Source organism: Lewinellaceae bacterium (assembly GCA_020636105.1).
In the GTDB taxonomy this organism is placed as follows: Bacteria; Bacteroidota; Bacteroidia; order Chitinophagales; family Saprospiraceae; genus BCD1.
Genome location: JACJYL010000001.1, coordinates 4,094,677 through 4,210,019 on the forward strand (window position 1 = coordinate 4,094,677; position 115,343 = coordinate 4,210,019).

Here is a 115,343-nt window from a genome sequence, read left to right on the forward strand (position 1 = left end):
GGATTGTTGAGTGTTACCGGAAGAATGAAAGAAAATTTAGTCTGTGAAATTCAGTTTTGATGGAGGGTAAAATGGCTTTTTTGGGGAAAGATCTATCCTTGAATTTGTTAAAATACAAACGTATTTTTACATTAATATTGTTAAAATACAAACGTATTTTTACGAAATTGATCTCTCTTCCTCTTTATCTCGTTCATGAATTTCGGAGATTTTTATAAAGTGTCCAGCGGTAAATAAATTATTTAAACAGGCCATTTTTACAATTAATCCCAGGGCAAACCGTTTTTACTGCTGAGCAAAAAACGGAGTCAAAAACAAAATCTAATATGGCCGCCATTCAATCAAAAACATACGCCCCCAAAGAAGAACTTTGGAACGTCATCACGCACGGTTTTGGCCTTTTATTAAGCATAGGAGCCCTGGTGATCCTGGTGGTTTATGCAAGCCTTTATCAATCCATTTGGCATATCGTGAGCTTTAGTATTTATGGCGCCAGCCTGGTCATTTTGTATTTTGCTTCCACGATTTTTCACGCTTCAAAGCATCCCAAATGGAGGCTGCGTCTAAACGTCTTCGACCATTCTGCGATATACCTTTTGATTGCCGGAACCTACACCCCGCTTTTGCTGGTCACTTTACGAGGGCCCTGGGGCTGGAGTCTATTCGGTGTAGTTTGGGGGCTGGCTGTCGTTGGTATCATCTTCAAGTTGTTTTTTACAGGAAGGTTTGATAAGGTCAGTACACTGGCTTATGTGATCATGGGTTGGTTAGTCCTGATTGCCATCTATCCACTGATCATGCGACTTGCCGTACCGGGTTTGATCTGGCTTTTGATTGGGGCCATTTTTTATTCGGTTGGAGCCATTTTTTACCTGCGGAACAAGATGGCATTTAACCACACCATTTTCCATATTTTCGTTTTGCTGGGCAGTGTCAGTCACTTTTTTTGCATTTTCTTTTATGTTTGATTTTTGTCGGGATTAAAATATATAAAATCAAAAAACGTCAATCGGGGCAGAAACAGCCTGTTCATGGAAATGATCCCGATTTTGCCCACTAAAATGAATACTCTGGTTGCCATATCATGTTTCAGCCCGTGGTTCATGCTTTTAACATCCTGTTTCCGTGCTTACCCAATCTTTCGTCGAAAATACAATAAAATACGGGTTGCTTTTTCGATAAAAAAAAGGTAATTTATGGTTCTGTTTTAATGAGTCTGAAATAGTCTCTTTTATTTGATACAGAATGATGCCCCCGCCCTTCCGACACCCGGTCGATCCAGGATAGAACAATCAGGACGAATTTATTCCTGGGAACATCCATTGTAAAGTAATTCATTCTATTACTCAACAGCGCCCAATTTCATACCCATCTTGACATCAATTCCCCCCGGCTCAAATGTACCGTTGTCAAAATAGTTTTTAAAGGGGGATTATGAATATTCGAACGGTATTGTTGTTGATAATTCAAAGCGTTAAAAAAACGCTTAAGGATATAATTCTATCAACCGGTGTGCAGAGCGGTGGCATTGGGTGCCGCTGCTGGCAGCCATAAATCCTGATCTAATGAAACGGCAACTTTCCATTATTTTTACCGGTATTTTTTTGACTTTTTTCTTTTGCTCTTATGGGCAGGTGCCCCAGAGCATCAATTACCAGGCTGTTGTCAGAGACAATGATTTCATTCCCGTCACCGATCAACTGGTAAGTCTCCGGATTAGTATTCTTCGGGAATCACCCGGAGGAGATCCTGTATATATTGAGTCGCACCAGGTCAATTCCAACAGTTTCGGTTTGATAAATTTAAAAATTGGTGAAGGAGAGACCGTATCCGGTACCTTCACTGCTATCGACTGGAGTGCTGACGAATTCTTTTTAAAAATCGAGCTTGACCCTGAGGGAGGGAACAACTTTTTACCAATAGGAATCAGCCAGTTGATTTCCGTACCTTATGCATTACATGCGCAAACGGCCGAATTTGTGGACGATGCCGATGCGGATCCGGCAAATGAAATACAGACATTGTCGTTTAATATCAATAACAATGAATTGTCCATTTCAGGAGGAAACACCATTACCATTCCTTCCGGCGGCACGGATGCCGACCCTGATCCGACCAATGAGATACAGACCCTTTCCAAAACAGGAAATAGCATCACGCTTTCGCTGAATGGTGGCACGGTCACTGACGAAGTAGATGATGCCGACCCCGACCCGAGTAATGAGATACAGACCCTTTCCAAAACAGGGAATAGCATCTCGCTTTCGCAGAATGGGGGCTCGGTCACCGATGAAGTAGATGACGCCGACCCCGATCCGGTCAATGAAATCCAGACCCTTTCCAAAGCAGGGAATACCATCACGCTTTCGCAAAACGGCGGTTCCGTTATGGATGAGGTAGATGATGCTGATGCGGACCCCGACAACGAAATTCAAACCCTTTCCAAAACAGGGAATAGCATCACGCTTTCGCAAAATGGCGGTACTGTCACAGATGAAGTAATTGATGCGGATGCGGATCCCACCAACGAAATTCAAACCCTTGGCCTAAATGGCAACATCCTCAGTATTACCAACGGGAACAGCGTCAGTCTGAACGCAACGACACCCTGGATCAGCTTTGCCAATGGCATATATTACGACCAGGGAGAAGCCTGGGTCGGTAATGCAGGAATGGCACCGGGTTTAAAAATGACGCAATCCGGGATGAGTGTTTTGGGCACCAGCAACACCTCCTCTTTGACCACCACCGCATTGCTCCTTGAAGAAGGAGGAGCCATGCGAGCCAGGTTATCTACCGGACTTATGGAGTTTTGGGATGGTACCGGGCAATATACCACTGCTATTGGAGGTTTTCCTGGATTCATGGGAACTTATTACGGGGGCAATCCGGTCAGCGCCATAGGACTGAATGCAGGAAATTCAGGAGCGATAGGACTTTATAACCCTTCAGGTAATTTAAATGTCAACATCACCAGTGTTGTCGGACAACCGGATGCCGGCCTGATAGACGTCAACTTTAACGGAGCCGTCCGTGCCAGGATGTCCGCCAATAGTGAAGACGCCGGGTATTTTTATTCCTATGGCCCTTCCAATATTTACAATACCTACCACGGTTACGTGGCAGGATATCCTAACATCGGGGCATTTTACGCTGCACAAAATGGCAATCTCAGGTCAAAAGTGACAAGCAACCTGGAAGACGCTGGAGAGATCATAACTTTCGGTCCTTCTTCCGAAAATGTCAAAATAAGCAATCCTCCGGGACTGCCCCAGACAGGTAAAATAGCGCTGTATCACTTGAATAAATTGACCAGTGTTCTATCCATCGATGCTCAAAATGATGCAGGAGCTATGGCCACTTACAACCCTTCAGATGACCTGAATGTCATGCTTTCTACCTACGCGCCGGCCTCACCGGACCAGGGAGCTGTCCGGGTCTTTGGCGACGGAGTTGAAAAGGTTGCTTTACTGGCAAAGGACGACGGCACCGGTGCTGTCGAGGTCAGGGGCCCCGCATCGGAAACGATTGTCAATATTGGAGCCGACTCGACTGACCCTGAAAGCGGTAAAATTGAAGTGCTCAATGACTATGATGCAAAAGTGACCCTGAGTGTTACCAATGAGGGAGCGGGGGCTTTGACTTCAAAAGGGCTGGCAGGAAATAAAACCGTGGAAATCACCCCTCCTCTCGGCCAGCCGAATGCCGGAGGGTTAGGGATTTATAGCCCTATGGGCAATGTCAATATTCAGATGGGGGTCACTTTTAATGATCCGGAAGCAGGTACTATCGGAACATTCAAGGATGGATTCCTGGTCAACCTGTTAGACCTTAATCCCGGCAATGCAGGGACCTTCAGCACCTATGGACCCTATGGAAGTCTAAAAACCCTCACCTCTACTTCGACCTTTAATGAGGCGGGCACCTTCCAGACCTACCACAACAATATGGCGTTGACAGACCTGACTACCAGTAATGCCAATGGAGGGTATATCCTTACCTACCTCAACCAACTTCCAATGACTCATCTCACCCACAACGGCGCCGGCGCCGGCGGATTGTGGCTGGCTAATTCCAACAATTTCTATGACGTTACACTGACAACAAATAACGACCCAAGCAACACGGGCGGAATTCTCCAGCTGTTTAAAAACGGCAACGAAAAACTGAAACTGACAACGAGTACCAATGTCGGCATCATACAGGCAAAGGGGGCGGCAGGACAACTCATCACAGATATTTCCAGCCCTAACGGGGATGATAACAGCGGTTGCATCACCCTTTACCATATGGGTTCCATCAGAACTATGGCCTGTAGTAATCAGGATAATGGTGTGATCAAGACCTATGATGACATCTGGCTGGAAAACGTCAACATCAACGCCCTGGCCTCCAATACCAGCCATGGGTATATTTCGGTCAATGACTTCAACGGTATCCCCCAGGCCGGGGCTTATGTGGATGCAGGCGGGCAGGGGATCGTATTTGGTGATGTCAAAAGCTTCCGGATGCCGCATCCCGAAAAAGCCGGCAAGGAAATATGGTATGCAAGTGTGGAAGGCCCTGAGGCGGCGGCTTATGTTCGGGGTACGGGAACCCTGATAGGTGGAAAAGTGACCGTGCAATTCCCTGATCACTTCCGCCTAGTGGCGAACCCTGAAACAATGACCGTAATGATGACTCCTCTTTCCCCGGAATCCAAAGGGCTGTGTGTCACCGGAAAAACCGAAAACGGATTTACGGTTCAGGAATTATGGAAAGGCAAAGGCAATTACGATTTCGACTGGGAAGTAAAATGTGTTCGTAAAGGATATGAAGATTTCAGGGTTATCCGGGATATGGATGAAGCAGCTCCGGCACCAACTCCTTTGCCCAAAAAGATGGACACTGCCGATGGAGGATTGCCCCAACCGGCAGCCACACGGGAATCCCATCGTCCTGTTAAAATGAATTGATGGACATTTTTTAAATCTTCCGCATAAATAATTTAAAACTACAGCCATGCGAAGTACTATCACAATTATCCTGATTTTTGTGGGTGTCATTTTTTCCAAAGCCCAGTTTCTGACACCCGTGGTGATCAGTGGGGCAGGATCTGATGGCAATGCAGGGGATTACCATCTTACCTGGACCCTTGGTGAAGTGGCAATAACCTCCCACATACAACCGGATGTAACCTTATTACAGGGTTTTCACCAACCGGAATACATCATCACCCAGTTGGTTGAAGGCCCGGAAAAAGATTTCAAAATACTGGTCTATCCAAACCCGGTGTCTGATTATATTAATATTGAGGTAACGGGAATAAAGAACCCGTTGAAGTTTGAAATGTACGATTTAGTCGGACTCCTGATCATGAAAGAAGAACTTGAAAATCCTTTCACAAGGATCAATATGGCCACGATTCCCGACGGAGCATATTTGTTCAGGATCAGGAGTGATCTGGATATCATTTCAGGGGTTTGGCGCATCCTCAAATTTTAGAGACCAGTAGCTGTTCAACAACGTGATTTTTAATAATGAACAGGAGTCTTCCCTGATTTTGGCATAGACCAAAATCAGGGATTCTTTTTGCAATTGGTCGATTTTTAATTCTTCCGGCATAGAAAAACGACCTTATTGATTTCGGGGCTGAAATCATTAACTCGTAAACCGCAATTTAGGTTAATTGCCCAAAATGTCCGGTTTTTATCCAAATATGTCCGGTTTTTGGCCTCCCGTATATCCCATCTTTGCGGCAGCATTTAAACGACTAATAAACAACCGGTTTACCATAAGAGTGACCATCTAGCCGGGTATACCAGGTAGTCAGGTTGATCATATCTCAGTTGTAATGTACATGTAAACAAAGAAAATAAAAATGAAAAATCTGAAAATCACTATGAAATTCATTAAAGGAAAAATGCACCCTACGCAGCAGTCGACAGTTCCCGTTGAATATTTTCTGCCTGGCCTTTTCCACATGAACCTGAAAAATTCCCTTCATCGGCCATTGCTTCTGCTTTTTCTTTTAGGCAATTTAATGGTCGGTCAGCTCATGGCCCAGAGCACGCTGTCCACCTCGGACATCCCTACCCGCATCAATTATGAGAACGGGACGGATTACACCGATTATTTCGTCCCCAATGTGGGCGGATCCATCTCCTTCACCCTGAATGGAGGGGATGGCGGTCGCCGGAGGGTACCCGATCTATGCACCAGGAAGGGGGGGCAAGGTGCAACCGTGCAGGCTACCTTTTTCATTGGTCCCGGATCAGGACAGCTGGCGCCGGGCGGGCGCTTGCGTTTTATTCCGGGTGAGCGGGGAGAAAGTCAGGCTGGTAACGGCGCTTATGGCGCTGGTGGCGGTGGTGGATCTGGTCTGCTCTATACTACTGCCACGAATATTAGTGGCCTTTCCCAAACGCCATCTCTTGACTTTGCGGACGCCGGTACTTCCTGGGTCATTCTGGTGGTAGCCGGCGGTGGTGGTGGCGCCGGACTGAATGGCGTTTGTGATGGAACAGCCGGTGGTGGTGGCGTAACGACGGAGGATGGAGGAGACGGTTCTCCTAACGGAGGCGATGGCGGTACGGACGGAAATGGAGGTGATAGATATGGCGGTGGTGGTTACAGAGTAAACGGACAGACCGATAACAATTCCCCTGGCCAGTCCCCTGCCCAGGCAGGTAGAGCCACAGGTGGCGAGGGGGGCTCTTATCAATCCATGGGGGGGTATGGCTATGGTGGCGGTGGTGGCGGTGATCCTTTTACCTCTACTGGCGGCGGCGGCGGCGGTTTTTCCGGTGGTGGTGGCGGCGGTTTCAATGGCGGCGGTGGCGGTGGCGGTAGCTTCGTCAATGCAGCGGCCTCCAGTAGCGCCAAACAGGGCGGCGGCCGCACGAATAACCCCCGCAGCGGTTATATCGAATACGTCCTTGAGGATTCCGATTCTCCCGTAGCCGTCTGTCAGCCCGTGAACGTAGAACTGGATGCCGACGGTATGGCTACCGTCTATCCTGCTGACGTAGATGGCGGCAGCTACGATCCCAACGGCGATGATGCTGCCCTGGAGCGGGTCTTTGTCGGGTTTACCGGATTTGGTTTTGCTGAGGCTAGTGAACTTAATTTTGATTGTTCCGAAATAGGCGTGATTGAAAACGACTTTTTGTGGTTGCGCGTAACGGATGAGCAAAGCCTGGAAAGTTATTGCTTCGTGTCCCTGAATATTGAGGACAATAGCCCGCCTACGGCGCTTTGTCAACCGAGTATGACGCTCTTTCCGGATGAAACAGGTACCGTTTCCCTTACGCCGGCGGACCTGGACAACGGCTCTTTTGATAATTGCGGGATTAGCAGCCGGTCGATCAGCCAAACGACGTTCACCTGTTCCGACATCGGCACGCATTCGGTTGCCCTGACCTTGGGGGATGCCGAGGAAAACTTCTCCACCTGCACCACGGAAGTAACGGTAAAGGCGTACGAGCTGGACTGCCCGGATGATTTTTGTGTCAGCATCCCGCCGGGCGAAACGGAGGCCTACGTCGATCTTTCTTCTCCGGTCGGCACCTTCACCTGCGACTATTTTGTAGAAAGCAGGTTATACTGTGCAGATTGTGATCCATTCGCGGGCTGGACCACGACGGACAAAAGCGGCTACTATGGCCCCGGCGAATATACCCTGCGAACCCGTGTCCTCAGCGGTCCTAATGCGACGGTAGACATTTGTGTAATTAACTTCCGGGTAGCACCGAGTCAGACGGATTTTGAATTTACCTGCGGGCCAGACTTCACCGTACAGGTACCCGCCGGGGAGTGCGCAGCACAGGTCGATTTCCCGGATTCTCCGGTATCGGTACCGGCCCCCTGCGGTTACGAGGTCGCAAGCCAGGTTTGTGCCCTTACCCCTTTCAGCTGTAATCCTTCTTCGGGCAATAGCACGGAGAACAAGAGCGGGCTGTACCCACCCGGCGATTATGTCATGCGGTGGCGTCTGCGGATCGAAGGAACTAACAGTATAGCCGACGTTTGCCAGGTCAACTTTACCGTAGAAGGAAGCCCCCCCGTCACGGCGGTCTGTTCCAATCTGACGGTACAGCTGGATGACATGGGCGCCGCCTCGATCAGTGCCAGTGACATTAATAATACCCCCACGGACCTTTGTGGGGACCAGACCTTTACCCTCAGTCAGCAGGACTTCACCTGTCAGGATATAGGCAATAACCCCGTGACCCTTACGCTCACCAGTCCATCAGGCAATACCTCTGACTGTATCGCTAGCGTTACCGTGGAAGATCAGGTCGCACCACAGGCTATTTGTCAGAACACGACCGTTCAGCTCGATGCCTCAGGTAATGGATCCATTGTTACCGGGGATATCGATAATGGCTCCAATGATGCCTGTGGTATCGCAAATCTGTCCCTGTCACAAACAGCCTTTGATTGCAGCCACGTTGGAACCAATACGGTTACTTTAACTGTTACCGACCAGAATGGGAACGTGAATTCCTGCAATGCAACGGTCACTGTCCAGGACAATGTTGCCCCGAACGCTATTTGTCAGAACACGACCGTTCAACTCGATGCCTCAGGTAATGGATCCATTGTTACCGGGGATATCGATAATGGCTCCAATGATGCCTGTGGTATCGCAAATCTGTCCCTGTCACAAACAGCCTTTGATTGCAGCCACGTTGGAACAAATACGGTTACTTTAACTGTCACAGACCAGAACGGCAATGTAAATTCCTGCAATGCAACGGTCACTGTCCAGGACAATGTTGCCCCGAACGCTATTTGTCAGAATACGACCGTTCAGCTCAATGCCTCAGGTTATGCGTCAATTGTTACCGGGGATATCGATAATGGCTCCAATGATGCCTGTGGTATCGCAAATCTGTCCCTGTCACAAACAGCCTTTGATTGCAGCCACGTTGGAACAAATACGGTTACTTTAACCGTTACTGACCAGAATGGGAACGTGAATTCCTGCAATGCAACGGTCACTGTCCAGGACAATGTTGCCCCGAACGCTATTTGTCAGAACACGACCGTTCAGCTCAATGCCTCAGGTAATGGATCTATTGTTGTCGGGGATATCGATAATGGCTCCAATGATGCCTGTGGTATCGCAAATCTGTCCCTGTCACAAATTGCTTTTGATTGCAGCCACGTTGGAACAAATACCGTTACTTTAACCGTTATCGACCAGAACGGCAATGTAAATTCCTGCAATGCAACGGTCACTGTCCAGGACAATGTTGCCCCGAACGCTATTTGTCAGAATACGACCGTTCAGCTCAATGCCTCAGGTTATGCGTCAATTGTTACCGGGGATATCGATAATGGCTCCAATGATGCCTGTGGTATCGCAAATCTGTCCCTGTCACAAACAGACTTTGATTGCAGCCACGTTGGAACAAATACGGTTACTTTAACCGTTATCGACCAGAACGGCAATGTAAATTCCTGCAACGCTACGGTCACTGTCCAGGACAATGTCGCCCCGAAAGCTATTTGTCAGAATACGACCGTTCAGCTCAATGCCTTAGGTAATGGATCCATTGTTGTAGGGGATATCGATAATGGCTCCAATGATGCCTGTGGTATTGCAAATCTGTCCCTGTCACAAATTGCTTTTGATTGCAGCCACGTTGGAACAAATACCGTTACTTTAACCGTTACCGACCAGAACGGCAATGTAAATTCCTGCAATGCAACGGTCACTGTCCATGACAATGTTGCCCCGAACGCTATTTGTCAGAATACGACCGTTCAGCTCAATGCCTCAGGTTATGCGTCAATTGTTACCGGGAATATCGATAATGGCTCCAATGATGCCTGTGGTATCGCAAATCTGTCCCTGTCACAAACAGCCTTTGATTGCAGCCACGTTGGAACAAATACGGTTACTTTAAATGTTACCGACCAGAACGGCAATGTGAATTCCTGCAATGCAACGGTCACTGTCCATGACAATGTTGCCCCGAACGCTATTTGTCAGAATACGACCGTTCAGTTCAATGCCTCAGGTAATGGATCCATTGTTGTAGGGGATATCGATAATGGCTCCAATGATGCCTGTGGTATCGCAAATCTGTCCCTGTCACAAATTGCCTTTGATTGTAGCAACGTTGGAACAAATACGGTTACTTTAACGGTTACCGACCAGAACGGGAACGTGAATTCCTGTAACGCTACGGTCACTGTCCAGGACAATGTCGCCCCGAACGCTATTTGTCAGAATACGACCGTTCAGCTCAATGCCTCAGGTTATGCGTCAATTGTTACCGGGGATATCGATAACGGCTCCAATGATGCCTGTGGTATTGCAAATCTGTCCCTGTCACAAATTGCCTTTGATTGCAGCCACGTTGGAACAAATACGGTTACTTTAACGGTTACCGACCAGAACGGGAACGTGAATTCCTGCAACGCAACAGTGACGGTCCAGGACAATGTTGCCCCGAACGCTATTTGTCAGAATACGACCGTTCAGCTCAATGCCTCAGGTAATGGATCTATTGTTGTCGGGGATATCGATAATGGCTCCAATGATGCCTGTGGTATCGCAAATCTGTCCCTGTCACAAATTGCTTTTGATTGCAGCCACGTTGGAACAAATACCGTTACTTTAACCGTTATTGACCAGAACGGCAATGTAAATTCCTGCAATGCAACGGTCACTGTCCAGGACAATGTTGCCCCGAACGCTATTTGTCAGAATACGACCGTTCAGCTCAATGCCTCAGGTTATGCGTCAATTGTTACCGGGGATATCGATAATGGCTCCAATGATGCCTGTGGTATCGCAAATCTGTCCCTGTCACAAACAGCCTTTGATTGCAGCCACGTTGGAACAAATACGGTTACTTTAACTGTCACAGACCAGAACGGCAATGTAAATTCCTGCAATGCAACGGTCACTGTCCAGGACAATGTTGCCCCGAACGCTATTTGTCAGAACACGACCGTTCAGCTCAATGCCTCAGGTTATGCGTCAATTGTTACCGGGGATATCGATAATGGCTCCAATGATGCCTGTGGTATCGCAAATCTGTCCCTGTCACAAACAGCCTTTGATTGCAGCCACGTTGGAACAAATACGGTTACTTTAACCGTTACTGACCAGAATGGGAACGTGAATTCCTGCAACGCAACAGTGACGGTCCAGGACAATGTTGCCCCGAACGCTATTTGTCAGAATACGACCGTTCAGCTCAATGCCTCAGGTTATGTGTCAATTGTTACCGGGGATATCGATAATGGCTCTAATGATGCCTGTGGTATCGCAAAGCTTAGCCTGTCAGACACCGATTTTGATTGTGCTGATGTTGGGACCAATAGCCTGACGCTGACGGTTGAAGACGTCAACGGTAATGTGAATTCCTGTACCGCTACTGTGACCGTCGAAGATAATATAGCACCCAATGCAATTTGTCAGGACGGAGCAGTAAAATTAAATGCACAGGGTACAGGGTCCATTTATGCATTCCAGATAGACGGTGGCTCCAATGATGCCTGCGGTATTGCGGATATTACCGTATTTCCAAACACTTTTGACTGTGATGATCTGGGAGACAATACCGTTACCCTCACAGTTACGGATGTCAATGGTAATACCAATGCCTGTAATGCCAACGTAAGCATAATAGATAAAATTCCACCGCAGGCCTCCTGCCAGAATATTACCATTGCACTTGACCTTGAAGGATCAGCGGTCATTACCCCTGAGGAGATCGACAACAATTCATCAGACAATTGCTTTATAACGGATATGACGTTAGATAATGAAGCATTTGATTGTGACGATGTTGGAAACAATACCGTTACCCTTACCGTTTTCGACAGCAGCGGCAATTCGGATCAATGTACGGCAACGGTCAGTGTTGTGGAAGGAACGGGGCTGCCGACAAACTGGGCCCATGAAGACATCGGGCTGGCCAACGGGGATGCTTCCTACACACCCTGTGGAGGAAATTTCACGGTCAGCAGCTCAGGGTATCCCACACCGTTAAATGACATTCAGCATTCTGCTTTCCAGGAAATATGCGGAAATGTAGAGATCATCGCCCATATAGAAAGTATAGTCAATCCTGGTTGGGCCGGTATTGAAATCCGTGAAACGCTGGACACTTATTCGAAAGCAGCCCAGCTCAAAACTCAGTTGGGGTCCTTCGTCCACAGGGTCGTAAGAACCACGACCGGCGGATATGCTATCAGCAAGCAATTATTCAGGATCGGTCACCACTGGCTGAGACTGGTAAGGACGGGAGACAGTTTTGTGGGATACACTTCTCCGAATGGGGTGAACTGGTTTTTTGCTTTCCAGTCGACCATCAATATGAATGATTGTGTTTATGTCGGCTTGTTCACTGAAGGCAATAGCGTTAATATGGAAACCACCGCCGTATTTGAAGATGTTGATATTATTGATAACCAGAATCAAGGATTCAGTGCCCCCATTCAGGTTCCTGGGGACATTTCTTCAGAAGGCAAGGGCGATATAGACATTAATCTTTTCCCCAACCCGACGGATAAGATTCTGAATATTGGTTTCAACAAGATCACCGGGCAGAAAATGACCCTGGAGATTCTCGACATCAATGGCAAGCGGTTCTATTTCAAAACCATCGAGGGTGACATTTTCAATCTCGACATTGACCTGCAGGAAATAGGCATGCCTGCCGGGTTGTACCAGCTTAATATCAGGTATGAGGACTTCGTAGTCAGCAAACGTTTTGTAAAAGGGAAATAATTGGTCTTTTAAAAATTTCACTTTTTCAGAAGGCACTCTTGGTCCTTTAACAGGATTAAGGGTGCCTTCTTGTTTTTAGGAACCGGGTTAGCGGTTTGCATAGGGCTTGTGGCGATTTCGAAGCACTTTCCTGTCCACCGAAAGCAAAGCGGGCTACGAAGCGAAAACATAGCTTGCAGCCGTTCAATCGCCATAAGCTATATGCGTTGTTGGCTACTGGCTTTCATTTAGCTATTCACTAAAATTTAAATTTTACAAATAAATCAAAGGTGTTTGTGCTCATTCTACTATCAATACCACTCTGATTCTTTGAAAAATCGGAGAAATTGTATTGAATATTATATGCAACTCCCACAGCAGCTTTGGAAGAAACATCATGACAAATCCCTAATCGTCCCTGCAAACCCATAGACCAATTCTCAAATTCGAGATCTTCAGTCGAGTTCACGTATTTATAAGAATCTTCGATGATATGATTGATAAACAAACCACCACTTGTAATTAACTGGGTCTTTTCGTTCAAATATTTGTTGGTATTGAGTAAGACAGGGATTCTTAATATTCCACGAGTTTGATTATAGTTTCCATTTTCATTGAAACTATTGCCATTAAGGCCTAATACTGAAAATCCCGTACTAATTCCAAGATTTTCTTTGAACTGGTATGTTCCAAGAATTTCGACACTTGTAGTACCTAATCTAGTGTTTATTCCTTCATTTTGAATTACGCTTGACCCAATTCCGTATGAAAGTTGAAAACCAAACTTTGATGGCTGATTCACTTGTGCATTTGTTGACAATGACAAAACCATAATTGGCAGGACGAGAGCAAAGATTTTTTTATTCATTTTATTCAATTTATTTTTGGTAAAAACGGAATGGTCGTTTATATATTACCTTTCGTTTAAAATATAAATTGTTAAATTTTCGGCTTGCTGCCAACGAATAATAAGCTCAAAGGCTTTATTTTAATACAAGTAATCACTCGGCAATCGGCCAAACCTCTCCTGAAAAACCTTTGTCAGATAACTGCCCGAACTATAACCGCAAGCAGCCGCTACTTCATTAACCGTTAAATACGCCTTACATTCCAGTAGATAACGGGCTCTTTGGAGTTTTACTTCCTGTAAATATTCACTTGGTGAAAGACCGGTAGCCGACTTGAGCCTGCGGGAAAACTGTCGTTCACTCAGGAACATTTTATTGGCAAGGTAAGAAGCATTTAATTTTATTTGTCTGGCCAGGGCGTCCCTGGCAGCCTCCTCTACCTGCTTCAGCCAAATTTGATCAGCTGAAGCCTCTGTCTCTAATACAAATTCAACGTCTTGTTCTTGTTCTATTTTACGAAATGACCTCCTCTTGTAGTAATTATGGAGCAGGTTCCTCACCCGTGCTTCCAGTTCAGCTGGCGAAAAAGGCTTGAGCAGGTAGTCGTCCACCCCCATACGCAGCGCCTGAAGTTTATCTTCCTCCGCTGCTCTGGCTGTCAGCATAATCACAGGCAGCTGTTGCCACTCCTGGTGAGCTTTAACCTTTTCCAGTAACTCATAACCATCCATTTCAGGCATCATAACATCAGACAGGATGAGTTCAACACCTTGAACCGACGGATCCCCGGATTCGAGCCACTGCCAGGCGACTGCCCCATTAGAAGCGACCTGGCAATCGTATTGGTCTCCCAGCAAGGAGTATAACAATTGCTGCATATCCTCATTGTCCTCAACGATGAGCAGCTTTCTTTTTTCAGGCCATACATTGTCAATTACCTTTGGAGAAGCAATCCTGGAAACAGCTGGCAGGATAAATTGCTCAGGCTGTAAAACACCTTCACCATCAAAGGTGAGATCTGCATTTACCGGCTTTTTGGGCAGGCACAACCGGAACAAAGCCCCTTCACCCTTCTTGCTTTCAACTGTTAGCGTCCCCTGCATGAGTACTGCCAGCTCCCGCGACAGAGCCAGCCCAATGCCGGATCCACTCTGGCTACTACCTACATTCTTTTTGGCCTGGTAAAACCTGTCAAATACATATGGAAGATCCTCCGCCGCGATGCCGGGCCCATTATCCCTGACTTCCATGACCAGCTCACTGTCAGATTGGAACAGCCTTAGGTCAACTTTTCCATTTGAAGGGGTAAACTTCAGCGCGTTAGCCAGAAGATTGTTCAATATTTTTTCCAACTTGCCAGGATCGACCCGGAAATCCTCCTCCTCAGCCAGGTCAGCGTGAAAGGTATAAACAATCTGTTTCATATCCGCCGCAGAGGAATAAGCACTGAAAAGTTGCCGGCAGAATCCGGCCAGAGGGATGGGCTTCTCATTCAGCGTCGCTTTTTTGGCCTCCAGACGTGACAACTCCAGTAACTCTTCGACCAGGCCGCTTAGCTTAAGGGTATTACGGAGAACCAATTGCAGCCTTTTTACCAGCCATTGCTCAAGAGAAGTGCCATATTTTTGCAGCAAGTCTTCCAAAGGGGCCTGGATCAGGGTGACCGGAGTGCGAAGTTCATGGGAAATATTGGTAAAAAAGCGGGTCTTAAGCTCATCCAGTTGTTTCAACTCTTCTGCCTGCCGGGCGATCACTTGTTTATCTTCTTCTATTTTTTTGGTCCTTCTGGCGACTTCCAACTCCAGGCGACGGGCTTCAAGTTGCTTATTGCGTGCCCAGATCAGGCCAAACACCACAAAAGGCAAAGCCACCAGCAAATAAAACCAGCCTTGCCTGTAAAAGAACTCCCGGGCATGTATAGGAATGACCAGGGGCGTTTCCGTCCAATTGTTTCTATAATCTGCTCCTTTGATCAGGATCCGATACCGGCCAGGGGGCAGGCGATTGAGGTTAAGTTCTGGCTGATTGCCTAAATAGTGCCATTCCTTATCCTTGCCTTCTATCCGGTAAGCATAACGGTTTTTGTGGGGTTCGAGGTAACTCGATAACGCAAAATGCAGATGGATACCGGGATATTCGGCAGGCAGCTCAATAGTGCCCAGCTTTTCCAGGTTTTTCTGTAACGTAATCTCATGTCCCTGATGCTTATCAAAAAACGACAGCTCCGTAAGGAAGATCTGTACATCTTGCTTGCTTGCAAAGGCTGCTTTCACCCCTTGCGGGTCTATAATACTAATCCCCTGTCTGCTGCCAAAGAGCAAGCGGCCATCGGGAAGTTTGAGTGGGTCAAAACGTTCCAGCTTATCATAAATGAGACCGTCTTCCTCATATAGGATATTTTTTACTTCCCCTTCCGGGGAAACAATGTTGATTCCATATTCCGTTCCAACCCAAAGAAATCCTTCATCATCGGGAATGATACTCATCACGGCATTGTTAGACAATCCTTGCTGCTGATCGATGATGGTGATATCACCAGATTGAGGATCGAATCGGTGTAATCCTCCATAGTAAGTTCCCAGAAATAACCGGCCACCTTCATCCTCATAGATAGAAGTAAACCGGATATCGGCAAAGCCATCTTCCGCACCGAAGCGCCGGCTTTTCCGGTTTTTAAGATCAAATTGCCAAAGCCCATCATTGGTGGGTATCCAAAGTAGTCCTTTCGAGTCGAGAAATAAATCCCTGATAAAGGCGGGCAGCTCATGTGGAATCCCCGGCCCAAAATCTACTGGTTGCCGGGTCACAAGATTATAAAACCCGATCGAGTTATCACCATATTGAACAGCCACCAGGTGATCACGTAACAAAGCAAAAAGCCGGCCTTGTTGCCCCAGATCGTATCCATCGCAAGTATTATTAGCGGGATGATACTTTAGCAGATATTGGTTTGCAATCATCCAGAGGTTGCCATTTTCATCCGGTATGATCTGTTGCTTCATCCCCTTTTCAAAAATAAGGGGAGTCAAACCACATTCAGGCCCTTCGAATGGAAAGCTGCGCTGTTCTTTTTCATCATAACAATACATTCCCTCTTTGACGGTATTGACCAGCAAACGTCCGTCGGGCAGTGGTGCCATAGCACTGATCCATTTTCCTGCCATAGCCTGCCGAACGGATTCTTCTTCCCTCACCCCTATGGAATAAAGGCCGGAATTTCCAACTGCATAAACTTGTCCCCTGAAATCATTAGCGACCAACCGTCGAATATCTTTCACCTTGGAAAGCACTGCCGAATAGTCGTACCGCTTACCGGTTTTATCTTCCAGAACAGCACGGTATTGACCCGATTTGTCCTCAAAAAGAAAGCAAATATTACCCGAGGCATCCTTAAACAAGTTCCGGGGTTTCCAATCGGCAGGAAACTGACTGCGCATGGATACGAAGTGGTCGGCCTGCCGGTCGAAGATCAAAAATCTATTACCGTAAAAATTAGGTAAAAACAGATATACGGAACCATTCTCCTTTTTGAGCAATATCATAAACTGATCCTCAAATATACTGATCGAAGGCACGTCTATCTTGCCAGTATTGACCAAATCTTCCAAACCATATTTCCTGACCTGTCCGCTTTTACGGTCTACCCGGTACAATGGAAAACTGTTCCCCGTCAGCCAGTATTCGGTTTCATCCACCACCAGCGGATAATTTTGCACCCCCCAGGTACCTTCTGAATAATCCAGGGAGAGTTCTTTTACCAGAGTGCCATCCTCTACTCTGAAAAGATGGATCTCCTGATCAGCCGAAAACCCCAGAGTATAAACGGTTGATCCAACCTTATCGAATCCGGAAAGCTTTATCTTCTGAAAAGTAGTATCTGCAAAAGGAAGCTGCTGAATGACCCTTGAATCAGGATCAAAGAAAAAGAACTGGTTGGAATTCGCTAATCCTAACAATTGCCCGCCGTCCAACTCACCTTTAAGTGCTGGTGAGACGATCGGGTTTCCATTATCTTCAAAAAGCTCAACCGGCTGAAACTGATACCCATCAAACCGAAATAGTCCGACAGAGTTGATGACCCGCTCACTCCCGCATACATTCAGCCACATACGACCGCTCTTGTCCAAATAAACCTCACTGAAGCAGGTCCTGGAATAGGGAGAATCTTCCTGATAAAAGTGATCGATGTAGGAGGGTTGAAGCTGCTGCAGCCCCTGACCATAACCCGAACACAATACCAAGCCAGCAATAAAAACCATGGACAGTAACCTGACCGTCTGAGTCTTAATATTAAATGTCATATTAATCTTCCTGAATAACACCAGGATTAAACACTGGCAAATATCCGGATTTTATCCATATCAGTCCAGATTTTGGCTTCCGATCAACACTGTTTTTGCTGCTGGACATTGACGATTCATGAATGAACAGACCATTTGCATGGAAAGCAACCAAGTATCAGGGAAACACCTGACAGTGAGCAAGTTTATATTAAAAAGAACATTAATTTGTATTCTGCCTAAGTTTTTCCCACTGCTTTTTCTCGTTGGGAAATTGGTCATGTACCGGCATGAGACAACTTATTATTATACGAAAAACGAAGTAAAAAGTTGCAGATAATTTTCCCAAGAACAAGATCAATAATAATCCTTTGATTTCTAGCCATAGTGTAAAACAACTCTGAAATCCAGCACCAAAGGTACTGTTATTAGACACAAGCTGCAATTGGAACCAAAGCACCGCCGAAATGGTCAATGTTGTCGAAGGGCCCGAATTACCACCTGACAGGACACACGATGATTTTAGCCCTGCAGATGAGCAGCTTTTTACCCGATGGCATCCGAATCGCCACTTCTGACGGAACCATTGATATGACCGCTTTTTCTGAAAGTACCCTGCAGGTGGTCTTCACCCCGGTAGGAGAAGAAAACCCTCCGTGCTATGCCATAGACGGCCATCCGTCCAAAGTCAGGGATGATTACCGGGAGGATGCCAACTCCATCTTTTATGAAACGGATGGCATCAGTGTGACCATCAATAAATCGCCTTTCAACATTTCGTATAGTTACAAAAACAACATCCTTTCCTTTGAAGCCGTCGGAGGGCGAATGAGTTATCTTATCGCCGCAGCGGATGAATGGGGCAAGCTGGCCGGCAACTACACCAGCCTTACCGGCCGTCAGCCCATGACCCCGCGGTGGCTGGTGGGGTGAATTAGGAGAACCTGAAGTGCATCCGGCAGACCTGCTTCACGTAAACGGCACAATCCTCGAAGTTTCAAGGAACCAGGATGAAAGCGCTTTTTGGGATGGGGAAACTTTAAGTATTAAGGCATATTTTAAGGATAAATTAATGGTAGAAATAAAAATTTAGCCATGTCATAATTAAAATCCCTATTTCTCTTCCTGCTTATTGCCACCATGACAGGCAGGTAGAGTTTTGCTCGAAAAATAAAAAAAACTCAAAACTCCCCCATACCTTTATTTTTCCGTCTGGAATGCTTATTTTTCAGGCTTGCAAGTATAAGGAGTTATGAAACAAATTTGGGTCTTGTTATTCTCCTGTTTTACCGTTGTTTTGTTCGGTCAAACGGAAAGTAATGTGAGCCTGCTATCGGTAAACGAAGGGCTGTCACAGGGGCAGGTGTTTGATGTGTGCCAGAGCAGAGACGGTTTTCTCTGGGTTGCGACCAAAGACGGGCTGAACCGCTACGATGGTTATCGTTTCGAAGTTTTTACGAACGACTCCTTCGATCCCTTTTCCATTATTTCCAATGAAGTGTGGAAAATTTTTGAAGACAGCCGGGGATGGATATGGGTAGCCTGTCCGGGAGGGCTGGACGTATTATTGCCCCAAACCGAACGTTTTTTTCATATCATCCCGGACATACGGGGCTTGAACGGCGACTCCATTTCCTTCACCGAGACGCCAGATGGGACAATCTGGATAACCGTAGCCGGAAAGTTATGGAAGATAGAGATACCCAAAGGCAGTCTGACAACGGCCGCCAGGGCCGGCAATGCTTTTCCCGAACTGCCGGTAACCCGGATCGAATCCCCTGGGGGGCTGTTCAGTACTGTTTACTTTTCTAAAAAGGGAACCCTTCTTGCCGCCTCCTCAAAGGGCGTTTTCAGTGTAAATCCGGCTGACGGATCCCTGCAAGTGGAAGCCCTTGCAGGCACCTCAGTAGACATCATAGGAGAAGACAACCACGGCAGGATCTGGCTCATTGCCCTTTCACCCGCCTTGGAAGGGTTGTATTACCAGGCGCAATACGACATGTGGGTGTGGAATACCGATGAAGGAAAACCCCGGCTGATACCCTGCCTGCCTTATGGCCGATACAAGTTCGACCGCAATGGCTTCCTGTGGGCCTGGAAGTACACCGATAATACATTCCAAAAATGGGATCCTGAAAAATTCATTGTTGGAGGACCTCCTGAGCTGGAATGGGCCAACGACCAGGCTTTCACCCAAAGCCCTGCTTACTTCCCCATCACCATTGCCTTCGATCGTTCCGGAAATCTTTGGCTGGCCACCAATGGCTTCGGAATGTTACGGGTCGGTTTTCAAAATACAGGGTTCAGCAGTTATCTGCCGCTTACCTCCCAACGCATGATCACTGAGAGTCCGGACGGGGATCTTTATCTCCAATCTGATTACCAAAAGCGGTATCCCTCCGCCGGTTTTCGGAAAGGCATGCCTACCCCTTGGGCCATCCCAATCTCCAAAACGGAAAGAAAGACGGTAATCACTTTCGATTCCAAGGGAAACTGCTGGGCAAATAAAAACGCCGATTCCCTTTTTCTCCTGGGGACACCTGCCCGCCAATATCCCTGGAAAGCAATGGGCCTGATACCCTGCAAAAACCGAAAACTGCTCAGTGTCAGCGAAAAAGGGCTGCATCAGTTTGACCCTGCCACGGGACACAGCCGGCTGATCCCATTTGACCACACCCCGGAGCCATCGCCCACTTTCACCTATTCGCAATTTTTATACGAAGATCATGAAGGTACGGTCTGGATCTTTGCCTTCAAAGGATTGATCGAGGCGACACCTGACGGGGATGGCTACCGTTTTCGCTACTTTAAGAGCCACCCGGCCGACCGTACCTCCCTGTCGGACAATACGGTGCTCAGTGTAGCCGCCGACCCGCTCGATCCCGGCAGATTCCTGTGGGTGGGCACCAAGGGTGGCGGGCTGAACCGGCTGGACCGGCAGGCAGGCACCTTCCAGCACTATAAAACCGGGCAGGGCCTGCCGGACAACGTCGTTTATGGCATCCTGCCCGATGACAACGGCCACCTTTGGCTCAGCACCAACAAAGGGTTGTGCCGTTTCCATATACGCGACGAATCGACACGTAACTTCACCGTGGCCGACGGTCTGCAAAGCAATGAATTCAACCAGTCGAGCTACCTGCGTACAAGAGATGGGCACCTGATCTTTGGCGGTATCAATGGCCTGACGGTCTTTCATCCCGACAGCCTCCTGTTTAACGAATATCAACCCACCACAGCGATCACCCGCGTCTGGATTAACAATCAGCTGACAAGCTTTCGACCGCTGCAGAAGAAAGGAAATATTCCTCCTGCCCTTGAAAAGAAGGATCAACAAACCCTTTATCTTGATTTAACCCATCGTCAAAATCTGATCTCACTGGAATTTGCCGCTTTGGAGTTTACTAATCCGGAGCAAAACCAGTATCGTTACCATTTGGCACGCAAAGGTTTTTTGAGTACCCATACAGACAACAAATGGGTCGAACTAGGCTCCAAAAACAGTGTGCAATTCGCCAACTTAAGATCGGGAAGGTACACCTTCCAGGTACTGGGCAGCAACAACGACGACGCCTGGAGCGAACAACCTGCCGTACTGGAATTCACCATTCGCCCGCCCTGGTGGCTGAGCTGGTGGGCCTACCTGGGGTATGCCCTGCTGGCCGGTCTGATGGTGAACCTCATCTACCACACACAGCTGCGACAACGTCTACAGGTGCAGGAAGCTTTCCGCCTCAAGGAACTGGATCAATTCAAAAACCGCTTCTTCGTCAATATCACCCACGAATTCCGCACCCCTCTTACAGTCATTTTGGGGCTTTCCAGGCAACTCAGGATGAGCAAAAAAGACTTATCCGAAAAAGAATTCGCACTCAAGCTTGACCTGATTCGAAGAAATGGTGAAAACCTGCTGCGTCTGATCAACCAACTGCTTGATCTGGCCAAATTGGAATCCGATAAACTAAAGCTCAACTATATTCAAGGTGATGTGCTCCCATATTTGCGATATGTGGTCGAGAGTCTGCACTCCCTCGCTGCTGTTCACAATGTTGGCATAACAATAATAAGTGCCGATGCCCCAATCGTGTTGGACTATGATCCTGAGCGGCTTCAGCAGGTCGTTTTTAACCTGCTGTCCAACGCGATAAAGTTTACACCATCTGGGGGCAAGGTCGAGCTGGAAATCAGGGTAGCTGCAGCCTCAGGACAACGTCTTCCCCAACTGATCCTGGAGGTGCGTGATACCGGAGTCGGTATTTCACCGGCAGACCTTCCCCATATTTTCGAACGGTTTCATCAGGCTGGCCATCTGGAGAAAGCTCTGGTAGGAGGCACCGGGATTGGCCTGGCCCTCACCCGAGAACTCGTCGAGGCGATGGAAGGGGAAATAAAAGTTGAAAGTCAGCCCGGCCAGGGCACTGTTTTTCGGGTACAACTCCCTATCCACCAACAGGCAGAGCTTCAGGAAGCAAGCCTTCCCGTGCCTGCCGGGGAATTGCAAGATATTGGAGAAAGACCGTCGCCCCCGGGTCATCAGGAACTCCCTCAATTGCTCATCGTTGAGGACAATCCGGATGTGATGGAATACCTGGTCTCATGTTTAAAGGGAACCTTTGCTGTACAGTTAGCCTACAATGGAGCTGATGGAATAGAAAAGGCCCTCGAGATAGTGCCTGATCTGATCATCAGCGATGTCATGATGCCTCAAAAAGACGGCTTTGAGGTGTGCAAGGTACTGAAGGAAGACGAACGTACCAGTCATATTCCCATCGTTTTGCTGACCGCCAGAGCGGAGGTGAAGGATCGCATCCTGGGGTTGCGCAGGGGAGCTGATGCCTACCTGGCCAAACCCTTCCATGAGGAGGAATTGCGGGCCACCCTGGACAACCTGTTGGAGGTGCGGCGCCATCTTCAGGAAAAATACCGGAACGCTGCCTTCACAGCACCCAATGCCGAAGCTTCTGCCAAGTCTGATCCTGAACAGGACTTTATACAAAAAGCCCGATCCATTGTCCTGGATCACCTGCCTGATGTCACCTTCTCCGTGGGAACTTTTTGCCGTTCAATGGCTATGAGTCAGCCACAATTACACCGAAAATTAACCGCCCTGACGGGAAAAAATGCCACGCTTTTCATCCGCTCCATCCGATTGGCAAAAGCCAAGGAATTACTGTTGGCCAAAGGGAAAAACATCAGCGAGGTAGCTTATGAAGTGGGCTTTTCTGACCCTAAATACTTCAGCCGGGTTTTCTCGGAAGAATTCGGCGTTTCCCCCCAGCAATTTGTGAACAAACAGGGCCTTTGAATGGAAAGTCCACCTTCTTGAATGGAAAATGAACGGCCTTTTGCGGCCACACGCTGACCTTTACAGGGAATTGAAAATCATAATTTTTTAATAAACCTATTCCTCATGTTCAGTGCCTATTTCCATTTAAAAAAACAATTTCAAGCCTTATTTTTTTTCTTCCTTATTTTTTCTTCCGGCTTTGCTGTAAAAAGCTTTGCGCAACTCAGTATTCCGCTCTGCTCTACCACTTTACAAATGACAAATGTAGGACCGAATGGCATTATCTGTCCGGAAGACAACCCCTGCACCTGGTCGTGGTCCGGGGCCGGGCTCACCTTCAGCTGCTCTACCTGTCAGCTAACCAACATCACAGCTCCCGGCCCCGGCACGTACTCCGCGACCATATATTTCAGCGGAGCTTCCAACGGCTCCCTGACTTATTCGCTGACGTTCGGTGCCGATGACGGGGATATGGATGGTTTCAACGATTGTGACGATTGTGATGACAATAACCCAGGCATCAATCCCAATACTGTCTGGTACCTCGATGCCGACAATGATGGCTATTACACGGGTACAGGTATCACACAATGCGCCTCTCCCGGTACATTTTACCGTTATGCCGGGCTGATCGGCGGCGGAGATTGTAACGACAGCAATCCTGCAGTCAACCCCGGGGCCGCCGAAATATGTGACAATCTCGATAACAACTGCAACAATCAGGTTAATGAAGGTCTGAACCTTACCTATTACCGCGATGCTGATAATGATGGCTTCGGTAATCCGGGGAATACCCTACTGGCTTGCAGCCTACCTGTTGGTTATGTTACCAACAACAGCGATTGCGACGACAACAACGGAGCGATCAATCCCAATACTGTCTGGTACCTCGATGCCGATAACGACAACTATTACACGGGCAGTCCTATGGTCCAGTGTACTTCTCCCGGTACAGGTTACCGCTATACCGGTCTGGTCGGTGGTGGAGATTGTAATGACGGCCATTCGGGAATCAACCCCGGGGCCACGGAAATATGCGACAACCTCGATAACAACTGTAACAACCAGACCGATGAAGGTGTGCTCAATACCTTCTATCGCGACATGGACGGCGATAGCTACGGCGATCCGAATATCAGCCAGCAGGCCTGTAGTGCTCCTGCGGGTTTTGTGGCCAATAACACTGATTGTGATGATAATAATCCAAATGTCAACCCCGGTACTGCCGAAATATGTGACAACCTTGATAACAACTGCAATAATCAGGTTGATGATGGAATCAACTGCTGCCCTGCCACCAACATCATTTATGTCAACGATGATGCCTCCGGCAATAACGATGGTACCTCCTGGACCGATGCATTCAACGACTTGCAGGATGCTCTTGCCCTGGCTGGCAACTGCCCCAATGTAACCGAGATATGGGTCGCAGCGGGCACCTATAAACCCACCAGCGGCACGGATCGGAGTATCTCATTCTCTATGGTTACCGGCGTGGCCATTTACGGTGGATTCAACGGAATGGAAACACAACTTTCGGAAAGAAACTGGGTGTCAAATTTAACCATGCTTAGTGGGGACATTGGAATCCAGGGGAATAATTCTGATAACAGTTTCAACGTGATTAAGAATGAAAACAATGGGTTGAATAACAGTGCTATCCTGGATGGCTTTACTGTTACTGCCGGAAACGCCAATCAGGATTACCTCAATAATAACGCCGGTGGTGGCTTGTTTAATTCATGGGTTTCCCCCAAAATCATGAATTGCACCTTTAAAGAAAACTCAGCTCTCGACGGAGGGGGTATTTACAATAGTAATGCCACACCGGCTATCATTAATTGCAGATTCTACAACAATGTGGCTACAAATTCATTCGGTGCAGGTATATATACCATTGGTGGTTCACCAGAGATAATAAATTGCGAATTTACAGGAAATTCGGCGGCCGTTTATGGTGGTGCTTTGTTTAACAATCATTGTAGTTCTCCAATTGTCAATTGTATTTTTAAAGGAAACTCTGCTGTTGCGGGAGCAGCAATTGCCAGTTATATCAATAGCCATGAGCAAATAACGAATTGTACTTTTACGGCAAATTCTGCATCACAATCTGGCGGGGGATTAATGAGTTTTTCATTTACAAATAATGTTACTGTTTCAAATTGTATTTTCTGGGAAAATACAAAAGGTGGTTCATCACAGGTTCCGGGGGCAGATATTGAAAACGGGCAAAACACCCCTTATGTCACTATATCGGGCACATTGTTGCAGTTGCAGCAAACCTCCTATGGTGCAAATCTTAATTTTGGATCAGGCAATATTTTCGGCTCAGATCCGCTTTTTATAGAAAATTTCAACCCTTCGGCTCCCGATCCTCTTTTGAGTGGAAACCTTCGCCTTAGTCCCTGTTCACCTGCGATCGATGCCGGAAACAACAACCCTTTTCCCGCTGGCATCACCACCGATCTGGATGGAAACCCTCGCTTTTATGACAACGGCATTGTAGATATGGGCGCTTATGAATATCAGGACATTACCATTGATCCTGTCAATGACATTCCTCCCTTAACCACACAAAACGGACTGAGCTTTGACGGTACTGATGATTATGTCGAGGTATTTGATAACTGCGGAGACAATACCTTCTTCCCCGGGGGGGATGCCATTACGGTTGCTTACTGGTTCAAAGGCACCAACGGCCAATCAGCAGTGCGTATGCAAAATGGTAGCGATTTTATCGTAGCCGCCTGGAACAACAGTATGCACATACTGTCGAATGACGGTGGCACCATTGGTGTGCTGGCAGGTAACGGCTTTGATGACGGCAACTGGCATCACATGGCCTTCACCTGGCAGCGCAATACGGTAAATGGTTTCAAGTCATATCTCGATGGCCAACTGGTGGATCAGCGCAATTCCTCCGACACACCGCTGCCTGCCTTCAATAGCGGATTTTTCCTGGGCTCATTTGGGGGCAATTCAGAATTCATGAATGGTACCATTGACGAGGTGGGGATCTGGTCATTTGCGTTGGATGGGTTTATTGAACAGATCATGTGCGACGGTTCCAATACATTTCCTATTGTTTTAGCAAACTGGTTCGACTTTGACCACGGTATCGTCAATGGGAACAATACCGGGGTTGAGCTGGCACAAAACCTGAAAATGGCCAATGCCCCAGGAGTTCTCCATAATTTTGCATTAAATGGCAACAGTTCCAACTGGGTAGAAGGAACTACCGGCCCGGGAGATATTTTGTTCGTAAATCCACAAGCTACCGGAAACAATTCCGGCCATTCGTGGACAAATGCCTTTACCGACCTCAATGATGCCTTTACTTACGTAAATACGTGTAATCAGGTGACCGAGATCTGGGTGGCAGCAGGAACCTATAAGCCTGCCAATGGCACAAACAGGTTGAAATCGTTTAGCCTAAAGCGTGGAATTGCCATCTATGGCGGTTTTAACGGAACAGAAACTTCTCTTTCCGAACGCGACTGGGTAACCAACGAAACCATCCTGAGTGGGGACATAGGCATAACGGGAGATAATAGTGACAACAGCTACAATGTGATCTTCAATGGTGCCTACGCGATTGACCAGACTGCCATCCTTGACGGATTCATCATTCAGGACGGTAATGCCAATGGCAGCTCCCTGGATACCGGGCATGGCGGTGGGATACACAACGCAGGCAGTTCACCGAGGATAGTCAATTGTGTTTTCAGGAATAACCAGGGTAACTTATCCGGAGGAGCCGTTTATAATCATTCCAATTCTGCTCCCCCGGTTTTCGTCAATTGCATTTTTTACAACAATAACAGTACCCAGGGTGCCGGAGCAATGGCCAACATAAATGCCGGTACCGTAATGACCAATTGTGTTTTTTATGATAATCATTCCGGAAACGAAAATCCGGTTTGTATTGATAATTCCGGAATCACTCCGCAAATTTCGAACAGTATCATTTGGGGTAATGACGGCGTTATTTCGGGAAACCCGATAGTGGATCATTCGATCATTGAAGGGGGCTTTTCAGGTGCCGGGAACCTGGACACCGACCCGTTGTTTATCCACCCGGCAAGCCATGATTTTCATCTCCAAAACTGTTCACCTGCCATCAATGCCGGAAATAATAATGCCCTCCCGGCTGGCATCACCAACGATTTTGATGGAAATTCCCGGGTCTACAATAATGACATAATAGACATGGGTGTTTATGAATATCAGGCAGTTGTGGACATTTGTACCTGTTTTGCCAGCGGGATCATTTATGTAAATGTCAATGCCACCGGTATAAATAATGGTCAAAACTGGACCGATGCTTTCACGGACCTGCAGGACGCCCTGGTACAGGCTAACGCTTGTTCCAATATTTCCGGGATCTGGGTTGCTGCCGGCACCTATCATCCTACTTCCGGTAATGACCGAAGCATTTCTTTTTCCATGTTAAACGGAGTGGCCATTTACGGCGGTTTTAACGGCACCGAAACGCAACTTTCGGAAAGAGACTTGGCAACATATGAAACCATCCTGAGTGGTGATATCGGTACAGTGAATGACGAAACAGACAACAGTTACCACGTCATTTCTAACAATTATAACGGTCTTGACAATACTGCCATCCTCAACGGTTTTACCATCAGCGGGGGTAATGCGAACGGCAGTATTCAGGATAGTAGAGGAGGAGGCATGTATAACTCATTATCGTCTCCGCTGGTCATCAACTGTATTTTTTCTGCCAACCAGTCTTCATCCTTTGGCAGCGGTGTTTTTAACAGCAATCCATGCACACCGACTTTTATCAATTGTCTTTTCGCAAACGACCTTGCCAATCCGGGGGGAGAGGTTTTTAATGATATTGCCTCCGCTCGTTTTCAGAATTGTTCTTTTACCGGCAATAGTGGACTGGCGATAAAAAATGTGGATGCCCAACCAACCCTTATCAATTGTATTGTTTGGAATAATGGCGGAAGTATTAGTAATTTGGGAAGTCTCAGCAATGTTGCCAACGTGAGCTATTCTATCATACAAGGTGGTTACCCGGGCACTGGCAACCTGAACGAAGACCCTCTCTTTGTAGATCCTGCCAATGGTAACTTCCGCCTTCAGGTCTGCTCCCCCGCCATTGACACGGGTGATGGTGCCTTCGGTTCTTCTGCAAATACCACGACGGAAGACCTCGACGGTAATCCCCGCTTCTACAACAACGGCAATGTAGATATGGGAGCTTATGAATTACAGGAAATACCCACGCCGGTCGTTGCCAGTTGTCAGAACCAAACGGTAACCCTTAATGCTTCCGGAAATGCTAGCTTGTCGGTGGCAGCACTCGACGCGGGTTCTGACGGATGTGGCGTTCTTGACTTCACCGTTGATAATGCCAGCCTGTTGAGTTATGGCTGTTCGGATGTGGGTGTCCATAGTGTCATGGTTACCGTGACCGACCAAACCGATCAAACGGCGACATGCAGTGCAACCATAACCGTGACAGACAATATCGCACCGGTTGTCAGTTGTGGCCTTAATGGTAATGTTACCCTGACTATCTCAGAAGATAATTCAGAGGATTGTTCGGTGAGTTATGAAATGTTCTATAGTCTGAGTGATAACTGCGGTTCCACCATATTGGCCAATGAATATGTGGTGAACGCTAATGGTGATGTTCTAAGAGATTATACGCGCGCGCTGTACCAGAGTAGCTGGGGGTCGGCAATCAATCTTCCTGTCGGGGAATATACCGCAACCATTACGCCAACCGATGGAAATGAGAACGAAGGAATGCCCTGTTCTTTCACCATTACGGTGGTGGATGATGAAGCGCCAATTGCCCTTTGCCAGAATGCGACCATACAACTCGGAGCTTTAGGGATCGGTTCGATAACAACAAATGACATAAATAATGGCTCTAATGATGCATGCGGCATCGCCAGTTTGTCCCTTTCTCAAACGACATTCGATTGCACCCATGTCGGCGAAAACACTGTTACCTTAACGGTTACCGATAACAATACTAACATAAGTACCTGTACTGCAACAGTAACTATTGAAGACAATGTAGCTCCACAGGCTCTTTGTCAGAATACTACCGTGCAACTTGATGATTCAGGTAATGGCTCCATTACAGCCGCGGATATCAACAATGGCTCCAATGATGCCTGTGGCATCGGAGGTTTGTTGCTTTCGCAAACCGCCTTTGATTGTAGCCATGTCGGGACAAATACAGTAACCCTAACGGTTATCGATAACAACGACAATAAAACCCATTGTATGGCGACTGTTGTGGTTAAAGACGGCGTCCCTCCACAGGCTCTTTGCAGAAATCCTGTCGTGCAACTCGATGCCAACGGAAACGGGTCTATTTCTACCGGCGATATCGATAACGGATCCAGTGATGCCTGTGGTATTGCAGGGCTTTCGGCTTCTACAACGGGCTTTGACTGTTCAAATGTAGGAACCAATATGGTCACATTGATTGTTGAAGATGTGAATGGAAATGTGAACACCTGCACCGCCACCGTCACCGTTGAAGACAATGTAGCGCCCAATGCACTTTGTCACAACGGAGAGGTAAAATTAAACAGCCAGGGTTCAGGTTCCCTCTATGTGTTCCAGATAAACAATGGTTCCAACGACGCTTGTGGTGTTGAGGAGGTTTCTGTCTTTCCAAATACTTTTGGCTGTGATGACCTCGGCGACAATACCGTTACCCTCACAGTTACGGATGTCAATGGTAATACCAATGCCTGTACTGCCAACGTAAGCGTAATAGATAAAATTCCACCGCAGGCCTCCTGCCAGAATATTACCATTGCACTTGACCCTGAAGGATCAGCGGTCATTACCCCTGAGGAGATCGACAACAATTCATCAGACAATTGCTTTATAACGGATATGACGTTAGATAATGAAGCATTTGATTGTGACGATGTTGGAAACAATACCGTTACCCTTACCGTTTTCGACAGCAGCGGCAATTCGGATCAATGCACGGCAACGGTCAGTGTTGTGGAAGGAACGGGGCTGCCGACAAACTGGGCCCATGAAGACATCGGGCTAGCCAACGGGGATGCTTCCTACACACCCTGTGGAGGAAATTTCACGGTCAGCAGCTCAGGATATCCCACACCGTTAAATGATATTCAGCATTCTGCTTTCCAGGAAATATGCGGAAATGTAGAGATCATCGCCCATATAGAAAGTATAGTCAATCCTGGTTGGGCCGGTATTGAAATCCGTGAAACGCTGGACACTTATTCGAAAGCAGCCCAGCTCAAAACTCAGTTGGGGTCCTTCGTCCACAGGGTCGTAAGAACCACGACCGGCGGATATGCTATCAGTAAACAATTATTCAGGATCGGTCACCACTGGCTGAGACTGGTAAGGACGGGAAACAGTTTTGTGGGATACACTTCTCCGAATGGGGTGAACTGGTTTTTTGCTTTCCAGTCGAATATCGCCATGGACGACTGCGTTTACGTCGGCTTGTTCACGGACAGCTATAATGCCAACGCTGCTACAACGGCGGTATTCAACCATGTTTCGGTAACCGGCAGCATTAATGAAGGCTTAAGCGCACCTGTTCAGGAGGTAACCGATATCAGCGCGGAAGGTGTAAAACCTTTTGATTTTAACCTGTATCCTAACCCTGCGGATGAATTCCTGAACATCGGTTTCAACCAGGTCAGCGGACGGGAAATGATCCTCGAGATCGTGGACATCAACGGCAAACGGTTTTACTTTGAAGCCATCGAAGATGACCTTTTGGGTCTGAACCTGGACCTTCAGAAAATCGGGATGCCCGCCGGGATGTATCAGCTGAATATATGGTATGGTGACACGCTGATCAGCAAGCGATTTGTGAAAGGGAAATGATAACTTTTTTCCGATAAAAGATTAACATGAGCCATCCCGAATTTTCAAAAACTGTCTGAAATAGAAATTTTTTGATTATTTGAAGTATTTTTTAAATGTAAAATGTAAAACAAGGAATTTAAAACCTGCCTGCTGACGCAGGAAGGCAGGTGTAAAAGTGAGTGGGCAAAAGGTTTGGGTTTTGGGAAAAAGTCATTTTTTGTCGCAAAACACCTAACCCACGACCCAAACACTTCTAAATTTTGCGGTTACTTGTTTTAAACCTTGCCTGCTGCCGCGACGGAAGGCAGGTTTTGCGGTTTATTTCTTTTGTAAAAGAGTCATCTTACCTTAGGGGCAGGAAATTAAATTTGGTAAATTTGAAATGAAAAAATAAGGAAGCGGCATAAGACTATAATGAGTCATTTGTCATTAAGACAGTTCGGGATAGCCAGTCCCGCTTCCTTTTCTCTGTTTCACCTCGGACAGTTTGTTAGGCAAAAAGCCTGAGTAAGATAGATGAGGCATAACAGAAGTTATTTTATCAACACAAATTTACCGATTTAGTATGAAACAATCTGATCGTTTTGTAGGAATTGACATATCAAAAGATAGTTTTGATGTCTGCGTTTTATCACAAGGGGCTCTATTAGAAGAAAGCCGTTTTAATAATGATGCTCAAGGTTGGCAAAAGTTTGCTAAAAACCTTAGTGATCAGGACTTATGCATAATAGAAGCAACGGGATCTTATCATGTAGGGTTGGCATTATATTTAGTTGAGCATGATAAACGTGTTAGTGTAGTCAACCCTTTGCGTGTAAAGTATTTTTCTCGATTGAATCTCAAGAGGGCAAAAACAGATAGGGTAGATGCTTATGTTATTGCCCAGTATGGCCAAGTATTTAAGCCTGAAAGTTGGACAGCTCCACCGACACATTTAAGACAACTTCAACAGTTAATGACAGTTTCTGCACAATTAACAAAACAAAAGACGGCATTAATCAATCAACAAAAAAACTTTGAACTTGTACCAGACCCCAGTAAAGAAGCCCTTGAAATAATAAAGTGCCAAATAGTAAAATTAGAGAAACATTTACAAGAAATACAATGCCTTATCAATAATAGCATTAAAGAACATTACAAAGAATTAGAGGCTTCTTTACGATCAATTCCCGGTTTAGGTCCCAAAACGGTAGCCACCTTAATCCTAATAACTGGAGGCTTTACCAAGTTTGGATCATATAAAGCTTTGATAGCCTATGTGGGGTTAGCTCCTCGGACATACGAGTCAGGAGTAAGTGTTAAGGGAGCTTCACACATCTGCAAGTTAGGGTCATCCTATCTTCGAAAGTTACTTTATGAATGTGCTTTAAGTGCCAAAAGGTTTAACCCTGTATGTAAGGAACTATTTGAAAGACTCTATATTGCAAAGAAAAAACCATTTAAAGTAGCCATGATTGCGGTGGCCAATAAGTTGCTGAAAATCGCTTTCACTATAGCTATAACTGGACAAAAATTTGATCCGGAATACAGACTAAAACATTATTTTGCCAAATAAAATTTTCTGATTTTCCGAAAAAAATTTGGAGATGAACACAGTTCATCCCGAATTTAATCTGATTAGATGAAATTCGGGATGAACTCATGTTTTTTTAATTTTCAGCGTAGCAACTCCCTTGCTGTCTTTAGTCTTTTACAAAAATAATAGTATGCGCTCTTCCTTGGCGGAAAGGGTTGTGGTAAATTCCGTCATAGACTTCCAATATTTGGAATCCAGAATATGACGTTCGCTATTTCTCGAAGATATCAATTTTTTTGAAAGAACGTTTGGTTTTTTACATAGCATTTTAAGTGGAGTCAGCCCCTTAATAGGAGCAACTTATTTAATTATTGTTTTATTACCTTTTTTGTAAAACCAGATAGGTTCGGATAAGTTTACGCTCAATATTTTTTTCTGGCCACTTAAGTCCAGTAAGGTGCCGTTGTTAAACTATTCTGACTTCGACGTTTAAACCATAAAGAACCCCCTGTTGCGATTTTTCTGTATCATAAGTTGTATATTTGTGCAACGCCATAATTGATGAATAGACCTTTGAACAGTCTTCCCACCGCTAAATTTATTTATCATGAAAAAAAGCATCCTCATCCTTGGCGGTTACGGCAATGCCGGTTTTCTTATCTCAAAATACTTGCTGCAGGAAACTCATGATGTTGCCATTATTATTGCCGGGAGGCATTTCGAAAAGGCACAAAAGGCAGCGGACGAATTAAATCAATTGTTCCCGGGGCAAAGAACGTCGCCGGTGCAAGTCGATGTTGCAGACCGACAAATCTTCCGTGATGCCCTGTCAAAAGCCAGTCTTGTAGTGATGGCTTCCGGTACTATGAAGCATACCCAATTGGTTGTGGAAGAAGTACTGAATGCCGGCATTGATTATTTCGATCTGCAACTTTCGTCACCAGTCAAACTGGATGTTTTATTCTCCCTTAAAGATAAGATTGAAGCTTCCGGTCATTGTTTCATTACTGACGGGGGTTTTCATCCCGGCGTTCCTGCTGCACTGTTAAGGTATGCTGCAGGGATGTTTGACAGCCTTGAAAAAGCCAATGTTTATGGAGGATTAAAAGTGGACTGGGCAGCTATAGATGCATCTGAAGGTACCCTGGATGAATTGGTGGACGAATTTAAATACTACCAAATGCTGTTTTTGAAAAACGGCCGCTGGAAAAAGATGAGCTACTTCGCCATGCCCCCTGGTTTTGATTTCGGACCACCACTTGGCAAGCTGTATTGTGCCCCGATGTTTCTGGAAGAACTAAGGTCATTGCCGGAAGAAATTCCAGAGTTGAAAGAAACCGGGTTTTATGTCAGCGGTTTCAACCCGATCCTGGATTACCTTTTGTTACCGGTCATTATGTTTGGAATCAAAATCTTCCCGGAAAGATTCGCAGATCCATTTATCAAACTGTTTCAGTTTGGATTGAAATTCGGCAAACCGCCCTATGGAGTCAAACTGGTTGCTGATTGCAGCGGTTTGAAGGAAGGGAAGCCGAAACATATTCAACTGTCGCTTACCCATGAAGATGAATATGTTTTAACGGCAGTGCCTGTAGTGGCCTGTCTTTTACAATACCTTGACGGAGCCATACGTAAACCCGGTCTGTGGTTCCAGTCCAATGTTGTGGAACCTGAACGATTCTTCAATGATATGGGCAGAATGGGCTTACCGTTAGTGGTTCAGGATGTTTCTTAGCACAATCCAATGGTTCATAGGCTTTAACGGAACGGAAACCCCAAAGTCTATATTTAATTGTTCCAAAAAAAGATTACTCCTGACCCCAAGATTCATATCCAGTCTTCCCAATTTATGATTACCCCAACTAACTTTACTGTTTAGATTCCATCCCGGATGGATTATTTCTCCATTAAAATCAATATGAACGCCGGGATAAACCGAAAGCGTCCATTGCTTTTTTTGCCATCTGATCAGTTCGGAAAAATGTTCCATCCGCACACCTAATGGCAAAAACGATTGTTCAGGTTGCCAACGGGTAACAAACCCTACCCGAAATTCATTTTTTAGGTTAAAAACCCGGTAAGGAATCGCCACATACACTGCGGGGCCAAAATAGGAGGGGGGTGCCGGAAATTCAGGACGCATCTGATGATTTTGGCTATTCGTCATACTTACACTCATTTGTATTTCGCCCGAAACAGGCACTTCTACCGAAAGCACATTCGATAAACAACCATTCGAATCCACAAACTGGATATTGTAAAATCCCACACCAAATCCATCCATGGAAACCAGCAATTGAGAAGTCACTCCCCAAAATACTTCATTAACCATTATGGTATAAGGGGAGTTGGTGGGAGAAGAAACCGCAATGATTATCATTCCGTCATCAGCCGTGGGACCGGAGGGCGGAACAATCCCATCCAATGCTATTTCCAATGCACTGGAGCTTTGAATGACCGCTTCAAAACCATCGGTACAATCCACGCCTGCCGATTCATCGATTACGGTAACACTATACATTCCTTCCGCCAGCACAAGGAGGGGCGACAGCTGAATGGTGCCCGGCACAATGGAAAAGATCATTTCTCCCCCCGGATGAATTACATCCATGGACCATGGCCCCGGACTGACGGATGAAAAGTCAAATTGTATTTCTGCGCCCAGACCGCATTGTGGCTGTGTAACGACAACATTACTTACGAACATGGCCGGGTTTTGATCCAGGTCAACGGAAAACGTTTGAATACAACAGCCATTGGGATGAGTAATGGTCACTTCATAGGTTCCCGCGGCCACGAGAGAAAGTACAGGCCCCGAATCCCCGTTGCTCCATTCATAAGTAAAAGATCCCGGTTCATTAACGGAAACCTCTATGGAACCGTTTGCTACCCCGCAATCCGCGGAAGTGGTAACAAAAGTAGCTTCAAATGTACAAGGCCCTGCCAAAATTTCCAATATAGCCATAGCCGTTCCTGTGTTTCCGCAGGCATCCTCCGCCGTGTATTCAAAAGAAATCTGACCCGTAAAACCCACTGCGGGTTCAAAGGTGAAATCGCCCTCTGCCGTTACTTCCAACTGGCCAGACCCGGGAGCGGTAAAATCAGTAACCGATAATTGGGTTCCATCATCGTTATCGATCAAATTCCCTGATAACACCTGGCCACAGAAGGATTGAAAAGCGTCATCGGCCAGGTTAAAAGTCGTATTGTCACCCACCGTCACCAGGATCTGTTCCTGGCAATCGCCCCCAATACTTTGATCGATAACCGTTAACTGCCAGTCGCCAGGAATTACAGTGAAATGATCCTGAAGGTTCACTGTTCCCGGAGGCACCATAATCATAAAAGTTCCTGAAGGGCCTGTTGCTTCAATCTGCATCGGACCCACCCCCGGCGTTTGAAGAATCACCATAATTCCGGCTCCTTCCCCAAGACAATTTCCCGGGATAGAGCTGGCAGTAAAAACGTATGCTGCCGGATCGGCCGCCACGGACACCTCATAGGTTTTCATACACCCGTTCTCATCGCTGACAGTAGTTGAATAGGTTCCCTCTGAAAGATTTTCAGCTATCGCTCCAACATTACCATTAGACCATAATATATCATACATGCCATCGGGCTGAACCGATATTGTTGCCATGCCATCGGCCACCCCACAACTGGCCGCTACGGTCTCAAAAGTCGCATCGAAAAGGGGCGGCAATTCATCAACGGTCAGGTTGATTTCCTGTACACAAAATCCATCGGGGCTGGTTACCGTCACCGTATAAGTGCCCGAACCAAGGGTTTCGGAAGCACTACTCCCGCCATTCGACCACATATACGTGTAAGCCCCCGCCGGATCGACAGTAAGGGTGGCCGTGCCATCCGCCTCGCCGCAATGGGCAGACGTAGTTGTAGTACTCACCATAAAATTGCAATCTGGTGGCAAAACGCTTATCGTAACAATCCCCGTGGTCGTTTGACCACACATGCCGGTTAGCGTATAAGAAAAAATCGTTATTCCCGAAAAAGATTCCAAAGGAACAAAGGTCATCAATCCCTGCTCCGTTATCGAAACCATTCCTCCGTCCGGTTGGGAAAAACCCGTAACACTGAGGTTTTCCCCGATATCGTTTGTCAGCACATTCGCACTCAACGGCGTTCCATAAGCCGTTTGGTAGGTGTCATCCGTGGCGGTAATGGTCTGGGTATTGTCCGGCACCGTCGTCTCCACGGTTTCACTACAATCTGGCCCCGCCTGTTCGTCAAACAGGGTAATGGAATAATCCCCGGAAGGAATATTCATGAAGGAAGAAAGATCATAAGAACCCGGAGAAAGGGAAAGCTCGGTGGTTCCTTCCGGCGCCGTGATTTCAACGGCGATCATACCGGTTCCCGGCGTAGATAATGTGAGGTTGATATGGCCTCCTCCCTCGCAATTGCCCGGGCTTGTGCTCAGGCTTTCAAGGTAGGTATTGTCGATTTGACCAACGGTGGTCGAAAAGGTAGCCGTACAGCCTTGTTCATTCGTCAGGGTCACGGAATAATCCCCGGCAGCAAGGTTTTGAACATTTTGGGTAGTACTCCCTTCTGACCAAACGAACTCATAACTGCCTTCCGGCAGTACACTGGTAGCGATGATTCCGTTTTCCAGCCCACAATTGGCGGGTGTCGTTTCAAAGGAAGCTTCGATGGGAGCCGGCAGTTCTTCCACCGTAATCGAAAAGGTTTGCATGCAAAATCCATCCGGGCTCGTGACTGTGACTGTATAAGTGCCCGAACCAAGGGTTTCGGAAGCACTACTCCCGCCATTCGACCACATATACGTGTAAGCCCCCGACGGATCGACAGTAAGCGTCGCCATGCCATCCGTCTCCCCGCAATGGGCAGGCGTGGTTGTTGTACTCACCATAAAATTACAATCTGGTGGCAAAACGGTTATCGTAACAATCCCCGTGGTCGTTTGACCACACATGCCGGTTAGCGTATAAGAAAAAATCGTTATCCCCGAAAAAGATTCCAAAGGGACAAAGGTGAGCAATCCCTGCTCCGTTATCGAAACCATTCCTCCGTCAGGTTGGGTAAAACCCGTAACACTGAGGTTTTCCCCGATATCGTTTGTCAGCACATTCGCACTCAACGGCGTTCCATAAGCCGTTTGGTAGGTGTCATCCGTGGCGGTAATGGTCTGGGTATTGTCCGGCACCGTCGTCTCCACGGTTTCACTACAATCTGGCCCCGCCTGTTCGTCAAACAGGGTAATGGAATAATCCCCGGAAGGAATATTCATGAAGGAAGAAAGATCATAAGAACCCGGAGAAAGGGAAAGCTGGGTGGTTCCTTCCGGCGCCGTGATTTCAACGGCGATCATACCGGTTCCCGGCGTAGATAATGTGAGGTTGATATGGCCTCCTCCCTCGCAATTGCCCGGGCTTGTGCTCAGGCTTTCAAGGTAGGTATTGTCGATTTGACCAACGGTGGTCGAAAAGGTAGCTGTACAGCCTTGTTCATTTGTCAGGGTCACGGAATAATCCCCCACAGCCAGGTTTTGAACATTTTGGGTAGTACTCCCTTCTGACCAAACGAACTCATAACTGCCTTCCGGCAGTACACTGGTAGCGATGATTCCGTTTTCCAGCCCACAATTGGAGGGTATCGTTTCAAAGGAAGCTTCGATGGGAGCCGGCAGTTCTTCCACCGTAATCGAAAAGGTTTGCATGCAAAATCCATCCGGGCTCGTGACTGTGACTGTATAAGTGCCCGAACCAAGGGTTTCGGAAGCACTACTCCCGCCATTCGACCACATATAAGTGTAAGCCCCCGCCGGATCGACCGTGATCGTCGCTGTGCCATCGGCTTCGCCGCAATGGGCGGGAGTGGTGCCAGGAGTAACTGTAAAATCGCAACCGGGAGGTAACACTGTTATCGTTACCGTTCCCATAACTGTTTGGTCACAAATACCCGATAAGGTATAATTGAATGTGGCTTGGCCTGAAAAACCTTCTTCCGGCACAAAGGACAAGTCTCCCTGCTCCGTTATCGAAACCATCCCTCCGTCAGGTTGGGTAAAACCCGAAACACTGAGGTTTTCTCCGCTATCGTTTGTCAGCACATTTGCGGTGAAGGGGGTTCCGTATGGCGTTTGATAATCATCATCCACAGCCAGGATCTCCTGGGTGTTGTCTGCCACGGTCGCCGTTGCCGTTTCGCTGCAATCAGGACCCGCCTGCTCATCGTATATTGTGAAGGAATAATCCCCGGACGGAATGTTCAACGACGACGACAGGTCGTGGGGGCCCGGCGAAAGCGAAAGGGCTGTCAGCCCTTCCGGACCCGTCACTTCCACCACGATCATACCGGTGCCGGGGGTGGAAAGGGTGAGGCTGATCTCCCCACCGCCCTCACAGTTGCCCGGGCTGGTCGTAATGTTTTCCAGATAACTGTTTGCGATCATTCCTACACTGGCTGAAAAAACGCCCGTACAACCGGAAGTATTCGTCAGGGTCAGGGAATAACTTCCCGCGCTAAGGTTCTGCAGGTTTTGAGTCATACTGCCATTCGACCACTCATAATCATACGCCCCTTCCGGTAGTATACTCGTGTTAATGGCCCCGTTGTCCAGTCCGCAATTCGATGGGGTCGTTTCAAACGTCGCTTCCATCTGAGCCGGAAGTTCGGCTATGGTCAGCGTGTAGGTTTGCATGCAAAAGCCATCCGCGCTCGTCACCGTGACGATATAAGTGCCCGGCTCAAGGTTTTCTATCGCACCACTCGCACCATTCGACCATGCATATGAGTAAGCTCCCGCCGGGTCGACCGTGATCGTCGCGGTGCCATCGGCTTCGCCGCAATGGGCGGGAGTGGTGCTGGTAGTAACCGTAAAATCGCATCCGGGGGGTAACACTGTTATCGTTACTATTCCCATTGACGTTTGGTCACACGGTCCCGAAATTGTATAACCAAAAGTGGTAATGCCTTGAAACCCCTCGGTAGGAGTGAACGAAAATGTTCCGTTTGCCTCCACCACTACCGTTCCACCATCAGGCTGACTGTAATTTGTAACGGTAATATTTTGCCCCACATCATCCGTCAGAATATTTGCTGCAAGTGGCTGCCCAAAAGGCGTTTCAAAAACATCATCCACAGCCTGGATCACAGGCGTAGTCACCTGGATCATAAGGGTACTGGTGGCCGTCTGTCCAAACTTATCAGTCACTGTAACCTGAATTTCAAAACCTGAAGTAGTGGTTAAATGATCAACAAATACAGTAGAGGCATTAAACGTAACTTCTGCAACCGTAACGAGAGAGACCGATTGTATGGAAATGCCTTCCCCGGAATCATTTAACAATACATCGATCGCCCCGCTTCCGTCACAGGAAATGTCTATAAAATCATCGGTGACTGAAAGTTGGGGAGTAGTAGTGGGTTTTTCCCTCAGCAGAAAATAAGTGATCACCCCGCCGGCGGTCACTGCGCCCCCCACGGGAAGCCATGGGAATTTATGCTGTGGATACTCCCAATAAACGATCTTTGCCATGGCCCCTGTTAGATAAATATGATCCCAGGGAGGGGGAATGGTATCTGATCTGTTGGTACCCTCCGCCATCCAATTCTTATTTGGAGCCATGCCGATAAAGCCTGTATTTGAGGATATAAACTGGCCATTTAAGTAGGAAAAGCCAATGAAATAAAAGAGTATTGTCAGGTAAAATAGTCTCATTTTAAAACGGTTGGTTGGTGAGCGATCCACAATAATTTCCCTTTCCAAAGCATCTGAATTTAATCGCAGCTGGTCCAGTTGTACCGGTGTGATCCTGCCCAGTCCCGAACGTAACCTTCTACCGTATCTTTCCATGTTCCACTGGACGTCGCCGCATTGATTTCTCTCGATTTTATTTTTCCCTGTAAAAACCTGGTGAGATCATCTGCCATCTGATTGGCATCTGTCCCAATGAGCGGATTCAGATCTCTGGTGTACCAGCCGTTGTTACTGACTACTTCAAAATGTATTTTTCCATCCGGACAAATACAAACCCCGACCAACACCTGCACCTGCATGCTCTCAAGATAAGCGCTCGCATTCCCGTTCCCGAAAAGCAATACCCTGGCTGCCTGGGCGGTCATATCCGAAAAACCGTTGGTGGTTATGGTGAGTGAGTTGGGTTTTACGTCCGAAACGATAACCTCCTTACAATCTTCTCCCGTTCCCGACATGGCCTCGTCGGTATCCTCCTGCGCTTCGCGGGTATATAAAACCCGTGTATTCACCCTTGCCGAGCCTGTATTTGATCCAACTCTGATCACGAGGGCACCATTGGCGGTGGCATAAGTATTGGACCAGAAAAAGCTATTGAAAAAGGATTCTATGCCTTTTTCAACAAAAGCAAAATATTCTTCGACTGGTTCCAGCGGATTAAACCCTAAGAATTCTTCACACAAATCTCCAAAATCCGGAAATTCGAAAGTCGGAAGGTCTTCAATGCTAACGTCCAGCCCCATTTTGTCCAGCATATCATTTAGAAAATTCCTGGCCAGGGATTCCACCTCTTCTATGATGGCTTCCTTAACAGCACCCTCCACTTCATCCTTGATGGCATCCCGCAAATACTGCCCAAAAGACTGACTGGTTCTCCCGGTACCACATTCGACCAGGTATTTGAGGGCCAGCTTTCCAAAAAAAGTAGTGGTTCTTAAAAAATAGAGCTGATCCTGATCGTTCTCGCCCAGTTCATTCCCGGCCATGGCGTCAAAGGCCCGTGAAGAGGCCCTCACCCTTGCCACGGAGACACCGACCACAAAGGATGAACAATGGTCCCCGGGATGATAGGTCATGGTAAAATCACTTCGTCCATTGGCCGAAACGGAAAGCAATTCTGTACCACCCACCCGTTCCCAACTACCGTCTTCTCTCCTGAAAACGGCATTGGCATAGGCAGAGGCGAATCCCCCGATATTGATGGTTTTCCAAAAGGCAACGGCGCTCGTGGGATTATGACTGATATCGTATGCATCAAAAGCACTGTCGCCGTTGAAATGAACATCCCGACCGATCTGGCTGGTGATGGTATCGATGATAGACTGGCGCTCTTCGGGAGTCCCCCATTCATCGGCAATTTTCATATCGAGGTCGTAAGGAGGGTTGGCCCGGAACCCGACTTCTACTGTACAGGGTGATTCATCTTTCACCTCTTCAGGTCCGGTTTCTCCCTCAGGGGTGGTTTCTTTTTCGGGAACAACGTCTGTTTCTCCAGAGGTTTCTTCTTCTTCCGTTTTTACCTTAATCACTTTAGCCTCAACGCCTACTGCCATAAAGGAATCCCAAAAATCATCCACCCCTGAATCCACCTTCTCTTTTTGTTCTTCTGGCAATTGATCCACTGATTTTCCTGTATTATTCTCAAACTGGTTATACACCACTGTTGAAAAATCTTCTTTTGAATAACCGGTGCCGGTGGCGGCTCCCATAAATACCCAGGTAGCCTGCTGTTCCAATGCCTGGTTTTCCCTGACAGAATCCCTTGAAAAAGGAGTGACAAAAGCAGGATTTTCCTGCACACGGATGGTCGCCTCCTTGATGACCATAACGGCCCTTACGATCATTGGAGCGAGCGTCGCAGGATCTTTCCCCGGATCGATATACCCGCTCATCGGAATATCAGTGCCCGGAAAAGTGCAGGTTATTTCATTTTGGGGATTAAAATTTTCCTGGGTAAATCCCTCTGAGGCAATAATATTGCCAATTTGTGAGGGCTCAAATAACGGCACAGGATCCTGGGTAAGGAGAGGCACCTGTTCAATGCCCGGTCCAGGGGGATCTGAAATATACGTCGAAATGCCAGGATCCTCCACAGGAACCCAGGAAGCAATAGGAACCACATCTTCTCCTTCCGTAATTGGAGGCGTATGCGGATCGGTACAGGTTCCATCAACATAAATGGAAACCGTTTGCCCGGGTTGGATTATGGTTCCTCCGGGAATAATTCCCACGTAACTTTGATATTTTCGATCCGAAGGAATATAAAATACCTGTGGTTTGATCGCAATCGGTTTTTTCCCAAAATTGGATGCGGTGATCGTTACAATATGACCTGTTGTTCGTCCCTTTCCAATAACACTTATGACTTTTACTTCCTGGCTGAAAAGAGAGGATAATGGAAAAAGCACTATGCACAAAAAAAACAGTGAATTTTTTTGAATGGCTCTCATAATATGGACTGCTTTAGGTGAAAGAATTGTGGCAAAACTTCACAGCGATTCGTCCTGGATCGAAAATTAATGTTTACCGGACACACCCCGTGATTGAAAAAAGCAGCAAAGTGATTGAGTTCGGGTATCGGTCGAAAGAACTTTAAGGGAGCAAAATGTTAAGCAGTAAGCGTAAAAATTGTGTTCTAAAATTAAAGGAAAAGAGTGGATAAAACAAGTATTTAAGCCCTGAATACAGATTTTAAGGGAATTCCGGGGCTATTTTGTTCCTGTAATGAAAATTTTCGGGCCCATGGTTAATTCATTTTGAATAATTTATGATCATATACTGTATATTTGTTGTATTTATCATAGGTGTGTAAAAAATTTTGCAAAAACCTTGATAGACGAATAGTCTCTGTTTGAAGCTAAAACCCTTTCCGTGAAGGGACAAAAGGTATGACAGAAGAAAAGAAAACAGGATCAGGCAGTAATTTGGGCTGCCTATTGAAGTTTATGGGCATCATTGTGGCCGTCAACATTATTATTTTCTTACTCAATACGGTGAAGGACTGGCTCATCGCGGATGACAACGGACGCGCCCTTGCCCTGTTCCACAATGATTATTTTCTATTTCAAAAATTTTACCTGACCCTGCCCATGGGATCGCTATGGGCCCGGTTCCTGACAGGTTTTATCGTCACAGCCATTATTACCGGCATAACTTACGGAATCCTCGCTCTTTTTCAGCTAAAGGCCTCAGATGCCGTAAAAGACAAACGATTGAGTACCGTGATCCCCGGCGTTTTTTGGGGGTTGGCGTTCTACTTCATTTTTACAGGCATCTTTGTTCCCTATAACAAGATCGTTTTAAATAAACCGGATCGGCAAATGGAAATCACCGAATTCAAACAGGTTTTGTATTTCTTTCAGACCCCTATTCCTCAGCAAAAACAAATCGTTCCATTTGACTCCATCCGATGGTTTAAATTCACTTATTACGACGACACTTTCAGGGGAAGCAAAAACTATTTCCTGGATATGTATTGCGGACTGAATAACGGAGACACCCTAAATATTGGGCACACCATGACCCATCACGGGGAGTTTGGCATTTTCGATTTAAGAAGCCAGGAAACGAGGGATTCCATTGCCCGGAAAAAGGCTACCGCGGCAGTGGAAGCTTTGTATGAATTGATTGAATAAAATCCCAAAAGAGCGCCTCTGGTTATTGAAAAAAATTACACTCTTTCCCAAAGCAACTTTTTCCCAAACCCAAGCTTATTATCCGTTAACTTGACCAGGGTCAATTCAACCACGGCTATTTCCCCTTCCATTACTTTGGCGAAAGGAAATTTTTTATAATATTTCTTTTTGGCCCTTTCGAGGATGGATTCATCTTCAGTGACCATTTTACCCTGGAATTGAATGCCTTTGACGACGCCGGTTTTCTGTTTATCCGGCAAAACCGTGCCGGCGACAAACTCCTGGTTCAAGGCTTCCTGCATATGGCGGCTGTCATTATCTGTTTTAAAAACAAGGGTTTTCATTTTTTCATCAAAAGCATAATAGCAACTGGCGCACCAGGGAATATCATTAGCTGAGGTAGCAAAATTTAATACGGTCTGGTCTTCGAGAAATGACCAGATTCTTTTTTCTTCTTTTTCTGTTAATTTTATTGCTGACATGAGTTACGCGCTATTTATCTTGGTTTTTGAATCAACAATTTTCAATCAAATCTCTGCTGCAAGTTCCGCAGCCTGGCGGATGGCCCGTTTGGCATCAATCTCCCTGGCCTCAAAAGCACCGCCAATAAGATGAGTTTTTACGCCTTCATGTTCAAGCTGGTTATGAAGGTCCGTAAAAGATACCTGTCCCGCACAGATGACAATGGTGTCCACTTCCAAAACGGATGATTTACCATTACTTGAAATATGCAACCCTTCATCATCAATGCGTTCATAAACCACCTGCGCCATCATTTTTACATTTTTATGCTTCAGCGCTGCCCGGTGGATCCATCCGGTGGTTTTACCCAATCCTGCACCGACCTTACCCTTGGACCGCTGCATCATCCAAATTTGCCTGGGGGATGGTTCCTGTTGGATTTCCTGTAGAGCTCCTCCTGTTTTGTAATCCATATCCACGCCCCATTCCTTCATGAAAGCTTCAGTATGAAGGCTTGGAGATTCGCCCTCGTGCGACAAAAATTCTGCCACATCAAAACCAATGCCGCCCGCCCCGATGATCGCAACGCGAGAGCCGGCTTCGACCTTTCCGGAAAGGATATCGATATAAGTGCATACCTTTTTATCGTGGATGCCTTCGATCTGCACTTTCCTCGGCAAAATGCCCGTCGCGAGGATGACTTCATCAAAGCCGATTTGATCATAAACTGCTTTTTCAAACCTGGTATTTAAATGAAGGTGAACCCTGGTGGTTTTTATCCGTGAATTGAAGTATCTAATAGTCTCATGGAATTCTTCCTTACCCGGCACCTGTTTGGCCAGATTGAGTTGCCCGCCTATTTCGGAGGCGGCCTCATACAAATGCACCACATGCCCCCGTTCAGCGGCCAGGGTGGCAAAAGTCAGGCCTGCCGGTCCAGCGCCGACCACCGCCAGCTTTTTCGGCTGTTTGGCGGGTAAGTAATTGAGTTCCGTTTCGTAACAGGCTCTCGGATTCACCAGGCAGGTTGCCCGGGTATTTTTAAACACATGATCCAGGCAGGCCTGGTTGCAGGCGATGCAGGTATTGATGGTTTCAGATTTGTTGGCTTTAGCTTTATTGACAAAATCGGGGTCGGCAAGAAAGGGCCTGGCCATGGAAACCATATCGGCATGCCCGTCCGCAAGAATTTTTTCAGCCAGTTCAGGGGTATTGATTCGATTGGTGGTGATCAGTGGAATATTCACTTCCCCCATCATTTTTTTAGTCACCCAGCTGAATCCGCCTCTTGGGACCATCGTGGCGATAGTCGGTACGCGTGCCTCGTGCCACCCGATGCCTGTATTGATAATAGTGGCCCCGGCTTTTTCTATGGCTTTCGCGAGAAAAACCACTTCCTCCCAGGTACTACCTCCTGGAACAAGATCCAGCATCGACAGGCGGTAAATGATGATAAAATCATCCCCGACGGCTTGTCTCGTCCTCCTCACAATTTCCAATGGAAATTGAATGCGGCTTTCATAATCCCCTCCCCATTTATCTTTTCGCTGGTTTGTTTTTTTTACGATAAACTGGTTGATCAAGTAACCTTCAGAGCCCATGATCTCAACGCCGTCATACCCGGCCTCTTTCGCAAGCACCGCACTGCGGACAAAATCGCTGATGGTGTTTTCCACTCCCCGGGCACTTAATGCCCATGGTTTAAAAGGTGAAATGGGCGACTTAATCCCGGACGGGGAAACTGCCAGAGGATGGTAACCGTATCTGCCGGAGTGCAATATCTGCATACATATTTTCCCGCCTTCATCGTGAACCGCTTTGGTGACGACAAGGTGTTTTCGTGCCTGGGAGGAGGAAGCCAGTCGCGCGGAAAACGGTGCCACCCATCCGGCCCGGTTCGGGGCAATGCCCCCGGTTACGATCAGGCCGACGCCACCTTTTGCCCGTTCGGCAAAATAAGCGGCCATTTTATTAAAACCGCCTTTTACTTCTTCTAATCCGGTATGCATGGACCCCATCAGGACACGGTTGTCCAATTGCGTAAATCCCAGATTCAGGGGAGCCAGTAAATGTGGGTACGGGTTAGTCATCATTTATGCAGTTGTTTTGCATAAAGATAGGAAATATCGAAGGGAAAAATACAATTGTTCGCGGGTGTATTATTTTTCCAGTAAAACGGCATCGAGCATGTGCTGTTCCAGGTATTTTCGCGGGAGGCTGATTTCGCCCCGGAGGTATTTTTCGATAACAAGGCTGGCGATAGGTGCTGCAAATGTACCTCCAAAACCACTGTTTTCAATATAAACGGCAATGGCGATCTTTGGATTATCTTTGGGTGCAAAAGCAAAAAAAATAGAGTGATCCTTACCACTTCCCTGGGTATTTTCGGCTGTTCCTGTTTTCCCGCAGATGGGAATATCCCAGATGAAAGCGTTGACGGCGGTTCCCCCCATAACGGCCTTCTGCATTCCTTCGACGACCGGTTCAAAATATTGTTTTTCGACCCCCACCTCATGCTTTTCAAAACTCCTTTTCTCAATAACGTTGCCCTCCACATCCTTAATTTCATTGACAAAATGAGGGGTGTAATAGTAGCCGCGGTTGGCAATAATGGCTGCGAGGTTAGCCATTTGTATATTGGTCATCAGTAGTTCTCCCTGTCCAATACCCATCGAACGCAACCAGATGGAATACCACCGGCCTTCATTTTCATAAACCTTATTAAAGTATTCAACGGTAGGATAATTTCCTTTCTTTTCTCCTGGGAAATCTATGCCCAGCCGTCGGCCCAGCCCGAATTTATCCAGGTAGCTGTTAAAAACGCTCAATCCTTTCTGGGGAGTCAGGTAACCGAACTGGTCGATTATTTCCCTGTAAACCGTGACAAAATAAGCATTACAGGAATGCTGGATGGCCATGGAAACACTGGTACAGGTGGGGTGGTTGTGGCATCCGGTCAGTAACTGACCGTTGTAATAATAACCCTGGTTACAGGTAATGGTCCTGTTGGGGCTGAGCAGTCCCTCCTGCATGGCGACAAGCGCCACAACAGATTTAAAAAGAGACCCCGGGGGATATTGGGCCGAAGTAGCCCTGTTGATAAAAGGCTTGTTGGGGTCCAGTCTTAAAGTATCGAAGGCCGCTCCCCTGTTCCTTCCGATGGAAAGTATATTGGGATCATAGGAAGGAGCACTTACCATAGCCAGAATTTCCCCTGTTCTGGGATCTATGGCTACAACACTTCCTGCCTTATTTTGCATAAGTTTTTCAGCATAAGCCTGCAGGTCGACGTCCAATGTCGTTGCAATGTCAAGGCCGGATACCGGAACAACATCAAGGGCTCCGTTCTGGTAGGAAGCCACCTCTCTTCCCATGCTGTTTTTGAGTATTCTCCGCACTCCTTTTTGTCCCCTGAGATAATATTCGTATTGATTTTCAAGACCAGACGAGCCAATGTAATCCCCCGGTTTATATACATCAGCCGAATCTTTTACTTCTTTGGCATTAACCTCCCGGATATTTCCCAATACATGAGCGCCAAAAGGATACGGATAACTTCTGACAATCCTTTGCTGAACATAAAAGCCGGGAAATTCATACATGCTTTCCTGGAAACGGGTGTAAATTTCAGGAGAGATATTGGTCAAAAATACAAAAGGGGATGATTTACTAAAACGATCATCTTTCCAGTCTTTATTGATCGATTTTTCAAAATACGGTTTGGAAATAGCCAGTAATTTGCAGAATTTTGAAGTATCCATTTTGGGATCCAGCTGGTTGTAAGTGACCAGAAGATCAAACATGGGAATATTATTCACCAGGAGTTTCCCGTTCCTGTCATAAATACCGCCCCGGGAGGGATAAAGAATTCTGCTCCCTGTGGATACTGCATCAGCCCTTTTACTGTAGGTGTCATCAACAACCTGTAGGAAAAAGGCCCTGATGATGAGTGCCACCGCTGCTATCCCGAACATCGCCTGGATATAAAATTGCCGTTCCTTTAGGTTTCCTATCAAAGTTTAATAAGGCTTTGAGTTAAAAATATAAGCAGCCATAATTACAAACACCATTGAGATCACGAAGGATGAAAGGGTTCTCAATAAAATATCAACGATGTAATAATAGGTAAATGCATCCACTGAAAAATAGAAAAAGAGATGTAACATCATCATTATTCCTGAATAAGTTAAATACCAGGTAATTCCGTATTGATCCTTGGTGGGCACGTGATTGATGTTATATCCTTCACGAGGTTCAAGCCAGTTCAGGATCAGGGGTCTTATATAGGCGGTAAAAACTGCTGCACTTGCATGAATTCCCGGAGATTCGTAAAAAATATCTACAAAAAGCCCAAGTGCAAAAGCTAAAAACAGTTGTAATGGGCGGGAAGTACCAAAAGGCATCAGGATGATAAAAAGCGGGTAGATGAGGATATGAAAATGGCGATACCCTCCAATGCTCATCGAAAAACTCTTGAAGATAAGCCCCTGGGCAAGTGCCAGTACCACTAAAAGTAAGATTAAGGATCCTATTGATTTATTATTCATTATTTTCCTGATTCAACTCATCCAATTCTTCCCTAAAAAGATTGTCAACCACATAAACATGCTCCAGCCGGAGTAAATCTTCCTGAAGATCCACTATTATGGTGTAATCATTGTTCCCGTCTTTTAGGTTAAAGCTGCCAATAGTACCGATCATGATACCCGCTGGAAATATATCTGAATAACCGCTAGTCTGGATGGTATCTCCGATTTGTATCTTAACGTGCTTAGGGATAGCTTCCAGGTTTAGTTGCCGGTAATCCGTTCCTTTCCAGACCAGTGAGCCAAAAACGCCGTTTCTTCTGATGCTGGCACTGATGGCAGCCTGCCTGTGTAATATGGTCATGACCTTAGCGTAGTGGGTGGAAACTCCTGTCACAATGCCAACTACTCCTTTTTCGGAGATCACTCCCATATGCATTTTGACGCCGTGTTTGGAACCTCTGTCAATGACCACATTGTTATTGTTTCCAATAATCGCGCGGTTGGTGATGGTGGCTGAAATAAAGGAATAACGTGGCAGGCGGTCAGCGGTTTCTGAGGTGTCCCGTTCCGCTTTATCAAGATAGAAGGAAGCATCAAGCTGGCTTCTCAGCGCGGCATTTTCCTTTTTCAGTGCCTTGATATCTCTATTTAAATGAACATACCCGACGGCATCATCCACTTTTTTTGCTGCAAAACCAATGATGGTGTTGGAAGAACTGAAAAACACCCTGTTTTGGTAATCATTGTAGCGGATGATAATAAAGAAGCAAATCCCCTCCAGCAAAAAAAACATAAAGTGGCCACCGAATCTCAGGAAAAACTGTAGGAGGTTACTCATAGAGTAGTATAAAGAATTAAAAATGATAAATTATAAACGCTAAATTTAAAATTTTTAATCTACCATTTAAAATTTTTCATTTATTTTAGCTGCTTTGTCTGTCGATCAAAAAGGAATACCGGTGGGTATTTTTTAAGGCAAGTCCTGTTCCTCTTACCACAGCCCTCAATGGATCTTCAGCGACATGAACAGGTAGTTTGGTCTTTTGAGAAATCCTGATAGCCAGGCCTCTCAATAACGCGCCTCCACCTGTCAGGTAAAGCCCTGTTTTATAAATATCGGAAGCCAGCTCGGGAGGGGTCATCTCCAGTGCTTTCAAAACAGCTTCTTCTATTTTGGAAATGGATTTGTCTATTGCCTGGGCAATTTCTTTGTAAGTAACGATGATCTGCTTCGGGATACCGGTCATCAGGTCACGTCCGTTCACGGCAAAGGGTTCCGGCGGGTTTTCCAGTTCAGGCATTGCCGAGCCTACGTTGATCTTTATCTGTTCCGCAGTACGCTCCCCGATGAGGATGTTGTGATGCCGCCGCATAAAAGCGACGATATCATTGGTGAATTCATCCCCGGCGATACGAATGGACTGATCACATACGATCCCTGAAAGGGCAATGACGGCAATTTCGGTAGTGCCACCTCCAATATCGATAACCATATTGCCGTTGGGTTCCTCTACATCAAGTCCAATTCCCAGGGCAGCAGCCATGGGCTCATAAATGAGGTATGTTTCCTTGGAATCCACATGGTCGGCAGAATCAAAAACAGCCCTCTTTTCCACTTCGGTGATCCCCGAAGGAATACATATCACCATTTTGAGGTGGGAAAACATCCGGCGTTTGGTTCCGATCATTTTGATCATGCCCTGGATCATATTTTCAGCCGCCTGAAAATCAGCGATCACACCATCTTTCAACGGACGAATGGTTTTGATGTCTTCGTGGGTTTTTTCGTGCATCTGCATGGCTTTCGTCCCCACCGCAATGGTTTCTTTGGTCAACCGATTGATGGCGATGATTGATGGTTCATCCACGACTACCTTTCCATCCTGTATGATAAGTGTGTTGGCAGTGCCAAGGTCTATAGCTAGTTCCTGCTTGAAGAAGCTGAATAACTTCATTTAAATCTCTTTATTTTTTCCCATGGTTACACAAAACAGGCAAATCATTAATCACAATTATCCCATTCTGTTTTGTCAATCGGTAAAATTAATCCAATTACAACTATAAAACGCAAATCAACGCAAATTTTGTGTAAAAAGAAAATAAAGAAGTCCTAATATTTATTGTAAAGCTCCCCATTATTTCCGGCTTTGTCATTATCTCACCCCATATAGACGAAAAATCACTCCGTTCGGTTTTTCTGCCCGGGCCGATGCAGGGGCAAATTCACAAAAGTATACCTTTTTAACAGATATCAATTAAACGGGCTGCCTGAAAGAAGAGCCGGCTAAAATCAAAAATGTTTGATTTTTTTCCTTATTCTATGTACACTTTGTGCATTTATCCACAATTTGTGGATTTTTTTATAGTGCATATATGGATAAGAAAAGCTATTTTTGTGGCTAGCGAACGACCAGTGAAGCAATAAAAAAAATTAGACAAATGAAATTCAGTGTATCCTCTTCAGAATTACTTAAACAGTTGCAAATAGCAGGCGGTGCCATAGGTTCAAATCCTGTTCTTCCCATCCTCGAAGATTTTTTATTCTCTATTTCGAATAATAAACTGACCATTGCCGCAACGGACCTTGAAACCTCCATTATCACAGAACTTGAAGTGATGGCGGATTCAGATGGTGTGGTGGCTATCCCGGGGAAGATCCTGCTGGAAACCCTCAAGGCGTTACCTCAGCAACCTATCACTTTTGCCATCGACGAGGATAATTATAGTATTGAGATCACTTCTGCTTTTGGTAAATACCGGCTCGCCGGGGAAAACGGGCAGGATTTTCCAAGTATTCCGGAAGCTGATTCAACGGATTCCATTTCCATTCCGGCACAAAGACTGGCACAAGGCATCAATAAAACTATTTTTGCCGCAAGTAATGATGAGTTGCGTCCCTCTATGACGGGAGTGTATTTCCAGATAGACTTCAATAAGCTTACTCTTGTCGCTACAGATGCACACAAACTGGTCAAATATACCTTTACGGATGTGGAAAGTGAGGTCTCCACCTCTTTTATTGTGCCTAAAAAAGCGCTTAATCTTTTGAAAAATGCACTTCCTTCCGGGGATGATGTGAAGTTATCTTTTAATAAGGCACACACTTTTTATTCCTTTGGCACAACACAATTGATCACCCGACTTATCGATGCACGTTATCCTGATTACAATGCGGTCATTCCGGTAGATAATCCTAACCTGCTTACGGTTAACAAAAATGATTTCCAGCACTCTCTGAAACGTATCGTCATTTATGCGAATAAAACGACCAACCAGGTGGTGCTAAACATCAATGACGGAAGCCTTACCGTTTCTGCTCAAGACCTCGATTTTGCCAACGAAGCTACAGAACAACTGACCTGTAGTTACACAGGATCTCCATTGAATATTGCTTTCAATGCAAAGTTCCTCGTGGAAATGCTGAGTGTACTGGATTCTGAAGAGGTGAAAATTGAGTTGTCTGAACCTTCCCGGGCGGGCATTTTATCTCCGGTCGAAGAAGTCGAAGGGGAAGAAATTTTGATGCTGGTCATGCCCGTGATGCTGAGCAATTAAACAAGGAAAAAATAGCCCATTAAGATTGAAAATGCGTTAAGCATTTAATCCATTTTTATTGCTCGCTTGCTAAAGCCATGTCGACCACGTTTCGGGCAGAAGATATTTTGGGTTTCCAGTATTTTGATTTTGAAATATTGTCAATGACTACCCCCCTTGAGGTGCTGTGGATGACTTCAAGCCCGTCTTTTGTATTCGATACCACCATAGCCACGTGAAACACTTTTCCCGCTTCACTTCGTTTGAAAAAGATCAAATCCCCGCATTTTACATCTTTCAAGGCGACCTTTTTTCCTTCTTTAGCCTGTAATTTTGAACTGGCGGAGACTTTTATATCAAAGGCCTTCAATACATAATTCGTAAATCCGGAACAATCAAACCCTCTTGGATCTTTTCCTCCATACATATAATTCACTCCTACCTGCTTTTTTGCATATTCCAGAATATCCTGTCGAAGGAAATCTTCTTTGGACAACATGCGTGTTGAATCGACATGATCGGAAGTGCCAAAAACCGAGACACATTGGGTGAGAAAAAAACCGGATATCACCAATAACAAGAGAAGATTATTTTTCAATTTCATGTACAGTCTTTAATGTTTTTAGAGTGAAAGTCTCCACTATCGTTTAATCTGGTTACAGAAACGACATGAATTTGAGAATTATTATGTGGTAAAATCAAATAAATCTCTGTCCTGGAGAAAAGATAAGCGGGCGCGAAAATCCTGTTGAGCCGCCATGGACAGGTTTGTGGTGTTAATGCATGCCTCTGATCCGGCTTCAAAAAGGAGGTGTCCTGAAAAATCGTAGAGCATTGAATCCCCTGCATAATCAAATCCATTCCCGTCATGCCCGATCCGGTTGACCCCCAGGCAGTACGCCTGGTTTTCAATGGCTCTGGCCGCCAACAATTTTATCCAATGTTGGCGCCGCTTATCTGGCCAACTGGCCACATAAACCAGTAAATCGTAGTCTTCCGTATTTCTGCTCCAGACAGGAAATCGAAGATCATAACAAATTAGGGGCATTATTTTCCACCCCCGGTATTCCACCACAAGGCGACTTTGACCGGGCTTATAATGATCTCCTTCCCCGGCAAGGGAAAAGAGATGGCGTTTATCATACTGTGAAATACTACCGTCAGGTTCGACAAAAAGGAGCCTGTTGTAATAATGGTTTCCTTTCCGGATGATACAACTGCCCATGATGGCAGCGGATAAGATAGCTGATTGTCTTTTGAGCCATTGAATAGTCTCACCTTCCATCTCTTCTGCGAGATTTTGGGCATTCATGCTAAACCCCGTGGTAAACATTTCCGGCAAAACAATTAAATCTGTTACTCCTTTTAGAGGTTGGAGGATGGATTCAAAATGAGTCAAATTGGCGGGCTTATCTTCCCAGGCCAGGTTGCTTTGAATTAAGGAAACACGCAAATCTTCCATACACTTTGATTTTGATGTAAAATCTAGCCTGTAAAGGTAAAAAAAGACGGGGTATTCGCTACAAACAGAAAAAGCGCAGGTACTCATGAGAGTACCTGCGCCTTAATATTTTTTATTTATAGCCTAAATCGGGTATTGATTAGGCTTCATCTCCACCTTCTTCGGCAGTGTCTTCACCTTCTTCATCCCCAACAAGACCACCGACCTTATCTTTTGCAGCTGAAGCACTACGCAATGCACGTGGTATTTCAATGGTAGCTACGGGCGTTCCACTCGGGTTGACAACCTCTATTCCTTCGAGCTTATCAATATCCCTCACACGAACGGATTGACCGATTTGCAATTTAGAAACATCCAGTGTCAGTTCATCCACCAAATATTCAGGAGTGGTTTTAATGGTGATCCGACGCAGGTTTTTCTGTAAAGAACCTCCGATTTTCACACCGGGAGCCGAACCCTGAAATTTAACAGGCACCTGAACGGTAATTTTCCGATTATCCAGCAATTCGATGAATTCAATATTCTCGAGTGCATCCGTTACCGGGTGAAAGTGTCTTTCTTTGACAATACACCTGTGCTTGGTACCATCGATATCAATGTCAGCCAATTTGAAATCAGAGGTATAGATCAAAGATTTTACTTCTTTAATGGTAACCGCAAAGTGTTTAGCATCACCCATGCCATACATGGCACAAGGAATTAACCCTTCACGTCTCAAAGCTTTTGTGGCTTTTTTACCAGTTTCTGTTCTTTTCAGTCCTTTTAAAGCAACTGTTTCCATTATATATGTTTTATACTGTTCTTTCAACAAAAATGAGCCCGAAATGATCTTCCCTATCAAAACGGCACGCAAAGATAGAAGTTTTTTCTAAAAAAAGAACATTAGATCAAGAACTTCTATAAAATTTCTTTTGCTCTTAGGATTAAAAGTAAAATACAGAGTACTACAACCGCTGCGGCAAGCCCCATTTGCATCCACTGGGTCTGTACCTGTCGAATGCGGCTTTCGACGTAAAAAGGGTTGGGGGCATTAGGCGTACCATTATTGTAATGGACTTCCCAGTTTTCAAAATCTGCATTGTCAAGCGTAGGCAACAAAAGGGAAACCGTAAAAAAGGAATCTGTTGGGGGGACCTCAAAATGCACACTATCGACCACCGCTCCCAAACGTGAAAACAACCCTAACGTTTCCATTCTTTTGTTTATTCCGAAATTCAAGCCGCTGACCACATTGTAGGCCGTAGGGAAAGTACCCAAAAATTTTACAGAATCCCGGCACACTACGAGGTAATCATTGGGAGAAATATTGACATCGGGCAGTATGAATTCATTTTTACTGTCAGTTAGCACCCATCCCTCCATACTGATCACCTCATCCGTTTGATTGTACAACTCGATCCAGTCTCCGGTTTTTTTATTAAAAGGGCACACTTCATTGATCATCACTTTTCCGGCAAGGGGATGGGAATATTTTTCAAAGACCGCCGTCAGATCATAGGCTTCTTCTTTAAGTTTCAGCTCAAATCCTCGAACCTGCTCGTCAAGGTCAATACCTTCCCATTTGACAAACCGATATCCGTAGTCTGCAACGGCCCGTACCGTGATCGGATACTTTTCGAAATAACTGCCCTCAAACAAATTTTGCCGGACGCTGATATTGTTGTTGAGATAAATGGTACCTCCCCGGGTGGCCTTCAGTTTAAAGGGACGTATAGCTCCTGTTGGAAAATAATCCATGAGTTGCATACGCGTATAGGAGGGGCGTTCAGCGGCAAAGGTTTGCATAATCCTTACCTCTTCCTGCCATTTTTCAAGGCTAAGGTTCCAGCGGTTGAGATGCCTCGGGATTTCAGGTAGCAATACCTGGTACATGTCGTTTATTTTCTTCCCTACTTTTCCAGGGGAAAAAGACTCATTGAGATGATCCGCGAAACGGTTGACAAAAGTCCTTTCAAATTCAGGATTTTTCAGCAGCTTTCTTAAAATAAAAGTACTCCATGGGGGGTTGGGCCAACGTGGGCCATCGGGTTTCGTGTGAAACTTCAGACTATTATTGCGAAAAGCATTCTCATCATACAATCCGAATCCCCAATCGGTATCGTAGAGTATCCATCGCCAGCGGCCCTGTTCTGTTTGAGGGCGCCAGTATTTGATATTGCCACCAGCATCCTGGTTGTCAAAATAGATCTGAGCAATCTGGTAATCGATAAAGTTATCCACTTCCATCTGAGTTTGCACCCATTGGTAATTTTCAGGAACGCTCAAATCTTTTTCCTGGAGAAAATTCAACAAATTGCCATAGTGTTCTTTATTCCCCAGATCACTGATGAAACGGTGTTCCATCATGTCAATGCTATCCTTATCTGCCTCAGAATGGCTTTCAATAAAATATCGGTTTATTTTCTCACGAATGTTGTAAATTCCCCAATAAAAACCATTGATATAAACATGAGCCGGGCGATAGGCCTGTGTTTCAATATCCCAGTCTTCCACCAGCCCGGTCATAAGCCCGTCCCTGAACAGGGATTTCCTGGAGTCACTACCTGAATTTCGCAAGACCAGGTATTTGAATTTTTTAGGCTCTCCTTTTCCGAAAATCGGGTAGTCAATGCTGTTTTGTCCATATCGCTGTCGTGCTACGATGGCGAGGGATTTTTGCGGGAACAAACGGCTCATCCCGCCAAAAAGACGCAGTCCGCTAAGATTGCTGTACACATTTGTGCCGTCATTTTCAAAGATGTCTATATGTACGCGCACTTCCTTGCGGCTCCAGAAATTGGCTCCCGGTTTAGTCCATAAAGAATCCACGGCATGGCTACCTTTCATAAACAAACCATTGACCGGATCGAATAACACAAAAGGGGTCACTCCAATGGAAACGACAGGGAAGTCGGTTTCCGGTTCATTGATAAAATAGGTCTGCCCCACTTCCCGGCTCCTGCTTTTGTGCCTGTAGGCCAAAACGCGAACCACCGTCGTTTCCCTGATCAGGATAGGTTTTGTGTAAAATTTGGAACTTAAGGATGGGCGTGAACCGTCGAGTGTATAATAAACAGAGGATCCCGGAGCAGATATTTCCAGTTCTACCTCGTCACGATAAAATCCACCTTCAGCAGAGAAGTTTATTTCAATAGGGTCTTCCAACTGTTGAATTGCATCACCCTGTGACCAAAGGGCAGTATTGCAAAGCAAGAGGACAAAGGTAAAAAATGTGATTCCTTTCAATGCCGTTTGTATAATTAGAAAATCGTAAAAAGGCTGGTTATGGTGGATTTTGCAGGGTACGTTTCAGTAAATTTTATAATTCGTACCCTTTCATCTCCATCTATTCCTTTTTAACCAATCACACCATGTTTAACAAATTTGCTCCATCATTGCCTTCTCAAAACATGGATATTCAGCGAAGTTATAATTTTTTTGCAAAAAATCAACTCTTTTTGATCAGTACCTCCCCATCCATTTCCTTTGGAATTTCAACATCTAAAAGCGTCAGGATGGTTGGCGCAATATCGGCCAGCTTGCCATTTTTTACGATATACTGACCGGCTCTTTGGCTGACCAGAATAAAAGGTACCGGGTTCATGGTATGCGCCGTGTTGGGCGTTCCGTCTTCATTGACCATATAGTCGGAGTTGCCGTGATCGGCGATGACGATGGCATCGTAACCATTGGCCAGGGTAGTGGTAATGAGCCTTTGGACACAGCCGTCAACCGTTTCAGCGGCTTTCATGGCAGCTTCGAAGACGCCAGTATGTCCCACCATGTCCGTATTGGCATAATTCAGGCAGATAAAATCAGGTTTATGGGCTTCAATTTCCGCAATAATGGCGTCTGTGATGCCTGCAGCACTCATTTCAGGCTGAAGATCATAAGTAGCTACTTTGGGCGAAGGGATCATGATGCGGCTTTCGCCTTCAAATTCACTTTCCCTGCCGCCCGAAAAGAAAAAGGTCACATGCGGGTATTTTTCGGTTTCGGCAATGCGCACCTGGGTTTTATTGTTTTTGGAAAGAATTTCTCCCAGGGTATTGGTCAGGTTGTCTTTTTCAAAAAGCACCTGGATGTTTTTGAAGGTATCGTCATATCGGGTCATGGTAAAATACTCGAGATCCAGTTTCTTCATGCCAAATTCCGGCATATCCTTCTGCGTTAGTACCAGCGAAATTTCACGCGGGCGGTCAGTCCTGAAATTGAAACACAGGGCGACATCACCGTCTTTGATCTTTGCATTCTCACCACCACAGAAAATGGGTTTCACAAATTCGTCGGTCACTCCTGCGTCATAACTTTCCTGAAGTGTCTTTAGGACATCATCCGATTGCACCCCTTCTCCTTTGACCATAAGGTCGTAAGCCAGCTTGACGCGCTCCCATCGCTTGTCGCGATCCATCGCGTAATAGCGTCCGATAACGCTGGCGAGTTTCGCGGTTTTTCCATCATTGTGCCTGATAAGTTCTTCCAGGAAACCCAATCCGCTATGAGGATCAGTGTCGCGGCCATCCAAAAAGGCATGGATAAATACCTCTTTAACCCCTTCTTGGTGGGCAATATCGCAAAGCGCTTCGAGATGTTTGATGTGAGAATGGACTCCTCCATCGGAAACCAGGCCAAAAAGGTGCAAGGCAACGCCTTTTGATTTTGCGATTTGAAATGCCCTTTTTAGCGCTTCATTATGTCTCATCTGATCCTCCCGAATCGTCTTGTTGATCCGGGCCAGTTCCTGGTAAACGACCCTTCCGGCACCGATATTCATGTGGCCCACTTCGGAGTTGCCCATCTGTCCTTCAGGCAAACCGACCTGTTCTCCAAAAGTTACAAGTTCTGAACTGGGGTATTTTTTATACAGCCCGTCCACAAAGGGAGTATTGGCTTGTGCAATGGCACTTACTTCCGGTTTAGGCCCGTGGCCCCATCCGTCGAGAATGATTAAAATTACGCGTTGATCTGACATGTTTTTGTTTATTTAAATGAAGGCCAGGGCTGAAAAGTCACTTTTTAGATTTAAATCAGTCACAAAGAAAACCAAGTTTTCTCCAAAACATAAAGGTAAAGGCTCTTTAGTAAAATGATAAATTTAAAATGATAAATTTAAAATTTTAATAGGCTCCATTTCCGGGTGCTGAAATAACTGCCTTTTGATTTTATTTTTTCGTAATACTTTAAGGAAAAAACCTTAAATTTAAGGTTATCTGCGAAAATTTGTATTTAAGAAATTCTCTTCAAATAAAAAGGAAAAATTATGAGCAAAATCAGCTTCACCACCAAATTATTGATCATTCTGTTTTTACCCGTCATTTTTGTCGTAGATTCATGTGTCACCAATCCGGTTACCGGTAAAAAAGACTTCATGCTAATGTCTGAAAAGCAGGAAATTGCCATGGGAGCCGCATCGGATCCATCCATTATAGCCGGTTTTGGATTGTATCCCAACGATGAAATTCAGGCTTTTATCAATCAAAAAGGGCAGGAAATGGCCAGAATTTCCCATCGCTCCAACCTGAATTACGAATTTAAAGTCTTAGACTCTCCTGTTGTAAATGCTTTTGCTCTTCCCGGAGGTTATGTTTATTTTACCCGTGGCATCCTGGCTCATTTTAATAATGAAGCCGAATTCGCCGGTGTCCTGGGGCATGAAATCGGGCACATTACAGCCCGCCACTCTGCCAAACAATACAGCAAGCAGGTCGTTGGGCAGCTGGGACTGATCGTTGGGATGGTCGTATCCGAAGAATTCGCCAAATATGCTGATGTGGCCAATACAGGATTGGGGCTGTTATTTTTGAAATTCGGCCGTGATGCTGAAAGCCAATCCGACCAGCTCGGGGTGGAATATTCCACCAAAATCGGCTATGACGCCCATGAAATGGCTGGTTTTTTTCAGACCCTGAACAGGTTGAGCGGAGGCCCTGAAAACAGGATACCCGTTTTCACTTCCACTCACCCTGACCCTGTGGACAGGCATGATAAAACGGATGCCGCAGCCACCCAATGGCAACAAAAAGATTCCCATACCCGCTATGCAGTGAACAGGAATGAGTACCTGCGCATGATCGAAGGCATTGTTTACGGAGAAGACCCCCGCCAGGGATTTGTGGAAAACAATATCTTTTATCATCCTGAGCTGAAATTTGAATTCCCTGTGCCGGGAAACTGGGCAGTGCAAAATACCCCTTCGCAAGTGCAGATGGCCCCTGAAGACGGCAAGGCTCTTATGATACTCTCACTGGCTCCGGGAAATTCCCTGGGCGCCGCTGCCGACAGTACTTTGGTCCAGTTTGGGCTGACACAGATCAGTCGCAAAAACCTATCGGTCAACGGTTTTTCCGCTATTGAAATGATCGCCGATCAAACCCATGACCAGCAGCAACAACCATTGCCGCAGGAGCAACAAATCAGAACACTGACTTACCTCATTCAATACAATGGGATGATCTATAAATTTATCGGGCTTAGTCTTAAAACAGACTTTTCTGCTTATGAAAATCATTTCATGCGCACCATGAATAATTTTAAGACCCTTACCGATCAAAGTAAAATCAACAAACAACCCGAGAGGATCCGCATCCAGACCATCACCTCCAACGGAACGCTGAAGGATGCTCTACGTGCCCTTAACCAACCCAGTGACCGACATGAAGAGCTCTCTATCCTTAACGGAATGGAACTCACCGATCCTGTGACCAGGGGCATGCTGATCAAAACAATCGGGCAGTAGTAAAATGGGAAATGGAAAGATACTAAATACCTTTCTCAGAGAAATAGTATTTAGTATCTTTGCCCCATGGAAAAAGAGACAAAAAGGCAAAAGCAGACAGCTGAATTGGTAAAACGCCATTTCAGTATTGTATTGCAGCAGGAAGGAAGTTACATTTACGGCATGGAACCACTCGTTACGGTCACATCGGTGAAGATGTCTCCGGATCTCGGTTTGGCAAAAATATACCTCAGCATTTACAATACGGAAGACAAACAGGCCGTCCTGCTTGAAATGGAAGCGGTTTCTCAAAAATTGCGGCAAAGTTTATCTCAGCGGATCAAAAAACACGTACGACGGATTCCCAATATTTCTTTTTTTATTGATGAAACAGTGGATGAGATGTATCGGGTAGACAGTCTTTTTGATAAATTGTATGAAGAGAATCAAATGGGAAACGATGAGGAGGATGAGGACGAATCAGAATAAATGATTGGATAAAACAGATCAAAAAAAAGCCTTCTATTGAATCCTTGAAATAATTAAAATTTAGAACCTTTCAGGTTCTGCCTCGAGCATCATTTCCAAAATTACTTCATAAACATCATCCGGATTGGGTTTGGAATAATAATCCCCATCAGAAGCATAAGCCGGGCGATGTGCCTGGGCCGTAATGGTTCTCGGCTGAGCGTCCAGGTGAAAATATCCTTTTTGTTCCTCGAGCACATGTTGCATCATATAGGCTGCGGCCCCGCCCGGCACATCCTCGTCCAGGAAAACGATCCGGTTGGTTTTTTTCAACGATTCAACAATGCGATGTTCAATATCAAAAGGTAATAAAGTTTGAACATCTATCAATTCTACCGAGATATCCAGTTTTTTTAGCATTTCGATAGCTTCCTGCGCGATCCTCACGCAGGAACCGTAGGTTACGAGCGTAACATCTGTTCCCTGCTCCAGTACTTCGGGGATTCCCAGAGGCACCGTAAAAGTATCGTAATTATCAGGCAATTTTTCCTTGAGTCGGTAACCATTAAGGCATTCGATCAATATCGCCGGGTCATCAGACTCGAGCATGGTATTGTACATGCCTGCTGCCTGTACCATATTTCTTGGGGTAAGGATATATATTCCTCTCAATCCTCCGAGCAACAAACTCATGGGTGAGCCGGAATGCCAGATTCCTTCAAGCCGGTGACCGCGTGTGCGGATGATGGCCGGAGCCATTTGTATATTATTGGTCCTGTATCGCAACGTGGCCAGGTCGTCGGAAAGAGGAGAATAAGCATAAATGAGGTAATCCAGGTATTGGATCTCAGCAATGGGGCGCAACCCCCGCATCGCCATGCCTATGGCTTGCCCGATAATCGTCCATTCGCGAATGGACGTGTCAAAAACGCGGTGTGCTCCGAATTTTTCCTGCAACCCGGCGAAGCCCTGATTTACGCCTCCGATCACCCCTACATCTTCTCCAAAAGAATAAACTTCCTTTCTGTTTTGAAGGGTTTTGTCAAAAAACCTGTTGAGTACTTCATAACCGTTGAGCAGGGGAGATTCATCTGAGTACCGGGCTTCGACCACCGGAACCTTTAACGCTGACCTGTTTGTTTCACTGTAGAGGTGTGAATGATACCTACGGGCCATGCGCTCATCAACTTCCCGGAGGAATGCAACGAGTCGGTCTTTTTCATCCAGGGTCTCTTTTCTCAGCAAAAAGAGCATCTTTTTAATATTGCGCACTATTTCAACACGAACAGGATTGATGAGTGTCTCCAGCTCATTGCGAATATCCTGCACTTCCTGCACCGGGTATTTTTCCGCGATGGAGGTGTAAATAACTTTTAAAGCTTCACGGTTTCTTTTTATCGGTTCGTGGTAAGCTTTCCAGGCATTGTCCTTAGCTAACTTCGCTTCCTTCAGTGCTTTGTTTTCCAGGTTGAACAAAGCTTCTTCGTCAGCAATTTCATTGTTGATGATCCACTGGCGGAATTGCAAATTACAATCATATTCACGTTCCCACTCCAGCCTTTCTTTAGACTTGTATCGCTCGTGTGAGCCTGATGTAGAGTGGCCCTGGGGTTGGGTGAGTTCATCTACATGAATCAAGGCAGGGGTATGAGTTGCTCTGGAGACCCCCACGGCTTCCTGATACACTTTGCAAAGAGCAATATAATCCCATCCGTTGACCCGGTAAATTTCGATTCCGTTGGTGCCTTCTTCTTTTTGAAATCCCCTGAGAGCACGGGAAATGCTATCCTTTACCGTCTGTACGCTTCTGGGTACTGAAATCGCATAACCATCATCAAAAACGGAAACCACCAGGGGGATTTGTGTTACCCCGGCAGCGTTCATTGCTTCCCAGAAAGGTCCTTCGGAAGTACTTCCATCCCCGATATTACAAAAGCAAACCTCTTTCCCTTGATCAGAAAAGGGCGTTTGTTGCAATAAGGGACTTTCTTTGTAAACTTTAGAAGCATAGGCCAGGCCAAAACCACGAGCCATCTGACCCGCCGTAGTGGAAATATCAGAAGAAAGATTGTATAAATTTTTATGAGGCAGCCACTCCCCCTTTTTGTCAATGAGTGGGGTAGCATGATGACCATTCATCTGCCGGCCTCCGGAAAATGGATCGTTATCTCCATCGGCATAAAGCTGGGCAAAAATATCTTCTATTTTGCACAGGTTAAGGGCGATTAAAAGCGTATGGCCCCGGTAATAGTCGGCGCGAAAATCTCCCTGCTCAAAAACCTTGGCCATTGCCACATGGAGTAATTCCTTTCCATCGTCATAAACGCCGAATTTAGCCCGGCCAATAAGCACCTCTTTGCGAATAAGCAGGCTCACCTGCCTGCTGACGCAACAGGTATAATAATCCCGCAAAATCTCTTCCCGGCTGAATTTAATTTCTCTCCTTTCCTGTAAAAATGTTCTGCTCAAATTGGAAGTAATTGTAAGGAACGGGCCAATTCCCAAATTTAATTATTGGGCAAATATACGAAATATTTAATGCAAGAAATTTTTTACCTTGTTCTCTGAATGCGATAAAACATGCTAAAAGACACCAATCAAATACCAACAAAGCCCAAATGGCTGCGCGTCCTGGAGCAACAGAGCTGGCAGGCAGAACTAGTCATTTCCGGGATTGCCATCTTTGGTTCCCTACAGATTCCCGCCATTCTTTTCAATACCATTGACTTCGTCCTGGTCAGTTTTTCCGATAGCAGTTTACTGTATTTTGAATATTTTTTTATTTACCTCCTGATCGGTATAAGGATACTGATTGCAGGGTTTATCATTCATTTCGTGCTAAGAGCTTTATGGGTGGGAATGTTAGGCCTCGTCTCGGTTTTTCCGCAGGGAATTGGGGATTCGACCAGTATTTATTCCTCCCATTTTCTTGAAAAATTGAAGAAGGAATTCCCCGATATTAATGCTTTTAACCAAAAACTGGACAACCTTTGCAGCCTGTTGTTATCTATTTCGGCCCTCGCCGTTTTAATTTTTTTGACCATCGCAGGCTGGGTTTTGATGGTGATCATCCTGCATAATGTGTTGTCTACATTCCTGTCTAAGGATACTGTTATCCTGATTATGGAGATTCTTGGAGCGCTGGTAGTGCTGTTGTTTTTTTTCCTTGCCTTGTTGAATACTAAAAAATTCAGAGAAACTACAATTGCAAAAAGATTCCAATATCCGCTAAGCCGTGGGTTTAATAAGGGTTTTACGCATATTTTTTACGAACCTTACCTGTATATTTTCTTAACCCTTATCACCAATTTAAAACTCAAAGCCAATCAAAAAATAATGTTTTTCGCCGGTTTTTTTACTCTTGTCATGTTCTTTTCCATTGACCTCGGCTTTTCAAATATCAGGTATTTTGATTCCGACAATTATTTTAGATTAAACAGCAAAGACTATACTTCTTCTGCATTAAACTATGAAGACCAGTTTCGTGGAAACCGGATAGTGAGACCTGTCATTCCATCGGAAATCATCAGAGACGATCACCTCCGGCTTTTCCTGCCTTGGTATGACAGAGAAGACAGCTTCCGGACAGTTCTTTGCGGAGAGCCTTCTCTCGGCGAGGCCATGGAAAAGGATGAAAAATGGCGCATCGAGGGATTGTTTAATAATGATTGCATGACAAAATATTATACGATTTTTATCGATGACAAAGTCATTCCCGGGGTGATTTTTCGAAAACATTACCATGAAAATAATGAGGAGGAAGGCTCCCTGACTTACATTGCGCTTGATTCGTTAAAGAACGGGCCTCACCTCTTGAAAATAGAACGGGGATACACCAACGACAAAGGGGAAAAAGCCATTCAGTTTATCCCTTTTTTGCTGGAGAGGAAAGAATAATCCCCGTTTCTTTTTCCGGGGAGCGCGTTACATAAATAAGCTGCTTTTCAGGCAGAAGCTTTGGTTTCACGTCCTTATCTTTGTAAAAAAAAACATACCCAAAACCGTCCTGTAATGTTCAACAAAACACTATTGATCCTCTTGGTCTTTTTTTTTCCTTTCATGGCTTTCGCACAAATCGAAAAGACAGCCACTGAGATGGCCGTCGATTATTACCAGGAGGGAGAAGCTGCCCTGTTGAACAATAACATCAAACAGGCGAAGCGTCATTTTGAGAAATCCCTCCAAATGAATCCCAATATAGTGTCAGCTTACCGTGGTCTCGGGATTTGTTATGAAATTGAATACCGGTACGAGGAAGCCCTGGATGCCTATGAGAAAATATTGCAATCTGATTCCCTTTTTTCCAGGATTCTTTATTACCAAATGGGGGAGATTTGTTATAAACTCGGTCGCGCAAATCAGGCACTGGAATATTTTCACCAGTATGAAAAGCTTCAAAATACAGCCTTTAGTGAATTTGGTTTCAACGGAGAAAAGGAACTTGAATTTGAGCCGGAATACCTCCGGAAACTGCCGGCAAACATTAAAGCCTGCCAGATCTCTCTCGACTCTGCCAAATTTGTCAATATCACTACTGTTCTCAACCTGGGGCCTGAGATCAACACAAAAGCAATAGAGTATTTCCCTTTTCTTTCCAATGACCAAAGGCTCATCTTTTTTAACCGGAGGAAAAACGCTTTTTCGGATGAAGACCTTTATTACAGCAGGCTGATCGAAGACAACTGGACCCCCGGGAGCCCTGTCCAAAATCTGAATACCACTGGAAACGAAGGGATGCCCAGTCTGGTTCGGGACGGCCGTAAGATGTACTTTACGGCCTGTGGCCGCCAGGGTGTGTTGGGCACATGTGATATTTGGGAAGCCGAGGTCAAGGGGCATTACATTGAATCGGTGGACAAACTGAGCGGGTTTGCCAATTCCGACAAATGGGAATCCGAAGCAGCCGTAAGCTGTGATGGGCGAACCTTGTATTTCGCCAGTACCCGCGATGGGGGTTATGGCGGTACTGATCTTTGGTATAGCATAAAACAGGGCACAGGGTTATGGTCCCGTCCCATCAATATGGGGCCGAAGATCAACACCCCCTATGACGAGGAATCCCCTTTCATTACCAACGATGGCAAAACCCTCTACTTCGCTTCTACAGGACATCCGGGCCTTGGCGAGCAGGATATTTTTGTCAGCTGGTACGATGGAAAGTCTGAAGAGTGGAGCGTTCCCATCAATATTGGCCCTCCCGTAAATTCTCCTTTCAGGGAACTCGGGTTCTTTCTCTCTGCGGACGGCAGAACCGGGTATTTTGCCAGTGATCGTCCTGGCGGATTCGGAGAAATGGATATTTACAAATTCGAACTCAATGAGACCTTATTCAGCGATCCCATCACCTTTGTTGAAGGTTTTGTAAGAGATTCCGTGAGTAGTGAACCCATTGCCACCACCGTAAATATCAAAGGTCGTAAACCGATCCAAACCAAAGAAGACGGCCGTTTTTTTCTTTGTGTCGGTGCGGATGAGCTACTCGACTTTGAGGTTTCCCAGAAAGATTACCTTCCCCTAAAGGCACAATTTGCCATTCCCGAATGGGATAACAGGCAATTTTATGTCGTCGATTTATTATTGCAACCGATCTCCTTTTTCCTGGATCCTGAACCTGTTCCCGACCCTGACCCTGACCCTGAACCCGAACCAACCGGGCGAAGGGAAGTCACCTATACCTGGACCATCTATTTCCAGTTTGACCAGTCGCAGCTCAATCCCAACGAGATGAACAAGGTGGTTGATTTTATCGAAGATGTTAAAAATAAGAACATTCAAAAAGTTGATATCATCGGATATGCAGACGATATCGGTGACGAATTCTACAACCTGACGCTTTCAGAAGAACGTGCCAAAACGGTAGCCATGATTCTCATCGACAATGAAATGATCGTGGATAAGATTTACCTGGAAGGAAAAGGAGAAATCAAAGACGGCGCCCTGAAGATCAAAAACAGAAGGGTGGATCTAAAGGTGGTGGTGTGGGAATGAAAAAAATAACCCATTGTCTGGATCAGGATGCTCAGGATTTGGGGATTTACAGGATTTTAATCGGGCCAATCCTGAAATTTTGTGAATCCTGATCCTGGCTACATTAAAGAAATACTCACCCGGTTACATCAAAATACTCAAGTTTTAGCTCTTCCCCGTCAAATACAGCATAGGAGTAATAGCTGAGCCAGTCGCCGAGATTGATATACCTTGTTTTTCCATTTTCTAACAGGTGGTCGATAGGTAGATGGCGATGGCCAAAGACAAAATAATCCACCTCATGGGTTTTTATTTTACGGTTGCAATAGGCGATGAGCCATTCTTTATCCTCTCCCAGGAATTTATTTTCATGCATATTGGTATCCCGACTGAGGCCCGACCAAAAATTGGCGATTTTGATTCCGAAATTGGGATGAAGGCGAGCGAAAAGCCATTGGCAAACAGGATTGGCAAATATTTTTTTGATCATCTTATATCCATGATCCCCAGGACCGAGGCCGTCGCCGTGACCCAGAAAAAAGGTTTTTCCCTGAATTTTTCGGATAATGGGCTTGCGGTAGGTGGGAATATCCAGTTCATCTTCAAAATACCTGAACATCCACATATCATGGTTGCCCGTGAAAAAATAGATTGGAATGCCTTCATCACGCAATTCTGCCAATTTGCCGAGCAGGCGCAAATGCCCCTTCGGCACCACCGTTTTGTATTCAAACCAAAAATCAAATACGTCTCCCAACAGGTAAATGGCCTCCGCATCCTGACGGATTTGCTCCAGCCATTGTATAAGCTGCCTTTCTCTTTCCTTACTTGTAAATTTTGCATCAGACCCCAAATGAAAATCCGAGGCGAAATAAGTTTTCTTTTTCGTCACGTGCTTGTTGGTTACATTGATTTTCCAGGAAAAAAATCCTGCCTGTTCTGTTTTATTAGGTTTAAAGCATAAATTTATGCTTTACCGTGCACAAAATGATGATTTTTGCTTCCATTTTTGCTGTGTACCATATAAACAGTCGCAAAGGTCACCTCTTTGTTGAACAGCCTGATTTATGCGATTTCATGTACTATAAAATTTAGAAACGAATAAAATAATTGCCCATGAATTTGGATCTAAAAGGAAAAAATGCCCTGGTCGGAGGAAGTAGCCGGGGAATTGGAAAAGCCAGCGCCATTGAGCTGGCAGCCCTGGGAGCAAATGTTACCCTCGTCTCCCGATCTCCCGAAATAATGGCTGAAGTACTCAATGAACTGGATCAAAGCCAGGGACAACAACACGATTTTTTGGCGGTCGATTTTTCGGACTATCATGACGTGAAGAAACGTGTCAAATCCTACTTATCCAACAAACACATCCATATTTTGGTCAACAATACGGGCGGCCCTCCGGGCGGGCCCATCACCGAAGCTAAAATCCAGGAGTTCTTACAGGCCTTTAACAATCATGTGCTCTGCAACCACCTGATTACCAAATATGTGATCAAGGGCATGAAAGCAGACGGTTATGGCCGAATCATCAATATCATCTCCACTTCGGTAAAAGCCCCGCTTAGCGGTCTTGGCGTTTCAAACACGATCCGGGGCGCCGTAGCCAACTGGTCCAAAACAATGGCCAACGAACTGGGCCCCTTCGGTATCACCGTCAACAACGTGTTGCCCGGCGCGACCAATACCGGCCGGTTGCAGGAGATTATCATTGATAAGGCAGCAAAAACAGGAGCCAGCGAGCAGGAAATTTCCGGCAAAATGAAATCATCCATCCCCCTGGGCCGATTTGCGGAACCCAAAGAGGTGGCCGCAGCCGTAGCTTTCCTCGCTTCCCCTGCCGCAGCATATATCAATGGCATCAATCTTCCTGTGGATGGAGGCAGGACGGTTTGTTTGTGATGCGTTGATATTTTGATGTTGCGATACTACGATGTTATGATATTATGATGTGGATTAAGGAGACATCTTCGTGCAGAGCCTTAAAGAGGTGCAAAAAGGGGGCTTCTTAAACGGATGTATGAATTTAATAAACTTGTACTGCTATGAATTACAATCGCTTAGGGAAATCGGGGATTCTGATCAGTGAAGTGTCGATGGGATGCATGTCTCTCAATATTGATGAACCTGAAAAAGCCGCAAAGCTCATTCACACGGCAATTGATCTCGGAATCAATTTTTTTGACACCGCAGATCTGTATGATCAAGGCAGGAATGAAGCCCTGGTAGGCACAGCCATAAATGGTAAAAGGGAAGATGTTGTTATTGCCACGAAAGTGGGAAATCAGTGGAACGAAAAGGGTACCTCCTGGAGTTGGAACCCACGGAAAGCATATATTCTTTCGGCAGTTGAAGAAAGTTTGAAAAGGTTGAATACGGATTATATCGACCTTTATCAATTACACGGAGGCACCCTCGAAGATCCGATCGAAGAAATCATCGAAACTTTCGAATTTTTGAAAGAGCAAGGCAAAATCAGGTCATACGGCATATCCTCTATCCGACCCAATGTTATCCGTGAATACATCAAACGTTCCAATATTGATAGTGTGATGATGCAATACAGTTTGCTGGATCGCAGGCCGGAAGAAGTATGCCTGGATCTACTTGGAAATCATGGCATTTCCGTGATCACTAGGGGCACGCTGGCAAAAGGATTACTGGCCGGAAAACCCGCCCAACCTTACCTGGACCATTCCACTGACCAGGTCAAGGCTGCCTCAGATGCCATTAAGGCTGTTGCCCATAAAATGAACCAACCTGAATGTGCTACCGCATGCCAATATGTTTTGCAATCGCCTGCCGTCGCCTCAGCCGTCATCGGTTTTCGTACCCTGGAACAACTTTTAGGTTGTATCACTCGCGGCAACAATTTAACAAAGCTGGAAACTGTCGATCTCAAAATTCTTCAGGAAAGTACCTCTGCCTATATCTATGAAAGCCATCGCTAACCAGTACAGTGAAACAAGCAACCAGCAAGGGTAAGCAGTTTTCCCATATTTTCTGTAACTTTCAGCCAAGATGATAAATTGAAAACAAATGTCTAAACCTGATTTTCAAAAAATACCTTTCGATCCAAATATTTTCGAAAATGTAACCCAAACGCCTTCCGCTCCCTGGAAAGCGGCTGAAGGCATCGAAGTCAAGCCCGTTTATACCGCCGGGGATATTTCGGAGATGGAACATATTGGTTTTGTGGCAGGTGTTCCCCCTTATTTGCGCGGACCTTACAGTACGATGTATGCGGTTCGGCCCTGGACCATCCGGCAATATGCGGGGTTTTCCACCGCAGAGGAGAGCAACGCTTTTTACCGCCGCAACCTGGCACAGGGGCAGAAAGGGTTGTCGGTGGCTTTTGACCTGGCTACGCACCGGGGTTATGATTCCGATCACGAGCGCGTCAAAGGAGATGTCGGAAAAGCCGGCGTAGCCATCGACAGTGTGGAGGATATGAAAATCCTTTTCGACCAGATTCCGCTCGATAAGATGTCGGTTTCCATGACGATGAACGGGGCTGTGATCCCTATTATGGCTTTTTATATCGTTGCGGCAGAAGAGCAGGGAGTGGCCCCGGCGCAATTGAATGGAACCATTCAAAACGATATTCTCAAGGAATTCATGGTGCGCAATACCTACATCTACCCGCCGGGACCTTCCATGAAGATCATCGCCGATATTTTTGAATACACGGCTCAAAATATGCCCCGTTTCAATTCCATCAGCATCAGCGGGTACCATATTCAGGAAGCGGGGGGGACGGCAGATATCGAGCTGGCGTACACCTTGGCGGATGGACTGGAGTACCTGCGCACAGGGATCAGGGCAGGCCTGGAAATTGATGATTTCGCCCCGCGGTTGTCTTTTTTCTGGGGCATAGGCATGAACCATTTTATGGAAATCGCCAAAATGCGGGCCGGCCGACTGCTGTGGGCAAAGATCGTAAAGCAATTTGACCCCCAAAATGAAAAATCAATGGCCCTGCGCACCCATTCGCAAACTTCGGGATGGAGCCTCACGGAACAGGATCCTTACAACAATGTGGCCCGCACCTGTATTGAGGCGCTGGCGGCCACGCTGGGCGGCACCCAATCGCTTCATACGAATGCGCTGGATGAAGCCATAGCCCTTCCCACTGATTTTTCGGCCAAAATTGCCAGGGACACGCAAATTTTCCTGCAAAAGGAAACCCATATCACCAAAGCCGTTGATCCCTGGGGCGGATCGTATTACGTGGAATACCTTACCGATCAACTGGTCAAAAAAGCATGGGCACTCATAGAAGAGGTGGAGGCACTCGGCGGCATGACCAAAGCCATTGAAAAAGGCCTTCCCAAAATGCGCATCGAGGAAGCCGCCGCGAAAAAGCAAGCCCGCATAGACAGCGGGAAAGATAAAATAGTTGGGGTAAATATATTCCGGATCGAAGAGGAAGCCGAGATGGATATCCTGGACATTGATAATGCTGCTGTCAGGGAGTCCCAGATCGAAAGGCTGCGCCATTTGAGGAGCGACCGCGATGAAAAAGCGGTACAGGCTGCCCTGGAATCCCTTTATCAATGTGCCGTTTCCGGGGAGGGCAACCTGCTCGACAAAGCTGTGGATTGTGCACGCCTCCGGGCTACCCTGGGAGAAATTTCAGATGCGATGGAGCGCCAATTCGGTCGTTTTGTCGCGACCACGCACGCCATTTCCGGTGTTTATTCAAGTGAAATAAGTATGGATGAATCCTTCAAAAAAGCCCTCGAACTTTCCGACAAATTTGCCGAAATAGAGGGCCGCCGCCCCAGGATCATGATCGCCAAGCTGGGCCAGGATGGTCACGACCGTGGCGCCAAAGTTATCGCCACCAGTTTTGCCGATATCGGCTTTGATGTGGATATCGGCCCGCTCTTCCAGACCCCGGCAGAGGCCGCCAGGCAGGCGGCAGAAAACGATGTACACATCCTCGGCATCTCTTCTCTCGCCGCCGGACACAAATCCCTCGTGCCCGAAACCATTGCGGAGTTGAAAAAACTGGGCCGGGAAGACATTCTGATCATCGTAGGCGGGGTCATTCCCCAGCAGGATTACGACTTCCTTTATGATCACGGGGTGGCCGGTATCTTTGGTCCGGGTACAAAAATTCCGGAAGCCGCAGGTAAGATTTTGGAGGTTTTGATGGGGGCGTGAGAGGTTGTGTGGCTTTTTGAATAAAAACATTCCGTTATAAGGTAATTGGGAGGGGATATGCGCAATGCTGATATAATACGTTATAGCCCATTAAAATGAAACAACTTGCAACTATATTAATCTTGATTTTGAGTTCGGTTGGTTTATATGCCCAAACGACTGATACATTTCTTTTGCACTATCCGATTTCAAAATATGATACAATCGATTATGAAAGAATAATTGAAAAATCGGATAACAATAAGTTGATTCATGTCCGAGATTATTATGCAAACGGACAGATTCAAATGGATGCCAATTATTCGAATTTTGATAAAAATATAAAAGAAGAACTTCAATGTAATTATCGCACAAACACAAAACTGGGGAAATATATGGAGTGGTCAAAAAATGGACAATTGATTTATGATGCAAAATACAAAAATGGATTAAGAGACGGATTAGCCGTTTCATGGTATGACAGCGGGATTAAAGAATCTGAAAAAAAATGGAATAATGGACAATTAAATGGGATTTGCAAATATTGGAATGATAAGGGAGATTTAGAGTATGAAATAACATTCAAGAATGGTATTAATCAATTCCCAGAAACAGCATCGTATAATTACGTAACATATTTGCCAACAGATTATGTAAATGATACTCTTAAAGAATTTCCTTTGTTAATTTTTCTGCATGGCGGCTCTGCCCGTGGGACAGATACGCTTGATTTATATGATGCTGGACCATTTGACCAAATTTATAGGGGACGTAATTTTCCATTCATAGTTGTTTCTCCACAATGTCCTAGACATCTTCGCTGGTCGACTGAAAACTGGTTTGAGAATTTTTATTACGACTTGATAGAAAAATATAGGATTGATACAAACAGGATTTATTTAACAGGAGAGAGTTTAGGTGGTTCTGGAACTTGGTTTCTTGCATCAAAATATCCTGATAAATTTGCAGCGATTGCGCCAATGAGTGGATTTACAAGCCACATGGATTTCATTGATAAAAATATTGATAAATTAACGAATATTCCGATTTGGGCTTTTCACGGAAGAATTGATAATGTCGTTCCTTTCGAAGAAACAGAAAGGATAATAAAAAAACTGGAAGGGAAAAATGAGTATTTAAAATTCACAGCTGAAACTAATGTTGGACATTGGATTCACTGGTTGATTTATCCAAATCAAGAATTGTACGATTGGTTTTTGAAATATGATAAAAGACTGAAAAACAAAAATTAACGGGCTATAACACGCGGTCATAAAACATTGCGCGGATAGTTCTATATTTGAACGAAATAACATTTAATCAACGGCTTAGCGGGCTGATAAGTTTGTGTTTCAAATTGCGCAACGTTTCATACCGCAAAACGTTCTGCGAAATTAAAAATATAACAAAATTGAAATTAGCAGTAGGTATTATAGTCTTAACTTTATTGTCAATTGAAGCTCAATGTCAGGTTTTTTCTTTCTGGGCTTCTCCTTCTATTCCAGAACAATTGAATACTATCACTTCAAATAATGAGATAGATTCGATATATGTTTATTTCACTGGAGGACATAGAGAATACGATAGAATTGAAAACAAATTAATAGAAATATTCACTATTGATCGAATTCAAAGAGAAGTAAAACAGGTAAATATGGATTATAATTCATACTCTGGCTATTGGACACTTTATAAGTTTAATGAAAACTGGCGTGTTATTGAGTTAAGAAAATATAAAGAAGATACAGTGATATACTCGAAGCAAAGGTTTGCATATAATGATAGTGGAGAAGCTCTTGAAGAAAAATGGTTTAGTACTTGGCATAATGAAAAAAAAGAATTGCTGCTGGATCTACATCGAAGATTAATTGTTGAAGATGAAAGGGTAATTATACGCTCAACTAGTTACAGTTACAAGAATAACAAAGAAAAAATAAGTGATTGTAATGTAATCGATGATCTGAACAAAAAAGGTGTATTACGCCTTAGATCTGTATATTGTAATGCATATAGGCAGGTTATTGAATACAATAAACAGGGATTGAAGAAAAAAGAAATAATTTTTAAATTGGATACCCTGACCAATAAATTTAGATTAGAATCAAAATCAAGGTATTCTTATTTAGATGACAGCCAAAAGGGATTACAAGCTATTCAAGTATATAAAAGAACTGTTGATGGCAAAAAAAAAATTAGAAGAAAAGAATTTATCTCTGATACCTTAATACAAAGCCAAGTAATAGAAAATGGAGAAATCACCTTTCATACATTTAAAACATATTCTGATGGTTTTCTAATTGAAAGAAAATTTAGGGGACCACTTTTAAATGGATTTTCAACTTATAGATATCATTATGTGAAAAAATAAAAAATCGCAGAACAAATAAGCCCCAAAGCGAGGCGGAGGCGCAGCCGACGGCCGTAGCTTTTGGGCTATGTTGGACGCACCCGCCCTTTCAGCAGGATATTATGGGCATTGAAAAAGTTGGTTGATTGGGGTAAAGGACCAAATGGGAAAAAGCAACGGCCTGCATTAGCTTGTTTTTATAGGCAACTTTTACATTCGTTCTTTGAAAACCGCATTAATAAGGAGTTGTATTTATGGTTTGGGGCTTTTCAGGTGTAGCCAGGCATGAAAATGGCCCGAAAGACAACGCTCATCGCTTTGAAAGGAAACAAAAAACCGGACTTTCGTTTGGGTGCTTGCCATTTCCCTTGTTTGTTTATTCCTCCACCGGGGACAATGGCATGTACATGGGGGTGTAAACTCAGGCTTTGTCCCCAGGTATGCAGTACCATTGTAGCGCCGGTAGCTGCTCCGAGGTATTTTGGATCGGCGGCGAAGTTTTGTAAAGTCTGCCATGCAGCCCGAAAGAGTAAATCGTAGCAAAAATTGGGATTGTAGATACACCAGCTATTGAGCTGTTCAGGAATGGTGAACACGACATGGTAGTAAGTTACGGGCAAGAGTAAACGTGTTTACGCAGCCGGGATCGGTCCAGCGTCATGCGCACGATATACTGTACTCCACGGACAGATATTCCCGGACCATCACTACGATCCCGTCCGGGGATGAGGTAGTCCTTGGGGCGTTCGTGTTTGAAATACTGGTTGAGGGTCATACGCAGACGTTCCCCATAAGGTAGTACACGTGTAATGCCACCTTTGGAAGTCCGGATGGTAACGGTTCGCTCGCGGGCATTGAAGTCGCCAAGGCGCAGTCGTCCCACTTCGCTGGCACGCAGGCCAAGACCAAAAAGGAGTTCAATGACCAGACGATGGCGCAGGCTGCGGGCACTACTGATGAAGTGTCGCATCTCGGTAGTCGTCAGGACCTCTCCGATTTGCTTGCTATGCCGTGGATTAGGGATGCTGACAACCAGATTCTGACGCCGCAGGACCTCGCGGTAGTAGTACTTTAAAGCGCACACCTGCATGTTTAAGCTGGAAGAAGAATAGGTCTTGCGTTTGAAAGCGAGATAGGCCAGGAGTTCTTCCCGCCCAAGATCGTCGGCAGGCCTGTCAAAGTGCTTTTGAAGATCGCGAAGGGCTCTGACGTAACTGACAACTGTGCTTGGCACACAACCAGAAACGGTCAGATGATCGGCGAGTTGGTCTAATGCCTCTTGTAGTTCAGCCCGATGGGCAACTATTGCTTTTTTTTGACATGATAAACAGTTTTAGTGAATTGGAAAGATAGGTCAAAAAGTGTTATCTTGGAGGAGATTTGGAAGAGTTCCCGCGTAAGCGGGTTCGTTCAACATAGCGGGATGACGATCATACTCTGCCGCAGGCGCAACACAGAGTACGCAGCATCCGCTCTGGCGTTCTGTGCAATTGGTGAAATCTGAATTGAAAAGTTACAAATATTATTACAAATAGCTTGACTCTAAAATGAATTTATTACAACGACTGAAGTATTGGTGTAATAGTGTGATTTTTTCTTTATTTAAAAAAGAGAAAATTAAAAAAAGTAGTTTTTATCCAGTGTCTAGTATAGATGGCAAAAAAAATTATAAGAGATATTATAGAATTGACGAGAATGGTTCTATTTTAGAACGAATTTTTCTTAACATTTCTGACATGAATATTCGCGAAGAAATCATTTTTATGCACTTCATGAAGAATGAGCAAAAAATATTCATTAAGAAAAAATTTGGATTTAGCGTAATTTCTAGAGACCAACCTTGGGATTTTAAAATTGAGACAAGTAAGAATAATAAATTTAATTTAGAAATTACATCTATTGCGGATAATGAAGTATTATTTAGAAATGTAAAAAGCGAAGAAAGGTTTAATGATCTAATTAAAGAAAAAAATGTGCCTTTAAGAGAGTTGATGAAAATAAATTCATATTTTCCAGATGAAGAAATTTCAAAACAAATAGAAGAATATATTGAGAAGAAAACTCCTAAAAAACATTTAGTTGACAATCCTTATTTTGGAACAGAATTCCCTCTTTTTATTTCTAATATCCCAGAGAATGAGAGTTCTTTGTCCATGATTTTAAAGGATACTATAGATAAAAAGAATAAAAAGAACCATCATGATAAAGATGATACAATTCTAGTAATTGATAATCGAACTTTGGTTTTTGAGAGAGAGGACTTTCATAAAGCATCGAGAGAATTGAAGGATTATCTAGAACTATGCCCTTTTAAAGAAATTTGGTTTTACACGGGATATTTTAGTAATTTAGATGGGAGTGATTCCGAATTTAGTTTTATTCCAGCAAAAATAAGTTTGAAGAGAAAGAAATTGTTAGCAAAATTCATAGAAAGCCAATCTATAGGTGATGGAATGATCTATTTATAATTAAAATGCACAGAATATTAAAGGCTGAATAGTCTGGTGCAACCGACTATTCGGACTTTGTTGAACGAAGCGTAGCCGGAAGTGAAAGAAAAATTCTTTATGGGTTTTCGATTCAAGGCAGGAATTTTATAGAGGAAGGTTTATAGAGATTTATTGGGATTACTTGCCCTGTTGGGGTTAAAAAGAGTGGTTTATCATGATAGCTTCGAGGATATTGAAGCTGCATTACTCAAAAAGCGATGGGTGGTTAACAATACTCGGCCTACTGCCGATACCAAAGTGATCGAGGAATATCCGGGACGTTACATTTGCCGCATAGGTATCTCGAACAAAAGGTTGTCTTATGATAAAAATGGTAAAAACGTCTGCATTGAATACAATGATTATCACAATCAAAAACAAGGACAAGCGGCACCAAAAAAATATCGTGACCTGCATCCTCTGGTAGCCATGCAAATGCTGCTGCAACATCAACTACCTCCATACTTCCAGAAAAGTACGACATTATGGTCTTCACTCCTCGGTGAGTTATGATAAAATAAAAGATCAAATCCCTGATCAACTTAAACGAAATGGCCGGACGGTCAGGACAGTTATCCAAATACTAAAGGTTTTACTCGCAACAAAACCTTATGAGTGCGAACACTGCGGAGGAACCGACTTTGAAATCGATCCCATCCAATCAGATGGCACGTATCTGGCGCGACATATCCTGCATAAGGAACGAGGTCCACCGTCAGGCCAGGCAGACACGACAGCAAACCTTGTAATGCTTTATCCAAAAGCGATGAAGCCATGAACTGCTATGTCCAAAAATAATGAAATAGCCTCAAAAATGTAAATTCTTTGACCGCTCTTTGTTTATAAAGCGATTTTACGCAATAAGCAGTAGCCCTTTTGTCGCAAATAATGTAAATTAGGGCAATATTTTAAAAAATCAGATCAAAGGAGTTCCCTATAAGATCGTTTTCCAGCAGCCCGGCAACGGGTTCGCCTGAAGGCAGGTCCAACTGAAATCGGAGATTCGACAAAGTCAAATGTCTACGCAGGAGATTGTGTCGGGAGAAAGAAGTGAGGGGGAGAAGCGTAGACATTCCTTTGAGTTCTCTGCAAGCATAAAAAAAACAGAAATGAAAAACGCCCTAACATTTTCACTAGTCTTAACGATTTTAACTCAATCATACAGTCAAAATATTTATGAAAATTTATCAAATGAGTTGTTGGAGCAATTCAAAAACTCTGAATTGACAGGATTTGCGGTTTCAATTGTCAAAGCTGATAGTATTCTCTATAAAAAAGGATTTGGCTTCGAGAACATAGAAACTAAAAATGAGTTTACAATAGAGAAAAGATTTTACATTGCTTCTATATCGAAGACATTTATTGGAATTGGATTAATGAAGCTTGTTGAAGATGGTAAACTAGAATTGTCGACACCAATTAATTCAATATTACCATTTCAAGTGGTAAATCCTAAGTACCCGAATAGTGAAATTACTATTGAGCAATTGGCACGACATACTTCGACTATTTTAAATGGGGATTTAGGATCAAAATCTTGGTACTTGGATGAAGAATTCTCTTTAAAAAAAAAAGAAATAGGAAAAACAGCATATAGTGATTTTAAAAATTGGGCCCATAATTCAAAAATAACTTTAGGTGAATTCTTGAAAGAGAGTTTGTCTTACAATGGAAAACTTTATTCAGAAAAGAATTTTTCTAATAAAAAACCAGGGGACCAATATCAATATAGTAACCTTGGAGCAGCTTTAGCTTCTTATATAATTGAACTAAAAACTGGAATTGAATATGATAAATACATTGAAAATTTTGTCACTACAGAACTGAATTTTGAACCAGGTGTATGGAGGCATATACCCGATAATGAATTACCTACGACTTATTTTCAAACCAAAGTCCAAACCCCAAACCATAGGCCTATCTTATACCCAACAGGAGGCATGATGCTATCTTGTAATGAATTAACTCTCTACCTTCAAGAAATGATTAAAGGGTTTAATGGTAATAGTCAATTACTAAATTCAGACTCTTTTCAAGAAATGATGTCAGCAAAAGAAGACACTCAGAACCCTGGAGGTATTTTTTGGGAATTAAAAGGCAATAAAATAGGACATAATGGAGGGAATTACGGCGTTACCTGTTTTATGAGTTTTGATAAAAATACAGGAATTGGTAAGATATTTATGACCAACATAAGTTCATATACTGATAATGAGTTACTGAAAGAAATGGTAGCTATTTGGAATAAATTATCTGAATATGAATCAAAATTTGAATAAAATAGGTAGCAGAGAACAAGCGTTAGCCTTCATCATGACTGATCAATTGAACAATGATAAAATTTTTTAGAAAAATTAGACAAAACCTGCTGACAGAAAACAAATTCAGTAAATATCTGATTTATGCAATTGGAGAAATTATTCTTGTTGTTATTGGAATTTTAATTGCTCTTGCCATCAATAACATTAATCAAAATCGGGTTGTTCAGGAAAAAGAGCAAACTTATTTGAATGGTTTAAGAGCGGAATTTCAAATCAGTAAAGTTAAATTAAGTGAATTGATTGAAGTAAACAAGAGTAATTTCCACGGAGCAAAGAAGTTATTAGAATATATTGGTAATAAAAATGAATCACCATCCGAAAAGCAGTTTTCTGAATTATTGTTCAATACATTTTCATCTGATATTTCTTTTAACCCTAACAACTCACTTTTAAACGAAATAATAAGCTCTGGGAGCTTAAAAGACATTTCAAATACGGACTTAAGAATACAACTAACAAATTGGATTTCAACGATAGAAGATGTCTCAAAACAGGAAAATGAACTTGGAATTCAAAGAGAAAAAGTTCTTGATATTTTTAGAACAAATGATAACAGTCTAAGAACAATATTTGACCTAACAGGTGTAAACCAAGAAATAGGTTTGCAGAAAATAGAGCAGAATATTAGCAATCTAGAGCTCTTAAATTCGAGGAAGTTTGAAAATAATATTTTGATGTTTATTCTAACAACTAACGCAATGGAAAAAGCACATTACGAACCCTTAATGGAGGATTTAGATTCTATTTTAAAGCTGATTGAAAATGAAATAAAATAACGAAAGGCTAATATTAAAGGCCGAAATCACTGGCGAAACCGTGATTTCGGACTCCCGACCTATCGGTTTCCCACCGACACTTTGTGTGCGGTGCAGGCTTACGACGGGACGGGTTTGTTGAACCTGTCTTCAGACGAAGCGTAGCCGGAAGTGAAAGAAAAATTCTCTATGGGTTTTCGATTAAAGGCAGGAATTCCCTCGAAGCATTTTTGGAAATGAGGCGAGATATTTAACCACAGGTCAACCGATAGTGTAAAAAATAATTACAAAATGAAAAGATTACTCAAATTTATTGCATTAAAAAAGTTCAATGACAGAAAAGAAGTGAGATGACAAAAGAAAAGAAAAAAATGAGTTTTAATGCCACATGGTCAATGGCTGTTGGCGGTATGGTTGGTGGTGGGATTTTTTCCGTTTTAGGCGTAATTATCAGCATAGCCGGGCAATGGGCCTGGTTGAGTTTTGTATTAGCAGGACTTATAGCTTTAATTTCAGCATTTAGTTACAGTCAATTGTCTATTAAATATAAAAAAAGTGGGGGTGCTTTTACTTTTCTCAATGAAATCAATCACCAAGGCATAGCAGGAAGTTTATCATGGGTACTCATTCTTGGCTACATCTTAACAATTTCTGTATATGCGTTTACCTTTGGACATTATGTAGCCCACGTTTTTAATTTTGGGAGCTGGTTTCCACGAGTCCTTGCATTTGCAGTAATTGCAGCAATAGCTTTAGTCAATTTACGAGGGGTGGGAGAATCATCCAGAGTAGAAATAATAACAGTGTGGGGAAAATTATTTGTTCTTCTGGGATTATCAATATTCGGAATAATTCAATGGAGCCCGGAACAACTGACCGCTGGAATTGAACCCAAAAGCTGGACTACAGCAATTATTGGAGCTGCTACCATATTTATGGCTTATGAGGGATTTCAGTTATTGTCCTACGATTATGAAGATATTAAAAATCCGGTAAAGACATTGCCCAGAGCTACAATATCAGCCGTTATTGCTGTTATTTTTATTTATATTTTAGTTTCGTTAGGTTCTACCATGTTGGTGGGGGCTGAAACACTAATTCAACAAAAAGAGGTTGCCTTGTCTATTGCAGGACAACAGGCTTTGGGCTTTACAGGGTTGGTTCTGGTGACTATTGCAGCAGCCTTTTCGACGGGTTCAGCCATTAATGCGACCCTTTTTTCAACGGCCCGATTAATGGAAACCGTTGCCAAAAAGAAAGATTTACCCCAAATTTTTGTAAAAGAAAACCAGGCGAATATACCTTATTATGCCATCATTATTATGGCTGGATTAGCAACTGTTTTAGCAACTATTGGTTCGTTGAGTTCATTAGTAGATGCTGCAAGCCTGATTTTCTTAATCACTTTTGCCGTTGTCAATTATATTAGCTACCAGCAAAAAATAAAATATAAGATTATTTCTCTTATTGGATCTATAGCTTGTTTGATAGCAATAATTCTGTCGTCTTATGAACAATTCCAAAATAGACCTATCCCATTAATTATCATATGGGTTTTAATCTTTCTGACATTCATAGGAAGGCCTTTTATTTTAAAGAAACTGAATAGCTAAAAAACTGGCCATAAAAAAGGCTGGCGAAAATAAAGTAAAGCTCACGCTGGCTAAATATGACTTATTTCCGGCCACCCTGATAAGTTATGAGGTGTTGTGTATAAGTTCATGTTGGCAAAAGCCCGTCACGGCACCTACAAGGGGGCGTTCGCAGCTATTTTGAAACTTTTATCTAAATTATAATAAGAGTCATCCCGAATTTTGCCGACCGGCAAAGTTTGGGATTTTTTTCAATAAATTGATTGTCAGACAATTATAACTTTTTATGGTTTTTTAAATTTGAAACAGCTTACATTCAACTCTTTCAGAGTTGGTTTTTGTCCCTTTTTGGGCAGTATTTCATACTGCGTTATTGATATTTATCCCCATTCGGGGATAAATTTAATCTTCTTTTTAAAAATTAACTCTATTCTTAATCCATTTCCCGAAGGGAATTAACCTGCCTGCCTGCCTGCCTGCCTGCCGGTATTAATGGCAATGTATGTAATCCATTGGAAATCAAACAAAAACAATCTCAATTCTGAAGGAGTTGAATATATTGCAGATAAATATTGTTAATATATTTTCAGCATCCATTTGAATTAAAAAATTCGGGATGATTCATGTTTTGTAATGATATTACCTCAAATCTTAAAAAAGGCTTTTTATTATTTTCTCTACGGTAATGCCTTCCGCTTCCGCTTTGTAGTTTCTTACGATCCTGTGGCGGAGTACAAAATTGGCGATCGCCTGAACATCTTCAATGTCCGGGGAATATTTACCATGGATAGCTGCGTGACATTTAGCCCCCAAAACGAGGTATTGAGAAGCTCTAGGTCCAGCACCCCAGGATATGTACTGGTTTACCATGTCGGTGGCACGTTCGGTTCCGGGGCGGGTTTTTGTCGCCAGGGAAACAGCATATTCCAGGACATTATCCGCAATAGGAATTTTACGGATCAACTTTTGATAGAACAAAATCTGTGCCCCGGTTACCACGTGTTTCAGTTGGTAATCCTGAACGGTAGTGGTTGCTTTTACGATGTCAATTTCTTCCTGGTAAGAAGGGTAGTCAAGGAAAATATTGAACATGAAACGGTCGAGCTGTGCTTCTGGAAGTGGATAGGTACCTTCCTGCTCGATTGGATTTTGCGTAGCGAGTACAAAAAATGGCGCCGGAAGGCTATGGGTCTCTCCACTTACCGTAACGGAACGTTCCTGCATCGCCTCCAACAAGGCCGCCTGTGTCTTGGGAGGCGTACGGTTGATCTCATCCGCCAGCACGATATTGGAGAAAACGGGGCCGTGGTTGAATTTGAAATGGCGATCTTCATCCAGAATCTCAGATCCTGTAATATCGGAAGGCATAAGGTCCGGCGTAAACTGGATACGCTTGAAATCCAGGTCCAGTACTTCTGAAATGGTACTTACCAAAAGGGTTTTTGCCAACCCGGGAACCCCCACCAATAAACTGTGTCCGTTGCTGAACAGGGAAATGATAACGGCCATGACGACCTCATCCTGCCCAACGATTATTTTTCCTACTTCGCTTTTGAGGTCCCTGTAAGATTGTGCCAATGCGTCAACCGCTTCTACGTCTGATTTAAATTCCAGTTTTGACATCTAACTATTTTTTTGCAATTGTATTTTCAAAAGAAGGCGCAAGTTCTTAAATAATATGACAATAAGCAAACTTAATCAATTGCGAATTGTGAATTCCGGTTTTTGGTTTAAGGTTTTCGGCCGGTTTTTTCGTTTTGGAATTTTTATGGTTCAAGGTGTTCAAGGTGGTTCCACAAGTCACTTTAATCTTTAGCCTTTAACCTTTAATTTTTACGCCTAATCACATTCCCATAACATATCTGACAAAGGATAGTTTTGTCCGTTCCATGAAAAATGCCACCATTCTGTATTAGTAGGGCGGAAACCGTAATGAATCATGGTTTCGGAAAGCAATTGCCTGTGGTGCAAAACGGTGTCAGGAAGCGCGGTGTATGAGGGATGTGCCTGCGGCCCGAAAAAATCGTAGGGCGTCCCCATGTCCAGTTCATTGCCTTCGGCATCCACGATCGTGAGATCGACTGCCGCACCCCGATTGTGCATCGATCCTTTTTCGGGATCAGCCACGTAGCGGCGATCCGGCACCTTTTTCCACAACTTCCACTGGATGGGCCGGGGCCGGTAGCAGTCGAACATTTTAAGCCCGTATCCTCTTCCCTGCAGGGCTTTATGTGCCCGGATAAGTTGCACGGCCACTTCTTTTCGCAGGAAACATCTTCCGCATTCGTACATTTTCTCTCCCACAAAATTATCGGTCGTGGCATATTTTAAATCAAGCACAATACTGTGGTCCATTAGCCCGATATCTGTCCAGACACTAGTATCGTAATCAAAGACAGGGACCTCGTGTATCTCATATTGCTTTGGCATTTCTTCTTCCGGAATATTGATCTCTTTTTCCACGGGAGTCTTCTCCACACTTAAGGACTTTTCTTTTACGGGATCATTGCATGCAATCAAAAAAACAAGGCAGATCGGCCAGAAGGGCTTCATAATGATAGATTTATTTACTTTTGCGTTGAATTTCTATCGAGGATGACAATTAATCTTAAAGATATAAATAAACGTTGGTTGTATGTAGCAGCGATCCTGGTATTATTCCCGGCGTTATACATCAACCTAGGTTTGATGACTTTTATCGACGACGAAGCCATCAGGGCATTGGTAGCGCTGGAGATGAAACTGTCAGGTAATTTTATTGTGCCCTCGATGCACGGCGCTTTTTATTACAGCAAACCGCCCTTGTTCAATTGGATACTGATCCTTTTTTACAACGCGACAGGAGTCATCAACGAATGGACGACCCGTATTCCTACCACCGTGGCCCTGATGGGTTATGCCTACACTGTTTATTATTATTTCCGGAAACATTTTGATACCTATACCGCTTTTGTCAATGCCTTTGTTTTGATCACTTGTGGCCGAATCCTCTTTTGGGACTCCATGTTGGGGTTGATAGATATTACCTATTCATGGGTCACCTTTACCGCTTTTATGGTCGTTTTTCATGAGTTTAAACAGGAGCGTTTCCTGAGGTTATTCGTTTTTTCCTATTTATTAACGGCCATGGCCTTTATGCTCAAGGGATTTCCCTCCTTATTATTCCAGGGATCTACCTTGCTCACCTGGTTTATTTATAACGAAAAATTTAAAAAGCTGTTTTCCTGGCAGCACCTTTTGGGCGTAGCGGTTTTTGCCTTAATCGTAGGCGGTTACTACCTGGTGTACTTTAATTCTAACCAGACGGAACGGGTATTTGAAGGGTTGGCCCAACAATCAACCACCCGCACCTTCATCGATCAGGGGTGGGGGAAGACTATTGAACATTTGTTTACCTTTCCTTTTGAAATGATCTACCATTTTTTGCCATGGTCCTTGCTGATCCTTCATTTTATCAGAAAAGACGTTGGCAGCCAGATTTTTAAAAACAACTTCATCTCTTTTAATCTGCTGATATTCCTGGTGAATATTCTCGTGTACTGGGCCTCACCACAGGTTTATCCCCGTTATGTGCTTATGCATGGTCCATTGCTTTTTGGGGTGTTCATTTATTTGCATCAGAATAATAAAGGCAGCTGGCAATATCGAACTGTTGAAATACTGTTTTTTGCTTTTATCGGTGTGTTTCTGGCCATTTCATTTCTGCCGTTTTTTATGAAAAACCTACAGGCGCAGCCGAATTATCTGATCAAAACGTTTCTCGTAATGATTCCTTTGTTGATTACGGCGGTATTATTTTATAAAAAACCAGACAGCCGGATGCTTTTACTGGCTATATTTCTGTTGATCGTCAGGGTAGGTTTCAACTGGTTTGTCCTGCCGGAAAGAAATGCCGGGGGCCGGGGAGCAATAGTCAGATCCACTTCTGTTGAAGTGGGCAAATTATACAAGGACAAACCCCTTTACATCTACAAAAATACCCGGATGCAGCCGGCCAATTCTTTTTACCTGACCGTCACAAAAGGAGAGATCATCCCTTTTTGTAATGATACTTTACCGGAAGGCGCACATTTTATTCTAGATCCTTCCAGAAATGAGGACCTGGACTATGAGAAGAAGGGCCAAATTTTTATGCGACACCTTGGGCAACGTTATTTTGATGTTGGCGTATTTTCTTCAAACCAGGGACAGTAGTTATACTTTTTTCTCCTTTTCTCTTGTTAAGGCATCCTTTTTTAAATTACATAGTAAGTATTCCCGGAGATACTCAATATGTGATGAATAAAACTTGTTATCTAATTCAAAATCACCTAATTTTGCGGTTTCTTAAAAAAATGGTGTTGATACAGTGTTTTCAATATCACAGAGAAGCGACTAGAGACGATCAAAAAGTGAAAAAAAAATGATAAACATTACTTTTCCCGACGGCAATGTGCGGCAGTATGAAAAAGGGACTACTGCGTTTGAAATAGCCAAATCCATTAGTGAAGGATTGGCGAGAAACGTCCTCTCCGCAAAAGTGAACGGTGAGGTTTGGGATGCCACCCGGCCATTGAATGAAGATGCAAGGCTGCAGTTGTTGACGTGGAACGACCTGGACGGGAAGAAAACATTCTGGCACTCTTCTGCCCACCTGATGGCAGAGGCACTGGAAGCTTTATATCCTGGGATCAAATTCGGTGCAGGTCCTGCTACGGATTCTGGTTTTTACTATGACGTTGACCCGGGGGAGAATAAGATTTCTCCTGAGGATTTTCCAAAGATCGAGCAGAAAATGCTTGAGCTGGCCCGTCAGAAAAACGACTATTGCAGAAAGCCGGTTTCCAAAGAGGCTGCCATTGAATATTTTAAGAAAAAAGGGGACGAATACAAACTTGAGCTGATCGAAAAGCGCGGGGAGGATGAAGCCCTGACCTTATATGAACAGGGGAGTTTTGTGGACCTTTGCAAAGGGCCGCATATTTCGGATACCAGTTCCATCAAAGCGGTGAAGGTGATGAACGTTGCCGGTGCCTACTGGCAGGGCGATGAGAGCCGCCAGCAAATGACCCGTGTTTATGGAGTTTCGTTTCCGAAGCAAAAAGAACTGACCGAATACCTGGAATTGCTGGAGGAAGCCAAAAAACGTGACCACCGTAAACTTGGGGCCGAACTGGAACTCTTTATGTTTTCGGAAAAAGTCGGCAGTGGTTTACCGATCTGGCTGCCTAATGGGAATGCCCTGCGCGAACGCCTGATGAACTACCTCAAGGAAGAACAGGAAAAACGGGGATACAAATTGGTCACCACCCCTCATATCGGGAGAAAAGAACTGTACATCACTTCCGGTCACTATGAAAAATACGGTGAGGATAGCTTCCAGCCCATCCACACACCACGTGAAGGGGAAGAGTTCATGCTGAAGCCGATGAACTGTCCTCACCACTGTGAAATATATGCCCACCGCCCGCATTCGTACAAGGAACTTCCCTTGCGCATTGCAGAGTTCGGAACGGTATACCGTTATGAGCAAAGCGGAGAGTTGCACGGACTTTCCAGGGTACGTGGTTTTACGCAGGATGATGCCCACATTTTCTGTACCCCGGATCAGTTGAAGGAGGAATTCCTCAATGTCCTCGATCTGACTACAGGAGTGTTCAGAAAAATGGGTTTTGAAGATTTTACGGCCCAGATTTCGTTGAGAGATCCGGATAAACCTGAAAAATATATCGGTTCTACTGAAAATTGGGAAAAAGCCGAAAGCGCTATTATCGAAGCGACCAAAGAGGTCAATCTAAAGACCGTTACCGAACTCGGTGAAGCGGCTTTCTACGGGCCAAAGCTCGATTTTATGATCAAGGATGCCCTGGGGCGTTCCTGGCAGTTGGGTACCATCCAGGTGGATTACAATCTGCCCGATCGATTTGAGCTGGAGTACATCGGATCTGATAACCAGACGCACCGACCGGTCATGATCCACCGTGCGCCTTTTGGTTCCATGGAACGTTTTATCAGTATCCTTATCGAACATACAGCCGGTAAATTCCCGTTGTGGCTGGCTCCTGAACAGTTTGCCATCCTGCCCATCAGCGACAAATGGGAGGCTTATGCCGAGGAAATTAAAACCCAGCTTGCCGTACATGATATTCGGGGTTATATCGACAACAGGACAGAATCCATCGGCCGTAAGATCAGAGATACGGAATTGAAAAAGGTGCCGTTCATGCTGATCGTCGGAGAGAAAGAAGCCGAAAGTCAGTCCGTGGGAGTTCGCCGTCAGGGAGACGGTGACCTGGGAAGTATGAGTGTAGCCGAATTTGTTGCCTTGTTTAAGGCAGAAGTTTAAAATTGAAGTCAAAGAGCTTCCGGAAATGGAAGCTGAAAAGATAAATTTAAAAGCCAGTGATCCTCATTTATTCAGGATCACTGGCTTTTGTTTTTTACCCAATTATTGTCCGGGTGTGGCACCCTAAATGTTTTTAGCCATGGAGGATCGTCATAATGGTCATAAAGGCTGCACCAAATCCCAAAGATTGCCGTAAAGGTCTTCAAAAACGGCTACTTTGCCATACGCCTCTACCACGGGCTGGCGTACGATTTTTATTTTATGATCCAGTAAATTTTTAAAATCCTGATCGAAATTGTCGGTGTGTAAAAAAAGAAATACCCTTCCTGCGCTTTGGTTGCCGATGGCTGTTTTTTGCCGTTCTGTGGAAGCCTTTGCCAATAAAATACAGCAACCATCGTCTCCCTTTGGGCAAACCCTGACCCATCTTTTTTTCGCATTTAAGGTGGTGTCTTCCACCAGGACAAATCCCAGTTTACGCGTGTAAAAATCAATGGCTTCGTCGTAATCCTTTACGATAATGGCGATATTGGTTATTTTTTGTGACATGTATTGACTATTAGGTTGAATTAATTTTTAGCGTTCATAAAATCTCCATGCGCTCTTAAAATCCTTTTCCAGGGGTTGATCGGTCAATATGGCCCGAACCATTTCCACCGGCATATTATTTTCCCGAAGCACGGCATCGTGGAATTCCTTATAAGTCATTTTTCCACGCTCCACCAGCTCTGTTTTTAGAGCATAAAACTGCAAACCTCCGATCATGTAGGCGATTTGATAGAGCGGTCCGTAATGGCCGGTAAAGGAACGTCTGACCTCTCCTTCGGCATTAGCCCTTTCGTGCCCGACCCTGTCGACCAGGAAGTCGATACATTGCTGGGGAGTCCACTCTCCGAGGTGATAGTTGATGGAAAAAATGATGCGTGCACAGCGGTGCATCCGCCAAAAAAGCATACCGATCCGGTCTTCCGGGGATTGAGGAAACTCCTTATCCCAGAGCAACAATTCCCAGTATAAGGCCCATCCTTCCGTCCAGAAAGGAGTGCGATAAAACCTGTACGAATGATACCGGTTGTTCATAAACTGCTGTAAATGATGTCCAGCGATCAATTCATGGTGAACCGTGGCACGTGAAAAGTGAGGATTATTGCCCCGCATGGACATGAGTTTGTTCTCATGGCTCATCTCGTCTGTAGGGTAGGAGATCTGGAGTACTTCTCCTCCCAGGAAAAAGGGGCTGATCAATTGCCTTTCCGGGGAGATCATGCTCATTCTCCAGGTTTCTTCCGCCAGGGGAGGAATGGTGATCAGGTCGTTTGCTTTGAGGAAAGCTACGGATTCATTGTACAACTGAAGCATAGCTTCCGGTTGGTGCCCCTCCTTTACATAGGATTGTTTCACTTTTTCCTGTGCTTTTTTCCAATCGTTGCCAAACCCCATTTCCCTTGAAGCCTTTAAAAGCTCGGCGTCGCACCAGGCAAATTCCTTGTTGGCGATCTCTACCAGCTCTTCAGGGGTGTAAGGGATCATTTCGAATTGTAATTGGCGTATCAGCTCGGTCCGACCGATAGGATTTCCAATGATGCCGCTGCCGTCATCCTCGGGCAGGGTCGAGGGATCTATCCTTTCTTCGATCATTTTGGCATAAAGGCTGATCAGGGTATCCAGTTCCTCAAAAGGTCGGGAGGTCCACCAGGTAAATTGTGGATCGTACCCATTGTAAAAGCTGAATACACTTTTCAGGGCTTTGCGTTGCCCTTTGAGAATGCTTTGCGCCCGGCGCACCAGGGGTTTTGAAAAAACAGGCTTTTCTGTTTTCAGGTCTTTAGAGGCCTGTCCGAATTTTTTCAGCAGATCATTTAACAGGCCGGCCACCTCACTGCCCTCCATATACTTTCCTCTTCGCCTTTCTTTTTCCAGGGTATAAATCGGTTCGCCCGGGGTTATCCATTTTTGAACCAGGGCATATTCCTTTTCTTCTACGGAGAGTTCATACATTTCATTATCCAAAAATCTGTGCACCAGGATATAATCCACCTTTCCTCCTGTCGATAATTCATCAAACGGAAGTTGGTCCAGCCGGTCAAGGTAATCATTGAAAAAAGCCTGGAACCTTTCTCTGCGTTCCGGGGAATCCTGGATAAAATAAAAGCGGGATAAACTGCCGTAATCAGCCATGAGCTGGTTAGCCAGCTGATATACTTCCGTTACCGGTGGTTGATCAGCAGTAAAGGATTGACCTACAGAAGTCTTTGGGATTATGATCATAGAAAAAATAATTTGAACAATCCAAAGGGTGTTTCTCATGATATAGAATTTATCAGATAAAAGTAATGGTTAATGAGGTTTTTTTCTTTTCTTCATGGCCACCTCAATCCCATCCAGAATCACCCGGCAGGCTTCCTTGATTTCATCTGAAGTAATGATCAAAGGTGGGGCAATACGCAGGGAACTGTCGTTGAACAAAAACCAGTCTATCATAATCCCGTTGTCGAGGCAATGGGCGATAGTGTCCTGGAGAAAGTCGGAGCTTTCCAGTTGGACAGCCATCATGAGTCCTGCATTTCTCACTTCTCTGATCTCGGGGTGAACCAGTAATTTTCGGAATAAATTGGCTTTGTCGGGAACTTCTTCGATCAGGGAGCTCTCCAGCAGGTATTCCAGCGTAGCCAGGGCAGCGGCACAACTTACGGGATGGCCGCCAAAGGTGGTAATGTGTCCGAGAATAGGATTGACGGACAGGGTTTTCATGAGTTCTTCAGAGGAGACGAATGCTCCGATGGGCATTCCCCCTCCCATACCTTTAGCCAGCAGCAGGATATCAGGGATGACATCATACTGTTCAAAGGCGAAAAGGCTTCCTGTCCGGCCGTAACCGGCCTGGATCTCATCGAGGATGAGCAGGGTGCCCGTTTCGTCGCAGCGTTTGCGGAGTTTTTTAAGATAATCATTTTTGGGCGGTTGGATACCGGCTTCCCCTTGTACCGTTTCGATGACCACGCCTGCGGTTCGACTGGTGATGAGCCCGAGATCAGTTTCATCATTAAAAGAAATGTGGTTTATATCGGGAACCAGGGGATAATATGCCTGGGTGAAGTCGGTCGGCCACATGAGGCTGGCTGAACCGTGAGAACTTCCGTGGTAGGCGTTTTTTGCCGAGATGATCTCCGTTCTGCCGGTAGCTTTTTTGGCCAGTTTCATGGCTCCTTCCACTGCCTCGCTGCCCGATGTAACAAAATAAACGCTATTGAGATTTTCGGGAAGATTGTCGGCCAGGAGTTTTGCAAGTTTAACCTGGGGCGCCTGGATATGTTCGCCGTAAACCATGGTGTGTAAATATCGGTCAGCCTGGGTTTTTACCGCCTTTACCACTTTGGGATGACAATGTCCGAGGCTGCTCACCCCAATACCCGAAATCAAATCCATCCACCGGTTGCCTTCCGGGGAAAAGAGGTAAATGCCTTCGCTACGCTCAATCTCCAGCATGAGCGGGAAGGGCGTTGTGGGAGCCACATGTTTTAAAAATAATTGTCGTATTGATGCCATATTGCTAAGGTAATAAAAAATAGGAATGGGGAAATGCATCTTTTTTATATATCTTGCATAAAGATTAAGAGCTGGACTATACTTACCTTCTATTGCACCTGACTACATTGAATTAAGAGCTTGTCTAAATTTCCATGATTGAGCGAAAGTGAGCAAATTTTATTTTGATCAAGGCAAAAAACGCAGGCATACCTGGAAGGTAAGGCGAGGCTTTTTAACGCAGAGCAGGATGAAATTTGCCGCTTGCAGCCAATTGATGGAATTTTAGACAAGCTCTAAATTATAAATTCATAACAAAATCTTAAAACCGATAAATTTTCGGAGTTTAGAACATCCTTTTACCCTGGTTATTCGTTATGGATAAGAGATCGAAAAAATTTGACCCTCCATCCTTTTCAATACTGATATTTTGTAAAGGGGCTTGTTTTGGGCCATTATGTTTTTAATAAAGACATTCGAGCGAGTTAATAAGTGAAAAACATTACTTCCATAGCTTTTTTTGCCTTGCTTTTGTATTCCTGCAATACAGAAACGATACGTATGGATGGTTTTGATGTCCATGGAATAGATGTGTCTCATTACCAGGGACGGATCAACTGGCAAATGGTGGGGGATCATGGTATTGACTTTGTTTTTGTTAAAGCTACGGAAGGCAATGATTACCAGGATTCCATCTTTTGTGACAACTGGGACCTGATGCGGATTCATGGGATGAAACGCGGGGCCTATCATTTTTTCCGCCCGACGGTTTCGGTTGATTTGCAGGTAGCTAATTTTGTGGATAATGTTATTTTGGAAAACGGGGATCTTCCTCCCGTTCTGGATGTAGAAACTTATGATGGGGCATCCAAATTACAGATCATCAGTGCCATGCGCCAATGGCTTTACGAGGTCGAAATTCACTATAATGTGAAGCCCATTATTTATACCAATCTTAAGTTTTTTAATAAAAATCTGGCAGGGCAATTTAAGGATTACCCGTTATGGATTGCACGTTATAGTTCCAGAGAACCCCGCATGGCTGATAACCAGCATTGGGATTTTTGGCAATACGGCAATAAAGGCATCATTCCGGGGATAAACGGCTTCGTGGATTTTAATGTTTTTCGTGGCAATCACGCCGACCTGGATTCCATATGTTTCAAACCTGCCGAGGTCATCAGTCAATCTCGTTAGCTGACCTTACAAATAAAACCGTCCATTTTATAAAGCTTCGGGCTTACTCCTTTGTTATTTTCCAGATTTCAATCCCCTTCCCTTTTTCAAGGAAAAATAAGTAATTGTTTTTCACTTTTACCAAGGTATTTTCATTAATCTCTCTGGGTAATTTAACAGGATTTTCCCGCAACCCATTCAAATCGAGTTGGAAGAGGTTGTTTTCCCGCTGAAAAATCAAATTGTTTTGCAAAAACTGAAAATGAATGAGGTGGGGAAATGGAAGTTCTTTGTCGAATTGGGCAAAATTATCAAAAATGACGATCCCTGACTCCGGGACATTGGCATAGAGGTAACCTTTGTGAGCCTCCATTTGAGTGATAACTGGAGGAGCGTTGAAATAAAGACGGAGATCGTCGCTTTTTTCAATGACTTGTCCCCTTCCATCAATTAGTTTGAGTTGGAAGTTTGAGGCATCAAAAACCCACAAATTATTTTCTATGGAAAGGCAGGCAGCGGTAACTTCCAGTAGCCGCGGACCAAAAAGATCAAACCTGCCAGATTCGCTAAGCGTCCGGTTGAGGGTGATGGCTGTCATGTAGTCCGGGTAGAATAAAAGTATGTTTAAAGGGTTGGAAACATCCATGGTGGCCGGTTTCCCCATTTTATTATTGCTGTAGCGAAAGAGTGCCTTACCTTCTAAATCGAATTTGATTAATTCATTGCTTTGATCAAGCGTATAAAGGTGGAGTAGATCATCTACGGCAAAATCAACGAAGGCTCCCTCAATGGTCGCCGTTTTTTGAAAAGTCTGCAGAGTTTGTCCACCGGAAAAAGGCAACAGACAAATCAATAATAGGCCGGTAAATAAATCTCTCATAGTATGCTTTATTAATGGAATGCAATCTGAAGGAGGTTTATTGTACGGGGACTAAAATTCTACTGACATATAAAAGTCATAAACGATCAACAGGCTTGGCGCTTCATAATGCTGACCGGGAATCAATCGTTGTTGATGCAGCTGAATCAGTTCCGAATCGTTCTGCATCATTTTGAACAGGGTGCGGCATACTTTGGTGAATCTTTCTACATCAGGCACCAACGGAGGATCAACCGCTCCGACTTTTTTCAACAAATTGACAAAAGGCTCGTGTTGATAAGGCGCATAAAGTTCCGGGTATCGAAAAGCTAGATAAAGGAAGACCATCTGGTAGCCATCCTCATGGTAGTGGTTATTGTCGATGGATAACGGATGGGCATTTTTATAGGTTTCCAGCAAATGATCACAATAAAAGATAAAACGGCCGGCACGACCCTCAATGGTTCGGGATTCATCGAAAAGCTCTTTGAATGTTTGTCGGGTCCATTCGGGATCCATTTTTATAAATTCCATCATCATACGTTTGGGTTCATAAGCTTCGCGCTTCCACAAGCGTTTAGTGACCGAATTCTGAAGGCTGCTGTCGTACATGCCAAGGAAGTCAGTAGCGTCAATGTTCCAGTGTTTTTGAAAATAATACTGGCTTTCCCACAAATGTAGCCGATCGTTTTTGTAATCGGATCTTAGGAAAGATTTGTACTTTTCAAACAGTTCTTTGATTTGTCTGGCATTCATTTTAGAGATTTTGGGCTAAGATAATAGAGAGAATGGGGGTTTTCGAATAAAATTCACCAAAAACCTTTGGTATTATCAAAGCAAGGCATAACTTTGGGACGCTTTTTAGATCATTAAAAATTGACAAAATGAACAAAGGAGATTTAATCAACAAAGTTGCCGAAGAAGCAGGTTTGACAAAAGCACAAGCAGAAAGTGCTGTAAACGCAATGTTGAACGGAATTGCTGGCGCATTGAAAGCAGGTGATTCTGCTGCATTTATTGGATTTGGAACTTTTTCAGTTTCAAATCGTGCAGCACGTGCAGGTAGAAACCCACAAACCGGTGAAACGATCCAGATTGCGGCTAAAAATTTAGTGAAGTTTAAGGCTGGAAAAGGTTTAACAGATAGCTTAAACTAATATAGTTTCACCTAAAAGAATTAAAAGGGTAGCCCGGGCTTTATGTGCCAGGGGTGCCCTTTTTTTATAAAACCAATTATTATGAAATTTGGAACTAAGGTTATTCATGCGGGCATTGAACCTGACCCGACCACTGGTGCAGTAATGACACCTATTTATCAAACCTCTACTTATGCCCAGGAGGCACCGGGGAAACACAAAGGGTATGAATATGCCCGGACGCAAAACCCGACGAGGCACGCCCTGGAGCAAAATCTTGCCGCTCTGGAAAACGGAAAGTTTGCAGTCGCTTTTGGGAGCGGAATGGCCGCCATGGATTCCATCATCAGGCTTTTGGAGCCGGGAGATGAGGTGATTGCCACCAATGATCTCTACGGAGGAGCTTATCGCCAATTGACTAAAGTGCATGAGCGTTATGGGGTGGTCTCGCATTTTGTAGATATGACCGACCTCAAAAAAGTGGAAAAACTTATTTCCAAAAAAACAAAGATGTTCTGGGTGGAAACCCCTACCAACCCCATGTTGAGCATCATTGATATCAAGGCCATTTGCGGTCTTGCCAAAAAACATAAGATCCTCACCTGTGTGGATAATACCTTTGCCTCTCCTTACCTGCAGACCCCTCTGGATTTGGGGGCCGATATTGTGATACATTCCGCAACAAAATACCTTGGCGGCCATTCTGATGTCGTACTTGGAGCCGTAATTGTCAAATCGAGGAAGCTGAGCGAAAAATTATTTTTCCTCCAAAATTCCGTTGGTGCCATACCGGGCCCACACGATTGTTTTCTCGTACTCAGAGGGATAAAAACCCTGCACCTCCGTGTAAAAAGAGCCTGTAAGAATGCCCGCAAAATAGCGTTGTATCTGAAGGAACAACCTCAGGTGGATAAAGTCTATTATCCTGGCTTCAAGGATCATCCGGGTCATGAAATTGCAAAATCCCAAATGCGGGATTTTGGTGGAATGGTTTCATTCTCCCTTAAAAAGGATACGCTTGAAAATGCAACCCAGGTGTTGAGCAATACAAAATTGTTCACTCTTGCAGAATCGCTTGGCGGAGTGGAATCTCTTATCGGGCATCCTGCCACCATGACCCATGCCTCTATTCCTAAAAAGGAAAGGATGAAAGTAGGGCTTACCGATTCTCTCATTCGTCTGAGCGTAGGGGTGGAGAATGTAAATGACCTGATTGAAGACCTCGCAAAGGCTTTTAAAAAGATCAAGTAGTTATTATTGTTTCAGGGGTTCCAGGGGTTCAAATGGTTTCAAGGGTTCAAATGGTTCCAGTTGAGCGCAGCGAAATCCCATTCCGTAGGTCGGGAGGGTTCCAGTGGTTCAAATGGTTCCAGTTGAGCGCAGCGAAATCCCGTGCCGTTAGGTCGGGGGTGGGGCTATTTTACTAAAAATGCGAATCAGGCATTGGAAGAGAAGAGCCTGACATTCTTGATTTCGCCTCAATGCTAAAGGATGATCAGGGCGTTTTGCTCTTTCATCCATTAGCGTAAGGTTAAAAAAATTTAAACCGTTTCCCTTCCTCCGCTCCCCGTCCACCGTCTGCTTTCTGCCTGTCTGCTCCATTACAGGTAGATTGTCTTCTGCCATTCGTCTAAAACATTGGATGTATTTTAAGGTTTTCGCTACATTGAGGATGAAAAATTTGCAACCCCAGGCAAAGTAATGTGTCATTAGGGGTGTTGCATCATTAGTCAACAGAATTAATCACCTTCTGTTAAAATCTAAAATTTCATCATGAAAAACCTAAAAGTTGTTTTAATTGTTTTGGGCGTTGGGCTGTTTTTTGCGTTCAATAACCCACCAAAATTCCTGAGCCATTCCCATTCAATTAAAGGCGAAGGTAATGCCGTTACCAAAGAAATTACCCTCGACCCGTTTCACAGTATTGGCCTTTCATTGGATGCAGACGTAATCCTGAAGCAGGGTAGTCCGCAAAAAGTAGAGATCGACGCTGAAGCCAATATCATTGACAACATCAAAACCAAAGTCAGGAACGGATCCTGGAATATTGGTTTTGAAGAGAATGTCAGAAAGCATGAAAAAATCACTATTTATATCACCATTCCCGACCTTAAGGCCGTTTCGGTTGCCGGTTCAGGGGATGTAACCACTAAGGGCGCTTTTACAGGTATGGAAAACTTGGCGCTTTCCATAGCCGGTTCCGGAGATTTAAAACTTGAAGGCGAGGCTAAATCTTTAGATATTAGCGTTGCGGGTTCCGGAGATGTTTTAATGACCGGCAGCGCCGGGAAGGTAGGAGTCAGCATAGCCGGTTCAGGAGATGTTAATCTGAAGGATTTGGTCGCCGGCGATTGTGATATCAGTATTGCGGGTTCCGGAAATTGTAAAGTCAATACCAGCGGAAACCTGGATGTTTCCATCGTGGGTTCCGGAGATGTTTATTACACCGGAGGGGCAAAAGTCCATTCAAGTATTATGGGGTCCGGGGACTTGCATGAAATGTAAAGCTATTTGAATTTAAGTGTTCGCTTAAAAAAAGCAATCGATGATCAGATCGGTTGCTTTTTTTATTTTAGGGCTTGACAATAAAAACAATTTGTTTTACATTTGCAAAACAAATTGTTTTAACAGATAGTTATGAGTAAATCAATCGCCTCCGCCAAAGTAAAAGTTTACCTCCGGAATAATTGGATTAAGATAGGTATTGCTGTTTTGTTCCTGTTTATTCTGATGAAAAAAGACCTGAGTTTCTCAGTCGATCTCAATGCGCCAACAGGTTCGCCAGTGCAACAAAAAATGGCGCCTCAGGCTCCGAAGCCTAAAGAAACAAAAAAAGATATTCTCTCGGAGCGAAAACCTGAAGAGGAGGAATCTGCCATCACCAAATTATTTGTGGCCCCGCTAAATAATTTTTTGGCAGGAAAAGAGGAAAGTAGCGATAAATTCTGGTTGATGGATGAAGATGACATGGTCGATTTTATCAATAGATTTACTCACGTCGCGGAGAATGAACAACTCAAATATGGTGTCCCGGCCTCTATAATTTTATCCAGCAGTCTTTTATTGAGTGAAGCGGGCAGTTCTGAATTGTCGAGAGCCGGCAATAATTTTTTCGCCTTGCCCTGTACGGCAGACTGGATGGGTAAAGAAGACCAGTATGGCGGTAAATGTTTTCGGCATTACGAAAATGCCTGGACGAGTTTTAGGGACAATAGTCTTTATCTGACGACATATCTCTTCCCCGGTAAAAAACTACCCCCTGACGATCACAAAAGTTGGGTTACTGCCCTTGAACAGGTCAATTACGCGGAGGAGCCCAACCTGGCAGCACAACTGATAAAGATAATCAATCATTTTGACCTGGACGAATTGGATAAGTAAACCGGTTGCTCGTTGCTGGGTACTGGTTGCTCGTTACTCGTTACTGGTTACTGGTTACTGGTTGGTTGTTTTAAAACAAGCAGCCAGTAACCAGCCATAATTTTATTCCAGTCCTTCCAGTCTTTTTTTATAATAATGCACCCCGGCCCCATACACCCAGCCTACTTTTCCCTTTGGAGATTTCACTTTCACCCAGGGTGCCTGGGTCATTACGTTTCCAAGTTTAATTTCATAAATAGAATCGGTCACCTCATTGAGAAAGGTCACTTCGTCGTATAATTGCACCCTGTCGAGCACCTTGGCGTTCAGGGCTGGTTGCTCTCTTATGTTGAGGTTTTCAAGTGTCACGTAGAGCGGGGTATATTTTTCCCTGATGCTTCGTGAAGGAGGTTGGTCAGCCGACCGGATATCTACGGACGATGGATTTGCAGGTGTGAGCTGTTTTGGTTTGTCAAAAATTTCGGGAGTGATGATGGAATCCGTTGGCGTCACGGTTTCTTCCGTGGTTACCGGGTTTTCTTCCTGGTAGAGATCCCTGTTTTGAGAACATTTGCGCATGGCCCATAGGATGAAGGAAATAAAAAAAATCGCTATGATTATAAATTCGAGACGGGGCATTACCTTTTTTGTAGACATAACTAATTTAAAGTTTTGAGTCAGAATATTAAAAATGAGTTAGTCCAAAGTTGAGAAACTTCTTTCAAAAGGCGTATAAATTTTCGACAAAGTTTGACATTTACTTAAAATAAAACATAAATTTGTCAGGTATTCGGGAATAGCTTTTTTGGATTTTATTTAATCTTTTATTTCGTATTTCTTTTTTTTCATCGACGACTTTCCTTTCCGGGTATATTTCATTCATCTTTTTTCTTAAATTGTATTGTAGTCGATGGAAGACCTTTTTTACAAAATAGCATTGACCATGCTGCCGTCGGTAGGTGCTGTGACGGCAAAAAACCTTGTTAGTTATTGTGGCAGCCCAATGGGGGTATTTGAAGCCCGAAAAAAAGAACTGTTAAAGATACCCGGTGTCGGGGATCTCACAGCAAATGCTATCGTTGGGCATGACGTATTTGAGCAGGCTGAGCAGGAATTGCGGTTTGTGGAGCGGCACAAGATCAGGGTAATGTTTTATTCGGATAAAGATTACCCCTCCAGGCTGAAACATTATAATGATGCCCCTGCACTGCTTTATTACCGGGGCAATGCTGACCTTAATGCTTCCCGGACGGTGGCCATAATAGGAACGAGAAAACCAAGTCATCGCGGAGTTTCAACGACAGAAGCACTCATCGAAGGACTGAAGCCCTACAATGTCACGACGATCAGTGGCCTTGCTTTTGGGATTGATGTGGCAGCACACCGGAAAAGTATTGAAATAAATGTTCCCACGATTGGCGTTTTGGGGCATGGATTACAAAAAATTTATCCGTCCCAGCATTATGACGTTGCGGCCAGGATGATCGAAAATGGTGGGTTGCTGACGGAATATTTCAGTTTTAAGGAACCAGACCGGGAACATTTCCCCATGCGCAACAGGATCGTGGCAGGGTTGTGTGATGCCCTGATTGTTGTTGAAACGGCAAAAAAAGGGGGCTCTATGATCACCGTGAGATTTGCCAACGATTACAATAAGGACGTTTTTGCAGTCCCTGGGCGGTTAGGCGATGAAAACTCTCTGGGATGTAATTTGTTGATCAAATCGCACCGGGCTGCCTTGATTGAGTCCGTTGAAGATTTGGCTTATGTGATGCGATGGAACGAAATAGATGCCAACAAAACGATCCAACGACAGTTGTTTACTGAATTTTCGGAACCAGAAAAAAAAATAGTAAATTTGCTCAGCGATTCAGAAGAGATGGGAGTGGACGCAATTTCGTATAAATGTGGATTAGCGAATAGTGAGTTGGCGGCCTTATTGCTGAATCTCGAATTCAAAGGGGTCATTCGTTCTGTTCCGGGGAACAGGTATGTTCTTTTATGAGCCATAAAAATTATAAAAAGCGTTTTCTCAATAGTTGATTATGAAAAAAATTATCTGGGCTATCCTGACCATTCTCTTTTTCAGTGCCTGCGATCCGACAGGTAAATTAAATTCCGGAAATAACAGAGAAGAAGTCTATACCGGAATAAGGCCCAAAAATATCATTTTAATGATAGGCGACGGAATGGGATTGTCGCAAATTTCTGCGGGTTTTTACAGGAATGGTGACCAGTTGAATCTTGAACAATTCCCGGTTATCGGTATCCATAAACCTTATTCCGCCAGTGATCTTATTACTGACTCTGCTGCGGGGGCCACAGCCTTTTCAACAGGTAAAAAGACCTTTAATAAGGCCGTTGGTATGGATAAGGATTCCGCGTTTTCCAAAACTATCCTGGAAGAAGCCATGAAACAGGGGCTGGCCACCGGGCTTGTGGTTACCTCCACCATTGTGCATGCCACCCCGGCAGCATTTGTTGCCCATGTGGACGACAGATATAAATACGAGGACATCGCAAAGTTTTTTCTTCTGAATCAGGTAGATTATTTTGTCGGGGGAGGGGAGAAATATTTTAAGGAACGTGCTGATGGGTTAGACCTGGTAGGCATGTTGAAAGAAAGAGGATATGTCATTTCAGACTATGAAGAAGAGCCTTTTACGGATGTCGTCCTTGATTTTAGTCGGAAATTTGGATATTTCACTTCTTATGATGATCCCGAAAAATATTCGGAAGGGCGGGATTATCTTGTTCCAGCCAGTAAACAGGCTCCTTTGTTCCTTTCTCATAGAAGTGAGAAAGGATTTTTCCTGATGATTGAAGGATCGCAGATAGATTGGGGAGGGCACGACAACGATTCAGGATACATCATTAGCGAAATGATCGATTTTGACCGGGCGGTCGGGGCAATTCTGGACTTTGCAAAGGAAGATGGAGAAACCCTCGTCATTGTCACTGCGGATCATGAGACCGGGGGGTATGCTATCAATAAAGGAAGTACCAGAGATTCAATTATTGGCAGATTTACCACCAGTGATCATACTGCTGCCCTTATTCCTGTATTTGCTTACGGACCTGGTTCAGCATTGTTTTCGGGTATTTATGAAAATACGGCGATTTATGACAAGATGAAAGCCGTTTTTGGATTTTAGGAATGGGATAAAAGGCTCAAAAGGTGACTGACGGGCAATAAAAAACAGCTAAAGTAATCGTATGATTGCTTTAGCTGTTTTAAATTATGGATAAAACAGTCTTAAAGTGTTAAGACTATTTTGCTGTCATTTCATCAGAAACAGTAAGCTTTAAACGACCTTTAGCCCTGCGACGTGCTAAAACTTTACGGCCATTCTTAGTGCTCATGCGTGAACGAAACCCATGTTTGTTCTTTCTTTTTCTCTTTGATGGTTGGAACGTTCTTTTCATTGTTCTGTTATTCTATTATCGATTTAACTCAATTCCTTTTTTAAAAATGCGGGGCAAAGGTACGAGTATTTCCTTAAATAGACAATAATTAATGTTTTTTTTTAAGTTGTTGTTCATTTTCCATAATTTACTTAACCTTTGGGGTGTCTTTGGATGGGTTTATTCAATTTTTTAAATTGTTTTCATGATTTCAGTGTTAATTCCGGTGTTCAATTATGATGTCAGGGAACTTGTAGAGGCCCTGAATGATCAGCTAAGTGCGCTGGGCATAAACTATGAAATTCGCGTTTACGATGATTGTTCCTCAAATGATGCGCTTAATACCATAAATAACGCCATTTCCGGATTCCCGAATGTCGTTTTAAAAAAACTGTCCCAAAACCGGGGATTCTGTGGCATCAGGAACCTGCTGGCTGAAGAAGCGAAATATGATCTTTTACTTTTTTTGGACAGCGATGTTGAAATTATCAATAAAGGCTTTATTGCAAAATATCTCGATGTGCGGGATGAAAAAACCGTTTTTTGCGGGGGCATGAAATACACGGATGAACCGCCCGCTCTCCCGCTTTATTTAAAATGGATACACGGCAAAACCAGGGAAGAAGCTGCTCCGGAAATTCGGAATAAAGCCGCACACAGAACACTTTGGGCCGGCAATTTTTTGATTCCCAAAAAAATATACCTTGCCGCCAGGTTTGACGATGGTTCGAGCCGATACGGATATAATGATACGATGTTTGGGTACAAATTGATGGTACAGGAGGTTCCCGTAGTGCATATTGACAATGCACTGCTCCATAATGGGTTGATGCCGGGACAAAAGTTTATCGACCGCAGCCTTGAGGCAGTGGAGAACTTACTCTTTTTTGAACAACAAACGTATATACGGCCTTCCTTTTATGAATTTATCAAGGTATTCAAATATGGTCAATTTTTGAAAAGAATAAAATTGGATGGGTTGTTTTTACGCATCTATCAAAGTAAAAAAGACCAGTGGGTCCAAAACTTATTGTCCTCTTATCCCAACCTGAGGAACCTGGATAAGCTCAAGCTGGGAAGGTTGCTGGAACTTAAGTAGTTCACGAAATTAAGCATAATAATAATATGGTGATCTTTTACACTGACTCATCGTTACTCAAATCCTTACGTAGCTTTGGCTATGTGCGGTTTTCGCGTCTCGATTCAGCGTAAAATATCTACCATCTTATTGGTAACCCAATTCCGCGAACTGCTTAAGGCTTTTTGATTTGAGCATAAAAGTCCAAAAGTCGTTGTTTCTCCTTTTCCCAGTTTAATTCTTTTTTGGCGATCCGGGTGTTTTTTACCATCTGTTGATAAACAGATGGGGTTTCCAGCTGCTGAACCAGTTGGGTGAATCTTTTTTCTTCAAAGGAAGGTAAAAGAGCAGCACATTGGTATTGATCGTTCAGGGAACGGTATTCCGGAAAATCCATACAAATTTGAGGAATCTCCGCCTGGATGTAATCGAAGAATTTATTGGCAAGAGAATAGTAATAACTCAACCCCGTATTTTCAATGAGATTCAATCCGGCCCAGGCATTTTCAGTGATGGAGGCCAGGGCTTCCGGCCGTACGAATCCCAAAAATTCAACTTTGTCTTCAATTTCGAGTTGCCTGACCATGGTTTCAAGCTTTTCCTTCAGGGGGCCATCTCCGGCAATTTTGAGTGGGACGCCGATATCGGGCATGCAGCCAATCAAAAATTCCAGTCCGCGGCCTTTATTTAAAATGCCCTGGTAAAGCATATACTTTTCCCGGGGTGGTTTTGGGGGGATTTCCTGGGGCAGCGGTACGTTTCTCACCACCTCAAAATGGGTGCCGTATTCCTTTTCGAAAATACCGGCAATGGATTGATTGACGGTGTAGGCATATTTTATGTTGGGAACGACGAAACCTTCCACCATTTTCCAAATCTTTTTTTCAAAGGTGCGGCCGTGAAGGGAAGAGGTTTCCGTAAAATATTCATGGGCATCGTACACGAAAGTTTTTCCCCGGATTTTAGCCACCAGCCATGCAGGCAGTATGGTGTCCAGGTCAATGCCGCAGATAATGTCCGTCTTGTGAAAAAGCAGGTAGAAAAAGAGCCTGAGGTTGAATTCCAGGTAAAAGAATTTTCCTTTGTCGAAAAAACAGTTTAGCCGCTTTTGTGACCATGAACCTTTCCCTGGAATGGAGATATTATTCAGGGGTTTTGAGTTTTTCCTTTTGCGGCCGATCAGTTTTACCTCATAACCGGCTTCCGCCAGGGTGCTGCAGATGCGTTGCATGCGCTGGTCGTAGTTCAGGTCATTGGTTACGGTAAAAAGGATCTTTGTGTTCAATGATTACAAATTTAAAACATCCGACATGGTAAAAACGCCTTTTTTGGCGGCAATGAATTCTGCGGCCAATACGGCACCCAGGGCAAAGCCGTCCCGGTTTTTGGCAGTATGCACCAATTTGATCTCGTCAAAATCGGAGTCCCAGGTTATTTCATGGGTGCCGGGGATTTCATCCTCCCGGAAACTCTGTATGGGCAGCACATGATCTTCCACCATGTCCGAAGTTTCCTCCCAGGATTTTATTTTATGATTGTGTTCAATGATCTGTTCCGCCAGGGTAATGGCCGTTCCGCTGGGGTGATCCTTTTTATGGAGGTGGTGGGTTTCCTTCATAGAGGGCCTGTACTCATCTGTTGTGTTCAGTTTTGCGGCCAGTATTTTATTGATGTGGAAGAAAATGTTCATGCCCAGGCTGAAATTGGAGGCATGCAGTAAGGTCCCGTTTAGGTCGATGCATTTGTTTTTAACTTCTTCCCATTCTTCGTTCCATCCGGTCGTTCCACTGGCAACGGGCAGGCCTGCCTTCAGGCACGAGTTGATATTTTGTGGAGCATAAACGGCCAGGGTAAATTCAATGGCGACATCAGCCTCTTGGGGATGGCTTAAAATATTGGTCAGCGCATCCAGGGCATTAACGGTCCAGGCAATTTGATGTCCTCGTTCTACAGCGATTTTCTCTACTGCCTTGCCCATTTTCCCGTATCCTATTATTCCGATTTTCATGGATTTGATTTTTTGTTTAATACATGTTTTGAATCACCCCCTCGTTTATACAGCCACATAATAGGTTCTCAGGGCCTCATTGAGAGAGGTCTTTTGGTCGGTAGAGGCTTTGCGTTTTCCGATGATCAGGCTACAGGGAACCTGATAACTGCCTGCGGCGAATGTTTTGGTGTAGGAACCGGGAATAACCACTGATCTGGCAGGTACTCTTCCTTTGTATTCGATGGGTTCGTCACCGGTGACGTCAATGATTTTAGTACTTTGCGTAAGAACTACATTGGCTCCGAGTACGGCTTCCTTTTCTACATGAACGCCTTCGACGACAATACACCTGGAGCCTATAAAGCAACCGTCCTCAATGATGACGGGACTGGCCTGAACCGGTTCCAAAACGCCACCGATCCCCACCCCTCCGCTAAGGTGGACATTTTTGCCAATCTGGGCACAAGAGCCTACCGTAGCCCAGGTATCCACCATGGTTCCGGAATCGACATAAGCTCCGATGTTGACATAGGAAGGCATCATGATCACTCCCGGGGCGAGATAAGCGCCATGACGGCAAATGCCGTGGGGCACTACCCTTACCTCTTTGGCTTTGTAATCTGTTTTTAAGGGTATTTTATCATGAAACTGGAAAGGACCTACGTTGATCTCTTCCATTTTTTGAATGGGAAAATACAGGATAACCGCCTTTTTTATCCAATCATTGACCTTCCATCCGTCGGCAGTGGGTGTTGCCACGCGAATTTCACCACCATCCAGTAGGTCGATGACTTTTCGGATGGCCTCCTGGCTTTCGGGAAGTTGCAAGAGGTCGCGATCATTCCAGATTTTTTCAATTGTATTGGCTAAAGAGTGCATGATTTTTTTTTGTTTTAGAGGTTCAGATTTTTCAATTCTTTTTTTAATAATTCCCGGTTCGCCTCACTGCTCATAGGGCACATCGGCAACCTGAATATTTCCAGGATTTTTCCCATTTCAAAGAGGGCCGTTTTGATTGGGATGGGATTGGTCTCGATCATGGAAAGTTGCATGAGGCGGTATAACTTTTGATGTATTTTTTTGGCTTTCGCCCAATCGTTATTCAGGCAGGCATGAACCATTTCCCGGAATTCGGCCGGAACGATATTGGCAATTACGGAAACCACTCCTTCCGCTCCGCAGGCCATGATGGGCAGGGTTAATGCGTCGTCTCCCGAGTAAACGAGAAACCCTTTTGGCCGGTGGATGAGTATTTCATTGACCTGGTCGAGATTGCCCGAGGCTTCTTTTACGGCCACGATGTTTTCAAAATCATTGGCCAGTCGAAGGGTGAGCCTGGAGGTCATATTGACAGCCGTTCTTCCCGGAACATTGTATAAGATGATCGGCAGGTCCACGGATTTGGCAATAGCCTCAAAATGGCGATACAATCCTTCTTCTGTCGGTTTGTTGTAATACGGGCTGGAGATCAATAAAGCATCCACCCCGCATTTTTGTGCCTGGACGGATCTTATCACACAATGATGGGTATCATTGGTACCGGTGCCAGCAATTACGGCAATTTTACCTTGCGCTTTTTCGACCGCAAAAGAAAAGATGGCTTCAAATTCTTCATCTGTGAAAGCCGGAGATTCCCCGGTCGTTCCACAAAAAACGATGCCATCTGTACCAGCCTTAATGTGGTCGTTGATCAAATTTTCAAAAGCATCGAAGTCAATGGCTCCATTTTCGAGAAAAGGGGTGACGATGGCCACAATGGATCCTTTTAGTTGGAATGTATTCTGCATTTTTTTCAGCATGTTGAGAAAAATTACCACAATGACTGACGCTACTTGTGGCGGGAAAATTAAATTCGGTGCAAAGTTGGGGATTATTTTTTTCTCAACTGTTGTTTTAAGGCAAAAAGCTCGTCCCTAAACTGGGCAGCGGTGATGAAATCGAGATCTTTGGCCGCTTTTTTCATCTTTTGCTCGGTCTGCCCGATCATTTTTTCGAGTTGTTCCCGGGTCATGTAAGCCACCAGTGGGTCTGCCGCAAGACTTGGTTGCTCGGGTTCGAGGTAGGCAGCTTCCCTGTTTCCGCGAATGTCGAGGATTGATTTTTGATTGAGGATTTCTTCCCGGCTTTTGTAAACTGTAGTTGGCGTGACACCATGTTTCTCATTGTATTCCATCTGGATCGCCCTTCGTCTGTTCGTTTCCTCTATGGTTACCTGCATGGAATTGGTGAGCTTATCTGCGTAAAAAATCACGAGTCCGCCTGAATTTCTCGCCGCGCGACCGGCGGTTTGGGTCAGGGATCGGGCGTTCCTTAAAAAGCCCTCTTTATCAGCATCCAGAATCGCCACCAGGGAAACTTCCGGGAGGTCGAGTCCTTCTCTGAGCAGGTTGACCCCCACCAGGACATCAAAAGTACCCAGGCGGAGATTACGAAGTATTTCGACCCGCTCCATGGTATCCACTTCCGAGTGAATGTATCGAACCTTTATATCGAATTTTTCGAGATATTTGGTCAATTCCTCAGACATTCTTTTGGTCAGAGTGGTGACCAGCACCCGTTCTTTTCTTTTTATCCTTTCGGCAATTTCATCCATGAGGTCATCCACCTGGTTGATGCTGGGCCTCACCTCAATTTTAGGGTCAAGCAGTCCCGTCGGACGAATGATTTGTTCCACAAAGAGTCCGCCGGTTTGTTCCAGCTCGTAATCGCTGGGCGTAGCGCTGGTGTAAATGACCTGGTTCACGATGCTTTCAAATTCCACAAAATCCAGCGGCCGGTTGTCCATGGCCGAAGGCAGCCGGAAGCCGAAATTGACGAGGTTGAGTTTCCTGGACCGGTCTCCTCCAAACATGCCGCGTATTTGAGGAAGGGTGGCGTGACTTTCATCAATGAACATCAGAAAATCTTCGGGAAAGTAATCGAGGAGGCAGAAGGGACGGGTGCCCTCTTTTCTACCATCAAAAAAGCGGGAGTAGTTTTCCACGCCATTGCAATAGCCCAGTTCCCGGATCATCTCAAGGTCGAAGGTAGTGCGTTCCCGGATGCGTTTGGCTTCCAGCAGGCGGCCCTCTCTTTCAAAATATTTTTCCTGGGCATACAATTCGTCTTCTATTTCCCGGATGATCTGGTTCATGCGATCCCGCGGGGCGATATAGAGGTTGGCCGGAAAAATGGCCACATTGTCCATCTCATGGATACGTTTGCCCGATTCGACCTCAATCATTTCGATGTTTTCGATCTCATCTCCAAAAAAGGTGATGCGGTACCCGTAATCGACGTAAGGCAGATTGATCGAAACGGCATCTCCCCGAACGCGAAAAGTGGCTCTTTTGAAATCAATTTCGGTTCGGGAATAAAGTGCCTGGACCAGTTGATGTAAAAAGTGTCGCTGGCCTATGGTTTGACCCTTTTCAAGCCTGATGATCCCTGTTTTATAATCTTCAGGGTTTCCCATACCGTAAATGCAGGAAACCGAAGCAACGATAATGATATCTCTTCGACCTGATAAAAGAGAAGCGGTTGCCCGGAGTCGGAGTTTATCGACCTCCTCATTGATCTGAAGATCTTTCTCAATGTACATGTCGGAGGAAGAAATGTAGGCTTCCGGTTGGTAATAATCGTAATAGGAAACAAAGTACTCCACGGCATTTTCCGGAAAAAATTCGCGGAACTCTCCAAAAAGCTGGGCCGTCAGGGTTTTATTGTGGGTCAGGATGAGGGTAGGTTTTTGCAGTTGCGCGATCACATTGGCCATGGTAAAAGTCTTTCCTGATCCGGTGACTCCGAGTAATACCTGGTGGCGCTCCCCGGCCTTAACGGCATTGACAAGTTGCTGAATGGCCTCCGGCTGATCCCCGGTAGGCTTGAATGGAGAAATGAGTTTGAATTTCACGGAAAGTAATTATTAGTTTTAATACAAAGATAAGGTATTAAAATTTAAAACAAATAATTGTATTTATGTAAATTAATTAAATTTTTTGTTTTTTAGTTGATATTTAATAAATTTGAATCATAATCTTTGTTATTACTCAAAATTAATGACAAATTGTAAAACCTTAAAGCGGGATTATGTCCCAAAAACATAGAGGGAGAATTCAGGCTCAGGGAAATGGTTTGGAGTTGTCTGAATCCTGGTCTCAAGATGAACCTTTAACTAAGGAAAAAGGTTTAGATTTATTAGAAAGGTTAAAGTTGAGATTGAATAAGAAATTTTTTTTAGAAAGGGAAGAGCAATTTGAGGATGCAAAAAGATATATTGAAAATATAGATGGGGGAATTGATGCAATTAAAAAGAAAACATTTAGAAATCGAAAAACGAAAGATTCCAGAATAGACATTGAGGTTTTAGAAGGAACCGCTTTCATAACAATACTCCTGATTTTTTTGATCTATTATTTTTTACAATAAGAGAACTGATTTTCATGACAACTATTTTATATGCTGAATTTTTAAAAGATAAGCGGCAATACAATTTTGCCCAGGCTTTCTGGAAACGTCTTTTTGACCGTTTTTCGGAAAAATATAATTTAAAATTTTCAGGATATATTAATGAATATCAATCTAGCGGAAAGAAAGAATATGATGGGAATCCCATATTTAGTGCAATTTTCCTGAAAATGAACCGGGCAGTAAGAATAATTCAAGGACCACCTGAAAACGATGAAATTGATATATCTGCCTGGGTTGATGAGATAACACTGAAAGAGGGAATGCCTCCAGCCAAAGAATTGGTAATAGATTTGGTTTTGTCTAAAGAATCAAAATCAATAGCTTCGAATTTGATTGAATTGTGGTTGGCAGATCAATTAGATCCCCAATTAATAGATAGTTATTTGTCTGAAGAGTCTCTTGAATCAATTCCTGATTAAGCATTGACTCAATGAGTACCCAATTAAAAGATCTCTACTCTCCGGAATTTTACCAAAGGCTGTCTGCCACCCTGGAAAGTTTACTTCCCGATTTTGAAACCGAAGCATTTCTGCAGTTGATTTTTGACGCGGAATGGAAAAACCGGGAACTGAAGGATCGTATGTGGCATACGAGTAGGGTACTCCATCAATTTTTTCCTGCTGATTTTGGGGAAGCCGCCCAGGTCATCATTCAATTGGTCAATAAACTTATTGCAGAGGGATTTACTCATGCCTCCCTGGAGTTCATGTTCCTGCCCGATTATGTGGAGCGTTTTGGGTTGGAACATTTTAATAGTTCGATCCGGGTTTTTGAGCATATTACCGCTTTTTCCAGTTGTGAATTTGCCGTAAGGCCCTTCATTGTGAAATATCCCGACAAGATGATCGATCAAATGATCGAGTGGACAGGCCATGCTGATGAACACGTGCGTCGCCTGGCCAGTGAAGGTTCCAGACCCCGTTTGCCCTGGGCCATGGCCCTTCCCGAATTTAAAAAGAACCCGGAACCGATTCTTCCTCTCCTTGAAAATCTAAAACACGACCCTTCCGAGTATGTCCGCCGCAGCGTGGCCAATAATTTAAATGATATTTCAAAAGATAACCCGGAGGTAACTCTGGCCCTTGCCGGTAAATGGATCGGTACCAAACAGGAAACGGATCGGTTGGTCAAGCACGCCTGCCGCACCCTGTTGAAAAAAGGAGACCCTGAAGCGCTCCGGCTTTTTAAATACGGTGATCCGGGCCAACTCGAAGTAAATAATTTTCTGATCCTTACTCCTGAAGTGAAAATGGGTGGAGCCCTTCAGTTTTCTTTTGAATTGAGTAACCCCGGAAAATCGACTCAAAAGGTAAGAATTGAATACGGGCTTTATTATCTCAAAGCCAATGGTTCGCTATCGGGAAAAGTTTTTAAAATATCAGAAAAAATTATGGATCCGGGAAGCGTTTTTCAGTGCAACCGAAAGCAACATTTTAGCATAATTACTACACGGAGATATTACCCTGGTCGACACGAGCTATCGGTCATCATCAATGGGAAAGAGAAGGTCAGGGAATCATTTGTATTGCTCGGAGATTGAATATGGGGAATCATTCCGATTCCAGCACAAATAAATCGGCTGCAATCTGATCTGCGAACAGCTTGCCTTTTGCTGATAAGACATAGGCATTTGAGACGATCAGCATTTGCCCGCTTTCCAAATACAGACCGGCCTTTTCCAAAAAATGGGCTTTAAATGCTTTTCCGAAATGATCCAGCGATGCTTTAGGGCAGCCCCAAATGGTGCGCAGGCCGGTCATGACAAATTCATTGTATTGCTGTTCCAGGGTGAGCGTTTCCTTCTCAAAGAGTGGAGTAGCGGGTATTTCCTGACTGCTCAAAGCCTGAATAGCCTTGATGTACAAGGCATTGTTCGCAACATTCCATTGCCTGGAGGTGCCATTAAAAGAATGGGCTGAAGGACCGATGCCCAGGTATTTTGCCCCCTTCCAGTAGGAGGAATTGTGCACGGCATAAAACTCAGGTTTGGCAAAATTGGAAATTTCATAATGGTCATACCCGTTTTTTTGCATGACTTCCATGAGGATTTCAAACTGCCTTGCAGCATGTTCATCACGGGGCGGTTCGGCCTTCCCTGTTTTGATGAAATGCGCCAGGGCTGTTTTTTCTTCCACGGTGAGCGCGTAACAGGAAAGGTGAGGGATTTCAAATTGAAGCAACTGATCGATATTGTAAATCCAGTGCTCCATTGAAGTGGTGGGCGAGCCATAAATGAGATCAACCGTCAAATTGCTAAACCCCGCATCCTGCGCGCCTTTAATACAAGCTTCTGCCTCAGCCCTGTTATGTGCCCTGTTCCAGGATTTCAGGTCTTCATCAAAAAAGGATTGCACCCCGATACTCAGCCTGTTTACGGGAAGATGCTGAAGGACATTCAGCTTTGCCCTGTCCAGGTCGTCGGGATTGGCTTCCAGGGTGATTTCGGCATCGGAATCCACCCGGAACAGGTGGTAAATTTTTTCAAAAATCATTTCCAATTCTGCCTGGGACAATAAAGAGGGCGTTCCTCCGCCAAAATAAATGGAACCAAGGGGTTCTCCTTCCAGGTAATCCTTTTGAAGTTCCAATTCCAGCAACATGGCTTCCAAAAGAGGTGCTTTGTGCTTCAGGGAAGTTGAAAAATGGAAATCGCAGTAATGGCACGCCTGTTTGCAAAAAGGAATATGGAGGTAAATGCCGGCCACAAATTTTTGTTTGATGAATAATGAAAAACAGCGTTTAAATAATTAGCGAAAATTCGCTAAAATCTCGTATTTTTGAGCTATATGAAGACAACAACACAAAGTGATCGGATCATCTTCGGCTTAAAAGTAAGACAATTGCGGCAAGGCAAGCAACTTTCTTTTGCAGATTTGTCAAAACTGGCGAATGTGTCCGTTTCCTACCTGAATGAAATTGAGAAAGGTAAAAAATATCCCAAGGAAGATAAGATCACTGCATTGTCAAAAGCGCTGGAGGTTCCTTACGAACAACTCATTTCATCGGAACTGGACAGCAGTCTTGCTCCGGTTACGGAATTGTTGCAGTCCAATTTTTTAAATGAACTGCCTTTGGATCTTTTTGGCATTGAAGTGGCAAAAGTCGTTGAAATTATTGCCAATGCTCCTTCGAGAGTAGGAGCCTTTATTTCGACTTTACTTGAAATTTCAAGAAATTACGCGCTTAAGGAAGAGCATTTTTATTTTGGTGCCCTTAGGTCTTATCTTGAATTGCATGATAATTATTTTCAGGAGCTGGAGGATGCTGTTGAACAATTTAAAAAGCAGTATGATCTGGCTCCCGGCAAGCCTGTCCCGGGGAGTATTTTAAAACAAATTCTTGAGTCTGACTTTGGTTATACCATTACGGAGGATGGCTTGTCTCAATATGAAGATTTACAGGACATGCGTTCTGTTTTTCTGCAGCACAAAAAACAACTTCTGCTTAACGGAGGACTAAGTGAATCCCAGAAAACTTTCCAGTACGGGAAAGAAATTGCCTTTAATTATTTAAAACTAAAAGAACGGGCCGGAACATCTTCCCTGTTGAAACCCAAAACCTTTGAAGAAGTACTCAATCATTCCAAGGGAATCTATTTCTCTGTGGCCTTGCGGGTACCGCTTGATGATTTTGTTAAGGAAATCGGTTTATTATTTAAATCTCCGGTTTGGGATGCTGGTGCTTTTCTTGGGTTGATTACAAAATATGAGGCTTCTCCTGAAATCATTTATCATCGGTTGACCAATGTGCTGCCCAAATATTTCGGGATCAAAAAATTGTATTTCCTGAGATTTACCTATGGCCAGGCCGAGGCTAAATATAAAATTGACAGGGAGCTGCATTTGTCTTACCGACATCCTCCCCATAGCAACGGGCTGTCCGAGCATTATTGCCGCAGATGGGTAGCCGTTTCCCTGCTGAAAGAATTTGAGGAAAAACAAAAGGAAGAAGGAGTTACCAATGCGATTACAAGAGCCCAGCGATCTCATTATGTTGACAGCGATGAAGAATATTTGAATCTGACTATTGCCCGGTCCGGGCATCCGGGGCAGGGGCAGAATGTCAGCGTTACGATAGGAATGCTTGTGGATAAAAACCTCGAAGAACAAATCCTGTTTTTAAATGATCCTTCCATTCAAACGAAAAACGTCAATCGCACCTGTGAAAGATGCATTATGCAAGATTGCAAGGAAAGGGTGGCAGAACCTATGGTAATTATCAAGCGGCAAAAACTCCACAAAATCCAGGAAGTTATCCGGCACCTGGATGAAATTCAATAATTTTTTTCAATTATGTTTGCATCGTAATGTTTTCGTTATTACATTTGCATTAACCAAACGGTTAAACTATAAAGTTAATGAGTGAAAAGCAACAAACAGAGTTGGTCATAAAGGAAGCGGCGAGGCAGGTTTTTCTCCGAAAAGGATTTTCAGGAGCCAGGATGCAGGATATTGCCGACAATGCCGGCATCAATAAAGCATTACTGCACTATTATTATCGGTCCAAGGAAAAACTATTTGATGTGATCTTTATGGAGCAGTTCAGTGAATTGATCGGTCAATTAAAGCAAGGACTGGATAGTGGGCTGGATCTGTTTGAAAAAATAGAGTTCTTCATTGACAAGTACATCTCCGTATTGGAAAAGAATCCTTATTTGCCTTTGTTTGTGATCAATGAGATCAGTAAGGATCAGGAGAGGTTTATCGGAAGAATAAAAAAATTCGATGCTTTTCCGGAAGCGGCGGCTATGGTGGGCATGATGTTGCAGGCCATGGAGGACGGCAAGATTAAAAGGTACCATCCTTTTCATTTACTGATGAACATTATTTCGATGTCGGTATTCCCTTTTTTGGCCAAACCAATGTTGATTTCCATTTCCGGAATCAGCGAGGCCGACTGGAAGGAATTGATGAAAGAGCGTAAGGAAGAGGTGAAGCGATTCGTTTTTAGCGCACTATCCGTTTAGGTTATTATTTTGAAAACACATAAAATTGAATCATGCAGAAGTTGAAATTAATTTTTTTATTGGCAACAGCGTTGTTTATCACCAGCTGTGACAACAATAACAGTGTTGAGACCGGAGTCGATTCTGAAACCAATGCCGCGGCTAAAGGCCACTCTGAATCTTCAATGGTTCCTGGGGTCAGTGATAAAAATGCACCTGTTGCAGAGGTTTCTGTACAGCTTGATCACGGAAAAAAATGGAGAGCCAATGCAGAAACGACCGAAGGGATACAGAAAATGATTGCGAGCGTAAAAGGAGCCATTGCCAATGAGGTTAACGATATTTCAGGGTACAGGGCTTTGGGAGCTTCGCTGCAAAAGGATTTTAATGCCATTTTTGAAAAATGCACCATGACAGGAGATGCCCATGAGCAATTGCATAATTACCTGCTTCCCATGGTGGATATGGTGAAGACCTTTGAATCAAAAGACGCAGCGGCCTGCGAAAAGACCTTGCCGGAACTTAAAGAACACCTGGGAAATTATTATTTGTATTTCGAATAATTTCTCTTCAATTGAAGATAAAGAGCAGGGTAAGCCTATATTGTAATCTTGCGATTCAAGTGCTTACCTGCCATTTTTTTGCCTTGTATTTAACCAGGTAGTTAAATCTTTTAGTAAAACATTAAAAATGAAGTCAGTAACCTTAATTTTAGTAACGCTGCTGCTGTTGGTGTCCAATCTGCATGAATTATATGGCCAACAGAAAATCAGCCTGGATCAATGTTATCAATGGGCGGAGACATATTACCCTTTGGCGAAGCAAAAAGGGTTAAACGAAGCCTATACCCAGGTGCAAATGGATATTATAGAAGCGGACAAAAAGCCAAAAATTTCCTGGAACGCCCAGGCCAGCCTTCAGTCAGAGGCTTTGAAGGTCAATTTTCCAATACCCGGAATTGATCCGATAGAATTGCCGATCTACAAATTACAAACCACTTTAGATGCAGGTTACTTGCTTTATGACGGTGGTTTGGCGAAAGCAAAGCAGGCCGTTGAACAGGCCGGGCTGGCCGCTAAAAACCAGGCCATTGACGTCGAATTGTACCAAATCAAGGATCGTATTGATCAATATTTTTGGGGATTGGCGATGTTGGGGGTTCAGGACAGTATTTTGTTGAATGCCGGCAAAACTATTGACACCAAGCTAAAAACACTGGAGGCAGCGGTTGAGTTTGGGGTGGTTCTGCCTTCCCAGGTAAAAAAATTACAGGTAGAAAAACTCAAACTTGAAACACAACGGGAAGCCCTTGCCGGAAAAAGGAAAAGTTTGTTGTCTTTGCTTTCAGAAGCTACCGGGCAGTCCCTGGAAGAATCAGTGGAACTTGTTTTACCTGAACTGGTTTCAGAAGTCTTGACGACCACCCTTGAACGGCCCGAGCAAGCCCT

Annotated in this window: 78 protein-coding genes (2 of these 78 only partly in view); 43 read left to right on the forward strand and 35 right to left on the reverse strand. The window is 44.5% G+C overall.

The window, feature by feature from the left end; translation table 11 throughout:
- The 5 genes from H6571_15370 to H6571_15390 form a co-directional block, all read left to right on the forward strand.
- Positions 1–60, forward strand: the 3' portion of a protein-coding gene (locus H6571_15370) for a DUF4968 domain-containing protein (GenBank protein ID MCB9325119.1). 4,029 nt of this gene lie to the left of the window's left edge; the window shows 60 of its 4,089 coding nt (coding positions 4,030–4,089); its start codon lies off the left edge, out of view; its stop codon occupies positions 58–60.
- 266 nt (positions 61–326) lie between these two features.
- Positions 327–968, forward strand: coding sequence for a hemolysin III family protein (locus H6571_15375; protein ID MCB9325120.1), 642 nt, complete (start codon positions 327–329; stop codon positions 966–968).
- Positions 969–1,565: 597 nt separating this feature from the next.
- The gene (locus H6571_15380; protein MCB9325121.1) at positions 1,566–4,955 is read left to right on the forward strand and encodes a hypothetical protein; all 3,390 of its coding nucleotides are present in this window, start codon (positions 1,566–1,568) and stop codon (positions 4,953–4,955) included.
- 46 nt (positions 4,956–5,001) lie between these two features.
- Complete coding sequence (locus H6571_15385) at positions 5,002–5,484, forward strand: T9SS type A sorting domain-containing protein (protein MCB9325122.1); 483 nt, start codon at positions 5,002–5,004, stop codon at positions 5,482–5,484.
- Positions 5,485–5,881: 397 nt separating this feature from the next.
- The gene (locus H6571_15390) at positions 5,882–12,736 is read left to right on the forward strand and encodes an HYR domain-containing protein (protein ID MCB9325123.1); all 6,855 of its coding nucleotides are present in this window, start codon (positions 5,882–5,884) and stop codon (positions 12,734–12,736) included.
- A gap of 238 nt (positions 12,737–12,974) precedes the next feature.
- Here H6571_15390 and H6571_15395 read toward each other — a convergent pair whose 3' ends face one another.
- Together H6571_15395 and H6571_15400 are read right to left on the reverse strand one after the other, a co-directional pair.
- A complete protein-coding gene (locus tag H6571_15395; GenBank protein ID MCB9325124.1) occupies positions 12,975–13,583 on the reverse strand; it encodes an outer membrane beta-barrel protein in 609 nt (202 codons plus the stop codon).
- 120 nt (positions 13,584–13,703) lie between these two features.
- Entirely contained in the window at positions 13,704–17,864 is a 4,161-nt protein-coding gene (locus H6571_15400) for a response regulator (protein ID MCB9325125.1), read from the reverse strand.
- Positions 17,865–18,317: 453 nt separating this feature from the next.
- Between H6571_15400 and H6571_15405 the strand changes: the two genes are divergently transcribed.
- The 5 genes from H6571_15405 (at position 18,318) to H6571_15425 (ending at position 34,238) form a co-directional block, all read left to right on the forward strand.
- The gene (locus H6571_15405; protein MCB9325126.1) at positions 18,318–18,776 is read left to right on the forward strand and encodes a DUF4968 domain-containing protein; all 459 of its coding nucleotides are present in this window, start codon (positions 18,318–18,320) and stop codon (positions 18,774–18,776) included.
- Between the two features lie 319 nt (positions 18,777–19,095).
- Entirely contained in the window at positions 19,096–23,148 is a 4,053-nt protein-coding gene (locus tag H6571_15410; protein ID MCB9325127.1) for a response regulator, read from the forward strand.
- 237 nt (positions 23,149–23,385) lie between these two features.
- Positions 23,386–31,005: a T9SS type A sorting domain-containing protein gene (locus H6571_15415; GenBank protein ID MCB9325128.1), complete on the forward strand. Its 7,620-nt coding sequence runs from the start codon at positions 23,386–23,388 to the stop codon at positions 31,003–31,005.
- Positions 31,006–31,552: 547 nt separating this feature from the next.
- Positions 31,553–32,542 (forward strand): IS110 family transposase, encoded by a 990-nt coding sequence (locus H6571_15420; protein MCB9325129.1) that lies wholly within the window; start codon positions 31,553–31,555, stop codon positions 32,540–32,542.
- Positions 32,543–33,110: 568 nt separating this feature from the next.
- On the forward strand, positions 33,111–34,238 hold the full coding sequence (locus tag H6571_15425) for a saccharopine dehydrogenase NADP-binding domain-containing protein (GenBank protein MCB9325130.1): 1,128 nt from the start codon (positions 33,111–33,113) through the stop codon (positions 34,236–34,238).
- On the opposite strand, the gene H6571_15430 is transcribed toward H6571_15425, so the two are convergent.
- Positions 34,215–40,115: a cadherin-like domain-containing protein gene (locus tag H6571_15430; protein MCB9325131.1), complete on the reverse strand. Its 5,901-nt coding sequence runs from the start codon at positions 40,113–40,115 to the stop codon at positions 34,215–34,217. The two genes, H6571_15425 and H6571_15430, sit on opposite strands and share 24 nt — an antisense overlap.
- A 152-nt stretch (positions 40,116–40,267) precedes the next feature.
- Positions 40,268–42,694: a hypothetical protein gene (locus H6571_15435; protein MCB9325132.1), complete on the reverse strand. Its 2,427-nt coding sequence runs from the start codon at positions 42,692–42,694 to the stop codon at positions 40,268–40,270.
- A 438-nt stretch (positions 42,695–43,132) separates the two neighbouring features.
- On the opposite strand from H6571_15435, the gene H6571_15440 reads away from it, so the two are divergent.
- The gene (locus H6571_15440) at positions 43,133–43,879 is read left to right on the forward strand and encodes a hypothetical protein (protein MCB9325133.1); all 747 of its coding nucleotides are present in this window, start codon (positions 43,133–43,135) and stop codon (positions 43,877–43,879) included.
- Between the two features lie 35 nt (positions 43,880–43,914).
- Here H6571_15440 and H6571_15445 read toward each other — a convergent pair whose 3' ends face one another.
- The 6 genes from H6571_15445 to H6571_15470 form a co-directional block, all read right to left on the reverse strand.
- Entirely contained in the window at positions 43,915–44,361 is a 447-nt protein-coding gene (locus tag H6571_15445) for a hypothetical protein (GenBank protein ID MCB9325134.1), read from the reverse strand.
- Positions 44,362–44,406: 45 nt separating this feature from the next.
- The gene (locus tag H6571_15450) at positions 44,407–46,431 is read right to left on the reverse strand and encodes an NADPH-dependent 2,4-dienoyl-CoA reductase (protein MCB9325135.1); all 2,025 of its coding nucleotides are present in this window, start codon (positions 46,429–46,431) and stop codon (positions 44,407–44,409) included.
- Between the two features lie 69 nt (positions 46,432–46,500).
- On the reverse strand, positions 46,501–48,357 hold the full coding sequence (mrdA, locus tag H6571_15455; GenBank protein MCB9325136.1) for a penicillin-binding protein 2: 1,857 nt from the start codon (positions 48,355–48,357) through the stop codon (positions 46,501–46,503).
- 3 nt (positions 48,358–48,360) lie between these two features.
- Positions 48,361–48,888 (reverse strand): hypothetical protein, encoded by a 528-nt coding sequence (locus tag H6571_15460; protein MCB9325137.1) that lies wholly within the window; start codon positions 48,886–48,888, stop codon positions 48,361–48,363.
- Entirely contained in the window at positions 48,881–49,708 is an 828-nt protein-coding gene (gene mreC / locus H6571_15465; protein MCB9325138.1) for a rod shape-determining protein MreC, read from the reverse strand. The genes H6571_15460 and mreC overlap by 8 nt, the downstream gene beginning before the upstream one ends.
- 85 nt (positions 49,709–49,793) lie before the next feature.
- Entirely contained in the window at positions 49,794–50,825 is a 1,032-nt protein-coding gene (locus tag H6571_15470) for a rod shape-determining protein (GenBank protein MCB9325139.1), read from the reverse strand.
- Positions 50,826–51,309: 484 nt separating this feature from the next.
- Between H6571_15470 and dnaN the strand changes: the two genes are divergently transcribed.
- A complete protein-coding gene (gene dnaN / locus H6571_15475; GenBank protein ID MCB9325140.1) occupies positions 51,310–52,425 on the forward strand; it encodes a DNA polymerase III subunit beta in 1,116 nt (371 codons plus the stop codon).
- 55 nt (positions 52,426–52,480) lie between these two features.
- Here dnaN and H6571_15480 read toward each other — a convergent pair whose 3' ends face one another.
- From H6571_15480 to H6571_15500, 5 genes are all read right to left on the reverse strand, one after another.
- A complete protein-coding gene (locus H6571_15480) occupies positions 52,481–53,008 on the reverse strand; it encodes a C40 family peptidase (protein ID MCB9325141.1) in 528 nt (175 codons plus the stop codon).
- An 81-nt stretch (positions 53,009–53,089) separates the two neighbouring features.
- Entirely contained in the window at positions 53,090–53,866 is a 777-nt protein-coding gene (locus tag H6571_15485; protein MCB9325142.1) for an amidohydrolase, read from the reverse strand.
- A 139-nt stretch (positions 53,867–54,005) separates the two neighbouring features.
- Positions 54,006–54,647, reverse strand: a complete 642-nt coding sequence (locus H6571_15490) for a 50S ribosomal protein L25 (protein ID MCB9325143.1) — start codon at positions 54,645–54,647, stop codon at positions 54,006–54,008.
- A gap of 116 nt (positions 54,648–54,763) precedes the next feature.
- Entirely contained in the window at positions 54,764–57,091 is a 2,328-nt protein-coding gene (locus H6571_15495; GenBank protein MCB9325144.1) for a CotH kinase family protein, read from the reverse strand.
- A gap of 202 nt (positions 57,092–57,293) precedes the next feature.
- On the reverse strand, positions 57,294–58,817 hold the full coding sequence (locus tag H6571_15500) for a 2,3-bisphosphoglycerate-independent phosphoglycerate mutase (protein ID MCB9325145.1): 1,524 nt from the start codon (positions 58,815–58,817) through the stop codon (positions 57,294–57,296).
- A gap of 396 nt (positions 58,818–59,213) precedes the next feature.
- On the opposite strand from H6571_15500, the gene H6571_15505 reads away from it, so the two are divergent.
- Positions 59,214–60,581, forward strand: coding sequence for a M48 family metalloprotease (locus H6571_15505; GenBank protein MCB9325146.1), 1,368 nt, complete (start codon positions 59,214–59,216; stop codon positions 60,579–60,581).
- A 66-nt stretch (positions 60,582–60,647) separates the two neighbouring features.
- The gene (gene rbfA, locus H6571_15510; GenBank protein MCB9325147.1) at positions 60,648–61,049 is read left to right on the forward strand and encodes a 30S ribosome-binding factor RbfA; all 402 of its coding nucleotides are present in this window, start codon (positions 60,648–60,650) and stop codon (positions 61,047–61,049) included.
- Between the two features lie 60 nt (positions 61,050–61,109).
- Here rbfA and H6571_15515 read toward each other — a convergent pair whose 3' ends face one another.
- Positions 61,110–63,464 (reverse strand): transketolase, encoded by a 2,355-nt coding sequence (locus H6571_15515; protein ID MCB9325148.1) that lies wholly within the window; start codon positions 63,462–63,464, stop codon positions 61,110–61,112.
- Positions 63,465–63,608: 144 nt separating this feature from the next.
- On the opposite strand from H6571_15515, the gene H6571_15520 reads away from it, so the two are divergent.
- On the forward strand, positions 63,609–64,925 hold the full coding sequence (locus tag H6571_15520) for a hypothetical protein (GenBank protein MCB9325149.1): 1,317 nt from the start codon (positions 63,609–63,611) through the stop codon (positions 64,923–64,925).
- Between the two features lie 114 nt (positions 64,926–65,039).
- Complete coding sequence (locus tag H6571_15525; GenBank protein MCB9325150.1) at positions 65,040–67,016, forward strand: PD40 domain-containing protein; 1,977 nt, start codon at positions 65,040–65,042, stop codon at positions 67,014–67,016.
- A gap of 115 nt (positions 67,017–67,131) precedes the next feature.
- Here the strand turns inward: H6571_15525 and H6571_15530 are convergent, their stop codons facing one another.
- Positions 67,132–67,887, reverse strand: coding sequence for a UDP-2,3-diacylglucosamine diphosphatase (locus tag H6571_15530; protein MCB9325151.1), 756 nt, complete (start codon positions 67,885–67,887; stop codon positions 67,132–67,134).
- A 224-nt stretch (positions 67,888–68,111) separates the two neighbouring features.
- Between H6571_15530 and H6571_15535 the strand changes: the two genes are divergently transcribed.
- The 5 genes from H6571_15535 to H6571_15555 all read left to right on the forward strand — a co-directional run bounded on the left by H6571_15535 (position 68,112) and on the right by H6571_15555 (position 74,511).
- Complete coding sequence (locus H6571_15535) at positions 68,112–68,897, forward strand: SDR family oxidoreductase (GenBank protein MCB9325152.1); 786 nt, start codon at positions 68,112–68,114, stop codon at positions 68,895–68,897.
- Positions 68,898–69,040: 143 nt separating this feature from the next.
- On the forward strand, positions 69,041–69,946 hold the full coding sequence (locus H6571_15540; protein MCB9325153.1) for an aldo/keto reductase: 906 nt from the start codon (positions 69,041–69,043) through the stop codon (positions 69,944–69,946).
- A gap of 88 nt (positions 69,947–70,034) precedes the next feature.
- Positions 70,035–72,164, forward strand: coding sequence for a methylmalonyl-CoA mutase (gene scpA / locus H6571_15545; protein MCB9325154.1), 2,130 nt, complete (start codon positions 70,035–70,037; stop codon positions 72,162–72,164).
- Between the two features lie 95 nt (positions 72,165–72,259).
- Complete coding sequence (locus H6571_15550) at positions 72,260–73,396, forward strand: dienelactone hydrolase family protein (protein ID MCB9325155.1); 1,137 nt, start codon at positions 72,260–72,262, stop codon at positions 73,394–73,396.
- Between the two features lie 158 nt (positions 73,397–73,554).
- Positions 73,555–74,511: a hypothetical protein gene (locus tag H6571_15555; GenBank protein MCB9325156.1), complete on the forward strand. Its 957-nt coding sequence runs from the start codon at positions 73,555–73,557 to the stop codon at positions 74,509–74,511.
- 248 nt (positions 74,512–74,759) lie between these two features.
- On the opposite strand, the gene H6571_15560 is transcribed toward H6571_15555, so the two are convergent.
- Positions 74,760–75,110 (reverse strand): transposase, encoded by a 351-nt coding sequence (locus tag H6571_15560; protein ID MCB9325157.1) that lies wholly within the window; start codon positions 75,108–75,110, stop codon positions 74,760–74,762.
- Positions 75,101–75,724, reverse strand: a complete 624-nt coding sequence (locus H6571_15565) for a tyrosine-type recombinase/integrase (protein MCB9325158.1) — start codon at positions 75,722–75,724, stop codon at positions 75,101–75,103. Before H6571_15565 ends, H6571_15560 begins: the two co-directional genes overlap by 10 nt.
- Positions 75,725–76,037: 313 nt before the next feature.
- Here H6571_15565 and H6571_15570 point away from each other — a divergent pair, with 313 nt between their 5' ends.
- Together H6571_15570 and H6571_15575 are read left to right on the forward strand one after the other, a co-directional pair.
- On the forward strand, positions 76,038–76,958 hold the full coding sequence (locus tag H6571_15570) for a hypothetical protein (GenBank protein ID MCB9325159.1): 921 nt from the start codon (positions 76,038–76,040) through the stop codon (positions 76,956–76,958).
- Positions 76,959–77,111: 153 nt separating this feature from the next.
- A complete protein-coding gene (locus tag H6571_15575; GenBank protein MCB9325160.1) occupies positions 77,112–77,492 on the forward strand; it encodes a transposase in 381 nt (126 codons plus the stop codon).
- 395 nt (positions 77,493–77,887) lie between these two features.
- Here H6571_15575 and H6571_15580 read toward each other — a convergent pair whose 3' ends face one another.
- Entirely contained in the window at positions 77,888–78,052 is a 165-nt protein-coding gene (locus tag H6571_15580; GenBank protein MCB9325161.1) for a hypothetical protein, read from the reverse strand.
- Between the two features lie 36 nt (positions 78,053–78,088).
- Here H6571_15580 and H6571_15585 point away from each other — a divergent pair, with 36 nt between their 5' ends.
- From H6571_15585 to H6571_15595, 3 genes are all read left to right on the forward strand, one after another.
- Positions 78,089–79,258 carry a serine hydrolase gene (locus H6571_15585; GenBank protein ID MCB9325162.1) on the forward strand — a complete coding sequence of 390 codons (1,170 nt, stop codon included), beginning with the start codon at positions 78,089–78,091 and terminating at the stop codon, positions 79,256–79,258.
- A gap of 53 nt (positions 79,259–79,311) precedes the next feature.
- Positions 79,312–80,076, forward strand: a complete 765-nt coding sequence (locus H6571_15590; GenBank protein ID MCB9325163.1) for a hypothetical protein — start codon at positions 79,312–79,314, stop codon at positions 80,074–80,076.
- Between the two features lie 329 nt (positions 80,077–80,405).
- Positions 80,406–81,668, forward strand: a complete 1,263-nt coding sequence (locus H6571_15595) for an amino acid permease (protein MCB9325164.1) — start codon at positions 80,406–80,408, stop codon at positions 81,666–81,668.
- A gap of 630 nt (positions 81,669–82,298) precedes the next feature.
- Here H6571_15595 and H6571_15600 read toward each other — a convergent pair.
- Entirely contained in the window at positions 82,299–83,261 is a 963-nt protein-coding gene (locus tag H6571_15600; protein ID MCB9325165.1) for an AAA family ATPase, read from the reverse strand.
- Positions 83,262–83,486: 225 nt separating this feature from the next.
- Complete coding sequence (locus tag H6571_15605; protein MCB9325166.1) at positions 83,487–84,011, reverse strand: M15 family metallopeptidase; 525 nt, start codon at positions 84,009–84,011, stop codon at positions 83,487–83,489.
- A 231-nt stretch (positions 84,012–84,242) separates the two neighbouring features.
- Here H6571_15605 and H6571_15610 point away from each other — a divergent pair, with 231 nt between their 5' ends.
- On the forward strand, positions 84,243–85,841 hold the full coding sequence (locus H6571_15610) for a hypothetical protein (GenBank protein MCB9325167.1): 1,599 nt from the start codon (positions 84,243–84,245) through the stop codon (positions 85,839–85,841).
- Between the two features lie 208 nt (positions 85,842–86,049).
- A complete protein-coding gene (thrS, locus tag H6571_15615) occupies positions 86,050–87,972 on the forward strand; it encodes a threonine--tRNA ligase (GenBank protein ID MCB9325168.1) in 1,923 nt (640 codons plus the stop codon).
- Between the two features lie 159 nt (positions 87,973–88,131).
- Here the strand turns inward: thrS and H6571_15620 are convergent, their stop codons facing one another.
- From H6571_15620 to H6571_15630, 3 genes are read right to left on the reverse strand one after another with little or no spacing between them, the layout of a single operon-like run.
- On the reverse strand, positions 88,132–88,521 hold the full coding sequence (locus tag H6571_15620) for a VOC family protein (GenBank protein ID MCB9325169.1): 390 nt from the start codon (positions 88,519–88,521) through the stop codon (positions 88,132–88,134).
- Positions 88,522–88,548: 27 nt separating this feature from the next.
- Positions 88,549–90,279 carry a DUF885 family protein gene (locus H6571_15625; GenBank protein ID MCB9325170.1) on the reverse strand — a complete coding sequence of 577 codons (1,731 nt, stop codon included), beginning with the start codon at positions 90,277–90,279 and terminating at the stop codon, positions 88,549–88,551.
- Between the two features lie 30 nt (positions 90,280–90,309).
- Positions 90,310–91,518: an aspartate aminotransferase family protein gene (locus H6571_15630; GenBank protein MCB9325171.1), complete on the reverse strand. Its 1,209-nt coding sequence runs from the start codon at positions 91,516–91,518 to the stop codon at positions 90,310–90,312.
- Between the two features lie 540 nt (positions 91,519–92,058).
- Between H6571_15630 and H6571_15635 the strand changes: the two genes are divergently transcribed.
- Positions 92,059–92,694 carry a glycoside hydrolase family 25 protein gene (locus H6571_15635; GenBank protein MCB9325172.1) on the forward strand — a complete coding sequence of 212 codons (636 nt, stop codon included), beginning with the start codon at positions 92,059–92,061 and terminating at the stop codon, positions 92,692–92,694.
- A 43-nt stretch (positions 92,695–92,737) separates the two neighbouring features.
- On the opposite strand, the gene H6571_15640 is transcribed toward H6571_15635, so the two are convergent.
- Both H6571_15640 and H6571_15645 read right to left on the reverse strand, forming a co-directional pair.
- Positions 92,738–93,553: a hypothetical protein gene (locus H6571_15640; protein ID MCB9325173.1), complete on the reverse strand. Its 816-nt coding sequence runs from the start codon at positions 93,551–93,553 to the stop codon at positions 92,738–92,740.
- A gap of 51 nt (positions 93,554–93,604) precedes the next feature.
- Positions 93,605–94,288: a hypothetical protein gene (locus tag H6571_15645; protein ID MCB9325174.1), complete on the reverse strand. Its 684-nt coding sequence runs from the start codon at positions 94,286–94,288 to the stop codon at positions 93,605–93,607.
- A 128-nt stretch (positions 94,289–94,416) separates the two neighbouring features.
- Here H6571_15645 and H6571_15650 point away from each other — a divergent pair, with 128 nt between their 5' ends.
- The 4 genes from H6571_15650 (at position 94,417) to H6571_15665 (ending at position 98,049) form a co-directional block, all read left to right on the forward strand.
- Positions 94,417–94,689 (forward strand): HU family DNA-binding protein, encoded by a 273-nt coding sequence (locus H6571_15650; GenBank protein ID MCB9325175.1) that lies wholly within the window; start codon positions 94,417–94,419, stop codon positions 94,687–94,689.
- A gap of 81 nt (positions 94,690–94,770) precedes the next feature.
- Complete coding sequence (locus H6571_15655) at positions 94,771–95,919, forward strand: cystathionine gamma-synthase (protein ID MCB9325176.1); 1,149 nt, start codon at positions 94,771–94,773, stop codon at positions 95,917–95,919.
- 522 nt (positions 95,920–96,441) lie between these two features.
- Complete coding sequence (locus H6571_15660) at positions 96,442–97,173, forward strand: DUF2807 domain-containing protein (GenBank protein ID MCB9325177.1); 732 nt, start codon at positions 96,442–96,444, stop codon at positions 97,171–97,173.
- A 132-nt stretch (positions 97,174–97,305) separates the two neighbouring features.
- Positions 97,306–98,049: a glucosaminidase domain-containing protein gene (locus H6571_15665; protein ID MCB9325178.1), complete on the forward strand. Its 744-nt coding sequence runs from the start codon at positions 97,306–97,308 to the stop codon at positions 98,047–98,049.
- Positions 98,050–98,151: 102 nt separating this feature from the next.
- Here H6571_15665 and H6571_15670 read toward each other — a convergent pair whose 3' ends face one another.
- Complete coding sequence (locus H6571_15670) at positions 98,152–98,685, reverse strand: SH3 domain-containing protein (GenBank protein ID MCB9325179.1); 534 nt, start codon at positions 98,683–98,685, stop codon at positions 98,152–98,154.
- Between the two features lie 253 nt (positions 98,686–98,938).
- On the opposite strand from H6571_15670, the gene dprA reads away from it, so the two are divergent.
- Both dprA and H6571_15680 read left to right on the forward strand, forming a co-directional pair.
- Entirely contained in the window at positions 98,939–100,033 is a 1,095-nt protein-coding gene (gene dprA, locus H6571_15675) for a DNA-protecting protein DprA (GenBank protein ID MCB9325180.1), read from the forward strand.
- Between the two features lie 169 nt (positions 100,034–100,202).
- Entirely contained in the window at positions 100,203–101,183 is a 981-nt protein-coding gene (locus H6571_15680; protein ID MCB9325181.1) for an alkaline phosphatase, read from the forward strand.
- 115 nt (positions 101,184–101,298) lie between these two features.
- Here the strand turns inward: H6571_15680 and rpmH are convergent, their stop codons facing one another.
- A complete protein-coding gene (gene rpmH / locus H6571_15685) occupies positions 101,299–101,454 on the reverse strand; it encodes a 50S ribosomal protein L34 (protein ID MCB9325182.1) in 156 nt (51 codons plus the stop codon).
- A gap of 184 nt (positions 101,455–101,638) precedes the next feature.
- Here rpmH and H6571_15690 point away from each other — a divergent pair, with 184 nt between their 5' ends.
- On the forward strand, positions 101,639–102,532 hold the full coding sequence (locus H6571_15690; GenBank protein MCB9325183.1) for a glycosyltransferase family 2 protein: 894 nt from the start codon (positions 101,639–101,641) through the stop codon (positions 102,530–102,532).
- A 154-nt stretch (positions 102,533–102,686) separates the two neighbouring features.
- On the opposite strand, the gene H6571_15695 is transcribed toward H6571_15690, so the two are convergent.
- The 5 genes from H6571_15695 to uvrB all read right to left on the reverse strand — a co-directional run bounded on the left by H6571_15695 (position 102,687) and on the right by uvrB (position 108,393).
- Positions 102,687–103,796 (reverse strand): glycosyltransferase, encoded by a 1,110-nt coding sequence (locus H6571_15695; GenBank protein MCB9325184.1) that lies wholly within the window; start codon positions 103,794–103,796, stop codon positions 102,687–102,689.
- Positions 103,797–103,799: 3 nt separating this feature from the next.
- A complete protein-coding gene (gene dapB, locus H6571_15700; GenBank protein ID MCB9325185.1) occupies positions 103,800–104,519 on the reverse strand; it encodes a 4-hydroxy-tetrahydrodipicolinate reductase in 720 nt (239 codons plus the stop codon).
- Between the two features lie 45 nt (positions 104,520–104,564).
- Positions 104,565–105,380, reverse strand: a complete 816-nt coding sequence (locus H6571_15705) for a 2,3,4,5-tetrahydropyridine-2,6-dicarboxylate N-succinyltransferase (GenBank protein MCB9325186.1) — start codon at positions 105,378–105,380, stop codon at positions 104,565–104,567.
- Positions 105,381–105,394: 14 nt separating this feature from the next.
- Positions 105,395–106,288 carry a 4-hydroxy-tetrahydrodipicolinate synthase gene (locus H6571_15710; protein ID MCB9325187.1) on the reverse strand — a complete coding sequence of 298 codons (894 nt, stop codon included), beginning with the start codon at positions 106,286–106,288 and terminating at the stop codon, positions 105,395–105,397.
- 83 nt (positions 106,289–106,371) lie between these two features.
- On the reverse strand, positions 106,372–108,393 hold the full coding sequence (gene uvrB / locus H6571_15715) for an excinuclease ABC subunit UvrB (protein MCB9325188.1): 2,022 nt from the start codon (positions 108,391–108,393) through the stop codon (positions 106,372–106,374).
- A 176-nt stretch (positions 108,394–108,569) separates the two neighbouring features.
- Here uvrB and H6571_15720 point away from each other — a divergent pair, with 176 nt between their 5' ends.
- Genes H6571_15720 through H6571_15730 form a run of 3 tightly spaced genes read left to right on the forward strand, consistent with a single transcriptional unit; the run spans position 108,570 to position 110,490 of the window.
- Positions 108,570–108,908, forward strand: a complete 339-nt coding sequence (locus tag H6571_15720; GenBank protein MCB9325189.1) for a hypothetical protein — start codon at positions 108,570–108,572, stop codon at positions 108,906–108,908.
- A gap of 14 nt (positions 108,909–108,922) precedes the next feature.
- A complete protein-coding gene (locus H6571_15725) occupies positions 108,923–109,369 on the forward strand; it encodes a hypothetical protein (GenBank protein ID MCB9325190.1) in 447 nt (148 codons plus the stop codon).
- An 11-nt stretch (positions 109,370–109,380) separates the two neighbouring features.
- Positions 109,381–110,490, forward strand: a complete 1,110-nt coding sequence (locus tag H6571_15730; protein ID MCB9325191.1) for a DNA alkylation repair protein — start codon at positions 109,381–109,383, stop codon at positions 110,488–110,490.
- 10 nt (positions 110,491–110,500) lie between these two features.
- On the opposite strand, the gene hemW is transcribed toward H6571_15730, so the two are convergent.
- Entirely contained in the window at positions 110,501–111,655 is a 1,155-nt protein-coding gene (hemW, locus tag H6571_15735) for a radical SAM family heme chaperone HemW (protein ID MCB9325192.1), read from the reverse strand.
- Between the two features lie 81 nt (positions 111,656–111,736).
- Between hemW and H6571_15740 the strand changes: the two genes are divergently transcribed.
- The 4 genes from H6571_15740 to H6571_15755 all read left to right on the forward strand — a co-directional run.
- Positions 111,737–113,230, forward strand: coding sequence for a helix-turn-helix domain-containing protein (locus H6571_15740; GenBank protein MCB9325193.1), 1,494 nt, complete (start codon positions 111,737–111,739; stop codon positions 113,228–113,230).
- A 77-nt stretch (positions 113,231–113,307) separates the two neighbouring features.
- Complete coding sequence (locus H6571_15745; protein MCB9325194.1) at positions 113,308–113,916, forward strand: TetR/AcrR family transcriptional regulator; 609 nt, start codon at positions 113,308–113,310, stop codon at positions 113,914–113,916.
- Between the two features lie 32 nt (positions 113,917–113,948).
- On the forward strand, positions 113,949–114,458 hold the full coding sequence (locus tag H6571_15750) for a hypothetical protein (protein ID MCB9325195.1): 510 nt from the start codon (positions 113,949–113,951) through the stop codon (positions 114,456–114,458).
- A gap of 127 nt (positions 114,459–114,585) precedes the next feature.
- Positions 114,586–115,343 carry the 5' portion of a TolC family protein gene (locus H6571_15755; GenBank protein MCB9325196.1) on the forward strand. 520 nt of this gene lie beyond the right edge of the window, so only the first 758 of its 1,278 coding nucleotides appear in the window; it begins with the start codon at positions 114,586–114,588; the stop codon falls past the right edge of the window.

Excerpts from the sequence above, each read along its gene's own strand:
- H6571_15375 (MCB9325120.1), top strand. The coding sequence starts at position 327 with ATGGCCGCCATTCAATCAAAAACATACGCCCCCAAAGAAGAACTTTGG.
- H6571_15380 (MCB9325121.1), top strand. The coding sequence starts at position 1,566 with ATGAAACGGCAACTTTCCATTATTTTTACCGGTATTTTTTTGACTTTT.
- H6571_15385 (MCB9325122.1), top strand. The coding sequence starts at position 5,002 with ATGCGAAGTACTATCACAATTATCCTGATTTTTGTGGGTGTCATTTTT.
- H6571_15390 (MCB9325123.1), top strand. The coding sequence starts at position 5,882 with ATGAAATTCATTAAAGGAAAAATGCACCCTACGCAGCAGTCGACAGTT.
- H6571_15395 (MCB9325124.1), bottom strand. The coding sequence starts at position 13,583 with ATGAATAAAAAAATCTTTGCTCTCGTCCTGCCAATTATGGTTTTGTCA.
- H6571_15400 (MCB9325125.1), bottom strand. The coding sequence starts at position 17,864 with ATGACATTTAATATTAAGACTCAGACGGTCAGGTTACTGTCCATGGTT.
- H6571_15405 (MCB9325126.1), top strand. The coding sequence starts at position 18,318 with ATGTTGTCGAAGGGCCCGAATTACCACCTGACAGGACACACGATGATT.
- H6571_15410 (MCB9325127.1), top strand. The coding sequence starts at position 19,096 with ATGAAACAAATTTGGGTCTTGTTATTCTCCTGTTTTACCGTTGTTTTG.
- H6571_15415 (MCB9325128.1), top strand. The coding sequence starts at position 23,386 with ATGACAAATGTAGGACCGAATGGCATTATCTGTCCGGAAGACAACCCC.
- H6571_15420 (MCB9325129.1), top strand. The coding sequence starts at position 31,553 with ATGAAACAATCTGATCGTTTTGTAGGAATTGACATATCAAAAGATAGT.
- H6571_15425 (MCB9325130.1), top strand. The coding sequence starts at position 33,111 with ATGAAAAAAAGCATCCTCATCCTTGGCGGTTACGGCAATGCCGGTTTT.
- H6571_15430 (MCB9325131.1), bottom strand. The coding sequence starts at position 40,115 with ATGGCTCCAAATAAGAATTGGATGGCGGAGGGTACCAACAGATCAGAT.
- H6571_15435 (MCB9325132.1), bottom strand. The coding sequence starts at position 42,694 with ATGAGAGCCATTCAAAAAAATTCACTGTTTTTTTTGTGCATAGTGCTT.
- H6571_15440 (MCB9325133.1), top strand. The coding sequence starts at position 43,133 with ATGACAGAAGAAAAGAAAACAGGATCAGGCAGTAATTTGGGCTGCCTA.
- H6571_15445 (MCB9325134.1), bottom strand. The coding sequence starts at position 44,361 with ATGTCAGCAATAAAATTAACAGAAAAAGAAGAAAAAAGAATCTGGTCA.
- H6571_15450 (MCB9325135.1), bottom strand. The coding sequence starts at position 46,431 with ATGACTAACCCGTACCCACATTTACTGGCTCCCCTGAATCTGGGATTT.
- H6571_15460 (MCB9325137.1), bottom strand. The coding sequence starts at position 48,888 with ATGAATAATAAATCAATAGGATCCTTAATCTTACTTTTAGTGGTACTG.
- mreC (MCB9325138.1), bottom strand. The coding sequence starts at position 49,708 with ATGAGTAACCTCCTACAGTTTTTCCTGAGATTCGGTGGCCACTTTATG.
- H6571_15470 (MCB9325139.1), bottom strand. The coding sequence starts at position 50,825 with ATGAAGTTATTCAGCTTCTTCAAGCAGGAACTAGCTATAGACCTTGGC.
- dnaN (MCB9325140.1), top strand. The coding sequence starts at position 51,310 with ATGAAATTCAGTGTATCCTCTTCAGAATTACTTAAACAGTTGCAAATA.
- H6571_15480 (MCB9325141.1), bottom strand. The coding sequence starts at position 53,008 with ATGAAATTGAAAAATAATCTTCTCTTGTTATTGGTGATATCCGGTTTT.
- H6571_15485 (MCB9325142.1), bottom strand. The coding sequence starts at position 53,866 with ATGGAAGATTTGCGTGTTTCCTTAATTCAAAGCAACCTGGCCTGGGAA.
- H6571_15490 (MCB9325143.1), bottom strand. The coding sequence starts at position 54,647 with ATGGAAACAGTTGCTTTAAAAGGACTGAAAAGAACAGAAACTGGTAAA.
- H6571_15500 (MCB9325145.1), bottom strand. The coding sequence starts at position 58,817 with ATGTCAGATCAACGCGTAATTTTAATCATTCTCGACGGATGGGGCCAC.
- H6571_15505 (MCB9325146.1), top strand. The coding sequence starts at position 59,214 with ATGCTAATGTCTGAAAAGCAGGAAATTGCCATGGGAGCCGCATCGGAT.
- rbfA (MCB9325147.1), top strand. The coding sequence starts at position 60,648 with ATGGAAAAAGAGACAAAAAGGCAAAAGCAGACAGCTGAATTGGTAAAA.
- H6571_15520 (MCB9325149.1), top strand. The coding sequence starts at position 63,609 with ATGCTAAAAGACACCAATCAAATACCAACAAAGCCCAAATGGCTGCGC.
- H6571_15525 (MCB9325150.1), top strand. The coding sequence starts at position 65,040 with ATGTTCAACAAAACACTATTGATCCTCTTGGTCTTTTTTTTTCCTTTC.
- H6571_15535 (MCB9325152.1), top strand. The coding sequence starts at position 68,112 with ATGAATTTGGATCTAAAAGGAAAAAATGCCCTGGTCGGAGGAAGTAGC.
- H6571_15540 (MCB9325153.1), top strand. The coding sequence starts at position 69,041 with ATGAATTACAATCGCTTAGGGAAATCGGGGATTCTGATCAGTGAAGTG.
- scpA (MCB9325154.1), top strand. The coding sequence starts at position 70,035 with ATGTCTAAACCTGATTTTCAAAAAATACCTTTCGATCCAAATATTTTC.
- H6571_15550 (MCB9325155.1), top strand. The coding sequence starts at position 72,260 with ATGAAACAACTTGCAACTATATTAATCTTGATTTTGAGTTCGGTTGGT.
- H6571_15570 (MCB9325159.1), top strand. The coding sequence starts at position 76,038 with ATGAATTTATTACAACGACTGAAGTATTGGTGTAATAGTGTGATTTTT.
- H6571_15580 (MCB9325161.1), bottom strand. The coding sequence starts at position 78,052 with ATGTCTACGCTTCTCCCCCTCACTTCTTTCTCCCGACACAATCTCCTG.
- H6571_15585 (MCB9325162.1), top strand. The coding sequence starts at position 78,089 with ATGAAAAACGCCCTAACATTTTCACTAGTCTTAACGATTTTAACTCAA.
- H6571_15590 (MCB9325163.1), top strand. The coding sequence starts at position 79,312 with ATGATAAAATTTTTTAGAAAAATTAGACAAAACCTGCTGACAGAAAAC.
- H6571_15595 (MCB9325164.1), top strand. The coding sequence starts at position 80,406 with ATGACAAAAGAAAAGAAAAAAATGAGTTTTAATGCCACATGGTCAATG.
- H6571_15610 (MCB9325167.1), top strand. The coding sequence starts at position 84,243 with ATGACAATTAATCTTAAAGATATAAATAAACGTTGGTTGTATGTAGCA.
- thrS (MCB9325168.1), top strand. The coding sequence starts at position 86,050 with ATGATAAACATTACTTTTCCCGACGGCAATGTGCGGCAGTATGAAAAA.
- H6571_15620 (MCB9325169.1), bottom strand. The coding sequence starts at position 88,521 with ATGTCACAAAAAATAACCAATATCGCCATTATCGTAAAGGATTACGAC.
- H6571_15625 (MCB9325170.1), bottom strand. The coding sequence starts at position 90,279 with ATGAGAAACACCCTTTGGATTGTTCAAATTATTTTTTCTATGATCATA.
- H6571_15630 (MCB9325171.1), bottom strand. The coding sequence starts at position 91,518 with ATGGCATCAATACGACAATTATTTTTAAAACATGTGGCTCCCACAACG.
- H6571_15635 (MCB9325172.1), top strand. The coding sequence starts at position 92,059 with ATGGATGGTTTTGATGTCCATGGAATAGATGTGTCTCATTACCAGGGA.
- H6571_15640 (MCB9325173.1), bottom strand. The coding sequence starts at position 93,553 with ATGAGAGATTTATTTACCGGCCTATTATTGATTTGTCTGTTGCCTTTT.
- H6571_15645 (MCB9325174.1), bottom strand. The coding sequence starts at position 94,288 with ATGAATGCCAGACAAATCAAAGAACTGTTTGAAAAGTACAAATCTTTC.
- H6571_15650 (MCB9325175.1), top strand. The coding sequence starts at position 94,417 with ATGAACAAAGGAGATTTAATCAACAAAGTTGCCGAAGAAGCAGGTTTG.
- H6571_15655 (MCB9325176.1), top strand. The coding sequence starts at position 94,771 with ATGAAATTTGGAACTAAGGTTATTCATGCGGGCATTGAACCTGACCCG.
- H6571_15660 (MCB9325177.1), top strand. The coding sequence starts at position 96,442 with ATGAAAAACCTAAAAGTTGTTTTAATTGTTTTGGGCGTTGGGCTGTTT.
- H6571_15665 (MCB9325178.1), top strand. The coding sequence starts at position 97,306 with ATGAGTAAATCAATCGCCTCCGCCAAAGTAAAAGTTTACCTCCGGAAT.
- H6571_15670 (MCB9325179.1), bottom strand. The coding sequence starts at position 98,685 with ATGTCTACAAAAAAGGTAATGCCCCGTCTCGAATTTATAATCATAGCG.
- dprA (MCB9325180.1), top strand. The coding sequence starts at position 98,939 with ATGGAAGACCTTTTTTACAAAATAGCATTGACCATGCTGCCGTCGGTA.
- H6571_15680 (MCB9325181.1), top strand. The coding sequence starts at position 100,203 with ATGATAGGCGACGGAATGGGATTGTCGCAAATTTCTGCGGGTTTTTAC.
- rpmH (MCB9325182.1), bottom strand. The coding sequence starts at position 101,454 with ATGAAAAGAACGTTCCAACCATCAAAGAGAAAAAGAAAGAACAAACAT.
- H6571_15690 (MCB9325183.1), top strand. The coding sequence starts at position 101,639 with ATGATTTCAGTGTTAATTCCGGTGTTCAATTATGATGTCAGGGAACTT.
- dapB (MCB9325185.1), bottom strand. The coding sequence starts at position 104,519 with ATGAAAATCGGAATAATAGGATACGGGAAAATGGGCAAGGCAGTAGAG.
- H6571_15705 (MCB9325186.1), bottom strand. The coding sequence starts at position 105,380 with ATGCACTCTTTAGCCAATACAATTGAAAAAATCTGGAATGATCGCGAC.
- H6571_15710 (MCB9325187.1), bottom strand. The coding sequence starts at position 106,288 with ATGCAGAATACATTCCAACTAAAAGGATCCATTGTGGCCATCGTCACC.
- H6571_15720 (MCB9325189.1), top strand. The coding sequence starts at position 108,570 with ATGTCCCAAAAACATAGAGGGAGAATTCAGGCTCAGGGAAATGGTTTG.
- H6571_15725 (MCB9325190.1), top strand. The coding sequence starts at position 108,923 with ATGACAACTATTTTATATGCTGAATTTTTAAAAGATAAGCGGCAATAC.
- H6571_15730 (MCB9325191.1), top strand. The coding sequence starts at position 109,381 with ATGAGTACCCAATTAAAAGATCTCTACTCTCCGGAATTTTACCAAAGG.
- H6571_15740 (MCB9325193.1), top strand. The coding sequence starts at position 111,737 with ATGAAGACAACAACACAAAGTGATCGGATCATCTTCGGCTTAAAAGTA.
- H6571_15745 (MCB9325194.1), top strand. The coding sequence starts at position 113,308 with ATGAGTGAAAAGCAACAAACAGAGTTGGTCATAAAGGAAGCGGCGAGG.
- H6571_15750 (MCB9325195.1), top strand. The coding sequence starts at position 113,949 with ATGCAGAAGTTGAAATTAATTTTTTTATTGGCAACAGCGTTGTTTATC.